This window comes from Massilia agri (assembly GCF_024753255.1).
Lineage (GTDB): Bacteria > Pseudomonadota > Gammaproteobacteria > Burkholderiales > Burkholderiaceae_D > Telluria > Telluria agri.
Genome location: NZ_JANUHA010000001.1, coordinates 1 through 112157, shown reverse-complemented (window position 1 = coordinate 112157; position 112157 = coordinate 1). Strand labels below are relative to the sequence as shown.

The window sequence follows — 112157 nt, the reverse complement described above, 5'->3', positions numbered from 1 at the left end:
TCGGTCAGCGACGGGGCGATCGTCGTGACCAACAGCGGCGGCTCGCTGGGCTTTTCCGCCGGACAGTTCGGCTACGTGCCGAACGTGAACCAGCCACCGGTGATCGTGCCGAACAATCCGGGCCTGCAGTTCGTGCCGCCGCCATCCTTCGGCAACGGCACGGGCGCCGGGCCGGAAAGCGGCGCGGGCGGCCCGCCGGGGCCGTCCAATGCGGTCGACTGCGTGGTCCGCTAGAAGGAATCTCTCAGGACAGCTGGGCGCGGGCGCGTTCGAGCAGCAAGGCGCGTTCCCGGCTGTTGGCGGTCATGCCTGCCGCGCGCTCGAATTCGCTGCGCGCCTCGTCGCGTCGTCCCAGCTTGGCGAGCAGGTCGGCGCGCACGCTGGGCAGCCAGTGGTAGCCCTGCAGTTTTCCCTCTTCGAGCAGCGCGTCGGCCAGCGCCAGGCCGGCGGCCGGCCCTTCGGCCATGCCCACCGCCACCGCGCGATTGAGTTCGACCACGGGCGAAGGCTGCACCTGCGCCAGCTCCGCATACAGGCCGGCGATGGCCTGCCAGTCGGTTTCCCCGGCAGTGCGGGCGCGCGCGTGGCAGGCGGCGATCGCGGCCTGCAGCAGATAGGGACCACGCGGCAGGCCGAGGCCTTCGGCCCGTTCTAGGGCCGCCAGACCGCGGCGCAGCAGCACGCCGTCCCAGCGCGTGCGGTCCTGGTCCATCAGCAGTACCGGGCGTCCCTCGGCATCGAGGCGCGCGCCCATGCGCGAGGCCTGCAGTTCCATCAGCGCCACCAAGCCCAGCGCTTCCGGTTCGCCGGGCGCGAGCTCGGCCAGCATGCGGCCCAGGCGCAGGGCTTCGTCCGCCAGGGCAGGCCGCATCCAGTCCTCGCCCGCGGTGGCGGTATAGCCTTCGTTGAAGATCAGGTAGACGGCCTCCAGCACCGCGCCCAGGCGCTCGCCCAGTTCGGCGGGCGGCGGCAGTTCGAAGGGCACGCCGGCCTCCCCGAGGGTGCGCTTGGCGCGCACGATGCGCTGGGCCATGGTGGCTTCCGGCACCAGGAAGGCGCGCGCGATCTCCTGGGTGGACAGGCCGCCCAGGAGCTTCAGGGTGAGCGCCAGGCGCGCGTCCAGCGACAGTACCGGATGGCAGGCCGTGAACATCAGGCGCAACAGGTCGTCCTGGAAGACGTCGTTGCGCCGGGCATCGAGGCCGTCGACGAAATCGGGCACCACGAGGGCCTCCTGTGCTTCGAGGTCGAGACCGATCTGCTCCAGCTTCTGCTGCAGCAGGCGGTCGCGCCGCATCCGGTCGAGCGCGGCGTGCTTCGCCGTCGTCATCAGCCAGGCGCCGGGATTGTCCGGGATGCCTGATGCCGGCCAGTGCTCGAGGGCCGAGACCAGGGCGTCCTGGGCCAGCTCCTCGGCCAGGCCGACGTCGCGCACCATGCGCGCAACGCTGGCGACGATCTTCGCCGACTCGATGCGCCAGACGGCCGCGATGCTGCGTTCGACCTGTGCGTTCATCAGATAGAGACACCCGCGTCTGCGGATTCCGGCTGCTGTTCCGGCATGCTCTCCATGTATGCCAGTTCCCACATATGGCCGTCGAGGTCCTCGAAGCCGTGCTGGTACATGAAGCCGTAGTCCTTCGGCTCGTTCGGCCAGGCGCCGCCGGCCGCCTTGGCCCTGGCCGCCATGTCGTCGACGGCCGCACGGCTGTCGCGAGACAGGCAGATCAGCACTTCGGTGGTTTTCTTCGCGTCCGCGATCGGCTTCTTGGTAAAACCCTGGAAGAAGGGCTCGGTCAGCAGCATGACGTAGATGCTGTCGCTGACGATCATGCAGGCCGCGTTCTGGTCGCTGAACTGCGGGTTGAAGGAAAAGCCGAGGGCGCCGAAGAAGGCCTTGCTGCGTTCCAGGTCCTTGACCGGGAGGTTGACGTAGATCTGCTGGTTCATGCTTGTCTCCTTTCAGGGTGATCAAAAAGTTGGCGACATCAAGCGGCGGCCGGTTGCTGCGCGGGCATCTCGGCGATATGGGTCAGCGCCCACATATGGCCGTCGAGGTCTTCGAAGCCGTGCTGGTACATGAAGCCATGGTCTTCCGGGTCTTCCGGCAGGGTGGCGCCGAGCGACTGGGCCCTGGCGGCCATGGCGTCGACTTCCTCGCGGCTGTCGCAGAACAGGCAGAGCAGGGCAATGGTGCTGCTGCGCGGATCGGCCATGGGCTTCTTCGTCAGGGTGCCGAAGAAGGCTTCCTTGACCAGCATGACATAGATGTCATCGGAGAGGTTCATCCCGGAGCCCTGCTCGCTGCTGAACTGCGGATTGAAGGTGAAGCCCAGGGCGGTGAAGAAGGCCTGGCTGCGTGCGAGGCCCCGCACCGGGAGGGTGATGGCAAGCTGCTTTTTCATGGTATGTCCTTTCAGGCGGCGGCATGGCTGGCGGGGCAGGGCGTGCGCAGGTCCTCGAGCTCGTAGAGCGGGCGAACTTCGATGTCCGCGTCAACCATCTCGCCATGCGGGGCGGGGAAGCGGCGCGACCATTCCATCGCCTCGTCGCGCGACCGCACCTGGATCAGCGTGTAGCCGGCAATCAGCTCCTTGGTCTCGGTGAAGGGACCGTCGGTAAAGGAGCGGCGCCCTTCGTGGTAGCGGATGCGCCAGCCGTCCCGGCTGGGGCGCAGGCCATTGGCTTCGAGCAGGACGCCGGCCCGGGCCAGCTCCTGGTTGTAGTCGTGCATGGCGGCGAACAGCTGGTCGCTCGGCAGGATGCCGGCTTCCGTGTCCGCTGTCGCCTTGACGATGATCATGAACCGCATCGTGGTCTCCTTGTCGTGGATTGGGCTTACATTCCCTACGACGAAGGGCGGACCGGCGATTCGACATCGCCTGCGGAATTTTTTTCAGCCGGGCTGGCGAACGAAGCAGGGCCCCAGTCCCCTGACCTCGACGGTCGCCCATTCGGCAGCCGGACAGGCTTGCGCCAGCGCCACCGCTTCCTCGTGGGTGTCGACGTCGACCAGGAAAAAGCCGCCCACCATCTCCTTGGCCTCGGCGAAGGGGCCGTCGACGATGCGCAGTTTCCCGCCCGGGATGCTCACGCGCGCCGACTTTTCCGTGCCCATCAGCGATTCGGCGGCGAGCAGCAGGCCGCGCTCGCGCAGTTCGTCGCCCCATCCGAGCATGCGCTCGTAGAGGGCGCGGCCTTCAAGTTCGCTGCGGGCGGCGCGCTGGCCGACCGGTTCGTGGATCAACAGCATGTGCGGCATGGATGTCTCCTCGTGTTTGGACCCGGCTATTTTAAGTCGCGTTGGGCCGGCTGGCACGCTGCGGCGCACCGATCCACCATTTCACAGCGAACTGCACGAGCATGGCGGCCCCGGTTGCAAGCAGGAAGGCGGTGCCGATCGCCTGTTCCCCCAGCAGCAGCGACAGGGCCACACAGAACACTGCGAAGGCGAAATAGCCCTTGATCATCCCGCGCAGCAGGGCGACCGCGAAGCCGGGCCCGTTGGCGCGGTGCGAGAAGCCGACCAGCACCGTGCTCATTACGGGGAACATCGCGAACAGGCCGGAGAGGCGCGGACCGAGCGAAGCGGCGGCATAGGTGACGCTCAGGGAAAGGATGGCGCCGGCCAGCATGCGCCAGGGCAGGTCGTTCGCCTCCCTGCCGGCGCCAGGCTGCTGTTCCGGCGTGGGGCCGAACAGATACGGCGCCACCAGCAGGCCGGCCAGCACGGCAGGGAAACCCGCCCACAGCGGCAGTGGCACCGCCTGCAGCACGGCGACCGCCAGCGCATAGGCCAGCAGCGCAGCCAGCATCGCCCGCGGCATGCCGCGCCGGGCATTGCGTGCGTAGGCGACGCTGAAGACGAGGATGGCCAGCACCGCCACCAGGGTGTTGGCGGCGGCGACCGCGGCGAAGGCCGCGCCCTGTTCGAGGGCGATCGCCAGCAGGATGGGACCGGCGACGATGGGAAAGGCCGACAGCCAGCCGGCGACGGCGGGACCCCAGCGGCGGCCGGCCAGGGTGACGAGGGCGATCAGGGTTGGGACGAGCAGGAGCTTGAGAAGAAAAAGCATGCGTGGTGAATGGAGGGCTGAAAAGAAAAACGCCCGCTTGTGGGAGCGGGCGTTTCGGACAATGGCTTGATGCGCTCAGAGCACGTCGCTGGCGTGGTCCGCCAGGCGCGAGCGTTCGCCGCGCGCCAGGGTGACGTGGCCGCTGTGGCCCCAGCCCTTGAAGCGGTCGACCACATAGGTCAGGCCGCTCGAGCCTTCGGTGAGGTAAGGCGTGTCGATCTGGGCGATGTTACCGAGGCACAGGATCTTGGTGCCGGGACCGGCGCGCGTGACCAGGGTCTTCATCTGCTTCGGCGTCAGGTTCTGCGCCTCGTCGATGATGAGGAACTTGTTCACGAAAGTACGGCCACGCATGAAGTTCAGGGACTTGATCTTGATGCGCGAGCGGATCAGGTCCTGGGTCGCGGCGCGGCCCCAGTCGCCGCCGTCGCTGTCGGACTTCATCAGCACCTCGAGGTTGTCGTCGAAAGCGCCCATCCACGGCGACATCTTCTCTTCCTCGGTACCCGGCAGGAAGCCGATGTCCTCGCCCACCGGCACGGTGACGCGGGTGACGATGATCTCGTTGTACTGCTTGGTTTCCAGCACCTGGGCCAGGCCAGCGGCCAGGGCCAGCAGGGTTTTACCCGTACCCGCCTGGCCGAGCAGGGTGACGAAATCGCACTCCGGATTCATGAGCAGGTTCAGGGCGAAGTTCTGCTCGCGGTTGCGCGCCGTGATGCCCCAGACATTGTTCTTGTTGTGGCTGTAGTCGCGCAGGGTCTGGAAGACGGCGGTCTTGCCGTTGATCTGTTTCACCTGACCATAGAAGGGCGCTTCGCCATTCTGCGGTTCCATGAACACGAACTGGTTCACGAGCAGGGTCGGAATCACGGGGCCGGTCACGCGGTAGAAAGTGGCCGAGTTGCCGTTCCTGTTTTCCTGCCAGGACTCCATGTCCTTGCCATGCTTGTTCCAGAAATCGTCCGGCAGCTGGACGATGCCCGAGTACAGCAGGTCGGTGTCTTCCAGCACGTGGTCGTTGAAGTAGTCCTCGGCCGGCAGGCCCAGGGCGCGCGCCTTGATGCGCATATTGATGTCTTTCGACACCAGCACGATGGCGCGGCCGGCCATCCGGTCTTCGAGCGCACGCACCACGCCCAGGATCTGGTTGTCGGCCTTGCCCTCCGGCAGGCCTTCCGGCAAGGGCGCGGAATCCAGGTTGGTCTGGAAGTAGAGGCGGCCCCGGGCATCCTTGTTGCCGAGCTTGGCCAGCGGGATGCCGGCTTCGATGGCATCGTCATCGACATTCGCGATCAGGGCATCCAGGGTGCGCGCCACCTGGCGCGCATTGCGCGCGACTTCCGACATGCCCTTCTTGTGGTTGTCGAGCTCTTCCAGCGTCATCATCGGCAGGTAGACGTCGTGTTCCTCGAAGCGGAACAGCGAGGTCGGATCGTGCATCAGCACGTTCGTGTCGAGCACGAAGACCTTGGTGGTGCCGGATTTGTCGGCCTTGCGGCTGGTGGACGATTTGACGGTGACTTCGACCGGCTTGTGCTTGGCCGGATGCGGCAGATCGGCGTCGGTTTCACGGGTACGGACATCCGGAAGGCGCGCGGTGGCGCTGTCCTTCGACTTGCGGGCGGGCGCCTTGGCCAGCGGCGCTTCGCCAGCGGGGGCTGGGGCGCTCGGCGTGGCGATGGTGTTCACAGGGGCGGTGCCGGTGGTACCCGCAGCGACGGATGGTTCGTTGGCGGCGGCCTTGCCCTTGCGCGCCTTGCCCGCTTTCGGCGTCGGCACGGCCTGGCCGCTGATCAGGTCTTCGAGGTCGGCGTCGGTCTTGGCGGACGCCGGGCGCACGGGCGACTTGCCCGGTTCAGCCTTCGGGTAATCTTTTGCCAGCAGCATGGTGGCCGGCTTCGTGGGCATTTTTGGCAGTGGCATCTTGTTCTCTATATCTAAAAATGGCTTGTATGGGACGCGCATGCACGCGGCTCAGCGGCGCCGCTGCGCGGGAACGATGCAACTAGGAAGGCTTGGTGGAATGCAGGCTGCAAGCCGGAGGATGCCGGTCCGGCTGGAGCCAGGTTGGATTGGTGCGGATGTGATTGAAACGTGTGACTCAAAATAGGCGGCAGGTATCCAGCAAGTTAATCACCGGAGCCATCCATTTTTCAGGGCTGGCTCTTCAGAAATTCCAGCACTTCGGCCACGTGGTCGTTGACTTTCACGCCACGCCATTCTTTCACCAATCGGCCTTGAGCGTCAATGATAAACGTACTGCGCTCAATGCCGCGCACTTGTTTGCCATACATGTTTTTCATCTTCATGACAGCGAACTGATTGCACACTTTTTCTTCCGGATCGGAGATCAGTTCAAAGGGCAGGCCGAGTTTGCCTTTGAAGTTCTCGTGCGAGCGCAGGGAGTCGCGGCTGATACCGTAGATGTCGGCGCCCAGGGCCTGGATCTCCGGATACGCTTCGCGGAAGGCGATGCTCTCGGTGGTGCAGCCCGGTGTATTGTCCTTGGGGTAGAAGTACAGCACGGTGTACTTCGCCGGACGGCCGGCAAGTTCGAAGGTCTGGTCGCCCGTCATGGGCGCGGAAAAATTCTCGACGGGTGCGGCGGTAAGGCTTTCGGCCACGGGGCTCTCCTGGCGTGTCATGGCGGCATTGGCTGCCGGGTTCCTGGTGGGGCAGGACGAATACCAGAATGATAATCGGCGCTGTGCTCCCTAGCTAGTCCTGTATGGACGGCTCCGGGAGGCAAGATGAGGCAATGTTTCAATTTTTCAAGATGTCGAATTGAAATTTATTCGCCTTGCCATGATGACTGTCGGGATTTTTTACATCTGGGAAAAAGCAGGTGCATAAGCATTTGTTTCGAATGGACATTTTATTTTGGCATGAATGTTGCTTTTATGGATTTATCGTTTCAATCTATTATCAAGGAATATTCATGCGCACTCTCCGCACCGTCGCCCTCGCTGCCAGCCTCGCCCTGTCCGCCATTCCGGCAATGGCCGAACCGATCGGCATCTACGAGCAGACCAGCGGCAAGGGCCCGCTGGGCCAGCAATGGGTCGGCGGCTGGGCCGACGGCTGGAATATCACCGAGTGGTTCAGCGATGTGACCATCGATCGCAACACCCTGTCCTACAATTATCTCGCGGGCGGCAGCTGGATCGGTACGCCGACCCAGACCTATGTGTTCGGCACCAAGGCCGCCAAGGCCGGCGAGCTGACGCTGAACATCGACCTGAGCTCCAATGCCCAGTGGGAAGGCTCGTCGACCGGCATGTACATCTGGCAGGGCGAGCCGGCCAACATGACGCTGCTGGCAGGCGCCACTGGCGACGCCGTCGTGTCGACCTCCTACACTCTGAACCTGGGCCTCGGCGAAGCCTGGGGTTTCATGGCGGTCAGCGGCAGCATCGGCGACAAGCTGGCCTATACCGGCCCGGTGTACGGGTCCTTCGTGGTGACGGATCCGTCGGCAAGCGGCGACGTGCCGGAGCCGGCTTCGCTGGCGCTGCTCGGCCTGGGCCTGCTCGGCTTCCTCGCCGTGCGCCGCAAGGCCTGATTCTTCCTCATTGCTTCGTTCCGCGGCCCGTCAGCTACGGGCCAGCAGCACCACGCCCAGCATGATCACCCCGATCGCCAGCATGCGCTGGGGCGAGATCACTTCACCGAGAAACAGCCAGGCGCCGATGGCGCCGATCACGTAGCCCAGCGACAGCATGGGGTAGGCGACCGTCACGTCGGTGCGCGACAGGCCCATGATCCAGACCACCAGCGAAATGACGTAGCAGAGCATGCCGGCCATGATCGGCCATTGCGTGGCGACCTTCAGTCCGGTGGCGAACCAGTTGTCGCGGGTGAGGTGGATGGCGCCGCCGAGGGCATTGGTGCCGGCCTTGAGGAGGAGCTGGGCGGCGGCGTTCAGGATGACGCCGGTGATGATGAAGATGAAGGCGGAGGAATTCATGTTCTTGTTATGGTGGCTGCATGAGCCCGACGCGCCGTGGCGAACGGCGCGTCGGGGCGGAGCTGGGCGAACTCAGGCGCCGGCGGGTTCTTCGATGATCAGGGCCAGGGTGACCTTGCGGCCTTCGCCCATCAGCACATTGTAGGTGCGGCAGGCGGCCTGGCTGTCCATGCTTTCCACGCCGACATGCATGCTGGAGAGGCTGACGACCAGCTTCGGGTGCACGAAACGCTGGCGCGCGCCGGTGCCGAGCACGACCACGTCGGGACGGTCCTGGGCGATCTGCTCGAAATGGGCAGCCGTCAGGTCTTCGAAGCGCGTCACGTGCCAGGGCCGCGGCGGCACTTCCGGCATGACGGTCAGGCTGAAATTGAAACGCTGGGCATTGATCTCGACCCCACCGGCGTCGTAGCCGGTGACGGTCTGGTACTTCTCGTTGTTGTCGGAATGGAGCTTCATCGTGGGTGCCGTGTGCTGGTTGCTGTATCGGTCCATTGTACCCGGAGAGGCGAGGTTGCTTAAATCGGGCGCTTTCGGCAGAATGGTAATTTTCGCACTGCAACAAAGCGCCACCGAGCTGGAGACACATGCGACCGATCCTGAAATCGAACAAGCTGGATGATGTTTGCTACGAAATTCGTGGCCCGGCGCTGGAAAAGGCCCGTCAGATGGAAGACGACGGCCAGAAGATCATCAAGCTCAATATCGGCAACCTGGCCGTGTTCGGCTTCGATCCGCCGGACGAGATCGTCCACGACATGATCCGCAATATGCATGGCGCGGCCGGCTATACGGATTCGAAGGGCATGTTCGCGCCGCGCAAGGCCGTCATGCACTACACCCAGGGCAAGAACATTGCCGGCGTCGGCATCGACGACATTTACCTCGGCAATGGCGCATCCGAACTGATCGTCATGGCCATGCAGGGCCTGCTCAATAACGGCGACGAAGTGCTGGTCCCGGCCCCCGACTATCCCCTGTGGACCGCGGCGGTCAGCCTGGCGGGCGGCAACCCGGTGCACTACGTCTGCGACGAGCAGGCCGGCTGGCTGCCGGACATCGAGGACATGCGCAAGAAGATCACGCCGAACACGCGCGCGATCGTCGTCATCAACCCGAACAACCCGACCGGCGCCCTGTACCACCGCGAGGTGCTGCTCGAGATCGTCGAGCTGGCGCGCCAGCACGGCCTGATCATCTACGCCGACGAGATCTACGACAAGACCCTGTACGACGGCGAGGAGCATGTGTCGATCGCCTCGCTGGCCGACGACGTCCTGTTCCTTACTTTGAACGGCCTGTCCAAGAACTACCGTTCCTGCGGCTACCGCGCCGGCTGGATGGTGGTCTCGGGCGAAAAGCGCCACGCCAGGGGCTATATCGAGGGCCTGAACATGCTGGCCTCGATGCGCCTGTGCGCCAATGCGCCGGGCCAGTACGCGATCCAGACCGCGTTAGGGGGCTACCAGAGCATCGCCGACCTGGTCGGTCCGGGCGGACGCCTCCTGAAACAGCGCGACCTCGCGCACAAGCTGCTCACCGATATTCCGGGCGTGTCCTGCGTCAAGCCAAAAGCGGCGCTCTACATGTTCCCCCGCCTCGATCCGAAGATGTACCCGATCACGGACGACCAGCAGTTCATCTGCGAACTGCTGTCCGAGGAAAAAGTGCTGCTGGTGCAAGGCACCGGCTTCAACTGGATCGCCCCGGACCATTTCCGGCTGGTGTTCCTCCCCAATTCCGACGACCTGGCAGACGCCTGCGGTCGTATCGCGCGCTTCCTCGACGGTTACCGACGACGCCACGCGCGCTGACATCACGCATACACGGACACATCACATGAAACCCATCAAAGTAGGCCTCCTGGGCGCCGGCACCGTCGGCGCCGGCACCTTCAACGTTCTGCAACGCAACCAGGAGGAGATCCGCCGCCGTGCCGGCCGCGGTATCGAGATTACGATGGTGGCGGCGCGCAACCTCGACAAGGCGCGCGCGGTCGTCGGCGCCGGCGTCGAGGTCGTGGGCGACCCGTTCGCGGTGGTGAACAATCCGGACATCGACATCGTCGTCGAGCTGATCGGCGGCTATGATCTGCCCCGTGAACTGGTCTTGCAGGCGATTGCAAACGGCAAGCACGTGGTGACCGCCAACAAGGCCCTGCTGGCCCTGCACGGCAACGAGATCTTCGCGGCGGCCCAAGAAAAGGGCGTGACGGTGGCGTTCGAGGCGGCCGTGGCCGGCGGCGTGCCGATCATCAAGGCGCTGCGCGAAGGCCTCACCGCCAACCGCATCGAGTCGGTGGCCGGCATCATCAACGGCACCACCAACTTCATCCTCTCGGAAATGCGCGAGAAGGGCCTGGACTTCGCCACCGTGCTCAAGCAGGCCCAGGAACTCGGCTACGCTGAAGCCGACCCGACCTTCGACATCGAAGGCGTGGACGCGGCGCACAAGCTCACCATCATGTCGGCGATCGCCTTCGGCATCCCGGTGCAGTTCGACAAGGCCTATATCGAGGGCATCAGCCAGCTGCAGGCGCGCGACATCCGCTACGCCGAGCAACTGGGCTACCGCATCAAGCTGCTGGGCATCACGCGCCGCACCCAGACTGAAGGTAAAGAGGGCGGCGAAGGCATCGAGCTGCGCGTGCACCCGACCCTGATTCCATCATCGCGCCTGATCGCCAACGTGGAAGGGGCGATGAATGCGGTGCTGGTGCAGGCCGACGCCGTCGGCGCTTCGCTCTACTACGGCAAGGGCGCCGGTTCGGAGCCGACCGCATCGGCGGTCATCGCCGACCTGGTGGACGTGACCCGCCTGGCCACCGTCGACCCGTACTGCCGTGTGCCGCACCTGGCTTTCCAGCCGAACCAGATGACCGACGTCGCCATCGTCCCGATGGCCGAGATCACCACCAGCTACTACCTGCGCGTCTATGTGAAGGACCAGCTCGGCGTGATGGCCGACCTGACCCGCATCCTGGCCGACGCCGGCATCTCGATCGACGCCGTGCTGCAGAAGGAGCCGGGCGACCAGGTCAACCTCGACATCATCCTGCTCACGCACCAGACGCGCGAGAAGAACATCGATGCCGCCATCGAGAAGATCGAGCAGCTGCCGGCGGTCATCAGCAAGGTAACGCGCATCCGCCTCGAAACGCTGAGCTGAGCCTGGCGGGCGTCCGGCGTCTGGAAACGATTCGATCCCGAGGCTGCCTTCGGAAGTCGAATCGTTTTTTTATGTCATCGGCAAGTCCATGGGCCGGCTACAAGGGCTTGCCGGAACGTCGCAGGGGAAGGTGAGGGGAGCCTCGTCATCGTCGATGAAGGCGCAGGTTTGGGCCAGCATGTCGTGTTCGATCTGGTCGAACAGCGCGGTTGTCACACTGGCGTAGCAGAGGAGGAAGTCGGAAGAAGTCATCCGCGGATTCTACCTGCGCTGCGCTGCACAATTCATGCGACTCCGAACTCCCTTGAGACGTTTCAACGGCGCTTCTTGATGCGCCCGATTTACGCGGGACGCCGCTTGAACGAGGCTGCGGTCTATGCTTTTTACCCATCGGGTATCGCCAGCCGCGACTTTACGGTTTAGTATCTGCAACGCAATAGTAGAGCCCGGTAGTTTGCCGCGCCCGCTATTGTAGATTTCGGATTCCTTCTTTTAGACGAGCCCAACCGCATGAGCAAACCGAGCCAGTTTTCCCTGCTGACGCAACGCCGCTTCGGCCCGTTCTTCTGGACCCAGTTCTTCGGCGCCTTCAACGACAACCTGTTCAAGACCGCGCTGCTGGTCGCCTTGACTTTCGACACGGCAAGCTGGACCACGCAAGACCCGGCCCTGCTGAACAACCTGGTCGCCGGCCTCTTCATCCTGCCTTTCGTCCTGTTCTCGGCCACGTCCGGCCAGATCGCCGACAAGTTCGACAAGGGCAACATGGCTCGGTTCGTGAAGCTGCTCGAGATCGGGATCATGCTGGTGGCGGCCATCGGCTGGATGACCCACACCTTGTGGATCCTGATCGCGGCCGTGGTCGGCATGGGCCTGCATTCGACCCTGTTCGGGCCGGTCAAGTACGCTTACCTGCCGCAGCAGCTGAAACCGGAAGAACTGGTCGGCGGCAATGGCGTGATCGAGATGGGGACCTTCGTGGGCATCCTGCTGGGCGAGGTGGTGGGCACCTTGCTGGTGGGTTACAAACCCTGGGGCATCGAACTGGTGGCCGGCGGGACCCTGCTGTGCGCCTTCCTGGGACTGGCGGCCAGCTGGCGCATCCCGGCTTCGCCGCCGCCGGTCCCTAGCTTGAAAATCAGCCTGAATCCCTTCGTGGAATCGGTGCGCAACCTGAAGTTCTCGAGCCAGAACCGCACGGTCTTCCTGTCCATGCTCGGCAACTCCTGGTTCTGGTTCTACGGCGCCCTGGTGCTGTCGCAATTCCCGCTCTATGCCAAGGACTACCTGCACGGCGACCACAGCGTGATCATGCTGCTGCTGACCGTGTTCTCGCTGGGCATCGGCGCCGGTTCCCTGCTGTGCGAGAAGCTCTCGGGCCACAAGGTCGAGATCGGCCTCGTGCCTTTCGGCGCCATCGGCCTGTCGGTGTTCGGCATCGACCTGTATTTCGCCAGCGTCGCCTACACGAATACCGCGACCGTGGATGCGATGACCCTGGTGACCTTGCCGGGCGTGTGGCGCATCATGCTCGACCTGGTCCTGATCGGCGTGTTCGGCGGCCTGTTCATCGTGCCCCTGTTCGCCCTGATCCAGACCCGCTGCGACCCCCAGCACGTCTCGCGTACGATCGCCGGCATGAACATCCTGAATGCGCTCTTCATGGTGGCGGCCGCCGGCGTGGCGATCGTGCTGCTGGGGCAGGGCTTCACGATTCCGGAACTGTTCCTGACCACGGCGCTGCTTAATGCCTGCGTGGCCGTGTACATCTTCTCGCTGGTGCCGGAATTCCTGATGCGCTTCCTGGCCTGGATGCTGATCCACACCGGCTACCGCGTGCGCACCATCGACGCCGACCGCATTCCGGAAGCAGGCCCGGCGGTGCTGGTGTGTAACCACGTTTCCTATGTCGATGCGCTGGTGATCGGCGCCGCCAGCCCGCGCCCGATCCGCTTCGTCATGGACCACCGCATCTTCAAGATGCCCTTCCTGGGCTGGATCTTCCGCGCGGCCAAGGCGATTCCGATCGCGCCGGCCAAGGAAGATCCTTTCCTGATGGAGCGTGCCTTCATCGACATCGCCCAAGCCCTGCACGAAGGCGAGCTGGTCTGCATCTTCCCGGAAGGGAAGCTGACCCATACGGGCGAGATCAACGAGTTCCGCGGCGGGATCGCCAAGATCGTCGAACGCAGCAAGGTGCCGGTGATCCCGATGGCGCTGCGCGGGCTGTGGGGCAGCGTGTTCACGCGCGACCCCTCGAACCTGTTCGAGCGCTCGTTCGCACGCGGGATCCGTTCGAAGCTGGCGCTGGCGGTGGGCGTGCCGGTGGCGCCGGAGGCTGCATCGCCCGAGTATCTGCAGGAGCAGGTGCTGGCGCTGCGGGGCGACTGGAAGTAGGGTGTGCTGAGCTTCCTGGGTGTCTATGCGGCGGTGATGCTGCTGCATGCGTGGGAGAGCCGGAGGGAGTTTCGCCGGCATCCGGAGAAGGCCGCGCGTTACGAGGCGCTTCCCCTGGGCTACAAGCTGGCGTGCTGCTTCGCCGTCATGCCCTTGCTTGCAGCAGGGGGCTTTCATGAAGCCTGGCCGGTAGTGGGGCTGGTGTTCTTCTTCGTCCTGGAAAGCGCCTGCCTTCGCTGGTATCGGAAGGCGGGCTTGTATTAGCTGGCGGCGTGAATGCGTCAGGCTCGGTAGCCGACGTTGACCACCGCGATCATTCCCACCATCGTCACGATGGCAAGCAGCATGGGTGTCAGCGCCAGAAGGCGCCTGCCCGGACTCGGCGTGGGAAGACGCGTGCTGGCCTGCCTGAACGACTTCCAGCCGAAGTAGATGCCCAGCGGGCCGAGGATGAAGATGGGCAGGATCAGCCAGACGGTGAAGACGAGGGCGACGGAGCAGAGCAGGGACAGGACGGCCATGGCGCAATCGGGACTACGGATGAGCGGGCGTCCAGCATAGCACCGCTGGCCGGCAGGTCAGGTGAACGCAAAGGTAGCGTGTCAGGAACTGGTCCGGGAAAACGCTGCTTGCTGGGGCGCGAGAGCATGTCACAGCGCAAGAATCATGCGCAATCACTAACAAAAGCTCAAGTTTTCCGCTGAGCTCTGTTATAATTTCGGAGTTCGTCGGGGCGTAGCGCAGCCTGGTAGCGTACCTGCATGGGGTGCAGGGGGTCGGAGGTTCGAATCCTCTCGCCCCGACCAACAATATCAAGGGTGTACAGGTCTGCCTGTACACATCCACAGCACTGGATATTAGGTGTTCATCTAATATCAATCAAGGGTTGCTCATCGTTCGATGTGCAGCCCTTTTGCTTTTTCAACGACCTGTTTATTGGTTATGGAGCTCGAAATGCTCAACAAGCCATCCCCACGCCTGCCACTCGATTCTGTCGAAGAGCTGTTCGATAAACTGAAATGGGAGGAAACAAGGTTGGTTGACTCTTGGGGCGTTTACGATTCCTGGAATTTCCTCTTAACTGCACACCATCTTTACCATGACTGGATTGGTGGCAAGAAACTGTCCCCCGCGACCGACGAGCAGAAGGGGCGTAGACTCTTGATAGAAAACACATTACCAAGTATCAAAAAGCTCTTCCACGCAATCAGCGATGTCGCCAATGGGAATAAACACTTCGATCTCGACTCTGCAAAGAAGAAGCAAATCGTTCACGAAGTTACAGAGCCAGAAATCTCGGACTATGATTCGTATTTTTACGGGGAGATGATCTACATTTCATTCGATGACTATCGAGTGAGTATGTTTGCCGGGTCGGAAATGGTAATTCGATGCTTGGACTGGATCATCTACGGTGGGGACCAAACCGTGCTCGATGAGGTGTCGTCTGCCCTTGTCGAGATGAAGGGCACTCTCACGCCTTAGTCGTCGAGTCGAGCGGACCACTCCTGAGTATAGGCTGGTCCTGCATCACTCTGCGGCCGCTCCTCGTCCTTGTGCAGCATGCCGTGTTCGTTCATGGTGATCAGCTTTGCGTTGCACAGCAATGGAATCAGCGGATTGCCCACCTAAGAATTCGCATTGCTGGCGACGATGACACCGGCCAGGCGATCGACGCGCGGCTCGCCGTAGGACAAAGTCGTACCGGGCACCATTGTGATTAAGAGGCGCTCGCCTCCAGCGCGCAGGCGTTCCACCCTGGCGCCGACGTGGTCACTTGATCCGGCTCCTGCTCTGCGTTGACCACCGCCAACTTGCCGTAAATCCGACTCTGCCACCATGCCTCGTCACTTCGAGGAGGCGCTATGGTCTACTTCATCTATTCGGGCGATGTCGAGAAGCTGGAAGGCCGCAAGCCCTTCCGCGACGGCGAATGTGTCGCGTTGGTGCAGGAGACGACATCGGTCGGGCACACCAGCCGCTGGCGCCCCGGCCCGCGCGTGGTCGACCTGCATTACCTGAACCCAGGAACGGTGATCGCAAACTTCGTGTTCGACAGAAATGGCAGAGGACGATTCCCGAACCGGCACGGCTATCATGCTGCGCTGTTCATGGGATTTGGTGGACGAGGGCAAACGAGCGGGAAGCCGATGAGCATAGAGATGATGGATCAGTGGGTGCGTCGGCGGCCGCAAGATGTGGTGAAAAGTCGGCACGTCTGGGCGCGAGGGAGGAGTCATACGGAAGGAAATTCCCACCACGATTCTGATAATGCGGACCAGTTCTTCGTGGTGGTGCACGAATGAGCGCCGTACTTTTCGCGCTGACCGTCGCAGCCAGCGGGGCGCTCCAAATCATCGAGTGCCCCGCGACACATCAGCAGAAGCGATTGATCGGCGCCAGCATGTACGAGGGGGCCCACAAGGAAGCAGAGCTGATGGGAGGTCGCAAGCGGGTGCCTGGCGGCGTCGACGTTGACTACGGCTTCAATCGCGGGGATGTGAAGTGGGTAGCTTGCTGGTATGAGCCCGCAACACCGCGCTGGTACCACGTGGATCCGGCAGCAACGCGGTGCGACCTGAAGGAACGAGGCGAAGCCCCCGGAAAGATGACGGCGACCGTGCGCTGCAAGTAGGTATGGCCGCTGAAGTAGTCGGTGGGGCCCGGAAGGTTACTTCGCGTTCATCGAGCGGCAAGGTTCGAATCCGCCAGCGACCCGCAAGTGGCGCTGCTTGAGTCCTTTAACTGGTGCTGCGCCGCCGAGAATTCCCGCAGTAGCTCGCGGCAAAATATTAGACACCGTCTAATATCTCAAATACGCTCTTGAAGCGGTTTTTTTGCGCCATATTTTCCTGCAATTTTGTTTGTTGGAACGGAGGAAGTGCGCGCTATGTGGACGCCTCGCAGCCGGTTTGTTCACGCTGAGGGCCATTGCCGACACGGCGCGCTTGATGCGGCTCCTGCTGTACGTTGACCGCTGCCAATTTCCTGTAAACCTAGCTCTGCGACGATAGCCCCTCATCAACACAGGAGGCCAAAATGGATCGCAAACGACGACGGGGCGACGACAGGTCCGGCAAGATCACCCACGCTCTGCCTGTGCGCCGCGCCCAACCGGCGAACAGGGCCATTGACTACCAACAGGCTCCGATCAGCATCGCACTGCGCAAGCTGGCAACGCCATGGCTGCGGAGGGCGCGATGACGCGGCTGCTCCTCATCGTGCTGATCGCGGGCGCCATGCCGGCAGCTGCCCAGCCCGCCAGCGTGCAACCCTGGATGACTGGTGAACGCCTGGTCAAGCTTCTCGGGAACGTGGACCCTTCCGAAATCACCATGACACCCAACAGCCCGTTCTCGACCCGGGCAGTTGCGGCCGAATACCTCGACATGTCGAACGGCCAGTTCGTCCGCGGCTACATCCAGGCGGTGCACGACGCGACCGAAGGCAAGCAGTGGTGCCCGAGCAAGGGAGGGAAACCGATGCCCCATGAACTGGAGGATGACGCCCGGCGGGCGCTCCAGCAGCTGCCCGGCGCCCAGCTGAAGCGGAATGCGGCGGACCTCATCGTGGAAGTCTGGCAGAAGACGTGGCCGTGCCCGGCGGGGCAAAGGAGAGAGCGATGAAAGTACCTTATGCGAGCCTTCGAGCTCACTTTCCCGATACCGACAACGTCAGTCGCGAGGAGCTCTATCAGTGGATCGGATATCCTGAAAATGCAAGCAGACCGGGTTACTACAACACCTGCGCGATCCGCTTGAGCCTGGCCCTTCTCGGCGCCGGCTATCCGAATCCAGGGCTCTGGCCGATCAAAGCCGGGAAGTACAAAGGTCGAATGATCGAGACCGGCCAACGAAGGTTGAGTGCCTGGCTCAAGCGCCATGTCGGCAAGCCGGAGGTGTTCAAGAGCGGTCTCGAGGCGGAACGTGCGATCGGCGCTCGCCGCGGCATCATTTCCTTCTTCAGCCTCCATGGTGACGACAATCCCCAGGGTCATATTGCCATCGTTTCGAAAGATCGCTGGGGCCTGTATGTCCGCTGCGGAAGCGAACTCGACGGCACCGCTACCGGGTGCTACTGGACGTCGAAGGAAGTATGGTTCTGGCCGCTGAAGTAGGCAACACCGCCCACGCCTTCCCTGCCACTCACCTGGGGCGCGGCAATGATTCCGCCTTCAATTTTCGTGGCGCTCCTTACTGGTACGCGAGCGCCACGTCATTCGTCCTTGCCGGGCGCTGGTGTGAGCCGGCAAGCAGGTCGACGACCGACTCGGCAACGATGCGCGGCGAGAGGCTGTCGAGGCAGGCGTGATGTCCCTGCGGACAGATGCTGCGCAGGCAGTTGCGGCAGCTGACGTCGTGGAACAGCAAGCGATGTGCGACGCGCCACGGGGTGTGCTGGGGGTTCGTCAGGGCGTACAGGTCGACCAGGGGCGTGCCGAGGGCGGAGGCGATGTGTGCCGGGCCGGTATTGCCGGTGACGAGGAGGGCGGCCGAGCGGATCAGGGCCCCGAGTTCGCCCAGATCCAGCTTCCCGATCAGCGAGTGTGTCGGGCCGACCCAGCTTTCCTCGAGCGGGCGCAGCCATTGCGCCTCGTCGCGGGCGCCGCTGAGGATCATTGGATAGCCGAGCCGCGTTCCCAGCAGGCCGATCAGCACCAGCCAATGGCGCAGCGGATAGCGCCGCGATGGCGCGCTGGCGCCCGCGTGCAGCACGAGGTAGGGCGCCGCCGGATCGATACCCGCGTCCGTCAGCAGCGAGTGCACCTGTCGATCGGACTCATCAGGCACGGCGAAGGAGAGTGCCGTGTCCGCCGTCCGGCAACCGATGTGCGCGACGAGGTCGAGCTGGCGCCGCACTTCATGGCGCGTCGCGCCTTCGCGCTCGGGCTCCGGCACCCAGTGACTGAGCAGATGGTAGGGATTCTCGCGGCAGGATGCCAGACGCAGGGGAATGCCGGCCAGGTGGCAGAGCATCGCAGCCGGCAGCGGGCTTTGCGACCAGGACGTGAAGACGACAGCCGCATCGAAGCGCCGGGCGGCGAGGTCGGCGACGCAGGACTGCAAGGCGGATTCGTTCAAGGGCTCTTCGTGCTTCATCCACGGCGCCTTGAGCGTGACGACGTCGTCCAGTTCCGGCACGTGCCTCGCCGCGGCCGCGCCCGATGGCGAAGTGAGCAGCGTCAGCCGGCATCCGGGCAGCGAGTCGCGCAGCGCACGGAAGGCCGGGGTGCACATCAGCACGTCGCCGAGCGAATCGAGGCGCACGCACAGGATGCGCCGCGCGTGCCGCCAGGTCCGGGTCCACTCGACGCTCATCGGTCCTCGTCGTGGCTGGCGATCAGGACGGCGGCGGCGTACAGGTCGGGCGCCATGCGGGTGGGCACGCGGCGCGGGCCGAGGCGCCATTCGGTCTCGTTGCCGTTGTCGATCAGGAGGGTGCGGCAGCCCGCGCGGTTGCCGGCCTCGACGTCGTGCAGGATGTCGCCCACCATCCAGGAGGCGCGCAGGTCGATGCCGTGCTCGAGCGCGGCCTTGAGCAGCATGCCGGGCGAGGGCTTGCGGCAGGCGCAGACCATGGCGTAGGCCCCCACCGTGCCGAGCGGGTGGTGGGGGCAATAATAAAAACCGTCCATCGTCAGGTTTTCGCGGAACAGCAGGTCGGCCAGGCGGTCGGCCACGGGGCCCATCGCTTCTTCGCCGAAGCAGCCGTGGGCGATGCCGGACTGGTTGGTGATGACGAAGAAGCGGTAGTCGAGCCGGGCCAGCAGGCGCAGCGCAGCGCCCGCGCCGCTCACGAGGCGGATGCGGCGCGGCTCGACGTTGTAGGGCAAGTCGTCGACCAGGGTGCCATCCTTGTCGAGGAAAATCGCTTTCATAGGGAGTGAGTCAGTCAGGGCCAGGAGGTTTCGCGCAGCGGCAGGACGGTCAGTTCGGCCACCACGGTGCTGGGCGGAAGCAGCAGCACCGAGTGGATCGCTTCGGCGACGTCCTGCGGATCCTGCAGGGCGGAGGGGTCGAGCTCCGGGAAGCGTTCCAGCAGGAAGGGCGTGCGCATGCCGCCGGCCACCACGGCCGTGACGCGGATATTGTCGGCGCGCAGCTCCGCGTGCAGGGCGTGCGAGAGGCCGAGCAGTCCCCATTTGCTGGCATGGTAGGCGCTGGCGTTGGGCCAGGCGCGCTTGGCGGCGGTGGAGGCGATGTTGACGATGTGACCGCTGCCCAGGCGGCGCATCGCGTCGGCGGCGTATTTCGAGAGCAGGAAGGGGGCGGTCAGGTTGGTGCCCACCACGCGCATCCAGTCGGCTTCCAGCATCTCGGAGATCGGCAGGGTGACGTCGGTGCCGGCATTGTTGACGAGGATGTCGAGCCGGCCGAAATGGTCGAGCGCCTGGCGCACCGCCTGGCCGGCGGAGGCCGGGTCGGCAATGTCGACGCTCAGCGCGTGCGCCTGCACGCCGTGGCGGCGCAGGCCGGCCATGTGGTCGACCAGGCGGGCTTCCTGCAGGTCGACGCCGAGGATGTCGGCGCCGGATGCGGCCAGGCGCTGCGCCAGGGCGGCGCCCAGGCCGCTTGCCGCGCCGGTGACCAGGGCGGCTTTGCCCTGCAGGGGGGAATGCTCTTCTCGCGTCATGATGTGGATGAATTCTCAGGTTGGAAGGATGGCGGGCACGGCGGCCGGCCGGGTCTCGGTCAGCACCTCGCGATAGACGGCCAGCAGCTGGCTGGCCACGTGGCGCCAGGTGTAGTGTTCGCGGGCGCGGCGCCGGCCGGCTTCGCCCATTACTTGCGCCAGGTCGGGGTGGCGGTGCAGGCGCGCCAGGCGCTCGGCCAGGGCCTCGGGGTCGCGCGAGGGAATCAGGAAGCCGGTGACGCCGTCGCTGACCGTGCTCTTGATGCCGCCCACCTCGGAGCCGATGACGGGGCGGGCGCAGGCCATGGCTTCGACCGGGGTGATGCCGAAGGGCTCGTACCAGGGCGTGCTGGCGAACACATTGGCGGCGCTGTAGTAGTCGCGCAGCGCTGCGCGCGGCTGCTGGCCGGCGAAGCGCACGTGGGCCGCAACGCCGAGGTCGGCCGCCACGCTGCGCAGGCGCGCCAGTTCGACCGCATCGCCCGGCGCGGCGCCCGTGGTGTCGCCGCCGACGATCAGGAGTTCCGCGTCGATGCCGTGGCGGCGCCGCAGCATGGCCACGCCCTGGATCACGGTGTCGACGCCCTTGCGCGGCACCATGCGGCCCAGTTGCAGGACGATGAAACGGGTGTTGTCCAGGCCCAGGCGGGCGCGGGCGTCGAGCATGGGCACCGGCCACAGCTCGTCGGGCGAGAAGCCGCAGGGGGCAACCGTGATGCGCGAGGGCGGAGCGCCGTACAGGCGCTCCATGTCGTGGCGGTCTTGCGGACATTCGGCGATGATGCGGTCGGCCGCGCGCATCAGGCCGGCTTCGATGCGCATGCGCGCGATGGGAAAGGTGTCGGCCGTCCCCTGGGCGCGCCGGCGCACCCGGCCCAGCGCGTGGAAGGTGATCACGAAGGGCAGGCCGAGGGTCTGCTTCAGGTGCTCGGCGACCATGCCGGACATGAAGAAATTGGCGTGCACGATGTCGTATTCGACCGGCTGGCGCCGCACGAAGCGGGTGACGAAGCGGGCAAAGGCGTCCATGTGGGGCAGCAGCTGCTCTTTCGGCACGTAGCGCGCCGGCCCCGCGGGGACGTGGATGACGCGCACGCCGTCGGCCCAGTGCACCACCTGGCGCTGGCCCGGGGCGTCGCGCCGCGTGAAGACGTCGACGCCATGCCCGGCATGCGCCAGCTCGCGCGCGAGCTGGGCCACATAGACGTTCTGGCCGCCGCAGTCGATGCTGCCGGGGGCGGACAGGGGCGAGGCGTGTTCGCTGATGATGGCGATGCGGTGGCGCAGCCTGGCGGGCCTGGCGCCGCCCGGCAGCGGCGAGGGCGCCACATCCTGCGCCGCATCCTGCCCCGCGCTCTGGTCCTGTGCCGCATCCTGCAGGGCGGTCTGCACTTCGCTGAGTTTCATACGTTCTCCTGCCTGGTTGGGGCGGCGGCGGAACGGCTGCCACTGCCGCCGGTTCCGGTGACGTGGCGCAGCGCGGCATCCCAGTCGCTGCTGAAGCGGTCGATCGAGAAGCGCGCGCGGGCGGCGCGGCGCGCGCCTTCGCCGAGCTGGCGGGCAAGCAGCGGGTCGTCGATCAGTTCCTGCATGTGGCCGAGCAGGGCCGGCATGCGCGTGCCGGTAAAGCCCGACACGCCGTTTTCGATGACAGTGGCCATCTCGGCGGTGCCGAAGGCCACCACGGGCAGGCCGGCCGTCATGGCTTCGATCACCGCCAGGCCCAGGCTCGAGTAGCGGATGGGGCTGAACAGGAAGCGGTAGCGCGCCATGAAGGCGGGCAGCCGGGCGTGCTCGATCTCGCCGATACCGCCGAGTTCGTCGGCCGCCATGCCGACCAGGTCGAGCGGCACGGTCTGGCGTGCCTGCAGGAAGAGGTCGGGACCCATGCGGCGCCCGCGCCGTGCGAGGTGGTTGCTGACCACCAGGCCGCGCGCCAGCTCGCCGGTATGCGGCAGGCCGGGCGTCTCGGGCACGCCGTGCTCGATGACCTGGACACGCGTGCGGCCGCTGTCCCACATCAGCGCATTGAACGGGGTCACGTGCACCAGCAGCACGCCGGGATCGTCGACCGGGTGGCGGCTGTTGGTGGGGTGGGCGAGGGGCGGATCGTGTTCGAGGTAGATGCGTGGCAGCGCCCGCTGGGCGGGCGTGAGGAGCTCGAACTGGTCTTTCTCCCACTGGTAGTCGTCCTGGAACAGGATGCAGTCGAATTCCCGCTCGCAGGCCTGCTCGGCCGGCAGGTCGATCACGTTGTCGCGCCAGGGCATGCTGCCGCAGCGTCCGCCATAGCCGGGCGGGCAGCCGGGCCGGGACAGCACATAAAAATCGTGCGGTGCATGCGACAGGTAGTGCAGGTAGCTGCCGTGGGTGTGCCAGGTAAGCACCTTCAGTCTGCGCATGGCGGCCTCAGGCGAAGCGGACGCGGTAGCGCAGCGCGCCCATCAGGCGCCAGAATACGGCCAGCGGCGGGAGCAGGGCGGAGGTGAGCACCAGGTCGGCGACGTGGGCCGGCGTGTGCGCGACGCCGCGCAGGCGGTGCGCGCACAGGCGGATGGTGAGCAGCAGCCAGGCGGCGAAGGCGAGCGTCGCGAAGATGGTGAGACCCACGAGCAGGCTGGCCAGCCCCAGCAGCAGCATGGCGACGATGAGGTAGTGGTCCCAGCGCGGGCGCGGCTCGATCTTCTGGCGGTAGAGGGCCGGATGTTTCTTGTACAGCAGGGCGTCGAACACCGCGTGGCGGATCTGCAGCAGGCTGGCGCCCCAGGGGGCCGGCCGTACCGGGTGCACCACGAGGGCGCGCGGGGCCCGGCCGATGGCGATGCCGTGTTCCAGCAGGCGGAAGTGCATGTCGGCGTCGCTGCCGCGCGGGACGTTGAAGCGTTCGTCGAAACCTTCCAGGCGTTCCAGCACGGGCTTGCGGAAGAAGCAGTTGGCGCTGGCGAAGTCGGCTTCCTCCAACACGCGCGCACTGCGCTGCTGCTCCGTGGGACGGGCCGGTACCGGCGTGCGGATGCGGCCGCAGACGACATCGAGGCCGTCGTGGAAGGCGGCCAGGCCCTCGGACAGCCAGGTGGGCTCGGGCACCGCGTCGTCGCTGGTGAAGGCGACGATGGGCGCGCGCGCCGCCCGCCAGCCGCGGTTGCGCGCCGAGGCCGGGCCGCTCGGCCCGGAGTTGGCCACGTAGCACAGCCGCGGCCCGCGCTCGAGGGTGCGGGTGCGCCAGCCGGCGACCAGGTGCAGGGTGTTGTGGTTGGGTTCGTCGTCGACGACGATGATTTCGAAGCGCTGCGGATCGAGCTGCTGGCGCATCAGGGCGTCCAGGTTGCGATCGAGCAGGTCCATGCGGCCACAGGCAGGCACCACCACCGAAACCGCGAGCGTTGCGTCATCCGTTGCAGGCATCTCCACCTCCGCGTTGGTCCGCCGCCCTGCCGCATGCGGGTCGCTTCGTGCGACACGAGGCGCGCCCGTGAAGGCACGGCGATGCTGGCAATGAGGCGTGTTGAGTGCGGTTGGAGTAGGCGCCTAACGGTTGGGTTCCGCTGAGCTTACGGGCCTTGGAGGTGGATCAAGCGTCGGCGCGGCCCGGCGGAGTGCCGGGCCCGCCTGTGGAAGTGGGCGCACCGCGAAAGCCGCGGCGCGCCCCTTGCAGTCAACCGCGCGAAAAGCCGGTGTCGTCGTCCATCTTGCGGTCGCCCGCCAGGCGGTTGGCGCCGGCCGGGCTCTTGGGCAGGCCGCCGGCCACGTCGTTCGACTCGTGCACCGGGTCCTTGTCAGCCTGCACACTTTGTCCCGGCTTCCAGCCCGTGTTGTCGGCGCGCGGACCGCTGTTGCCGGGGCTGCGCGGCAGCCCGCCTGTGACGTCGTTCGACTTGTGCACCACCGGCGTGTCCGGCACCGGCGCCTTGCCTTCGCGCGCCGCGGCGCTGGTCTGGGAGCCATCGCGGTCGGTGCTGCCCTGATGGCCGCCGGTCAGGCCGGCTTTCTGCTGATTCTGCTGACTCATGTTTCCCTCCTTTGCTGGTTCGCGGGACCGATCGCCATCCCGGTGCCCTCGCCTCGATCGGCGCCGCGCTCCTCGGCCTGCCGGTTGCCGTAGCCGACCTGGGCGGTCGTGCCCTGCGACTGGTAGGTGCCCGGCGGCACGTCATGGTGACGGCCCAGGGAGCCGCCCTGCAGTTCGGGCTGGGCGGCGTTCTGCGGATTCATCACGTGCGTGGCCTGGGTGTGGCCGGCCTGGTTGGCCGGGTGGGCGCGCAGGTCGGTGCCGGAATGGGGATCGCGGTGGCCGACCGGCTGTTCGAGCAGGCCCCATGCCTGCGAATGCTGTTCCATCTGGCGCTGGTGGCTGTCGGTGATGCCCTGCTGGGGACCGGAGCCGCCGGTCTGCTGGCTTTGCAGGGAGCCGCCCGGCAGGTCGTCGGGGACGGCGCCGGCCAGCGTGGTTTCATTGTCTGCGCGCGCGCCGTCTTCGGCCGCGACTTCCTGCTGGCCCATGCGCGAAGGATCCTGCGCGCCCCGCATTTCGTTCTCGCCGCGGATCACCGGTTGCTGGTCGGGCGACTGCGGATAGGTATGGTCCAGCGGGCCGCTCTTCGTGTTGCCCTTGGCGCCCGGCGTCCATTTCTCGTTGGCGCCGTTATTCGTCTGGTTATTGAATTCGCTGCGTTGATTCGCGTCCATGTCGACTCCTTTCATCGCGTGTCGAGGCGCGCATATGCCGCCTGATATTGCCATGATGCGCGCCGCATCCCTGTTCCAGTATAGGAAGACGTAGGGGTGCCGTGTAGGACTGTTACTGAAGACTTTGTTGACTACTGGAAGTACATTTTCGCTGGTGCATTTTCTGTCGCGCGAAGTCCTACAAAGTCATCTGAAAGCGTCCTATACCCTCATCCAATTGCGCTGCCTAAGATGATTTCGCGCTCACTCATCGGAGTGACGGAACAGCCTGCCGCAGGACGCGGCGGTTTATAAGTGAACAGGGAGAAGATCATCATGGCCTCAGGTAATCAAGGTAACAAGCAGGGTAGCAACCAGGGCGGCAACAGCCAGAGCAGCGGCACCCGCAACCGCGGTTTCGCTTCGATGGATCCGGCCCGCCAGCGTGAAATCGCCAGCCAGGGTGGCAAGGCAGCCCACGCCAAGGGCACTGCCCACGAATTCACCTCGGAAGAGGCACGCCGTGCCGGCAGCATGAGCCATGGCAACCGCCAGTCGGCCAGCGCCGGTTCGGGTGGCCCGTCGCGCGCCGCGTCCGCCAAGGGCGGCCGTGCTTCGCAGGGCGGCAACCGCGGCGGCTCGAAAGAGTAAGCCGGCCGGCAAGCGCGCTGCCGCGGGACGGCAGGGCGCGTGAGGCAGAACCACGGGGAGCGCGAGCTCCCCGTTTTGTTTCCGATACCACACTATTTGCCTGGGGGATGAGTTAGAATCGCAGCGCCTTTTCCAACCTTTCCCTAGGATTTACGTCGTGAAATCAGCGGTCATTCGTCAAGTCAAGAGCATGTCCATGTCGTGCGACAAGGTCGGCAACCTGTTGCTGGTCAAGTTCACCTCGCATGGCGCGAGCGATGTGAGCATCCAGGTGCCGGCCAACATCGTGTTCTGGCTCCTCAAGCACCTGCCCGTCAACCAGGATCCGCGCCTGCAGCCGCCGCCGGCTCCCAACCCGATCACGCAGCAGGACTGGGACAATCCCTACACTCCGCGCGCCGAGTACGTGCAGTGCAAGGAACTGCCGGGCAAGCTGCGCATGCAGTTCGTCTCGAACGCCAAGGAAGACCTGGTGGTCGTGCTGGACCGCAGCAACGTCGAACTGATGCGCCAGGTGATGCTCGCCTACACCAAGGACCTGATCGACCTCGACGCACAGTAAGAAATCCGGCGCGGCGCCGGAGCGGGCAGGGTGCCTGCCTTATGATTGCCGGTAGTCGCGCGCCCCAGGCGCCCGTGCCTTCGCAACCATCAAGGATCAGCCATGCCCATCAAAATCAGCCAGACCTTCGACTCCGGCGCCATCGAGGTCGTCAACGCGAGCAACCCGAAACAGATCGACCTGAACCTGCGCAAGGATTCGCACGCCGACATCCACCAGTGGTTCCACTTCCGCCTGCAGGGCGCGCGCGGCCAGGCCTGCACGATCCGTTTCCTGAATGCCGGCCAGGCCACTTATCCGAAGGGCTTCGAGGACTACCAGGTCGCCGCCAGCTACGACACCGAGAACTGGTTCCGCGTGCCGACCAGCTTCGACGGCCAGGTGATGACCGTCAACCACACGCCCGAACTCGACAGCATCTACTACGCCTACTTCGAACCCTACACCTGGGAGCGCCACCTGCGCCTGCTCGGTGAAGTGGCCGAGAACCCGATCGCGCGCGTGCACGACATCGGCACCACGATCGACGGCCGCGACATGAACCTGGTCGTGATCGGCAACCCGCAGGCGGAAAAGAAGATCTGGGTGATCGCCCGCCAGCACCCGGGCGAAACCATGGCCGAATGGTTCGTCGAGGGCATGATGGATGCGCTGCTCGACGACGCCAACCCGGTGTCGCGCAAGCTCCTGCAGCGCGCCGTGTTCTACATCGTGCCGAACATGAACCCGGACGGCTCGGTGCGCGGCAACCTGCGCACCAATGCGGCCGGCGCCAACCTGAACCGCGAGTGGATGACCCCCTCGCTCGAGCGCAGCCCGGAAGTGCTGTGCGTGAAGGAAAAGATCCACGAAACGGGCGTCGACATGTTCTTCGACATCCATGGCGACGAAGCCTTGCCCTACAACTTCGTGGCCGGCAGCGAGATGCTGGCCGACTTCACCCCGGAACGCCTGGAAGAGCAGAACGCCTTCATCCAGCGCTACATGGCGGCCAGCCCGGACTTCCAGAACGTCCATGGCTACGCGGCCAGCAAGTACAACGAGGAACTCCTGACCCTGGCCTCGAAGTACATCGGCCACACCTTCAAATGCCTGTCCCTGACGCTCGAAATGCCTTTCAAGGACAACGCCAACCTGCCTGACCAGCACGTCGGCTGGAACGGCGCACGCAGCGCGGCCCTGGGCGCGGCGATCCTGCAGCCGATCCTGCAGACGCTCGACTGAAAGGAAAAAGCATGGGCGTCGAAATCGAGCGCAAGTTCCTGGTGTCCGGCGATGCCTGGCGTACGCTGGGCGAGCCGGTCCTGCTGCGCCAGGGCTACCTGAGCGCCGATCCGGAGCGTACGGTGCGCGTGCGCATCGAGGGCGAGCAGGGCGTGCTCACCATCAAGAGCAAGAACGAAGGCGCCAGCCGCGGCGAATGGGAATATCCGATTCCCTTGGCGGACGCCGAGGAACTGCTCGACCGCCTGTGCGAACGTCCCCTCGTCGAAAAATACCGCCGCCGCATCGTCGTCAAGGGCTTCACCTGGGAGGTCGACGAATTCCTGGGCGAGAACGCGGGCCTGGTGGTGGCCGAGATCGAGCTGCCGGCCGAGGACACCGTCTTCGACCTGCCCGACTGGATCGCCAGGGAAGTCACCGGCGAGCGCCGCTACTACAATTCCAGCCTGATCAGGCTGCCTTACTCGAAGTGGACCACGCCATGATCCAAGCATCACGCCGCAGCCTGCTGGCGTTGACCTTTGCGGCAAGCTTCGCGGCGCTGCTGCCGGCTAGCGCCGCGGCCCAGCAAAGCTATTTCCCCCCAAGCGGAGAGTGGGCGCGCAAAGCGCCCGCCGAACTCGGGATCGACGCGCAAGCCCTGGCCGGCGCCGTGCAGTTCGCGCAATCGCACGAAACCAGGCGCGCCCTCGACTTCTCGGACCAGGAAGCCACTTTCGGGGCCCGCCTGGGCTCGATGCCGACCCGGCGCGCGCATACCAATGGCCTGGTGATCTACAAGGGCTATGTGGTCGCGGAATTCGGCGACACCAGCTTTGTCGACCCGACCTATTCGGTGGCCAAGAGCATCCTGGCGACGGTCGCCGGCGTGGCCGTGCGCGACGGCCGCCTGCTGGTGGATGAACCGGTCGCCAAGCGCGTGAACGATGGCGGCTATGCCTCGGCGCGCAACAGCCAGGTGACGTGGAAGCAGCACCTGCAGCAGGAGTCGGAGTGGGAGGGCAGCCTGTGGGGCAAGAACGCCGACTTCGTCGGCAAAGAAGCCTTCGGGGCAGGGGAGCGCAAGCCGCGCGCCTTGCAGGCGCCGGGCAGCTTCTACGAGTACAACGACGTGCGCATCAACCGCTTCGCACTGTCGCTGCTGCGCGTGTTCGGCAAGCCGGTGCCGGAAGTGTTCCAGCAGGAGGTGATGGACCCGATCGGCGCCTCCAACGCGTGGAAGTGGGTGCCCTACCATAACAGTTATGTGGAACTGAACGGCAAGCAGGCGCCTTCGGTGAGCGGCGGCACCCGCTGGGGTGGCGGCATGTGGATCAATTCCTGGGACATGGCGCGCTTCGGCTACCTGTGGTTGCGCAAGGGCGCCTGGAACGGCAAGCAGATCCTGCCCTCGAGTTATGTGCAGGCGGCATTGACGCCGAGTGCCCACGGACCGGACTACGGCTACCTGTGGTGGCTCAATACCAAGGGCAAGAACCTGCCCGGCCTTCCGGCGAATGCCTACGCGGCCCTCGGCGCCGGCAGCAACACCATCCTCGTCTCTCCCGACCACGACCTCGTGATCGTTTGGCGCTGGCATGCCGGCAATGTGGCCGAGTTCGCCACCAGGGTCATCGCCAGCCTTCCGCGCTGATCGTCCCGCAAGTCCAGCTCAACGGCCCGCATCTGCGGGCCGTTTCTTTTTCGGCTCAGGCTTTGATCCATTGAGAATGTTAACGCGAATAAGAATGATTCTTGTTTACATGTCGGAGTATTTTCTTTACAATAATTTTCATTCTTGAACCCCCACTCTCTGATCGCTAAGGAACCGCAAGACATGAAAACAATAAAAAGCCGCAAGCACCCGCAACCCCACGTGATGGGCGCAGCCCTGGCCGCAGTGCTGCTGCCGCTGGCCGCCCACGCGGCCGACGCGGACAACGCGGCGCCGGACATGAAGCCGTCGTCGAAGGTCGAAATCGTCGGCAAGACCGAAAACGCATTCAAGGCCGAGCACGCGTCGTCCGCCAAGTACACCGAGAAGCTGCTCGACACCGCGCAGACCGTGCAGGTCATCAAGAAGGAACTGTTCGAGCAGCAGGGCGCCGTGACCCTGACCGAAGCGCTGCGCAACACCCCGGGCGTGGGCGCCTTCTTCCTCGGCGAGAACGGCAACACCAACACCGGCGACGCCATCTTCATGCGCGGCTTCGACACCTCGGGCAGCATCTTCGTGAACGGTGCACGCGACATCGGCTCGATCTCGCGCGACACCTTCAACCTGGAGCAGATCGACGTCCTGAAGGGCCCGGCGGGCACCGACACCGGCCGCGGTTCGCCGACCGGTTCGGTCAACCTGGTTACCAAGAAAGCCCACCTGACCCAAGCCGTGGGCGGCTCGCTGACCGGCGGCAGCGCTTCGCAGAAGCGCGCGACGGCCGATGTCAACACCGTCCTGAACGCTGAACGCGGCATCGCATTGCGTCTGAACGTCATGGCGCAGGATTCCGGCAACCCGGCCCGTGACGTGGTCAACAACAAGCGCTGGGCGCTGGCCCCGAGCCTGGGCTTCGGCCTGAACGGCTCGACCCGCGTGCATGTCGACTATCTGCACGTGGACCAGGACAACGTCCCCGACGGCGGCGTGCCGACCATCGGCCTGCCGGGCTACACCAGCCCGGACGTCAAGCGCCCCTATCTGACCGAAGCGGCGCCTGTTGATCCTAAAAATTTCTATGGCTCGGTAAGCGACTACGACAAGATCAAGGCCGACATGACGACCGTGCGTGTCGAGCACGAATTCGCGCCGAACATGCGCCTGTCGAATGTCAGCCGCTACGGACGCACCAAGCAGGACTACATCCTGAGCGCCTGGCTGGCGAGCGCGACCAACTTCACTGCGCCGCCCGGAAGCGACCCCTCGACCTGGACCGTGGCGCGCAGCACCCGTACCGTCAAGGACGTCGAAAACAAGATTCTGACCAACCAGACCACCCTCACCACCGATTTTAATACCGGCACTGTCGCGCACGCCCTCGTGACTGGCCTGGAATTCGTGAACGAGACCCAGGTGAGCTACGGCCGTACAGGCCTGGGCAGCATGGACCCGGCCAACCTGTACCGTCCGAACCCGCACGATCCGGTCAAGAACATGAACCCGGTCCGCACCGGCGCCTACAACGAAGGCGACGTCGACACCCAGAGCCTGTACGTCTTCGACACCATGAAGTTCGGCGAGAAGTGGATCTTCAACGGCGGCGTGCGCGTGGACCGCTTCCGCGGCACCTACAACGCGGTGGCCCTGACCAATAACGTGCTTGTCCCGACCCGCTTCAATGTCGGCAAGACGCTCGTCAACGGCAAGGCTTCGCTCCTGTACAAGCCGACCGCCAACAGCAGCGTGTACGGCATGGTCGCCAGTTCGAAGCAGCCGCCGGGCGCGGCCTTCACGGTCTCCGGCAACGCCAACAGCGCGCAGAACCCGGCCTACGATCCACAGGCGACGCGCACCTATGAACTGGGCGGCAAGCTCGACCTGCTGCGCCAGAAGCTGGCCCTCTCGGCGGCCCTGTTCCGCACCGACGTGAAGAACGAAGTCGAGCAGGATCCGGTCGACCTGCAGTGGTACCAGACCGGCCACAAGCGCGTGCAGGGCGTCGAGCTGGGCATGACCGGCGCGCTGTCGACCAACTGGCTGGTGAGTGCGGGCTACCTGTACATGGACACCAGCATCGAAGCGGGACGCATGATCACTGCGGACGGCGGCAACAGCCTGACCTACACGCCGAAGTCCTCCTTCACCCTGTGGACCTCGTACGACGTGACCCCGAGCTTCAAGATCGGCGGCGGCGCCCGCTTCAGCGACGAGCTCAAGCGCGGCACCGACGGCGCGATCGGCACGCCGAAGTACACCGAGTCCTACTGGGTCTTCGACGCGATGGCGTCCTACCGCCTCAGCCCGAACCTGGACCTGCGCCTGAACGTGTACAACATCGCGGACGAAGAGTACGTGGCCAGCATCAACAAGAGCGGCTACCGCTACACCCCGGGCGCGGCGCGCTCGGCCAGCCTGACGGCGAACTTCCGCTTCTGATCACGACGCCGGCTTCGCGCCGGCGTTTTTCATTGCTTGCGCTGCTGCTGGAACCACTCGAACAGGCCGGCCTCGTTATAGGCATGTACCCAGGCCTGGATGTGTCCGGCCTCCGGCAGCACCGTGTACTTCACATTCCCTCCCTGCGCCTTGAGCGCGTCCACCATGCGCGCTGATTCCGATTCCGGCACCGCATCGTCCTTCAGGCCATGGAAGACCCACACCGGCACGTTCTTCAGGCGCGCCGTGAGGCGCGGGATGCCGCCGCCGCAGATGGGGGCGACCGCGGCGAAGTAATCCGGGTAGCGCGACGCGAAGTCCCAGGCGCCGTAACCGCCCATGCTGATGCCGGTGAGGTAGACGCGCTTCGGGTCGACGTTGTAGCGCTTGAGGATATCGTCCAGCATCACCTTCAGCTGGTAGCTGTCCCACCATTCGCCCTCGGGCACCTGGGGCGAGACCACCATGAAGGGGAAGTCCGGGTCCTTCTCGACGATCGCCGGCGGACCCCAGGTCTTGACCTTCTCCAGGTCGGCGCCGCGTTCGCCCGAGCCGTGCAGGAAGACGATCAGCGGGACCTTGTCGCCACGCGGCGAATAATTCTTCGGCAGGAAGGTCAGGTAATTGATCTTGCCCTTGATGCTGGTGCTGCGTGCGACCTGCGGCGAGCGGGCGGTGGACGCGGTGGTGGAGGCGGCGAGGGCGGCGCCGGCCGTGCACAGGGCGAGGGCGGCGATGGCGAGACGGGTCAGGACACGGGGCATTGCGTACTACTCCGGGCAAGGTGGATGGAGCCTGCGAGGCAGGAACACATCGACTCTAGCACGGAGCAGTAGCACCGAGGCAATAACGTAGGGTGGTCGGCTTCGCCGACCGCGCGTTCAAACCGAGCGTGAACGGCACGCGTCGCATCCATTCACATGGTAGTTGAACGCGCGCACGGCAGAGCCGTGCACCCTACGGTTCAGTGGAAGTGCTCGGTCCCGCTCGGCGCGTCTTCCGGCATTTCGGCATGCACCAGCTCGCCCGTCGGGTCGGCGAACAGCGGGGCGCCGCAGTCGTCGCAGTATTCGGCGACGTAGCGCTCGCTGATGCGCTTGACGTGGGCAATGCCGGCTTCGTTCAGGTGGGCGACGATCTCGTTGATCGGGGTCAGCGGGGCCGGGCCGATGGCGTAAGGGCCTTCCATCGGCGTGCCATTCTCGTCTTCCTGGCCGTAGAGCGGCCACACGATGCCGTACATGACGTCGCTGTCCTGGCGCATCGTGAAGGAGACGCGGTACTCGTCGATCTGGATGTCGGCCGACTCTTCGCCGAAGCCGGCGATCACGGCGCGCAGGTCCGATGGTTCCACGCCCAGGGTGTGGGTGAGGTAGTGGACGGCCGCGCGAATCGAGATCGGGCGGATCAGCTTGTCGGCTTCGCGGCAGGCCACGTAATACGCTTCCGGCAGCAGCAGCTCGACGCCACAGCCCGGCAGCAGGCGCGCGATGTTGGCCGTACCCTGGGCGCGCCACTGTTCCAGCGCGCGGTTGCGTTCTTCGGCGAACTGGATGTGGTGCTGCGGCTCCTGCCAGCGGAACATCGGGGCGCCCTGGGGCGCGACGATCGCCACCAGCAGGTAGCGGGTGTCGGCCAGGAAGGGCGCGGTTTCCTCGCCGCGCGCGGCGGGCTTGACCGTGCCGCCCTTGTGCGCGGCCGCCGCCAGCTTGTGGGTGAGCGCGTAGGTCTCGGCATGGGTGCGCGGCAGCTGGTCGATCGAATACAGGGTCGGCGCCATGGCAATGCGCGTGCCCTCGGCCAGCAGGTGGGCGGAGAAGTGGGCCTGCAGGGTGGACAGCATCTCCGCCGGGATATTGCCCGAGGCGATGTTGAAACGGGTCCAGGCGAGCACGGGCGCAGCCACCAGCAGGGCCTGCCAGGTGACGTCGCTGCCGTCCTGCTGTTCCACCATGGTGGCCGACTCGCTGACCGCCTCGACGGCGTCCATCAGCACGTCGTAGGAGGCGAGGTCGTCCTTGAACAGGGCGTTCAGGGCGGCGTCGATGCTGTCCTGGTGGTTGGTCTTGAGCAGCTTCTGCAGTTGCGTGTCCAGCTGGCGCTCCCAGGTCCGTTCTTCGACCCGGCTGGCGGCCTGCATGATGGCTTGTGCAAGGCTGACGAGACGCTGGCTGTCGACGGAGAGTTTAGGGGTTGAATCTTTGGAAGGACGACGCATGGCGCTGTGGTTTCTCTTATTCGAAGGTGGACATCGCAAGGGCATGATAAACCCTGGTCCCCGGTATTGTAGTTGATTCGGCCACATGCCATGAACACAAGCCTTCCGCCTGGGAGAGGGAAGCGGGCATGTGCGCTTGCAAAAAACCTAAATAGAAACCATAATGCGAATCGTTCTCATTAAACTTATCAATAACTTTCCTGTATGACTGGCAAGCCCGGCCGTACCTCATCCAAGAAGAAAAATGACCAAGAATAATCCGCAAGCTGGCAGCACCTTCATCAAGAGCAAGAAACACGCACGACCTTCCGCTTCGACCTTGAGCGCACCGGCGATCGCCGTGCTGGCCACGCTGGCGATGCCGCTGGCCTACGCCGGGGGCGTGGCCGATGAGGCGCCCGAATTGCAAGAGGGCAGCAAGCTGCCGCAGGTGCGCGTCAACGCCAACGCCAATGGCGACCGCGCCATCCAGGGTCCGACCAGGTCAAGCTCCGACAAGTTCACCGCGCCGCTGCTCGACACCCCGAAATCGGTCACCGTCGTCACCTCCGAAACCATCTCGCAGACCGGCGCCGTGTCGCTGACCGACGCGCTGCGCACGGTGCCGGGTATTACCATCGGCGCCTCCGAAGGCGGCAACCCGGTGGGCGACAACCTCTTCATCCGCGGCTACAACGCCCAGACCGACACCTATATCGACGGCATCCGCGATTCCGGCTCGCAGTCGCGCGAGATCTTCGCGATCGAGCAGGTCGAGGTGGTCAAGGGCCCGAACTCGGCGCTGGGCGGCCGCTCCTCCGCCGGCGGCGGCATCAACATCGTCACCAAGACGGCCAGGGACACCAACTTCAGCAACGCCACGGTGGGTCTGGGCACCGACAAGTATGCCCGCGTGACCACCGACATCAACCGTGTGATCGGCGCCAATACCGCCTTCCGCCTGAACACGATGGTCCACAACGCCGACGTCGCCGGCCGTGACGTCGTCGGCGGCGAACGCTGGGGCATCGCCCCGACCGTCACCTTCGGGCTGAACGGTCCGACCCGGGCGATCCTCAGCTACTACCACATGAAGAGCAGCGAGATCCCGGACACCGGCATCCCGTTCAACAACCCGGTCACCAGCGGCGCCGATGTGTCGAAGAACGGCGGCGGCACCCCCTTCACCGTGGACCGCGAAGCCTTCTATGGCCTGAAGAACCGCGACTTCCGCGACACCCAGACCGACGTCGCCACCGTCGACCTGCGCCATGAATTCAGCCCGAGCCTCGCCGTGCGCAACGTCACCCGCTGGGGCAAGACCGGCCAGGACTACATCTACACCCAGCCGGACGACTCGAAGGGCAACACCGTCCGCTACGGCACCGTCTGGCGCCGCGCCAACACCCGCGTGGTGGATACGAAGACCCTGGCCAACGCGACCAGCCTGAACGGCGAATTCCTCAGCGCCGGCATCAAGCACAGCTTCAACGTCGGCGTCGAGTTCTCGCGCGAAGACACCGATCGCGGCAGCTTCATCTTCACCCCGGGCACCAACAACCCGCTGACCGGCACCTCGACCTGCCCGACCGCGGGCGCGGCGACGCTGTACAACTGCACCACCCTGGTCAACCCGAACCCGTATGACCCGTGGCTCTACACCCGCACCCAGTCGCCGACCCTGACCACGGTCGAGACCCGCACCCGCGCCGTGTACGGCTTCGACACCATCGAGTTCAGCCCGCAATGGCTGGTGAACCTGGGCGCGCGCTGGGACGATTTCTCGAGCACGCTCTTCACGCCGGCCACCGCCACCGCCGGCACGGTCCGCGCCCGCGTCGAATCCAAGTTCGACACCTACCAGGCCGGCCTCGTGTACAAGCCGAAGGCCAACGGCAGCATCTACCTGTCGTGGGCGACCTCGGCCACCCCGCCGGGCAACGACGGCGGCGACGGCCTGGACGCGCTCACCGTGCAGATCCAGAACCTGCAGCCGCAGAAGAGCCGCAACGTCGAGCTGGGCACCAAGTGGGAAGTCCTGCCGGGCGGCCGCCTGTCGCTGAGCGCAGCCATCTTCAAGAGCGACATGGACAACGCCCGTGTCACCGCGCCTGACGGCACCACGGAGAACGTGGGCCGCAAGGAACTCAAGGGCGCCGAATTCGGCCTGTCGGGCAAGCTGACCAATGCCTGGACCGTGTTCGGTGGCTACACCTACCTGGACGGCATCATCGCCGACAACGGTTTCACCAACACCGGCACCGCCGCAGCGCCGCGCTGGACGCCGTCGCCGTTCAACGGCAACGCCTTCCCGACCACGCCGAAGCACAGTGCCTCGCTGTGGACGACCTATGCGGTGAACAAGTCCTTCACCATTGGCGGCGGCGCCAACTACGTCGATCGCCAGTTCGCCAACGTGAACAACAACAAGTACTCGCCTGCCTACACCCGCTTCGATGCGATGGCGAGCTACACCCTGAACCAGAGCGTATCGTTCCAGCTGAACATCCAGAACCTGACGGACAAGTTCTACTTCGACCGCGTGTCCTCGCCGCACTATGCCGGCGTGGGCGCGGGCCGTTCGGCCAGCCTGATGGCCAACCTCAAGTTCTGAGTAACCGGGTACCACCCCCGCCGGGAAACCGGACTTCGCCCTCCTGATACCTTCAGGGGGGCTTTTTTCATCAAGAGGATTTCATCATGATGCTGCATATCCCGGGTGTCCTGAGCCGCGAGCAGGTGGCCGACATCCGTGCCCGCATGAAGGACGCCCCCGAGTGGGTCGACGGACGCGAGAGCGTCGGCCCGCAAGGCGCCCAGGTCAAGCGCAACCGCCAGCTGCGCGAAGGTTCGCCGCTTGCCGTAGAGCTCGGGCAGATCGTCAGCGCGGCGCTGATGAACAATCCGCTGTTCTTTTCAAGCGTGCTGCCGCTGCGCGTGCTGGCGCCTTACTTCAACGCCTACAACGGCGGCGAGCACTACGGCCTGCATGTGGACGGCGCCGTGCGCGCCCAACGCGGCGGCCTGCCGCCGGTGCGCGCCGACGTGTCGACCACGGTGTTTCTGTCCGACCCGGAAGACTATGATGGCGGCGAACTGGTGGTGGTGGATGCCTATGGCACGCATGAGGTGAAGCTGCCGGCGGGGGACGCGATCGTGTACCCCTCGGGAAGCGTGCACCAGGTGCTGCCGGTGACGCGCGGCGAGCGCGTGGCTTCTTTTCTGTGGACCCAGAGCATGGTGCGCGACGATGCGAAGCGCGCGATGCTGTTCGAGCTCGATACGAACATCCAGAAGCTGCGCGGCGCCTATGGGGAGAGCGATGCGACGGTGGGAATCACCGGGCATTATCACAACCTGCTGAGGATGTGGGCGGAGATGTAGCGGAAGATGAAGCAGTAAAGCGCAGGACAAGGAAAAGCCGGAACTCTTGAAGCGCCGGCTTTTTGTCTTTCAGCGCGTATTCGTCAAAGGACTTTTCGGCCGGTGAAGAGGCGCACCAGGATCACGACGACGGCGGCTACGAGGAGAATGTGGATCAGTCCGCCTGCCACGGAAGTGACCATGCCGAGCAGCCACAGGACGAGAAGAATGATAGCAATGGTATAAAGCATAATAGGCCTCCGCTTAGGAATAAGAGAGTCGCAGGCTTGCGATGCCTGCTTTCCCGATGAGTTCATGGTCTTCTCTCTTGCCAGGCCCTTCCGTGCGCGGACGTACGCAGCCTTCTGTTTCTGTGATCATCCAAAGGAAAACCGTGAAACCACTTCTGCCACTATTGCTGGGCATGACGCTGATGGGAAGCTCGTATCAGGTCACAGCGCAGGCATCTGCCGATTCGACGCCGACAGTCACATGGTCGCGCGTTGCCGATACTACCGTGGCGCGGCAGGAGATCTACCCCGCCGTCCTCAATGGCAGGATCATCGTGGCGGGTGGTGTGCTCTCTCAGCCGCCGGGCTTTACCGACCACGTCGAAGCCTACGATCCGAAAACGGACCGCTGGACCACGCTCGCCCCCTTGCCCGAAGGCCGCCACCATATCGCCCTGGCCGAGGCGGGCGGCAAGATCTACGGCATCGGCGGCTTTTCCGGCGCCATTCCAGACTGGCGCGCGCATGCGACGGTGTTCGTCTACGATGGCCAGGCGAACCGGTGGTCGCCTGGTCCAATCCTGCCGCAGCCTCGGGCCGAAGGCGTTGTCGCTTCGATCAAGGGGAAGATCTACTTCATCGGTGGACGTATCCCGACCAGCCTGAATGCGGCGCACATCAACGAGCATACGGATACCGCCAGGAGCGAGGTGCTGGACATCGGTTCCGGTCGCTGGGAGCGCATCCCTGACGCGCCCACCGCACGCAATAGCGCGGCGGCGGCCGTTATCGACGACAAAATCTATGTGGTGGGTGGCCGGCAGATGCTCAAGCAGGCCGATGGCAGGACGCGCCCGGTGAATGTGGCGACGCTGGAAGTTTACGACCCGGCTACCGGGCGCTGGGAGACGAGGGCGCCGATGCCCCAGGCCCAGGGTGGCCTGGCTGCGGCGGCCTACGGTGGCAGGCTGTACGCCTTCGGCGGCGAGCAGTTTGTTCCGAACATCAGAGTCTTCCCCGATGCCTGGGTTTACGATCCCGGGACGGACCGCTGGTCGGCCCTGCCGGCCATGCCGACGCCGCGACACGGACATGGCGCCGCTGTCGTCGGTAACCGCATTTTCCTGATGGGTGGCGGTGACAAGGTCGGGGTTGGCGCCAGCCGGGTGCAGGAAGCGCTCAAGATCTCTGCCAACTAACGCCAGCCTAGACGCAGGTCTCGGCGCTTGTGTTGTCGCCCATCCTAATCTGCGGCCTTGGGTTGGCCGCGGAAGCCTGCTCGTACACCAGGTAGCAGTCGTTCGCCCTCGGGGTGCCTGCGATGGACTTGGGGACGAGTGACATCATGCCGGGGTCGACAGACGATACCACATAGCTCGCGCTCAATCCGGCAGCGTCCGCGGTTGCCTGGCTTGCCGCCGGATAGCCGTGGATCAGCGCTACCTTGCTGTCCTCGAAGCTTTGTGTCGCCGCGCCATTGATGAGGAATTTTGCATGCGACATCGCGGCCACGGTCGCGAGGGCTGCCCGGGCATTCTCGAGCGAGGCATAGCGCGCTTCGCCGGTCATTGCCGCCAGCCTGGGCATGGCGGTGGCGGCCAGGGTACCGACAATGGCGACGACAGCCGTCGTTTCAACGAGCGTAAAGCCGCTTTCCCGGAAGCGCTGTCCAAAGGGCAGTAGACGTGCTTTCATAATAAAATGATAACTTTGTTGGGTTCATCCTAATATGAAAGCTCAGCAGGTGGCGCTCGCTTGCAAGAGCGCTCCGCGCGTTCCCGAAGCTGGCAGCCTCGATTGAGGCGTATGATCGACCCATCGGCCGTCATCCTTGAGGCCAGTTCGATCTATTGCTTAAGGAGAAGAGCTATGCGCGTTTACATGTTGATGGCGGCAAGCGCACTTTGCTTGCTCGGATGTGCGACCCCACAAGACCGGGCCCTGGCCCAACAGGCCGAAGTGGAGCGCATGATGATTGAGTTCGGGCCGGCGTGTACGCAGCTGGGCCATGTACCGAACACGGACCCCTGGCGCAATTGCATTCTTCAGTCAGCGACCAACGCTGGACGCGGGGGCGTATCGACCTCCATCTTCGGTGGCGTGGGCAGTGGAGGGCGCAGCAGCATCGGTATCGGCTTCGGGATCGGGCGCTAGCGGCCGCCATGCCCAGACGTAAAAAAGGCCGGAACCTTCGCAGGTTCCGGCCTTTTCGTTTGGCAAGCAGCCCGCGCGAGCGGGCCCCTCCCGATTACGCAGCCAGCAGCTGGCGCAGCACGAACGGCAGGATGCCGCCATGCTTGTAGTAGTCGACTTCGATCGGGGTGTCGATACGCAGCAGCACTTTGACTTCCTGCGATTCGCCGCCTTCGCGGTGGATCACCAGGGTAGCCAGTTGTTGCGGCTTGATCTCGCCTTCCAGGCCCTTCAGGTCGTAGGTTTCCTTGCCGGTGATGCCCAGGGACTCGACGCTGTCGTTGCCGATGAACTGCAGCGGCAGCACGCCCATGCCCACCAGGTTCGAGCGGTGGATACGCTCGAAGGAACGGCAGATCACGGCCTTCACGCCCAGCAGCTGGGTGCCCTTGGCCGCCCAGTCGCGCGACGAGCCGGTACCGTACTCTTCGCCGCCGAAGATCATGGTTGGGGTGCCTTCGGCGATGTACTTCATCGCTGCGTCGTAGATCGACAGCTGTTCGCCCGACGGCTGGTGGATGGTGATGCCGCCTTCGACCGCCGAACCGTCCGCTTTCGGCGGGATCATCTTGTTCTTGATACGCACGTTGGCGAAGGTGCCGCGCATCATGATCTCGTGGTTGCCGCGGCGCGAGCCGTAGGAGTTGAAGTCGGCCTTCAGGACGCCGTGGTCCTTCAGCCATTTACCTGCAGGACCGTCTTCCTTGATCGAACCGGCCGGCGAGATGTGGTCGGTGGTGATCGAGTCGCCGAACACGCCCAGAGCGCGGGCACCGGTGATGCCTGCGGCGGCGGCTTTCGGGGTCATCTCGAAGTCGGCGAAGAACGGCGGCTCGGCGATGTAGGTCGATTCCGGCCAGTTGTAGACTTGACCTTCGGTCGACGACACGCGTTCCCACAGTGCGCCCGGGTTGCCCTTCACGTCGGCGTAGTTCTTCTGGAAGACTTCCGAGTTCATCGCGAAGCGCATCAGTTCGCCCACTTCCTGCGACGACGGCCAGATGTCGCCCAGGTAGACGTCGACGCCGTTGCTGTCCTTGCCGACCGGCTCCGACATCAGATCTTTGGTCATGTTGCCGGCGATCGCGTAAGCGACGACCAGCGGCGGCGAGGCCAGGAAGTTCGAACGGATGTTCGGGTGGATACGTGCTTCGAAGTTGCGGTTGCCCGACAGGACGGCCGAAGCGACGATGTCGTTCTCGACGATCGCGGCGTTCAGTTCCGGGGTCAGGTCGCCGGCGTTACCGATGCAGGTGGTGCAGCCGTAGGCGGTCACGCCGAAGCCCAGCTTCTCCAGGTAAGGCAGCAGGCCGGCGGCGGTCAGGTACTCGGTGACGACGCGCGAGCCGGGAGCCAGCGAGGACTTGATGTGCGGAGCCACGGTCAGGCCGCGCTCGACGGCTTTCTTGGCCAGCAGGCCGGCAGCCAGCAGCACGCTCGGGTTCGAGGTGTTGGTGCAGGAGGTGATCGCGGCGATCAGGACGTCGCCGTTCTTCACGCGCACGCCGTTGGTGGTCTCGTAGACCTTGTGCAGGTCGTCCGGCGACTTGTTGAAGCCGTTCTGGGTGGTCGGCTTGCTGAACAGTTCGGTGAAGGTGTTCTTCACGGAGCCCAGTTCGATACGGTCTTGCGGACGCTTCGGACCGGCCAGCGACGGGGTGACGGTCGACAGGTCCAGTTCCAGCACGCGGGTGTAGTCGATCTCGCCGGCTTGCGGGATGCCGAACATGCCCTGCGCCTTGTAGTAGCCTTCGAAGGCGGCCAGTTCGGCTTCGGTACGGCCGGTGCCGCGGAAGTAGTCGACGGTCGCTTCGTCCACCGGGAAGAAGCCCATGGTCGCGCCGTATTCGGGAGCCATGTTGGCGATGGTGGCGCGGTCGGTGGTCGACAGCGAGCGGGTGCCTTCGCCGAAGAACTCGACGAACTTGCCCACGACTTTTTCACGGCGCAGCATCTCGGTGATGGTCAGCACCAGGTCGGTCGCGGTGCAGCCTTCGCGCAGCTTGCCCTTCAGGTTCACGCCGATGACGTCCGGGGTCAGGAAGTAGACCGGCTGGCCCAGCATGCCCGCTTCCGCTTCGATGCCGCCCACGCCCCAGCCGACGACGCCGACGCCGTTGATCATGGTGGTGTGCGAGTCGGTGCCGACCAGGGTGTCCGGGTAGAAGACGTCGCCCTGCTTCATGACGCCGCGCGCCAGGTATTCCAGGTTGACCTGGTGGACGATGCCGAAGCCCGGCGGCACGACGCCGAAGGTGTCGAATGCCTGCATGCCCCACTTCATGAACTGGTAGCGCTCGTTATTGCGCTGGAATTCCAGCTTCATGTTCAGGTCCAGGGCGCCCGGCTCGCGGAAGTGGTCGATGGTGACCGAGTGGTCGACGACCAGGTCGACCGGCACCAGCGGCTCGATCTTCTTCGGATCGGCGCCGGTCTTGGCGGCGACGTTGCGCATCGCGGCCAGGTCGGCCAGCAGCGGCACGCCGGTGAAGTCCTGCAGCACGACGCGGGCAACGACGAAAGGAATCTCGTCGGTGCGCTCGGCGGTCGCGCCCCAGTTGGCGAGCTGCTTCACGTGCTCTTCGGTGACCTTCTTGCCGTCGCAGTTGCGCAGGACGGATTCGAGGACGATACGGATCGACACCGGCAGGCGCGACAGGTTCACACCGAGGGCTTCACCCAGGGCTGGCAGCGAGTAGTACTGGCCGGTCTGGCCGGCGCCAACCGGGAATTCCTTCAGAGTGTTCAGGGTGTTGTGAGACATCATCTCTCCTTCAGTGGGGATATTGTTCTTTCAATTGCAAAACATCAGGCGATCCGTGGCTTGCGGCCCCGGATCAGCTTTTCTTTTCCGCGGGCAGCGAGGCCGTTACCGGCGCCATTTGCTCCGCATTCTTGCATTCGTTGGCCAGCTGGCGGTTCAGCTTCGAGTCCAGCAGGATGCCCTTGGCCGGGATGCCGATCCAGATCAGGCCAAAGTAGGGGTTCTCGAAGCGCAGCGCGCCGGTGGTCGTGCCCACGCGGTTCAGGCGGTGCAGGCGCTTCTTCCAGCGCAGGGCGATGTGGCTGTCGTCCTGGGCGTTCGTGTAGATCGTGATCTTGTTGCCGAGTTCGCAAGCGTATTCGGTCACGAGGGTATCCGTGATGTCCGGTTCGTCGACGTCCTGCGGGTTGGCGGCCGGCGCGGCGACGGCTGCGGCAGCGGCGGCGCCGGCGGCGACTTTCGCGCCTTTCCTTGCCTTTGCCTTCGGCTTGGCGGTGGACTTGGCCTTCAGGACCGCTTCGGCCTTCGGGTGCTTTTCAGGGGCGGCGGATGCGTTCGCGCAAACGCCAATGCCTGCCAGCGCAAACGCGCCGGCAGCCAGGAATCGGGAGAGGAGGGAGGACATCAGTTGGAATCCGTTTGGTTGACGATTGCCGCCGCGGCTTCCGGCAGCGCCAGGCCTGCCAGCTTCGCGCGCTGCAAAACGGTCCAATAATATCGGTAGCTCGCGCGGTCGTGCAAGCGGCCGTGTTGCGCGATCGGCCCCCATCCCGCGTTCATGGCTTCGGTCAAAATATTCGTCGCTTCATTCACTTCCGACAGGCGCGGCGTGAAGGCTTTCAGGATCGGCTTGATCTGGTCCGGGTGGATGCTCCACATGCGGGTGAAGCCGAATTCCGCGCCCGCGCGCTGGGCATCGTTGGCGACCACCGCGCTGTCCCTGATGTCGGTGGTGACGTTGTGCGAGGCCACCTTGCCGTGTGCATGGCAGGCCGCGACCATCTCGAGCTTCGCGCGCACCACCAGCGGGTGGGTGAACTGGCCCGGGGTGCGCATCGCGCTGGCCGGCACCGCGCCGTAGTGGCTTGATACGAAATCCATGATGCCGAAGGAGAGGCACTCGACCTGGGGCAGGGCGGCGATGTCGTAGGCTTCGCGCAGGGCGCCGTGGGTCTCGATCAGGACGTGCACCGGCAGGTCGCTGCGACCAGCCTTGGCGGCGTGCTGGTTGATCAGGTCGATGGCGCGAATGACTTCGGCGGCGCTTTCCACTTTAGGAAGCACCACATAGGCCAGGCGCGCCGCGCAAGAGCCGACGATGACCGCGACGTCCGCCGCGAAGTGTTCGCTGCCGGTGTCGTGCAGGCGTACGCCGATGCGGTTGAAGCGGTTGTCCTCGGAGTTCACCAATTGGGTCACGAGCAGCGCGTGCTCGGCTTCACTGCCGGCGGCGGCGCCGTCCTCGCAGTCGAAGGTGATGTCGAAGACGGGGCCAAGCTCTTGTTGCAGGGTCATCGATTTGCGCATCAGCTTCTCCGAGCCGGCGTAGTGATCGCAGGCGGGGAGGAGGAGCGGCTGGCGTTTGCCCTGGAATAAAACCTCGGAAGGGTGCATGGTATGTCTTGAAACGGATCGGCCATGCCGTCTATTCAACGGCATGGCACGGTTGGCGCAGGCGGGTGCCTGCGCCTTTGCATTGCTTAACCCGGCAGCTTAGTTCAGCAGATGAGCGACGCCGGCTTTCTCTTCTTCCAGCTCTTTCAGGGTCAGGTTGATGCGCTCTTGCGAGAACGCGTCGATTTCCAGGCCCTGGACGATCTTGTATTCGCCGTTTTCGGTGGTCACCGGGAAGCCGAACATGGTGCCTTCCGGGATGCCGTACGAACCGTCCGACGGGATGCCCATGGTGGTCCACTTGCCGTTGGTGCCCAGCACCCAGTCACGCACGTGGTCGATCGCCGCGTTGGCTGCCGAAGCTGCCGACGATGCGCCGCGTGCGTCGATGATGGCGGCGCCGCGCTTGCCGACGGTCGGCAGGAAGGTGTCGCGGTTCCAGGCGTCGTCGTTGATCGCTTCCTTCACCGACTGGCCGTCGATGGTGGCGAAGCGGTAGTCGGCGTACATGGTCGGCGAGTGGTTGCCCCACACGGCCATCTTCTCGATCGAACCGACCGGCTTGCCCAGCTTGGCCGCGACTTGCGACAGGGCGCGGTTGTGGTCCAGGCGCAGCATGGCGGTGAAGTTCTTGGCCGGCAGGTTCGGGGCCGACTTCATGGCGATGTAGGCGTTGGTGTTGGCCGGGTTGCCGACCACCAGGACTTTCACGTCACGCGAAGCGACGGCGTCCAGCGCCTTGCCCTGCACGGTGAAGATCTGGGCGTTGGCTTCCAGCAGGTCCTTGCGCTCCATGCCCGGGCCGCGCGGACGTGCGCCGACCAGCAGGGCCACGTCGGCATCCTTGAAGGCGGTCATCGGGTCGGCGTGGGCGGTCATGCCGGCCAGCAGCGGGAATGCGCAGTCGTCGATTTCCATCATGACGCCCTTCAGCGCCTTCTGTGCCTTCTCGTTGTCGATCTCGAGCAGCTGCAGGATGACCGGCTGGTCCTTGCCCAGCATGTCGCCGTTGGCGATGCGGAACAGCAGGGAATAGCCGATCTGGCCGGCCGCGCCGGTCACGGCGACGCGCATTGGGGTTTTAGCCATGATGAATCTCCAAAGTGGGAATGAAAACGGTCGAGCCGAAGGAATGCCTGAATGACGAAAGCTGCAATGATACCAAAACAGGCACCCTGTCAAATGGATATCGCGCGCGGCCGTGCGAGGACACGCGGAGGTCCAAACCGATCGCGAGTGTATGCCTCCGGTGTTCTATCTGTCAATTCATATCATATGTCTTATATAAGACACATGTCTTGACGGTCATATACTGGACTCGCATGCACATTTGTGGTGAAATCGCGGTCTATGAATCCCGTCCCGCCCCACAGCAGCGATGCAGCGAGCACCGACGCATCGCCGTCGTTTCGTCCGCTGTACCAGCAGATCAAGGCCCTGATCACCCAGAGCCTGCAGTCGGGCGAGTGGAAGCCAGGCGAACTCATGCCGAGCGAGGTCGAACTGGCCGGCCGCTTCAAGGTCAGCCAGGGCACCGTGCGCAAGGCCATCGACGAGCTCGCGGCCGAGAACCTGGTGGTGCGCCGCCAGGGCAAGGGCACGTTTGTCGCCACCCACGCCGAGGAGCGCGCCCACTTCCGCTTCCTGCGCCTGATGCCCGACGAGGGCGTTCCCCACCATCCCGACAACCGCTTCATCGCCGTGCTGCGCATCCGCGCCACGGCCGAAGTGGCGCGCCTGCTCGAACTGAATTCGGGCGACACGGTGGTGTACATCAAGCGCGTGCAGTCCTTCGATGGCGTGCCGACCATCCTCGAGGAGCTGTGGCTGCCGGGCCAGCTGTTCAAGGGGCTGACGGCGGAGCGGCTGGTGGAATACAAGGGGCCGATGTACGGGCTGTTCGAATCGGAGTTCGGCACGCGCATGATACGCGCGACCGAGAAGATCCGGGCGGTGTCGGCGGATGCGCAGGCGGCGGAGCACCTGAAGGTGGCGGAAGGTACGCCGCTCCTGTGCGCGGATCGCGTGTCGTTCTCGTATGGAGATAAACCGGTGGAGCTGCGCAGGGGGATCTACTCGACCGCCCGCCATCACTACCAGAATGAATTGTCGTAGGGTGGTCGGCTATGCCGACCGCGCGTCCAGCCAGACCACGCGTCGCCACGGTGCATCCGTGAGTTGAACGCGCGGTCGGCGAAGCCGACCACCCTACCATTGCAGAGGCCGGTGCCGGCGTCAGCAGCAATCGCACGAAGCGATTAAAATTAGTTGGTTTTGAGTAAGCGACGAACAGTACCCGGTTTGTTGCGCGGCTGTAGATTCTGGCAACGGAATTTGGAGCCAGTCACAAAATCGGCGAAAATCAAGGGTTCACTAAAAAACTGTCGTCATAAGGGAGGTGTTACATGTCCGAAGCCGTGAAAGATGCAGCAAAAAAAGGGCGGCCGGAGTTCCGCAACGTTGGCATTGGGGATATTACGGGTAAATATCGCATGCCGCCATCGGCCATCGTGTCGATCCTGCACCGCGTGAGCGGCGCCGGCCTGTTCCTGTTCCTGCCGTTCCTGCTCTACCTGCTGCAGGAAAGCCTGCGTTCCGAGTACTCGTTTGCCCACTTCGCGGGCATCGTCGACAACTGGTTCGTCAAGATCATCCTGCTGGGCCTCTCCTGGGCCTACCTGCACCACTTCACCGCCGGCGTTCGCCACCTGTTCATGGACAACCACCTGGCCCTGGACAAGGACGCTGCGCAGAAGACCGCACGCTGGGTGCTGGTCGTGAGCCTGGTGCTGACCGCGCTGGTCGGCCTGAAATTGTTCGGAGTGTTCTAAATCATGGCAACTAAAAATAATATCGGCCCGCGCCGCCTCGTTGTCGGCGCCCACTACGGCGTGAAGGACTGGCTGGCGCAACGCGTCACTGCCATCGTCATGGCCGTCTACACCATCGTGCTGCTGGTGTCCTTCCTGACCGCGAACGAATTCTCGTACGAAGCCTGGGCAGGCCTGTTCGCGAAGCAGTGGTTCAAGCTGTTCTCGCTGGTGACCTTCCTCGGCCTGTTCTACCACGCCTGGGTCGGCATCCGTGACATCTGGATGGACTACATCAAATCGGCGGGCCTGCGCCTGTTCCTGATGCTGTTGACCATCTTCTGGCTGCTCGCCTGCGCCGCCTGGACCGTGCAAATTCTCTGGAGTGTGTAATCGTGGCAGCTATCAAAACTGCAATCCCTACCCGTCGTTTTGACGCGGTCATCGTTGGCGCCGGCGGTTCCGGCATGCGCGCATCGCTGCAGCTGGCTGAAGCCGGCCTGAACGTGGCGGTGCTGTCGAAGGTCTTCCCGACCCGTTCCCACACCGTCGCGGCACAGGGCGGCATCGGCGCCTCGCTGGGCAATATGAGCGAAGACGACTGGTACTGGCACATGTTCGACACCGTCAAGGGTGGCGACTACCTGGGCGACCAGGACGCGATCGAATTCATGTGCCGCGAAGCCCCGAAGGTCGTGTACGAGCTCGAACACTTCGGCATGCCATTCGACCGCAACCCGGACGGCACGATCTACCAGCGCCCCTTCGGCGGCCACACCGCGAACTTCGGCGAGAAGCCGGTCCAGCGCGCGTGCGCCGCGGCCGACCGTACCGGCCACGCACTGCTGCACACCCTGTACCAGCGTAACGTCCGTGCCCGCACCCACTTCTTCGTCGAGTGGATGGCACTCGACCTGATCCGCGACGCCGAAGGCGACGTGGTCGGCGTGATGGCCCTGGAAATGGAAACCGGCGACGTGATGATCCTGGAAGCGAAGACCACCATCTTCGCCACCGGCGGCGCAGGCCGCATCTTCGCCGCATCGACCAACGCCTTCATCAACACCGGCGACGGCATGGGCATGGCGGCGCGCGCCGGCCTGCCGCTGCAGGACATGGAGTTCTGGCAGTTCCACCCGACCGGCGTGGCCGGCGCGGGCGTCCTCATCACCGAGGGCGTGCGCGGCGAGGGCGGCATCCTGATCAACTCGAACGGCGAACGCTTCATGGAGCGCTACGCGCCGACCCTGAAGGACCTGGCGCCGCGCGACTTCGTCTCGCGCTCGATGGACCAGGAGATCAAGGAAGGCCGCGGCTGCGGTCCGAACAAGGACCACGTGCTGCTGGACCTGCGCCACATCGGCAAGGACACCATCGAGAAGCGCCTGCCGTCGATTCTCGAAATTGGCCACAAGTTCGCCAACGTCGATGCGACCAAGGAACCGATCCCGGTCGTCCCGACCATCCACTACCAGATGGGCGGCATCCCGACCAACATCCACGGCCAGGTCGTCGCTCCTGACGGCGCCGGCGGCCAGAAGATCGTCAATGGCCTGTACGCGATCGGCGAATGCGCCTGCGTCTCGGTCCACGGCGCCAACCGCCTGGGCACCAACTCGCTGCTCGACCTGGTGGTCTTCGGCCGCGCGGCCGGCAACCACGTCGTCGCCTCGAACCTGAAGCAGAAGCTGAACAAGCCGCTGCCAGCCGACGCAGCCGACTTCGCGCTCGAGCGCCTGAACCGCCTCGAGACCTCGACCGGCAGCGAAAAAGTGCAGGGCGTCGCCAACGACATCCGCGCCACCATGCAGAAGTACTGCGGCGTGTTCCGTACCCAGGAACTGCTGGATGCGGGCGTCAAGGAAATCATGAAGCTGGACGAGCGCCGCAAGCACGTGTCGTTCAAGGACAAGTCGAAGGTGTTCAACACCGCCCGCGTGGAAGCGCTGGAACTCGACAACCTGATCGAGACCGCCAAGGCGACCATCGTGTCGGCAGCGGCCCGTCCGGAATCGCGCGGCGCGCACGCCCACAGCGACTACCCGAACCGCGACGACGAGAACTGGATGAAGCATACCCTGTGGTTCTCGGAGAACAACCGCCTCGAGTACAAGGCTGTGGTCACCAAGCCGCTGACCGTCGACACCTTCAAGCCGAAGGCCCGTACTTTCTAATTTATGCAGGGCCGCGACGTGGTCGCGGCCCGTGAAAAACAGGTAAAAACATGGCACGCACCGTCCAACTGAAGATCTACCGCTACGATCCGGACAAGGATACGAAGCCTTACATGCAAGACGTCACCGTCGAGCTGCAAGACACCGACAAGATGCTGCTCGACGCGCTGCAGCGCATCAAGTCGGACGTCGACGATTCGCTGGCCCTGCGCCGCTCCTGCCGCGAAGGCGTGTGCGGTTCGGACGCGATGAACATCAACGGCAAGAACGGCCTGGCCTGCACCACCAACCTGAACGAGCTGACCCAGCCGATCGTGCTGCGTCCGCTGCCAGGCCTGCCGGTGGTCCGCGACCTGATCGTCGACATGACCAACTTCTTCAAGCAGTACCACTCGATCAAGCCGTACCTGATCAACGACTCGATCAAGCCGGAGAAAGAGCGCCTGCAGTCGCCGGAAGAGCGCGAAGAGCTCGACGGCCTGTACGAGTGCATCCTGTGCGCCTGCTGCTCGACCTCCTGCCCGTCGTTCTGGTGGAACCCGGACAAGTTCGTCGGCCCGGCCGGCCTGCTGCAGGCCTACCGCTTCATCGCCGACTCGCGCGACGAAGCCACCAACGAGCGCCTGGACAACCTGGAAGACCCGTACCGCCTGTTCCGCTGCCACTCGATCATGAACTGCACGGACGTGTGCCCGAAGGGCCTGAATCCGAACAAGGCGATCGGCAAGATCAAGGAATTGCTGGTTCGTCGCGCGATCTAAGATCGTCGCTCAGTTCAAACGTGATTTGAACGCGCGGTCGGGGAACCCGACCACCCTACGTAGGGTGCACGGCTTTGCCGTGCGCGCGTTCAGCCAGCCGTAGCACATAGCCGCAAAATGCAGCATCACGCAGTAAAAGATGCCGCAAATACAGTAAAAGTACCGTACTGCCTATTCCCGGCATGCGGAGTATGATGTTGACCCAACAACGGACTCTAGTGAAAACGCATCAATCCGACCCCACGAACCGCGCCCGCCTGCGCTGGCGCGCCCGCCGTGGCCTGCTCGAGAACGATTTGATCCTCACGCGCTTCCTCGATGCGCATGAAGAAGAATTGAGCGACGAGGAAGTCGATGCGCTGACCCGCTTGCTGGACCTGGCGGACAATCCGCTGATGGACCTGCTGCTGGGCCGCTCCGAGCCTGAAGGCGAGGTCGACCGGCCGCACGTGCGCGCCTTGCTGGCGCGCCTGCGGCAAGCGTGAGACAGCCGTTTTTTGTTTTTAAGATCCACTCCCACAAGAAGGAAGTGCCATGAATATCTCTGATACCAAAGCCACCCTGTCGTTCTCCGACGGCAGCCCGTCGGTCGACATGCCGATCTACAAAGGCACCATCGGCCCGGACGTCATCGACATCCGCAAGCTGTACGGCCAGACCGGCAAGTTCACCTACGACCCTGGCTTCATGTCGACTGCCTCGTGCAACTCGAGCATCACCTACATCGACGGTGACAAGGGCGAGCTGCTGTACCGCGGCTACCCGATCGAGCAGCTGGCCGTCAACTGCGACTTCCTGGAAACCTGCTACCTGCTGCTGAACGGCGAACTGCCGAACGCCGCGCAGAAGGCCGAATTCGAGAACACCGTGACCCGTCACACGATGGTCCACGAGCAGATGAACTTCTTCTTCCGCGGCTTCCGCCGCGACGCGCACCCGATGTCGGTCCTGGTCGGCACCGTCGGCGCGCTGGCCTCGTTCTACCACGACTCGCTGGACATCAACGATCCGCAGCAGCGCGAAATCTCGGCCATCCGTCTGATCGCCAAGCTGCCGACCCTGGTCGCCATGGCATACAAGTACTCGATCGGCCAGCCGTTCATGTACCCGCGCAACGACCTGTCGTACAGCGCGAACTTCATGCACATGATGTTCGCCAACCCGTGCGAAGAGTACAAGGTCAACGACGTGCTGGTGCGCGCCCTGGACCGCATCCTGATCCTGCACGCCGACCACGAGCAGAACGCGTCGACCTCGACCGTCCGCCTGGCCGGCTCGTCGGGCGCCAACCCGTTCGCCTGTATCGCTGCCGGTATCGCCTGCCTGTGGGGCCCGGCGCACGGCGGCGCCAACGAAGCCGCACTGACCATGCTGAAGGAAATCGGCAGCGTCGAGAACATCCCGGCCTTCATCGAGAAGGTCAAGGACAAGAACTCGGGCGTGAAGCTGATGGGCTTCGGTCACCGCGTGTACAAGAACTTCGACCCGCGCGCCAAGCTGATGCGCGAAACCTGCCACGAAGTGCTGAACGAACTGGGCCTGCAGGACGACCCGCTGTTCAAGCTGGCGATGGAACTGGAAAAGATCGCCCTGAACGACGAATACTTCGTGTCGCGCAAGCTGTACCCGAACGTCGACTTCTACTCGGGCATCGTGCAGTCGGCCCTGGGCATCCCGGTCTCGCTGTTCACCGGTATCTTCGCGATGGCCCGTACCATCGGCTGGATCGCCCAGTGGAACGAAATGATCGCCGATCCGGAACAGAAGATCGGCCGCCCGCGCCAGCTGTTCGTCGGCTCGCCGGTGCGCGACGTGCCGGGGATCGACAAGCGCTGATCTTTAGCGCAGCGTTATCAGGAAAGCGGACTTCGGTCCGCTTTTTTTTTATGTATGTAATCTCTCAAGTTCATCTTTAACATTTCCGTAATAAAAAATGATGTACTATTAAGAAATAGTTAATTACTTGGTTCATCGCTACAAATGGACGCGCTAGCACATATCACCAATTTGGCACAGGATTGCGTCGGTTATAGTCCGCTGATATTACTAGGAAGCGGTGCGTCTGCCGGGCACGGTATTCCCGGTATGTGGCACTTAGGTGAGCATCTGACTAATTCCGTTTTGCCAGACGGCTTAACGGATACAGATAAGAAGGGCTGGGAGTCGTTCCTGAACCTATTGCCTACAACCGACCTAGAAAGTGCGCTAACAAACGTGACTCTCACCGCGCGGATGACGACACATGTTGTCACGTCCACTTGGGATTATTTAAACAAATATGACATTAACGTTTTTGAAAGAGTCTGTTCTGACCGCCGCTACTTACCGCTAACTAAGCTCTATCAACATCTGTTTAGAAGCACCAATAAAGAAGTGCAGGTCGTGACTCCGAACTATGATCGACTCGCTGAGTATGCTGCAGAGGCGGGGGGCTTTACCGCATACACAGGCTTCTCGTTCGGCTATCTAGGCTCCCGCTCTCCCGTGCCAGGGCCTCGTGTCTTTCAAGGTAAAGCTCAGACGCGTACAGTTAGCGTCTGGAAAGTGCACGGTTCATTTGGATGGTTTTCCGACTTAGATGGAACCGTAATAAGCCTGCCGCCAAGTGCAATTCGACCGACGTCGCTCACTCCCGTAATTATTACGCCCGGAATTGAAAAGTATCGCCTGACACATGAGGAGCCGTTCCGCACCACAATGCAACAGGCGGATGAGGCAATCCGTTCAGCGAAAGCATATCTATGTATTGGCTATGGATTTAATGATCGACACATCCAAACCCTTATGGTTGGGCGATGTGAGTCAGAAGATGTTCCTTTGATTCTCTTAACCAAAGAAATAAGTCCAACTGCGCATCAATTCCTCCGCGCTGGAAAATGTCGTAGGTATGCAGCTTTGGAGGAATGCGGTAATAACACAAAAATATTCTGTAATGAATTTCCTGATGGCATAGAGGTCAAGAATGCGTCATTGTGGAAACTGGCAGATTTTATGAATCTTGTTTCATAGGGGGGCATGCATGAGTATTTTGGCATATGAGGATCATGAAGCACTTGGGCGAGTACGCTCAGTCGATACGGCAACGGTCATTGTTGTTGTTGACGACGTTGAGCGCTTACGGAAATTGCAAGTAAATCGACTGGCAGTACTCCAAAGCAGCAAGCCAGGGCAATACCTCATAGGTATAATTCAAAAGATAACGCGAAATGCAGTCGATGGCGGAAATGCTCTTCAAGAAGACGAAACGCAAGATGATGAGGAGATTTCTGAAGTAAATATGGTCCGGATAGCACTGATCGGAACTCTTATTGACAAGCTTGGAAGTAAGTCTAACGTTTTCTTGAGAACGTTGGAAACCGTCCCGGAAATCGATGCGTGTTGTTTTTCACTGGAAGAGAAACGTCTAACTGAATTTATGCGTGTAATCGCAGCGATCGGTTCAGATTCTCAGCGGTTATCGCTAGGTCAATATACACTTGATGAAAAAGCTGTTGCGTATTTGAACGGAAACAAATTTTTCCAACGCCATGCTGTGGTTGTTGGGAGCACAGGCTCAGGAAAATCATGGACGACTGCCCGAATCCTTGAGCAAGTATCCGGACTCGAAAACTCTAATGCAATCGTCTTTGACGTGCATGGAGAATATGCACCGTTAACGGGAGAAGGGATACGCCATTATAGGATCGCCGGACCAGGCGATTTGGAAACTTCCCAAGGTCTCCAAGACGGGATTATTTATCTCCCGTATTGGCTTCTCAGTTACGACGCAATGACATCCATGTTTGTTGATAGAAGCGACCAGAACTCGCCAAACCAGACAATGCTTATGTCACGAGCCGTAGTGAACGCAAAAAGAAAGTTCCTTGTCGATGTTGGGCAAGACCAACTTCTAGAAAATTTTACCATCGACAGCCCAGTTCCTTTTAGTATTGATGCCGTTATCAATGAGCTTAATGCAGTTAATACGGAAATGGTCCAAGGTGTCAGAGGAGATAAGCAAGGCGACTTTCATGGTAAGTTGAGTCGCTTAATACAAAGGTTTGAGAATAAACGTACCGATCGGCGTCTTGGATTTCTGTTTCGCGGAGGCGCGCAGACTCTCGAATTTGAATGGCTGGAAAAACTCGTCATCACTCTGTTGGCTGGAACCGCCGATCAGAAAGATAAGCGCGGTGGCGTAAAAATCATTGACTTCTCTGAAGTGCCAAGTGATATATTGCCGGCGATTGTGAGTTTGGTAGCCAAGTTGGCATTTTCTGTCCAACAATGGAGCGAGCCGTCACAACGTCATCCTATTGCGTTGTTCTGCGATGAGGCTCACTTGTATATCCCGGAACGGAGTGATGCAGGCGCAACAGGCAGCGTTTCGGTGGAGATATTTGAAAGAATTGCGAAAGAGGGACGTAAGTACGGAGTCGGGCTGGTTGTGATTAGCCAGCGTCCGTCTGAAGTCAACAGAACTGTTCTAAGTCAATGTAATAATTTAGTAGCCATGCGTCTTACGAACGGTGATGACCAAGCAGTGGTTCGAAGGCTTCTGCCTGATTCGTTAGGCGGTTTTGGCGATCTTCTTCCGGTTTTAGACACTGGTGAAGCGTTAGTTGTAGGCGATTCCAGCTTGCTGCCAACACGAGTTCGTGTAACGGAACCTAAGCAAAGGCCGAACAGCGGAACTGTTGAGTTTTGGGAACGCTGGTCGACGTCAGCTCCAATCGGCGGGCACGCCGAAGCAGTCGCGAACTGGCGGAGACAATCGATGTAACTGTTAAATGTTTGATCTTAAACGCGATTTCAATGAAAGTCGCGTTGAAATAACATTCAACAGCAAAACGAATTCGGACGACTGTAAGACGTGGCGCGGTATCTATCTCAATTCCACTTCCACGACTCTGTCGGCTAATTGACTGAAGTAGGATAGCCTGCGGTCGAGGGTGTTGTCGACTGTTCACCCCAGTCCGTATCGCTTGTCTGCGGGCCCGGCGCACGGCGGCGCCAACGAAGCCGCACTGACCATGCTGAAGGAAATCGGCAGCGTCGAGAACATCCCGGCCTTCATCGAGAAGGTCAAGGACAAGAACTCGGGCGTGAACTGATGGGCTTCGGTCACCGCGTCTACAAGAACTTCGGCCCGCACGCCAAGCTGATGCGCGAAACCTGCCACGAAGTGCTGAACGAACTGGGCCTGCAGGACGACCCGCTGTTCAAGCTGGCCATGGAACTGGAAAAGATTGCGGTGAACGACGAATACTTCGTGTCGCGCAAGCTGTACCCGAACGTCGAATTCTACTCGGGCATCGTGCAGTCGGCCCTGGGCATACCGGTCTCGCTGTTCACCGGTATCTTCGCGATGGCGCGTACCATAGGCTGGATCGCCCAGTGGAACGAAATGATCGCCGATCCGGAACAGAAGATCGGCCGTCCGCGCCAGCTGTTCGTCGGCTCGCCAGTGCGCGACGCGCCGGGCACCGACAAGCGTTAACTCATAGCACAGCGTCATCAAGAAAGCGGGCTCAGGCCCGCTTTTTTTCGCCATCGTATTGGAAGTTGTGTCGTAAGTATGCGCATTGCATTGTAAGTCTATTTATCTTGAGATAATTTATGGTCTCGATAATCAAAATTTAAATCTGGAAAACGGATTTCTTCATGACAAGAAAATCGGCTGGTCCAAGCTGCAAGACGTAGAAAATAAAAAATTTGCTTGCGGGTTCTGTGGCACTGTTGTTTCTTCGGTTAAAGGATATAAGCTGGGACAGTTGTGTGACGGTAGTGGGCGTCAAGTAGGTGGAGTTTACATATGCCCGAACTGCGGTGGTCCAAACTTCTTTTCGCTTGACGGGCTTCGGCCCCCGCAACCCGCACTGGGAAACTCCGTTTCGTATGTTCCTGACGAATTAAACGCTTTATATGAAGAAGCTTGTAAATGTACAAGCCAACGGTGCTTGCTGCATATGTATTGCTATTTCACAAATGTTGATGGACATTGCACTTCACCAAGGGGCGAATGAAGGTCTGGAGTTTATCGAATATGTAAGCATTCTTTCAGCACAGGGATATGTCCCCCCAGAACGGCTCAAATTGGGTGGATCATTCGGAAGACAGGAATGAGGCTACTCACGAGGTAGCCGTCATAGAAGAGTTCGATGTTGTGATCTTCTCATGTTTACTAAGATGCTTTTGCGGTTTATGTAAGAATTTCCAAGTATGGTGCAGATTTAGGCTGAGTTTCGCGAATTAGAGTGACATGGACCTACTAAAATTAACTAGAGAAAAATGCGCAAGCTTGAAGGATACGGACTCACGTCCTGGCCTTGAAGCCGTTATCTTACATATCGAAATTTCCGAAAAACATTACGAGTTGGGGCGGCAATTAGGGGAATACCTTTATACCGATGTGATATATCGGACTAACCAGGCATATGAAGGAGCACTTAAAGAAGCATATCGAGTGCTTGCCGGAAAGGAACCTTCTTCGAAATCGCCTTATCAAATTGAGAGGCATTTGGAACAAGGAAAGCTGTTAAAAGAGCGCGTGCTCTTGCAGCTAAGGAATTACCGGACCGAATGGCGAAACAAGTCTACGCATGACTATCAACTATTCTTCTCTGCGCAAGAAGCGTTGTTAGCAATTGTGAGTGTCTCGGCATTCTTCAATATCTTGCTAGATCAAATGCTTGAAAAGCACGCGTATGAGATGGAAAAATCACGATCAGAACAGCAACTGCAATCTTCTCCGCCCAATGCTGCCGATTATAGAGCTCTGACATTCGCGCAGCAGTGTGTCCAGTTGTTGACGAAATTCTCGGAAAATATTGCGCCTGGAGACAGCACTACAAAGTTTGAATATGAGCTTCTGGGACAGTTGGCTGGATTTATTGAACAAGTTGATCCGCAAATTAAGGCTACTACTACGCCGGTAATTCGTCACGGAACGCAGAGGATGGAAGCCGATCTCCTCTTGCAGAAAGAAGATTCGACGGTTCTTATCGAAGTTAAAAGACCGTCGTTAGACAAGAAGCGAAGAATTAGAGACGGCTTGCAGCAGGTGAAAGCATATATGGCTGCTTCTGGAATAAAAGATGCAATCATATTTATGCCTCCTCGCCTTAGCGAAGAGGGTTTGGAAGTGACGGAGGTAACCGAAGATAGCGGCGATCGGGACAATAAGATTGTAATCGTTGCCCCGATCAAGTTTTAGGGGAGTGGGTGAATCGACGCAATATTACGAGTCTCCTCAAGGACAGCTAGAGTCGTTTGTTTTCCATTTTAACGAATTCGCTAATTATTTGTGAAATATTTTCTGATATAAACAGATCGTTTGCACGTGATAATAACGGTTCCACATTTAATGTTTCCAGCTCAAAACCGAGAGCCGAGCCTTGGCTGTTTATCAGCGAATTGCATAAATATGCGTAGGCGACAAGCCTAGCCCACAGAATTGGCTTAGATGAGGCTTCAAATTCGCAAAATATATGATCAATTGGAGCTAAGTCATGCCAACCTTGGCTGTTAATAAGGCTATTGAATTCTTCAAATCGCATGACGCGTGCATTACTGGAATCTCTGCGGATCATGGGCTGAACCGACGCTGAAAGTCTATCGGCAAATATATGTTCTTCTTGCGTCAGCCAATTAACATTCGGATGTCGTGCAACGAATTCATCTCCACTAAAGATGCGGGTGACACTTCGACGGAAACGGATGAGGTCAATAGCCTTTTCATCCACAGAGAAATCAGATAATGCTATCTGTTCTTCTATCAGAGACGCGAGAGCGAACGGCTTTAGAATCCGATAAATAGTGCTGCGAGCATAATACGAGCTAAGATCGAGCTTATAACGTTCTCGGGATCCTATGGCTTCTATACGCCCAATGAGGTCGCGACAAGATAATAAAAGCTGGAAACGCAGGGGGCCAATTGCCGCATAGAGACGTCGTCGTGCTTCATACTCATATTCCCTTTGAGCATTAACTTGCCCAAGATCGAGTTCTAAATTTCGCCTGACATCCGCATCGATAGTGCCTAGCGCTTGTGCATGGTCCAACTCGAGTTTCTTTTTGAGCTGTTCGAGGTCCTGCGCCGCCATGCTCTTTTGGTTCTCTAACTGTTGAGCGAGTTCAGCTTTACGTTTTTCGAGGTCCTGAGCCAGACGGTGCTGGATTAAACTTTTTCCAAGCCAATATGCTCCAGCTAGACTGAGACTCAAGGAGGAAGTTATTGCTGTTATGATCGTTGGCCAATCCATATGTTCACTTATTCAGTTCGTGAGTAGATCCAAATATTACTGGCAGAGAAATTATCACACGTATCATTCTATTTGTGTCGAAAGTAGCGATGATTTGCTTGTATGTTGAAATTTTTGGGTATATGAAGCTTCCTGCCACGATTATCATTCGGTAACGCCGGCGCTCTCGCATTGTTAAATTAGTACATGTTGTTGGTGCGCGACATTCAGTCGATGAAGCAGCGCTGCACAGCGCAGCCGACCGTGTAGTAGGCGGAGTTCGACCGGCATTTCTTTGTCATTTGCGCTTGTGGCAATTTTGACGCATTGTTCACCATTTCCTTGCTGAGCTGAACGACCGTTCGGTAGACTGCTTGTCTTTACAAGTGTGTCATTCGCAAAGGAAAAGAATGAAAGCTCTTCGCTCCCGCCTGTCCGTCCCGACCCGCCACACCCTGATGTGCATGGCCGTCGCCAGCGCCTTTCCCTTCAACGCGGCCCTGGCGCAAGACGCCGCCCCGGCCCAGCAAGATGCCCCGGCGGCCGAGAAGACGCCGGGGCAGGGCGGCCAGCGCCTCGACGTGGTCATCGTGACGGCGCAGCGCCGCGCGGAGAACATCAAGGACGTCCCGATGTCGATCACCACGGTCAGCGGCGACAAGCTCGATACGCTGACCGCCGGCGGCCAGGACATCCGCTTCCTGTCCGGCCGCTCGCCCAGCCTGAACATTGAATCCGACTACGGCCGCTCCTTCCCGCGCTTCTACATCCGCGGGCAGGGCAATACCGACTTCGACCTGAACGCCTCCCAGCCGGTCGGCCTGGTGGTCGACGACATCGTCCAGGAAAGCCCGATGCTCAAGGGCTTCCCGGTGTTCGACGTCGAGCAGGTCGAGGTGCTGCGCGGCCCGCAGGGTACCTTGTTCGGCCGTAACTCGCCGGCCGGCGTCATCAAGTTCGATTCGGTGCGGCCGGTGTTCCGCACCGAGGGTTATGTCAGCGCCGGTTTCGGCAAGGATGGCGTGAAGAATGCGGAAGGCGCATTCAACCTGCCGCTGGGCCAGACGGTCGCGGCGCGCCTGTCGCTGCAGTCGCAGAACCGCGACGACCGCGTGCACAACCCGCGCCCGACCGGCACCCGCGACTTCGAGGGCTACCACGACAACGCCGGCCGCTTGCAGGTGCTGTTCAAGCCGAGCAAGGAATTCAGCGCGCTGTTCAACGTCCACGCCCGTGACCTCGACAACAACGCCACCCTGTTCCGCGCCAACATCATCAAGCAGGGGACGAACGATCTGGTCGATGGCTTCGACTACGGCAGCTATCCGACCGACGGCGTCAACAAGCAGACCCTGCGCACCAAGGGCGGCAACGCGCGCCTGCGCTGGGACCTGCCGGGCCTGACCCTGCACTCGATCACCGGCTACGAGACGGCCGACTTCTACAGCCGCGCCGACGTCGACGGCGGCTACGGCGCCGTATATGCGCAGCCGATGGGGCCGGGCTACATCCCCTTCGTGGTGGAGACGGCCGACCTGCTGCCGGCGCACCGCCAGTTCACCCAGGAGTTCCGCGCCGAGTCCAACGCGTCCGGCCCGCTGCAGTGGATCGGCGGCCTGTTCTACTTCAACGAAGACATCCGCATCGACAGCATCAGCTTCGATTCCCTGGCCCCGGGCAATCCGCAGAACCCGTTCTACGCCACCCAGGACCAGTCGACCAAGTCGTGGGCGGCCTTCGGCTCGGTGAACTACACCGTGTCGGACAAGCTGAAAGTGCGCGCCGGCCTGCGCTACACCAACGACAAGAAGGACTTCTCGGCGCGCCGCGTCGAGGCCACCACGGCCGGGCCCTTCATCATCAACAACGAGTCGAACAACGTCAGCTGGGACCTGAGCGGCACCTATGCGCTGGACCAGGACACCAACCTGTTCGCGCGCATCGCCACCGGCTACCGCGCGCCCAGCATGCAGGGCCGCCTGAACGGCCTGGCCGACCGTCCGTCCTTCGCCGACGCCGAGGAAGTGCTGTCCTGGGAAGCCGGCTTCAAGAAAGAGCTGTTCGACCGTCGCGCGCGCGTGTCGGCCAGCGTGTTCCAGTACCGCGTCAAGGACAAGCAGCTCACCGCCGGCAGCGGCGTGATCAACATGAACCAGCTGATTAACGCGGACAAGGTCACCGGCCAGGGCGTCGAGCTGGACTTCCAGGCGGTGCTGTCCGATTCGCTGCGCATGACCTTCGGCGGCAGCTACAACGACACCGAGATCAAGGACGGTTCGCTGTTCGTCCAGCAGTGCGGCAACTTCGCCAACACGGGCGGGCGCGCCGGCTGCACCGTGACCGATCCGGTCGGCCCCTTCCCGGGCACCGTGCGCATCGACGGCAATCCGCTGCCGCGCGCGCCGCGCTGGCAGGCCAACCTGACGCTGCGCTACAGCGTCCCGCTCGGCAATGGCGACTTCTACGCGGACACCGACTGGGCCTACCGCAGCACCTATAACATGTTCCTGTACGAAGCCAGGGAGTACAAGGCCAAGTCGCTGCTGGAAGGCGGTGCGCGCACCGGCTACAAGTGGGGCGACGGCAAGTACGAACTGGCTGCCTACGTGCGCAATATCACCGACGAAGTCCAGGTCCAGGCCGCGATCGACTTCGACAACCTGACCGGCATCCTGACCGAACCGCGCACCTACGGCGTGCAGTTCCGCATGAACTTCTAAGCACTTCAGAAGCTCGGTGTCAGGTCTGACATCTAGACACGGTCTCAGCCATAGTCGGCTGCTACTGTTGAGGTCGTGTCCGAATGTCAGACCTGACACCGATGTTGCTCAGGCCCAGTCCTTGTCGGGCTGCACATTCAGCCGGTGCGCCGCATCCACCACATCCTGCAAATCCACCGGATCGCTGGACGGATCCTCGTCCAGGCTGGTGACCCGGTTCAGCTCCTTCTGCCAACGGCGCAGCTCGTCGACATAGGCCTGGTTCGGCACCCGCCGCAAGTCGCCGTTCTCTTCGTGCAGGTCGCAAATGCCGTTGCCGACCCACTCGCCGGTATGCCAGTCCGGCATGTCGACCGCCGGAAACAGGCACACCCCCTGCAGGTCCATGCCACGACGCACCGCCGCCAGCGATTCCCCCATGACGTCCCGCAGCCAGTCGGGACGGCCCTGTCCCAGGCCGCTGGTCTCGCCGATGATCATCGGCCTGCGATAGCGCTGCCATACCGTGTCGAGCATGTCGCACAAGGGCGCGATGCGCTCGTCGCCTGGCGGCAGCGGGGCGTGCGGCCCGTTTTCGCGGTATTCCATCTGGCCGAAGGAATACACATTGGCGCCCACGATGTCGAGGATCTCGGGCGAGCCGCCGTATTCCGGCAGCTCGCGTCCGCAGAGGATGTCCCAGGCCAGGAAAGTGTCGACGTGGGTTTCGTAGCGCGCGGCTTCGACCTGGTCGGGACGGTCGCGCGGCGCCACCACGCGCACCAGGGGATCGATGTGCACCATGCGCGCCTCCGGATCGACTTCCCGGATCGCGCGCACGCCGGCGATGGCGGCGCGGCAGAGTGCCTTCAGGAGGCGGGCCCGGTCTTCCCGGCTGCAGCGATAGGGTGCGGCCCAGCCCCATTCGCCGGCGCAGAAAGAGAAGAAGGTGATTTCGTTGATCGGCGTGAAGAAATGCGGGCCGGGGACTCTTGGCATCACGTAGTGCGCAGCGGCGCGGCAATACTGCCCGAAGCGATCGACGAAGGCGTCGGAAAACGGGTCGAGGTCGTCCGGATAGCCGTAATGGCAGAGATCCCAGATCGGCAGGATCTTCGACGTGTTCATCGCCTCGATATAGGGATCGATCACGGAAAAGTCGCAGGCGCCGCCCCTGTCCACCAGCGGCCAGGGAATGCCTTCGCGCGCCACCGCGATGCCGAGGCTGCTGAGGATGCGGTAATCCTCCGGGGCATGGCAGTCGTGCCCGGTTTCACTGACGAGGTTGCGCCGCGCACCGTCTTTCCACAGGAAATTGGAGCATTCGAAGCCGGACAGGAAGAAGGTGGGGAAGATGCCGGGATGCCGTACCATGCGAGCTCTCCTTTGGAAGCGGTTCGTCGCCGCACAAGCTAGCACGCAATGGCTGACCCAGTCGCCGCGCATCGCCCTGCCGCGCTATCCGGTACACTGGTGGCCAGCCGTTCTTCAAAGGGAGACCAGCTTGCTACGCCTGCCCATCAAGACCGTCGACGTCTTCACCACCGTCCCCTTCAAGGGCAATCCGGTCGCCGTCGTGCTCGACGCCGCCCGGCTCTCGGCCGGCCAGATGCAGCAGATCGCCAGCTGGACGAAGCTGTCCGAGACGACCTTCGTGCTGCCGCCGACCGAGCCCGGCGCCGACTACCAGGTCCGCATCTTCACGCCCGGCGCCGAGCTGCCCTTCGCAGGCCATCCCACGATCGGCACCGCGCATGCGTTGCTGGAAGCGGGCATCGTGCAGGCGAAAGACGGCATCCTGGTGCAGCAATGCGCCGCCGGCCTGGTCAGGCTGACCGTCGAGGGGGCAGGGCAGGGACCGGCCTGGATCGCCTTCGAGCTGCCCCCGCCGAGCCTCAGGGCCCTGGACGCGCGCCAGTCCGCGCAACTGGAAGCCATCCTCGGCGCCGACCTCGAGGTGAATGTCGTGCCTTACCTGGTCGACGTCGGCGCACGCTGGGTCGTCGCCCAGCTGACGAGCGCCCGCGCCGTCCTGGCATGCGAACCCGACCTGCAGCGCATGAAGGCGCAGGACATCCAGGGCAGGCACACGGGCGTGGTCATCTTCGGCAGCCACGAACCGGGGAGCAGGGCGGCCATCGAAGTGCGCGCCTTCGCGCCGGCGCATGGCGTGAACGAAGATCCCGTCTGCGGCAGCGGGACCGGCGCGGTCGCGGCCTACCTGCGCCATACGGGGCAGCTCGGGACCTTCGGACGCGAGCTGCTGGCGACACAAGGCGAGATGGTCGGGCGCGCAGGCGTGCTCAGGCTCTCGATCCTGGAGCAGGCAATCCGTATCGGCGGCAACGCGCTGACCTGTGTCGACGGCACGCTGGCAGTCTGACCGCCGGACCCGGCGCCATTCGCATTCAGGTACAGTACGCACCATTCGGACAATATTGAAGAGCAGTCGATGTCATACCCCTACCTGAGCGACGTGGTGAGAGCACTCACCGGCCTCGACCTACCGCTTCCCTTCGCCACCTTCGGCATCCTGGTCGCCTGCGCCATGTTCGCCGCTGCCGCCTGCCTCACCGCCGAGCTGCGCCGCCTCTACGAGCTCGGCGCGCTGCTGCCGGGGCGACGCCTCGTGAACGGCAAGCCGATCGTCAAACCGCCGCACGAACTGGTGTCCAACCTGACCATGCTGGTCATGTTTACGGGGATCGTCGGCGCGCGGCTCTTCCATATCCTGGAGAACACCCACCAGTTCGCGCTGGATCCATGGTCGATGATTTTCAGCCGCTCGGGCCTGAGCGTCTTCGGCGGCCTGATCGTCGGGACCCTGGCGGGGCTGGTCTACGTGCGCCGCTGGCAGCTGCCGGTGCGCCCGATGCTGGACGCGGTGGCGCCGGCGATGATGCTGGGCTATGCGATCGGCCGTCTCGGCTGCCAGGTGTCCGGCGATGGCGACTGGGGCACCATGGCGAACATGGCCCTCAAGCCCGACTGGTTGCCGACCTGGTTCTGGGCCCAGACCTACGAGAACAATATCTACGGCGAAGTCATCGCCGCACCCGGCGTCTATCCGACGCCGATCTACGAATCGGTGATAGCCCTGGCCTGCTTCGGGCTGCTGTGGGCGCTGCGCAGGCACCCTTTCCGCACGGGCTGGCTGTTCTCGCTCTACCTGCTGCTGGCGGGCGTGGAGCGCCTGCTGATCGAGCAGATCCGGGTGAATCCGCCCTACAGCTTCGCGGGCATCCACGCGACCCAGGCCGAGCTCATCGCCGCCGGCCTGATCGTCGCCGGTCTCGTCGGGCTCGCGCTGCTCGGACGGCGCAACACGGTGGCTGCCGGCGCGCAGGCGCCTCAAACCCTGGAGGAGGGGATATGATCAAGCAAGTCGGCACTACCGTCATCCAGCCCTTGCACAAGGCCAGCTGCCATTGCGGCGCGGTGGAACTGGAATTGAGCCTGCCGGAGGGCATCGTCGATCCGCGCCGCTGCGACTGCTCGATCTGCCGCCGCAAGGGGGCGATCGTGGCCTCGGTGCCCCTGTCCGGCATCCGGATCGTGAAGGGCGAGGACGTCCTGACGCTGTACCAGTTCAATACGATGACGGCGAAGCACTATTTCTGTTCCGTATGCGGCATCTACACGCACCACCAGCGCCGTTCGAATCCGCAGGAGTACGGCTATAACGTCGGCTGTCTCGAGGGCGTGAATCCTTTCGAACTCGGCGAGGTCCCGACCAACGATGGCGTGAATCACCCGGCAGACCGGAAACAGGGCTGATCCGGTAGCGTCCTCAGCGGGTCCAGTTGCACTTCCCGCGCACGATCGCCGCGGCCCAGAAGGGCAGGGCGAAGATGCCGCCGACGCCGACTACCCAGTTCTTCGTTTCGATGGTGTGCGGCTGGTGCTTCAAGGCATTCGGACCCATGCAGTGCGGGCGTTTGGCCTCGGAGAACTGCTGCCCGAATTCCTTGTACGGCCCGCCACTGAGCACCTTCGGATCGCCGCCCGAGAACGCTGGGCCGGGGTTCTCGGCCAGCACCTCCCGGACAGCCTTCCTGATTTCCTCGTCGCTCGGACGCGCGCCCCGCTTCGGCAGTGGCGCCGGCGCTTCCTGGAGCGCGAAGGGGTCCATCCCCACATTGGCAGGCCGGTCCTGCATGTCCGCGTAAGCGATGAACAGGGGCGCCGAGGCGAGGGCGAAAGTCGAGAACGGCCAGGTTTTCATTTTCCGTATGGCGGAGTGGCGACCGCCAGACTGTAGCCCACGGGTTCTTAAGGCGATATTAACGAGCGCGGTTTCATGTGTGGTGGATAGGCGGCCCGCACTGCCACGCGGGCCGCCCATGAGGCAGGGGATGCGCACGCACCGCGCCCCATGCGGTGCGTGCTGGATGGCGAATCAATAGCCGCGGGTGGTGCCAGTGGTGCCAGTGGTGCCGGTAGTGCCGGTAGTGCCGGTAGTGCCGGTAGTGCCGGTAGTGCCGGTGGTTCCCGTGCCGGTGGTTCCGGTGCCGGTCGTGCCGGTACCGGTATTGCCGCCTTGCGAGCTGCCGCTCGAGCCGGAGGTGCCCGACGTCCCGCTGCCGCTGGTGGCGCCCGTGCCCATCGCGCCGGTATTGCCGCTCGAACCGGTGCCCGTCGCGCCCGTATGGCCGCTTGTCGAGCCGGCGCTGCCGCCGCTGGTGGAGCCGCTGCCGGTGCCGCTCATCGAGCCGGTGCCCGAGCTGCCGCTGGAGCCGCTGGCCGAGCTGCCGCTCGATCCGCTGCTGCCCGACTTGCTCTTCTTCTGCTTCTTGTCCTTCTTCTCCTTACTGTCTTGCTGGCTGGAACCGGTGCTGCCACTGCCCGAGCTACCCGAGGTCTGGCCGCTTGCCTGCGAGCCCGACTGGCCCTCGGCGGTGCTGGTCTGTGCGCCGGCAGGGAAGGACACGGCCATGGCGGCGGCGACCGAGGCGCCGAGCATTGCTTTCAACAATTTCTGCATCTTCATGAGGATCTCCTGATTCTTGCGGTGGGGGAAAAGCTCAACAATATCAATGACATGTGAGCGAACCCAGTGTAGGCAGGCGTGTGGCGGACAAGCGCGGTAGCCGTTCAGAAAGTAATGAGGCCTGCACGGACGAGCGTGGCGAAGGAGATCTTTATGTACCCTGAGTACTGATTGCGCGATGGAATTGATGAGCCACGCTCATAAGCCCTTGCACTTTTCACAATGAATCACAGCCCTTTCCGCCCCTACAATCGACGGGCTGTGCCCCTGGGCCGCATGGCCGAAGCGCACACTTTCGGTGCGGATGCCGCCAGATGCCCGCAGCAAACGAACTGCACGCCTCGGAAACGAGAAAAGCGTTATGTTCTTGGCTCCGGTTTCGCCTGCGCGTTTTCGTCAAATCGGGGTAGCGCCTGCCCGTCGCAGCGAATGCAGGTTCCCGCGGTCCACCCATCCACCCGCTCAGAAAGGAAACACGATGCCCGACTTCGATCCAAACCGGCGGCAGCTGCTGAAGGCGTCGACCGTCGCCGTCGGCGGCGTCGCGGTCGCCTCCCAGCTCGCGCAGCCTGCGCAGGCCGCGCCCGCCGCCCAGCCGGCAACGAACACCACGCCCACCACCATGAGCATCCGCCTCAAAGTCAACGGCATCGAACACCAGCTGATGGTCGACCCGCGCACCAGCCTGCTGGACGCGCTGCGCGAGCGCCTGCACCTGACCGGCAGCAAGAAGGGCTGCGACCAGGGCCAGTGCGGCGCCTGCACCGTCCTGATCGACGGAAGAAGGACAACCTCTTGTCTTACCCTGGCCGTGATGCAGGAAGGCCACGAGATCACCACCATCGAGGGCCTCGGCACGCCGACCAACCTGCACCCGCTGCAGCGCGCCTTCATCAAGCACGACGGCTTCCAGTGCGGCTTCTGCACGCCGGGCCAGATCTGTTCGGCCGTGGGCATGCTGGAAGAGATCCGCGCCGGCGCGCCCAGCCACGTGACGGCCGACCTGAACGCGAAGGTCGTGGCCAGCCCGATGGAATTCCGCGAGCGCATGAGCGGCAATATCTGTCGATGCGGCGCCTACTCGAACATCCAGGAAGCGATCGCGGAAGTGGCGGGGGTGAAGCCATGAAGGCCTTCACCTACGAGCGCGCCAAGACACCCCAGGAAGCGGCCGCCACGGCCGCGCGCATCCCGAATTCCCGTTTCGTCGCGGGCGGCACCAACCTGCTCGACCTGATGAAGCTGCAGATCGAGACGCCGTCCCACCTCATCGACGTCAACGACCTGGTCCTGGACCGCATCGAGCCATTGCCAAACGGCGGCCTGCGCATCGGCGCCCTGGTGCGCAACAGCGACCTGGCCGCCGACCTGCGCGTGCGGCGCGACTACGGCGTGCTCTCGCGCGCCCTGGTGGCCGGCGCCTCGGGCCAGCTGCGCAACCAGGCGACCACCGCCGGCAACCTGCTGCAGCGCACCCGCTGCCCCTACTTCTACGACACGAACCAGCCCTGCAACAAGCGCAAACCCGGCAGCGGCTGCAGCGCCATCGGCGGCTTCACCCGCCTGCACGCCATCGTCGGCCAGAGCGAGGCCTGCATCGCCACCCACCCGAGCGACATGGCGGTGGCCATGCGCGTGCTCGACGCGCAGGTGGAGACGGTCTCGCCCACGGGCGCGACGCGCGTGATCCCGATCGCCGACTTCCACCGCCTGCCGGGCAACACGCCGCACATCGACCACAACCTGCAGCCCGGTGAACTGATCACGGCCGTGACCCTGCCGCCGCCCATCGGCGGCCTGCAGGTGTATCGCAAGGTGCGCGATCGCGCCTCCTATGCCTTCGCCCTGGTGTCGGTGGCCGCCATCGTGCAGCGCGACGGGACCGGCCGCGTGGCGCTGGGCGGCGTGGCCCATAAACCCTGGCGGGTCGAGGCGGCCGAAAGCGCGCTGCCGCGCGGCGCGCAGGTGGCAAGCGCGGGCATCCTGCAGGGCGCCCGCACGACGGAAGACAACGCATTCAAGGTGCCGCTCGTGGAACGCACGCTGGCCTCCATCATCGCTGAAGCCAAGGGATAAACCATGAAATTCAACGAACCAGCCACTACCAACCCGATCGACCAGCTGAAGGTCGTCGGACAGCCGATCGATCGGGTCGACGGACCGCTGAAAACCACCGGCACGGCTCCTTACGCGATGGACCGCCACGACGTGGTGCCGAACCAGGCGCACGGCTACATCGTGGGCTCGGCGATCCCGAAGGGACGCATCGTGTCGGTCGACCTGAGCGCAGCCAAGGCGGCGCCGGGCGTCATCACCATCGTCACCGCCCAGAACGCGGGCAAGCTCACCAAGGGCAACTTCAACACGGCCGACCTGCTGGCCGGCCCGCGCGTGCAGCACTACCACCAGGCGGTCGCCCTGGTCGTGGCCGAGACCTTCGAGCAGGCGCGCGATGCAGCCCACCTGGTGCGTGTGAAATACGAGCGCGACAACGGCGACTACGACCTGCAGGCGGTCAAGACCAAGGCCATCGCGCCAAAGGGCGAGAACGCGGAGACCGCGGTCGGCAACTTCACGGGCGCCTTCGCATCAAGCCCGGTGCGCCTGGACGCCGAATATCACACGGCCCATGAATCGCATTCGATGATGGAGCCGCACGCCAGCATCGCGGCCTGGGACGGCGACCAGTTGACAGTCTGGACCTCGAACCAGATGATCGCCTGGGGCAAGGGCGACGTCGCCAGGACCCTGGGCCTGAAGAAGGACAAGGTGCACCTGATGTCGCCGTACATCGGCGGCGGATTCGGCTCCAAGCTGTTTGTCCGCGCCGACGCGGTGATGGCGGCACTGGGCGCGAAAGCGGCGCGCCGTCCGGTGAAGGTGGCCTTGCAGCGCGCCCTCATCCCGAACAACACCACGCACCGCTCGGCCACCATCCAGCGCATCCGCATCGGCGCCACGCGCGAAGGCAAGATCACGGCCATCGCCCACGAGAGCTGGTCAGGCAACCTGCCGGACGGCTCGCCGGAAAACGCGGCGACCCAGACCCGCGCCCTGTATGCGGGCGAGCACCGCATGACGGCGAACCGGGTAGCCTTCATGGACCTGCCGGAAGCGAACGCGATGCGCGCGCCGGGCGAGGCGCCGGGCATGGCGGCACTCGAGATCGCGATGGACGAGATGGCGGAAAAGCTGGGCATGGACCCGGTGCAGTTCCGCATCCTGAACGACACCCAGGTGGTGCCGGACAATCCGAAGAAGGAAGCCTCGAGCGACCCGCAGTCGAAGAAGCCCGAGGAGCAGACGAAGCACAATCCCAATCCGCCGTACTCGAAGCGCCAGTTCATCCAGTGCCTCCAGCAGGGCGCCGAGCGCTTCGGCTGGAACAGGCGTTCCGCCAAGCCGGGCCAGGTGCGCGACGGCCGCTGGCTGGTGGGCATGGGCGTGGCCGCGGCCTTCCGCGACAACCTGCTCACCAAGTCGGCCGCGCGCGTGCGCCTGGACCGGCGCGGCATCCTGACGGTGGAAACCGACATGACCGACATCGGCACCGGCAGCTACACCATCCTGGCGCAGACCGCGAGCGAGATGATGGGCGTGCCGCTCGAGCGCGTGAAGGTGCGCCTGGGCGACTCGAGTTTCCCGGCCTCCTGCGGCTCGGGCGGCCAGTGGGGCGGCAACAATTCGGCGGCCGGCGTCTACGCCGCCTGCATCAAGCTGCGCGAGGCGATCGCCCGCCAGGCCGGCTTCGAGCCGGAGCGCGCGATCTTCGCCGATGGCCTGATCCGCGTGGGCGAGCGCAGCCTGCCCCTGGCCCAGGCCGTGGGCGAGCGCGAGCTGGTCGGCGAGGACATGATCGAGTACGGCGACATCGACAAGCGCTTCCACCAGTCTACTTTCGGGGCGCACTTCGTCGAGGTGGGCGTGGACGCGGCGACCTGCGAGGTGCGTGTGCGCCGCATGCTGGCCGTGTGCGCGGCCGGGCGCATCCTCAACCCGAAGACCGCGCGCAGCCAGGTGATCGGGGCGATGACGATGGGCGTCGGCGCCGCCCTGATGGAAGAGCTGGCGGTGGACAAGCGCCTCGGCTACTTCGTCAACCACGACCTCGCCACCTACGAGGTGCCGGTGCACGCCGACATCCCGCACCAGGAGGTGATCTTCCTGGACGAGACCGACCCGATGTCCTCGCCGATGAAGGCGAAGGGGATTGCGGAGCTGGGGATCTGCGGCGTGGCGGCGGCGGTGGCGAATGCCGTGTACAACGCGACGGGAATGAGGGTGCGGGAGTATCCGATCACGCTCGACAAGCTGATCACGAAAATGCCGCTGGCCGTGTAGGGTGGACGGGTTCCCCGTCCGCGCGTTCAACTCCCGTGAATGGATACGGCGCGTGATGTTCACGCTCGGTTTGAACGCGCGGACGGCGGAGCCGGCTGCGCGCCCCGGTCCACCCTACAAAATCGTGACATGTGCGGGCCGGGCGTGATGTTATGATCACGCCGTTTCCACCCTGCCGCCTGCAATGCCCGCATTCCCTCTACGTTCAGTCCCACAAGCCAGCCAGCCCATCCGCTGGCCGCTGCTCATCGCCGCCTTCGCCCTGCTGGCCCTGGCACTGATGGCCTGGCGCTGGGGCGGCACGGTGGCGGATTCGCAGGCCTATTACGACACCGCCCGCTACCTGCGCGGCGAAATCGACGCAAGCCAGCTGGTGGCGCCTTTCCCTTACCGCGTGCTGGTGCCGGCCATCGCCGCCATCATCCCCGGCGACCTGCGCAACGGCTTCGCCGCGCTCAACTGGATACTCGTCACCGCGGGCGCCTGCCTGATGTCGGCCGCCGTGCTGCGCGCAGGGCTCGATCAGCGGCGTGCCATCGCGGCGGGCCTCCTGATGATCGTCTCGCTGCCGACTTTCTGGTACGCGCCCTACCTGCTGGTCGACCCGGGCTCGGTCTGCGCACGGGCCGCCTTCGTGTTCGCCGTGCTGTCCGGCCAGCCCTGGCTGGCGGCCGCGGCCGGCCTGGTCGGCACCGCCGTGCGCGAGGAGAACATCCTGCTGCTGGTCTGGCTGGTGGCCATGCGCCGCATCGCCATCCTGCCGGGCCTGGCCTGCCTGGCCGCGGCCGGCGCCTGGATCGTGGCGCTGCGCTGGGTCCTGATCACCGGCCTGCCGGGCTATACCTGGGAGCCGAACTGGTGGACCGTCCAGCATGCGCTGCGCGACGTGCGCTCGCTGCTGTCGATCGCCGGCAGCGCCGTCCTCGTCGTGCCGCTCGCGATCTGGGGCTGGCGCAGCGCGCCGCGCGCGATGCGGCCGCTGGCGAGCCTGCTGTTCCTGATGGCCCTGCCACCCCTGTATGCGGCGCTGTGCGTGCGCGTGGACGGGCGCGCGGTCTGGGGCCTGTACCCCTTCCTGGTGCCCTTCGCGGTTTGCCTGCGGTCGAGGTTGACGTCTGCGTAGAGCAGGCTATACTGGTCCTGATCCGGCATCGGCGCCGGCCACAACATCACCATGTTTCCACCATCACGTCTCGCATCGCTGCATCGCCTGACTTGCCACCAAGGCAGGGGCTTCGCCGCGTCCGTCGAGCGTGACTGCGCCGCCTGTGCGCGCGCAGTGCAGCTGTCGTCCCGAAACCTCGCCTGGCTCGTCCGGGCTCGGTAGGACAGCCGCACGCCGCTTGTCGTCCTCCCGAGCCTTCTCCATCGCCCCAAGCCGCCGTCCCGCGTGACGGCCACCATGTCTTCGCCCGATTGAATCGGGCAAACCAAAGGAGTGAGAATGAAACCATCGATCCTCGTGTCGTGGCTGGATATGGACCGCCTCGACCGCATGCTGGATTCCCTGCCGGCGACCCAGGCCGCCGCGCGCGACGCGCTGCTGGATGAGCTCGGGCGCGCCGCGTTGGCCGAGCCCTGGGAAATGCCGCCTGACGTCGTCACCATGAACTCGCGCGTGCGCTTTTCCTTCGACGGGGCGGACGAGGAAGTCGCCATGACCCTGACCTATCCGAAGGACATGCACGGCGACCCCGACCAGCTGTCGATCCTGACCCCGGTCGGCACCGCGCTGCTCGGCCTGAAGACCGGCGACACCATCAGCTGGCAGCGCCCCGACGGCGCCATGTTCGAGCTCACGGTGCGCGGGATCGAGTACCAGCCGGAGCGGGAAGGGGTGTTTCACCGCTAGGCGCCAGGCGCGCCGCGCGCGCCTGCAGCAGCACGACGATCGACAGCACGAGGGCGCAGGCGATCCAGGCCGACCACAGGGTATGGCTGAGGAAGTGGGCGCCGCGCATCTGCTGCATCCAGCCCAGCAAGAGTCCACACCCCAGGCCGGCGCCGCCCGCGCGCCAGGCCGTGCGTGGCCGTCCCGGCAGCCACAGGACCGCCAGCGCCACCAGCCACAGGGCGCTCGACGCATGTCCGCCCGGGAAGCAGTGCCCCGGCAGGACGCCCTCAGGCAAGGCCTCGAACAGGCGCACATAGGGCGCGCTGCCGCCGTAGCGCGCCAGGTCCCAGGGACAGTGGGCGTCGCTGCCCTGCTTGATCAGGCTGATCGACGCAGGGACCAGCAGCGCCGACCAGGCCAGCACCCGCAGGCGCAGCCGCGCCAGCGGCGCATCGAGGAGCGGCTGCGGCCAGGCCGCGTCGAACAGCGCCGCCCCGATCAGCGCCAGCGCGAACAGGGTCAGCGCACCCTTCGCGATCTGGTGGCTGAAAGTCACCGTCAGCCAGGACTCACGCCAGGGAAAGCCTCCCAGCGCACGGTCGTAGAACATGTCGGCCAGCCACAGGTCGGCATCAAGCCAGCGTCCCAGCGCGAAGATCGCCATGGCGGCCAGTCCGAGCCAGGCGGCCATCCACGCGGCCGTGCGGGTGTCCAGTAGAGTAGCGGAGGACTGCCGCGCGCTCTCCTCAACCATTGCGCACGCAGGCGTGGAAGATGTCGAGCTTGGGATTGCGCACGGCGGTGTCGACGTCCAGCATGCCGAGCACGGAGTGGAAGACGTTGTCGTGCGAGAGCGCCTGGTCGCGGCGGGCACGCAGGCAGGCTTGGTCGAAGCCGAAGCGCTCTTGGAAACCCTCCGACATCCACAGCATCATCGGCACGTGGGTCTGCTGCTGCGGCGCGATCATCCACGGCGCGCCGTGCAGGTACATATTGCCCTCGCCGAGCGATTCGCCATGGTCGGAGAAGTAGAGCATCGAGGCGTCGACCCCGTCCTCGCGCGCGGCGGTGCGCAGCAGGTCGATGGCCTGGGCCAGCACGTGGTCGGTATAGAGGATGGTGTTGTCGTAGGCGGCCACGATGGATTCGCGGCTGCACTGTTCGAACTCGCTGCTCGCGCACACGGGACCGAAGCGGCCGAAGCCGGCCGGATAGCGCTTCGCATAGGCTGGTCCATGGCTGCCTTTCTGGTGCAGGACGATGACCAGGTCGCGGTCGGCGCTCCTGATCAGTTCCGGCAAGCCCTCCAGCAGGCCCTCGTCGTAGCATTCATCGTCCATGCAGTGGCGGTTGCCGCTCGCGGGGCTGGCCAGGTCGACGGTCTCGACACGGTCGCAGGCGCCCTTGCAGCCGGAGTTGTTGTCGCGCCAGATCACGCGGAAGCCCGCATGCGAGAGCACGTCCAGCAAGCCTTCCTGGCGGCGCGCCCTGGCGTCGTCGTAGTGTTCGCGCCCGAGGCCCGAGAACAGGCAGGGCACCGACACCGCGGTGGCGGTGCCGCAGGACTGCACGTGGGTGAAGTTGATCAGGCCCTGTTCGCGCGCCAGGCGCGGATTGGTCTCGCGCGCGTAGCCGTTGAGCGAGAAGTTGTCGGCGCGCGCGGTCTCGCCGACCACGATCACGCTGACGGTGCGGCGCTGCGTGCCGGTCCAGTGCTTGCCCTTGACCGCGTCGCGTCCGATCGGCGCGATCGCCACCGGCGCGCTCCAGCGATTGCGCAGGTAGCCGTTCAGGGCCTGGAAGGCGTTGGTCGGGGTGAGGAGGAAGCGCAGTTCGCGGTGCTCGCGCACCACCGGCGCCAGGCTCTTGAACAGCATCACCAGGATCAGGGCGGCCAGCGCCAGGGAGCCGGCGCTGATGCCGACGCGCCGCAGCAGGCCGCGCACGCCGCCTGGAAAGTCGACCCGCGCGCGCGCCACCAGCATCGAGGGCAGTCCGCCGGTGAGCAGCACGAACAGCAGCAGGCGCCAGTTCAGCAGCTCGGCCGCCTCGCGGCTGTCGGTCTCGAACATGCTCTGGATGACGGCCTTGTCGATCACGATGCCGTATTCGTTGACGAACCAGGCAACGCTTGACGCGACCAGGATCATGAGGATCAGCACCGGCTTGGCCACGAAGCGGAAGCTCGCCAGCGTCAGCAGGCCATGAAAGAGCAGGGCGACGATCGCGAAGCAGCCCAGCAGCAGCGGCAGGTGGCCGGGCGTGATGCCGCCGACCGCGTGCACGAGGGTGGACCAGAAGTTCAGGTTGGCGGCGCTGGCCAGCAGCAGGGCGACGGCCAGGACGAGGGTGTTGGCGCTGATGGCGCCGGTAGAGCGGGGGAGTGCGGTGTGCATGTGTTCCACGTCGAATGCGCGCGGCCATGAGTGGCAGCGTGAGTGGAACGATAGCGAAGCGCTTGTGAGTAGCTTGTCAGCGGGATGTTAAGGCCGTGTAAAGCTGATGGTGAAGCGGCTGCCGCCACCTTCGCGCGGCGCATAGTCGAATCCGGCCCCGAGGAAATCGCAGATCCGCCGCGCCAGCGCCAGGCCCAGCCCGGTGCCGCCGGAGCCGCTGGACGGGCTGCCGCCGCTTCCCAGGGTCGCCACCACGGCGGGCGGCAGGCCGGGGCCGGTGTCCTCGACCACGACTTTCCCCTGCAGCACCGAAACCCTGACCTCGCCCTCGTCGGTGTACTGGCAGGCGTTGCGCACCAGGTTGCCGATGGCCGCCGCGCACAGTTCGCGCGGCGCGCGGATGCCCAGCGCCGGCCCGTCGACGAAACGCAGGCTGACTGGCTTGCCGGCCACCAGCGGGCGGTATTTCTCGACCTCGTCCCCGGCCACCTGGCCGATCGCCACCAGCGGCTGGGAGCCGAGTTCGGGCGCGCGCGCCAGCAGCAGCAAGACGGTGACGCATTCCGCCGCCTCGTGCGCGGCGCGGTAGATGCGTTCGGCCGGGGCGCGCACGCCGGGCGCGGCTTCCTGCATCAGGATCTCGGCCGCGCCCATGATCACGGTCAGGGGGCTGCGCAGCTCGTGGCTGACGTCACCCGTGAAATAGCGCTCGCGGTCGAGCACCGCGCGCATGGCGCTGGTATGGGCCTCCAGGGCGCGCGCCAGCACGCCCAGCTCGTCGGCGCGGCCGGTGAGGGTGGGCGGCGCGGTGTCCATGCCGACCGAGGCCGCCAGCTCGCGGATCGGCGCCACCACGCGGGCGCCGAGGAAGCCGCCGAGCAGGACGGCCAGCAGGACGAAGCCGAGGAAGACCGCGGCGAACATCGAGTACACCACGACCTCGATCTTGTCGTAGTCGCTCTCGTGGTCGACCAGCACCCAGTTGCCCCTGGCGTCGTGGCCGGCCAGCACGTGCAGGCGCACCGTGCCGACGTCGACCTTGTGCACGCCGTCTTCCAGGCCGCGCAGCGGGGCGGGGATGGTGTCGCCGCGGTGGAAGCGCAGGCCGGCCGGCATGTCGACGTCCAGGCCGGCGGCCTGGCGCGGCGCGGCCCAGGCCACGGCGGCTTCCAGCCGCTTGTCGACCAGCTGCACCTCGATGCCTTCGACCGCCAGCGCGGCGACGATCGCGAAGAAGACCGAGGCGCCGATCCCGAACAGGAGAAAGGCGACGACGATGCGCCGGCGCAGCGAGTCAGCCGGCCGCATCGGGCTTGCTGTCGGGGTTGACGAGCTTGTAGCCGACCCCGGCGACGGTCTGCAGCATCGGCGTGGCGAAGGGCTTGTCGATGGCCTGGCGCAGCGCGTGGATGTGCGTGCGCAGGGCATCGCTGTCGGGGCGGTCGTCGCCCCAGACGGCCTGCTCGAGCGTCTCGCGCGTGACGATGCGCGGGGCCGTGCCCAGGAGGGCGCGCAGCAGGGTGTAGCCGGTGCGGGTGAGCGTCACGGGCACGCCGGCGCGCGACGCTTCCTGGGTGTCGGGGTCGTAGCTCAACTCGCCGAAGCGCATGGTCGCGTGCACCGCGTGGGCGGCACTGGAGCGGCGCACCAGGGCTTTCAGGCGCACCTCGAGCTCCACCAGCGAGAAGGGCTTGACGAGGTAGTCGTCGGCGCCGCTGTCGAAGCCCGCGACCTTGTCGGTCAGGCTGTCGCGCGCGGTCAGCATCAGCACCGGGGTCGACTTGCCGAGTTCCTCGCGCAGCTTCTGGCACAGTTCCAGGCCGTTCAGGCCCGGCAGTCCGATGTCGAGGACGACGACGTCGTACTCGTGCTCGGACGCGAGCGCCAGGCCGCCGTAGCCGTTGCGGGCGGAATCGAGCTGGTGGCCCTTCGGTTCCAGGAAGCCGTAGAGGTTGGCCAGGATATCGGGATGGTCTTCGACGATGAGGATGCGCATGAATCTATTGTAGTGTAGCTGTGCGCCGGCTAGGCGCGGCGGTATTCGGCCAGGCAGCGGGCGCGGCGCCAGATGGCGAAGAAGCGCTCGCCGCTGAGCGGCGTACTGCCCTCGACCCCCAGCAGGGAACGCACCAGCGCGGCATCGTGGCTGTCCAGGACCGCCAGCCGGTGGGCCCAGCGCGGATGGCCGGGCGTGCGGCCGAACAGCAGGCGCGGCAGGGCCACCAGCACCAGGGTCGGCCCGAACAGGGGCACCAGCACGCTCCACCACGGCGCCCACGCCAGGGCCAGCAGGGCCGCGAGCAGGAAGGTGGCCGCCAGCGTGCCGGCGTAGAGTAGGCCCCAGTGGCGCTCCAGCCAGTCGGGCGGATACTTGCGCGCGAGCCGGCGTGCGACACCTTCCAGCATCAGGTAGTGCTGGACCGATAGTCCGCCGGTATGAAGGTGCTCGAGGGTAGGCAAGGCCGGGCTCTGGATGGCGCGGCCGGATTGCCGCACTGCGGAGCCTAGCGCACAACGCGTTAAGTTCGTGTTAAGGATGTGCCCGGCACGTGTCGAGCGTCCGTGCCCGCGCCGCTGCCGTCCGCTTGCCGTGGGACGCGGACGTTTGTCGCCATCTGCACGCATGGTGTGCTCCAATCGCTTCCTCGTCAGCCAAGGCTACCCCGCATTCATAACAGGCGCGTGACGTGTCCCGCATCTCCGCCACAGTGACAATTGACGTGTTTTCTGGCGGGTCACAAGGGCTACACTCCTCGCTTTCCTGAAGAGAACGATGCCATGGCAGTGATATGCCCGAAATGCAGCCACGTGCGGCCGCTTGATGCGAGCAACCCCGACTGGCAATGCCCGAACTGCGGCATCTGTTACGCGAAGTTCGTCAACGGCCCCCCGCAAGGGCCTCGACCCGTCGCGCCTGCCGTGGAAGGGCGGGGCCTGCGCCTGGGCTGGCTGTTCAAGGTGCTGCTGCTGGTCGTGCTGGTCCTGATCCTCAAGGTGCTGATCGAGCGCGGGCAGGCGGCCAGGCCGGAGGAGCAGGTGACCGTGCTGGTGATGCGGGAAGAAGAGGAGAACAAACCCGACATGGACCCGGGCCTGGCCCTCGCCAACGCGGCGATTTCCGCATCCGGCGTGGATGCGACCCTGCTGCATTCGCTCTCCGGCCGGCTGGAAAAATCCTGCGCACGCAACAAGTACGGCCTGTCCGAGAGCGCCTGCATCGCGCGCGTTCGCGAGCGCGAAGACGGCTGCGCGGCGCAAACCTCCGGGCGCTTCCCCGGACAGATCGGCAATACCGATCGCATGGGAATGCTGGTGCAGGCCTATGTCGCCTGCATCTTCGAGAACGCCTAGTTGCAAGACCGCCGAGGCTTGCTTTATTGTAGGCGCCCGACCTTCATTGAAAGCGACCATGAAACGACTCCTCGCCGCCGCCGTTCTCTTCCTTGGCCTGCTGGGCCTGGCCCAGGCCGAAACCGACGCGACCCTCACCAGGCAGGTCAACGCCTTCGTCGACGAGTGGCATGACGACGCGGCGAACGCGCGCATGGCCTACTTCGACAAGATCGCCAGGGACGGCATCTACATCGGCACCGACCGTACCGAGCTGTGGGGCCGCGACGCCTTCAAGACCTGGGCCAAGAAATACTTCGACCGCAAGGCGGCGTGGAGCTTCAAGGCCACCCGCCGCAACGTCTATGCCTCCGCCGACAAGTCCCTGATCTGGTTCGACGAGCTGCTCGACACGCCGAACATGGGCCACTGCATGGCCAGCGGCGTGATCCGCAAGACCGCCAAGGGCTTCGAGATCGTGCATTACCAGCTGTCGGTCGCGGTGCCGAACGAGGTGGTCGACCAGGTCACCAAGACCATCCGGGACCACGAGAAGGCCGCGAAGAAGTAAGCGCCAGGTACCCGCGGGCGGCCCGCCTGTGCTAAGGTGGCCGCCTCCATCGCAACATCGACGCAAGCACCGTGAACGCACCCTATATCGGCCGGTTCGCGCCGTCGCCCACCGGTCCGCTGCATGCGGGCTCGCTGGTGGCGGCGCTGGCCAGCTACCTCGACGCGCGCGCCCACCACGGGACCTGGCTGGTGCGCATCGAGGACATCGACGAAGGCCGGGCCGTCGCGGGCGCGGCCGAAGGCATCTTGCATCTGCTCGCCCAGCTCGGCATGCATGCGGACGGCGAGATCGTCTGGCAGAGCCGGCGCAAGCCCCTGTATGAGGCGGCAGCCGAGCGCATCGTCCTGCATACCTACCCCTGCGGCTGCAACCGCCGCGAGATCGCCGATTCGCGCCTCGGCTTCGCGCCGGACGGCGCGGCCATCTACCCGGGCACCTGCCGCCATGGCCTGGCCGAGGGACGTGGCATGCGCAGCCTGCGCCTGCGCGTGCCCGAGCCGGGTTTCGACGTGATCAGCTTCCGGGACCGCTTCGCGGGCGAGGTGACCCAGCGCCTGTCCAGCGAGTCGGGCGACTTCGTCCTCAAGCGCGCCGACGGTTTCTGGGCCTACCAGCTGGCCGTCGTGGTCGACGACGCCGACCAGGGCGTCACCGACGTGGTGCGCGGCGCCGACCTGCTCGACTCGACCCCGCGCCAGATCTTCCTGCAGCGCGTGCTCGGCGTGCCGACGCCGCGCTACCTGCACGTGCCGGTGGTGCGCAACGAGCAGGGCGAAAAGCTTTCGAAGCAGACCGGGGCGCTGGCGGTGGCGCCGGGTGACGAGAAGGCGGCCGTCGCGGCCCTGCAGGATGCGGCGCGCTTCCTGGGCCTGCAACCGGGGCCGGCGGATTCGCTGGATGCGTTCTGGCGCGCGGCCATCCCGGCCTGGGCCAGCCTGCTGCGCGAACGGGGCGAGTAGGGTGGTCGGCTCTGCCGACCGCGCGTTCAACTACACGGTGAAAAGAGGCGCATCGTCCATTCGAGCGATGGTTGAACGCGCGTTCGGCGAAGCCGAACGCCCTACCTGATTACGGCTTCGTCATCGCGCCGCGCGGACGGCGCCGCGCGGACGGCGCCGCGCCATCAGCGCCAGCCCCGCCAGGCCCGCTCCCAGCATCCCCCAGGTCGCCGGCTCCGGGATCGGCGCGGCCACGAGGAAGCCGCGGATCTCGCCGCCGGGGTACTGGCTGCTGTGGATGTTGAGATAGGCCTCGTTGTCCGCGATCGCGTCGAACAGCGCCGCGCTGGCCGCGGCCGGCGTGCCGCCGAAGGCAGCCAGGAAGGCCGGGTCGTACACGGCGGCGTCGCCGAGGTCGAAGGTCCGGCTGTACGCGCCGGCCGTGACCCCCAGGGGGAAGTCGACCAGCGGGATCGCGACCGGCGCCACGCCCGTGAAGGCCTCCGTCGTGCAGCAGTGGATGTGGGCGGAGACGGTGCCGCTGAGCAGGTCGCGGAAGGGCACCTCGGCGCGCATGAGCGAGCCGTCGATCTCGAAGGTGGCGACGCTCGAGCCCGGTGAGCCGTTGGGCGGCGACTCGCCCGGCCCGCTCGATACGGCGCGGTAGATGTCCTGGGCCATGCCTGGCGGGGCGAGCGCCAGGCTGGCCGCGGCGAGCGCTAGTGCGGACAGTACTTTTTTCATGGCAGTCCTCCTGATTAGGAAAGAATCCAGACAGCACACCCGGCGGGTGTACTGATGAAAAAGTTAGCGCAACAGATTCCGGACAAGCCGCACGGTACGGAGGGTAAAAGTCCCTTGCGCAGGGTGGCTACAGAAAGGTCCGGGCCGCCCGCTACATGTGCCGGGCCAGGGCATCCGCGACCAGGCGCACGGACGGCAACTGGCCCCGCCGGTGCGGCATGAGCAGGGTGGTCGTCACGCGTCCCGCGTTCCAGTCGGGCAGCACGCGCTCGACCGAGCCCGCGTCCAGGGCCGCCAGGCACAGCTTGCGCGGCAGGCAGGCGATGCCCAGGCCCGCCGCGGCCGCCGCCAGCAGCAGGCTGGACTCGTTGGCACGGAAGACAGGGACGGGGCGGGCATCCTGCGCCGCGCCGTCAGCATGCTCCAGGCGCCAGAGCTCGGCGTGCAAGCCGCTCATTAGGCCGCGATGCGCGGCCAACTCGGCCGGCGCCTGCGGATGGCCGTGGGCAGCCAGGTAGGCAGGGGCGGCCACCAGGAAGATCGGATCGCTGCCGATCGTGCGCTGAAGCAGCCCGGAATCGGGCAGGGGGCCGAAGTGGTCGCGCACCGCGATGTCGATTCCCTCTTGCAGCAGATCGACGAAGCGGTCGCTCGCCTCGATGGCGACCTGCAGCTTCGGATAGGCGAGCGCCAGCTCGACCAGCGGCTGGGCCAGCGTGCTCTGGGCGGTGGGAATGGAGGCCGTGATGCGCACCACGCCGCTGGGCTCCGCCATCCGCCCGCGCACCAGGTTCTCGGCCGTCTCGGCCTCGATCAGCATGGCGGCCGCGTGGCGGTGGAAGTCCTTGCCCGCATCGGTCACGGAGAAGCGCCGCGAGGAGCGCTGGATCAGGCGAACGCCCAGTTCGGCCTCCAGCATGCCGACCCTTTTCGCCAGGGTCGACTTCGCGATGCCGGTCAGGCGCGCCGCCGCCGTGAAGCCCCCATGGTCGACCACCCGGACGAAGTAGAAGGCGTCGTTAAGATTGAACATCGATCGTCTATGAATGTGGAAGATGGTTCCACATTAACCTATCTTCACTGGCATCGTCCACACCGATATAGTGATCACACGCGCACCAAGAGCGCTGTTCATTTTCGATAGGGAATCAAACAATGGAACCACTACTGTTTTACGGCGTGCCGAGCGGCTGCTCGCTCGCATCGATCATCGCACTCGAATGGCTCGGCCAGCCTTACCGCCTGTGCCGGATCGAGATGCTGGAACACCCCTGGCCTGAACGGTATGCCCGCGTGAATCCGCGCCAGAAGACGCCGGCCCTGCTGCTCGACGCGGACACCGGCCTGACCGAAAGCGCGGCCATCCTGCAGCACATCGCGGGCCGCGGCATCGATATCGGACTCGGCGCCAGGCAGGGCACGCTCGAGTTCGACCGGCTAGCGGAGATGCTCGCCTATCTCACGACCGATTTCTTCGCCTCGTTTGCGCCGCTGTGGAAAGCCTACGAAACCGAAGGCCTGGGCGAAACGGAGAAGCGCCGCATGTTCGATGAAGGCAAGGCTGCGGTCGTCAAGGAGTTCGGACATGTGGAAAACATGCTGGCAGGGCGCAGCTGGCTGCTCGGCGGCGAGGCGCCCGGCGTGGCGGACGCCTACCTGTTTGCCGTCGCGCGCTGGGCGGACTACCACCGCCTGTTCGATGTCGAAGCGCGCTTCCCCGCGATCGCGCAGCACGCGGCCCGCCTGCGCCAGATGCCGCCGGTGCGCTTTGCGCTGGCCATCGAAGCCGGCGAAGCGGCGAGGAGCGAGTCCTTCAGGGGGCATGTCCCGATCGAGGAAGCGCTGGCGTCCTGATCGGCGGCTGGCGGCGGCTATTGCGGATTGCGCAGGATCGTGATTTCGCCGTCCGCCTCCAGGAAGGCGCACTTCATCTCCGGGCGCGGGCAGTCATGCTCGCGCAGCGCTTCCTCCAGGTCGGACTCGGACAGGCGGCAATGGCGGACGACCTTGTCGAAGAACACGCCATCGCGGCCGATCAGCACGGCGCTGCCGTCGACCAGCTTCTCGAAACCCTGGCTGCGTGAGCTCAGCAGGGCGACGAAGGAATTGATGGCGACCAGGGTAGCCGCCGCGATCAGGCCGCCGGCAAGGGAATCGTCGCCGCCGCTCAGCGAATTCGACACGGCTTCGGACAGCAGCATCACGACCAGCAGGTCGAAGGGCGTGAACTGGCCGACCGTGCGGCGGCCGGACAGGCGCACCATGACCAGCAGCAGCAGGTACACGGCGAGGCCACGTACGATGAATTCCCACCAGGGAAGATCCATGTCAAACATATCCCCTCCATCAGCGTTACCGATGAGGCCATTGTAATCAAATCGGCAATACGTCGATTTTCAGGCGTGCGCTGCGGTGGGACTCAGGAGGATGAATGTTCCGGGGGACGGTTGGCGGCTTCCCAGGCGGCCAGTTCGCGCTCGTAACGCTCCAGCGCTTCCTCGTAGAGGTCGAACACGCAGGGCGTGCAGCCGCTGCGGCAGCAATCCTCCAGATCGGGCTGGACCGGCGGGACGGGGCGGGGGGAAGGCATGCGCGTTCAGTCTTCGCCGTTCAGGATGCGCTGGATTTCCTCGCGGTCCTTCTTGCTGACATGGCCACGCAAGGCGGCCAGGACGAGTTCCTTGCCGGAACCGGAAAAGGCCTTGTGGATCAGGTCCTTGATGAGGCCGGACTGGTGGCTGTCCTGCGGCTGGGCAGGCGCGTAGACGTGGGCACGCGCACTTTCGTCGCGGGTGAGCAGGCCCTTGGCGTGCATCATCTGCAGCAGGCGCAGCACGTTCGCATAGGCCATGTCGGGACGCGACTGGAGCGCCGCCTCGTGCACCTGGCGGGCCGTGGCGGGACCGAGCTGCCACAGCAGGCGCAGCATTTCCAGCTCGGACGGGGTGGGCTTGACGGGGACGGCGGGGGTGTTCATGGTTCTAGAATAAATGATCTAGACCGTCGCGTCGAGGGTGGCCGCGTGTATAAGTTGTCAGGAAAATAGCTGCACGGTATGCTGCAACGGATTTTTCAACCAGACAACCATTCCGAAAGAAGACCTTGAAAAAACTGCTCTCCTGCTGCGTCCTCGGCCTCGCGCTGGCCTCCACCCTGTCGGCCTGCAAGCGCAGCGAAGCGCCGCAAGCGGCGGCCACCACCCCGGCCGTGCCTTTCCAGAAGATCGATTCGGTGACCGGCACCGGCAAGGAAGCAGTGGCCGGCTCGACCGCCGTCGTCAACTACACCGGCTGGCTCTACGACCCGGCCGCCAACATGCAGCGTGGTGCCCAGTTCGATTCTTCAAGCGGCCGCGAACCCTTCAGCTTCGAGGCCGGCGGCGGCCAGGTCATTCCCGGCTGGGACCAGGGCGTGCTGGGCATGAAGGTGGGCGGCAAGCGCACCCTGGTCGTGCCGGCCGAGCTGGGTTATGGCGAGAGCGGCGTCGGTCCGATTCCGCCGAACGCCACCCTGGTCTTCGAGGTCGAGCTGCTCGACGTGCGTTAACAAGCGCTCAATCGGCGATGCGGTACTCGCGCAGCTGGAAGACCGGCTTGCCGTCCTCGCGCTCGCAGATGCCGGTCATGGTCTCGCCCTTGCGCAGCACGTAGGTGAGGCGGGCGCCGTCGGCCTTGCCCGCGCAGGCGGCGTGGGCGGCGGCCGGCACCTCCGGCAGCGGCGGCGGTTCCGGCGGCGCCGGCGGGGCGGGGATCATCGGCATGGCCGGCAGGGCCGGGGGCGCTGGCGGCGCGGCATGGGCCAGCCCGTCGTGCGGCAGGGCGGGCGGGGCCGGCGGTGCGGGTGGCGCGGGTGGTGCCGGCGGCGCCGGCGGGGGCGGGCACTTGCCCTTCTCGGTGGACGTGCATTTGTAGCGCACGCCCGCCTCTGCGTCTTGCGCGGCGGCGCCCAGCAAGGCGCCCAGGACAATGGTGGCCAGCATGGCGCTCGTCGTTCTTTTCATGTTCATCTCCTTTTGGCAGCGGCCCGCGCCATGCGGCGGGCCATGAATGCATCCTGCGCGCCAATTGTGGAGAAATGATGGACGTTGGGGAAGCTAGAGGTCGCAGCGGTAGCCCAGGCCGTAGATCGAGCGGATCGCCTCGAGGCCGGGAGCCACGGCCTCGATCTTGCGGCGCAGGTTCTTGATGTGGCTGTCGACCGCGCGGTCGGTGGCTTCCAGGCTGTCGGCGCGGGCGACGTCGAGCAGCTGGGCGCGCGAAAAGACCTGGCCAGGACGGCGCGCCAGCGCGGCGAGGATGGCGAACTCGCTCGGCGTCAGGTCCAGCTGGCGGCCGTGCACGTGGATGCGGCGCGCCGCTTCGTCGATGGCGAGCACGCGCGCAGGCGCTGCCGCTCCGGCGCGGCGCAGGATGGCCTTGATGCGCGCCATCAGCTCGCGCGGGCTGAAGGGCTTGCACAGGTAGTCGTCGGCGCCGACTTCCAGTCCCAGCAGGCGGTCGATCTCTTCGACGCGCGCCGTCACCATCACGACCGGCACCCCGCTGAACTCGCGTACCGCGCGGCACAGCGACAGGCCGTCCAGTCCGGGCAGCATCAGGTCGAGCACGACCAGCGCCGGCGCATCCTGGCGGATCGCCGCCAAGGCTGCAGCCCCGTCGCCGAAGACTTCCGGCGCGTAGCCGGCGGCGCGCGCGTAGTCGGCCACCAGTTGGGCCAGTTCCGGCTCGTCCTCGACGATCATCACGCGCGGGTTCACTGCGCCTCCTTCGCCAGCGGCAGGGTGAGGATCACGCGCAGGCCGCCCAGCGGCGAATGGTCGAAGGCGAGCGTTCCGCCCTGCGCTTCCAGGATGCGGCGGCACAGCGCCAGGCCCAGGCCGGCGCCACCGTGCGCGCGGCTGCGCGAGGCGTCGACGCGGTAGAAGCGCTCGGCCAGGCGCGCCAGCGCTTCGCCCGGTACGCCGGGTGCGCTGTCGTCGACCACCAGGCGCATGCGGCCCGCTTCCGGCTGCGCATGCAGCGCGACCTTTCCGCCGGCGGCGGTGTAGCGCAGGCTGTTCTCGAACAGGTTGTCGAGCACCTGGCGCAGGCGGTCGGGGTCGCACAGGGCTTCCGTCTCCGGTGGCGCCGCGCCGAGTTCCAGCGTGATGCCGGCGCCGCGCAGGCGTTCCTCGAAGGTACGGGCTTCCTCGGAGGCGAGCCGCCACAGGTCCTGCGGCGTCGGCTTGCAGTCGAGCGCCCCGACGTCGGCGCGCGCCAGCGCATACAGTTCGTCGATCAGCTTGTTCAGCGCCAGCACCTGGCGCAGCATTGCGTCCACCGTCTCCGGCGTGGCGCTGCGCACGCCGTCCTGCAGGGCTTCCAGCTGGGCGCGCAGCACGGCCAGCGGGGTGCGCAGCTCGTGCGAGGTGTCGGCCACCCACTGGCGGCGCGCGGCTTCCATGCTGTCCAGCTGCTGCGCCAGGGCGTTGAAGTGGCGCGCCAGGCTGCCCAGTTCATCGCTGCGCGACTCCGGCAGGCGCACCGCGTAGTGGCCGCCCGCGAGCGCTTCCGCGCCTTTGGCCAGCTGCCCGATCGGCCGGCGGAAGTGGCGCGCCAGCAGGGCGCCGGCCACGGCGCTGAGGAGCACCGCGACGGCCACGATCAGCCACAGGCTGCTGCGCAGCTGTTCCAGGAAGGCCAGCGACATGGCGTCGCTCGGCTGGTGGCTGCGGGCGACGCCGAGGTAGCCGACGATGCGGCCATCGACCTCGATGGGGCGGCGCGCCAGCGGTACGGCGCCGGGCTGCCGGCCAGCCAGGTAGCGGCCGTCGGCGCCCTGCAGCGTGACGCGCTGGTGCAGGTCGAAGGTGACGCCCTCGGGGGAGGGGGCGGCAACGGGTGGGGCCGGAAGCGGCATCGCCGGTGGCGCGGGCGGGGCAGGCGGAGCGGGCGGCGCCGGCGGCGGCACCGTGAAGGGCTTGCGGATGTCGCCCAGCTCGGTCATGGGAGCGGCAGGCGCCGCAGGCGCCGCTTCGGCTGCGTCGCTTGCTTCGGCGGCCGGGGCCGCCGGCGCGACCGGCGCGGGCGGGACCGCGAAAGCGCGCCGCTCGCGTTCTTCTTCCAGGCGCGCCAGCTCGGTGGCGATCCAGCCGCGTTTGGCATCCCCCGCGGGCAGGAAGCGCCAGCCGCCCTGCGCGCGGTAGCGCGCGGCCAGGGCGGTCGAGAGTTCGTCGAGGCGGTCGAGTTCGATGCCGACGGCATAGTCGCCGAAGCTGGCCAGCACGTTCTGGCGCAGCAGGTAGACGGCGCTGGCCGCCACGGTCAGGATGGCGAGCAGGACCGAAAGGAAAAGCCGGTGTTCGATAGAGAATTTCACAATGTCGAGTCAGTGCAGGACTACAGAAAGTAGGTTTATTTGTTCTACCATGGACGAGTGAACGCTCATACTATTCCACGCCTTGCCAAAAATGCCAAACAATTTTCTCCAGCCCCATTTGTGTCTGACAGCGCAGGCCTCCGAATCCCCAAGGCGCAGTCCTACAAGACTGTTGCCGAATTTGGGTGGTCCGGAGCGGTCGCGGTCGTTAGGATGGTCCTGTCTCAGCCACTTCCGGCTGGTCTTTAACGAATGAACAGGAGGCAACTATGGCATCGAACAACCAGGGCGGCAACCGCGGCGGTAACCAGGGCGGCAACAACCAGAGCGACACCAGCAACCGCGGTTTCGCATCGATGGATCCACAGAAGCAGCGTGAAATCGCATCCGAAGGCGGCCGCGCCGCGCATGCTTCGGGCAATGCGCACGAGTTCACCTCGGAAGAAGCACGCCGTGCCGGCTCGATGAGCCACGGCGGCGGTGGCGGCGGCAACCAGCAGAGCGGTGGCCGCGGCGGTAACCAGGGCGGCGGCAACCAGGGCGGCAACCAGGCGAGCGGCGGCGGCACCCGCGGCGGTTCGCCGGAGCAGCATGCCCGCGCCGGCTCGCAGAGCCACAAGAACGACAAGTAAACGCGTTCACGGGACGGCCTCCCTGGCCGTCCCATCGCATCAATAGACGTCGCGGCGGTAGCGGCCTTGGGCCGCCATCGCCTCGACGCGTTCCGCGCCGAGCGCGCCGACCAGGGCCTCGTGCACGCCGCCTGCCATTCCCTGCAGGCTGCCGCACACATAGATGGCCGCACCTTCCTCGACCCAGCTGCGCAGCTGTTGCGCATGTTCGCGCACCAGGTGCTGCACATAGCGCGGCGTCGACTGGTCGCGCGAGAAGGCCAGGTCGAGCCGGGCCAGGCGGCTGGCGGCCAGCCATCCCTGCAGCTCTTCGCGGCACAGGTAGTCGTGGGCCGCATTGCGCTCGCCGAACAGCAGCCAGTTGTCGCCATCGCCCGCGTCGATGCGCGACTTGATCAGCGCGCGCAGGCCGGCCAGGCCGCTGCCATTGCCGATCGCGATGAGTGGACGCGCGGCGTTGCCGTTCAGGCGGAAGCGCTGGTGCGCGCGCACGCGCAGCTTGACCACGTCCGTTTCCAGGGCATGCACACAGAGCCAGCCCGAGGCGGCGCCCAGGGTGCCGTCTTCGCGCCGCTGCAGGCGCACCATCAGGGCCAGCTCGCCTTCGCCCCGCAGCGAGGCGATCGAATACTCGCGCGGATGGTCCGGGTCGAGCGGCGCGCTGACCTGGGCCAGGTCGCCGGCTTCCCAGTCGGGCAGGGCGCCCTCGAACGGCACCAGGCCGATGCGGTAGAGCGGGGCGCCGGCGCTGCCGGGGTTCATCAGCATGCGGCTGGCAATGCGCCAGTCGCCATAACCCGGCGCTTCCCAGTCCGGCGCGTCGCTGGTGCCGGCCAGGCGGCCGACGTGGTGCTGCCATTCGGCCAGCGCCTCGGCATTGCCGCGGTCGACCTCGATCCGTCCGAACAGGGGCGTGGCGCCGTGCGCGGCCAGCCAGCCGTCGAGCGCACGGCCGAAGCCGCAATAGTTCGCATAGGTGGTGTCGCCCAGCGCCAGCACCGCGTAGTGCAGCCGGGACAGGTCCGGCGCCGTGCCCATGGTCTGGGCCGCGAAGCGCGCGGCGCTGTCCGGCGCGTCGCCTTCGCCATAGGTGCTCACGATGAAGAGCACGCGCGTGGCGCCGTGCAGGGCGCCGGCGTCGAGTTCGGACATGCAGACCGCGCGCGCCGACAGGCCGCCCGTGGCCATGGTCGCGGCGGTGCGCCCGGCCAGGTATTCGGCGCTGCCGGTCTGGGTTGCGTGGACGACCAGCCAGTCGGCGCTGCCGGAGGGCGCCGCGCGGCGCGCCTTCGGGCGGGCGCGCCAGATGGCGGCGCACATGGCCAGGTAGCTGCCAAGCAGGGCAATCGCGCCGCCCAGGCGTACGGGATCGATGGTGAGGATCATTGCAGCAGTTCGCGCCAGGCGGCGGAGGTGGATTCCCGCAGGGCGCCGTCGCGGCGGACCAGGTAGCGGGCGGCGATGCCGCGCGCATCGGCAAAGGCCAGGCCTTCATCGACGCCCATCACGGTGAGCGCGGTGGACAGGGCGTCGGCCGCCATGCAGGTGGAGGCCACCACGGTGGTCGAGGCCACGTGGTTGGCGATGGGGTGGCCGCTGCGCGGGTCCAGCGTGTGCGAGATGCGGCGCGGGCCGTGGTGAAAATAGCTGCGGTAGTCGCCCGAGGTGGCGACCGCCAGCCCGTGCAGGGCGACGATGGCCTGGGTGGGGTTGTAGCCCGCGTCCGGCACGCCTTCGATCTCGACCCACCAGGGCTCGCCGCCCGGCTTGACGCCCGCGCCGCGCAGCTCGCCGCCGACCTCGACCAGGTAGTGGCGCACCCCGAGGCGCTCCAGGCAGAGGCCGAGGCGGTCCACGCCATAGCCCTTGGCGATCGAGGACAGGTCGAGCACGGCGCCGCCCGGCTGCAGCAGGCGGCGGCCCTCGCGGTCGAGCTGCGGCGTCGCATGGTTCCGCTGCGCCAGCGCGGCGGCGACGGCATCCGGGCCGGGCGCCGCGAATCCGGCCTGGCTGTAGCGGCCCGTGGGACCGAAGCCCCACAGGTTCACCAGCAGCCCCGCGGCCGGGTCGTAGGCGCCCGCGCTATCTTCATGCACCCGCAGCGCGAAGTCGATCACCTCGAAGAATTCCGGCGGCAGCGCATGCCAGCTGCCGGCGGGCGCGCGGTTGTAGCGCGCCAGCAGCGAGTCCTGGTCCCAGTGGCTCATCTGCTCCACCACGCCGTCCAGCTCGCGCTGGAGCAGGGCGGCCAGGTCCACGTCCACGTCAGGCGGCACCACCATCTGGGCCGACCAGCTCGTGCCCATGCTGCGGCCCTCCGCCTTCGTCAGGCGGCTGCCCAGCGGCGGCATCGCCAGGTCGATCGCGAGGGGTACCAGGATGTCGCGCATGCGTTGGCAACTGCGCTTATTGCGGCAGGACTTCGAAGGTCGCCGCGTAGGTGTAGCGCTTGGCCGGCGCCTGCTGTTGCTGGCCGCCGCGCTCGCCACCCGGGAAGGAGGCGTTCATCCAGTACATATTCGCCGCCGGCACGGTGAAGGTCGCTTCGCCCTTGGCGTCGGTGGTGAGACGCTGCTCGCCCGAGGAACCGCGGTACTTGGCGGTGCCCGGCGTCACGCTGAAGGCCAGGTTGGCGGCCGGCTTGCCGTCGAGCTGGAAGCGGACCTTGATCGGCTCGCCGACGCGCAGGTCGGTCGGGTGGGTGACCGGGACCATCTCCAGGCCGGCGCCGCTCGGCTTGAGCGCGGTCTCGTTCATCTTGTTGGCCGAAACGAAGGTTTCCAGGCGGGTCTGCACCTGCGTGGTCTGCACCTCGGTGGCGCCGGCCGGGATCTGCACTTGCGGGCTGCCCTGGGCGCCGCGGAAGCGCTTGGTCTCGCCGTTCAGCTTGTAGCTGCCCATCACATTGTTGTTGACGATCGCCAGGCGATAGGTGCCGTCCTTCGGCAGGCGCAGGTCGAGGGTGCTGCGGAACTTGCCCAGCACCGCGCCCTCGGCCTTCGTGGTGTTGCCGTCGGGGTCGGTGATCATCAGGTTGTCCAGGCGCAGCGGGGCGTGGTTGAACTCGAACAACTGGTTCGAGATGCCGGCGTCGAGCGAGACCCATGCCTCTTTCTTCGAATCGATCATGGTGGCGTTCGGCAGCAGCCAGGCGTTGTGGGCCTGGGCGCTCATGGACAGGCCGGCGATCAGGCCGAGGGCGATGGTCTTGGTGAGGCGGTGCAGTTGCATGAGGTTCTCCTGTTGTTCCTGTTGTCGTTTATATGTATTCGCTTACTGGATCTGGAGCGCGATGGCGCCCAGTTCGTCCTTGCCCGCCGCATTGACGTCGACCTTGCCCTTGCCGGTCCAGCTGAAGGGCAGCTTGACCACTTCGCGTCCACCCGATTCCCGCGAGGCCTCGACCACCAGGGTGTAGTCGCCGGCCGGCAGCTTGTCGATGCCATGGCGGGCGCCGTCGAACTTCATGGTGTGGGTGCCCGGCGCGCGGGTGGCGCCGCTGACGCCGTCGATCGGCATGGTGGCGTCGCGGCCCGCCTTGCGCCACCAGGAGCGCAGGTCCTTCAGCCACTTCTCGCCTTCCTTGTTCTTCATCTTGACGTCGTAGAGCACGGCCAGGTTCGCGGCCACGGCCTGGTCGGCTTTCTCGATCCAGATCGCGACATAGGGCTTGTGGTATTCGGCGACATTTAGCCGCGGCAGTTCGAACTTGACGGACAGGTCGGCGGCCGTGGCCCAGCTGGACGCCAGCGGCAGCGTGAGAGCGAGCGAGTGGGACAGTTTCATCGGATTGCCTTATATATAAAGGTGGACTATTTGCTTAACTTCTAAATCAGTGCACAAAGAGCAGGGCGATCACGGCCGGCAGCACGATGCCGAAGCCGATCACCGGCCAGGTCGAGGGGCGGTTCGCAGCGTGGTATTTCAGGATCAGGAAGCCGGTGACGCAGAAGATCACGCAGGCGATCGCGAAGATGTCGATGAACCAGCTCCATACTTCGCCCGTGTTGCGGCCCTTGTGCATGTCGTTGAGCCAGGAGATCCAGCCGCGGTCGGTCCGCTCGTATTCGGCGCCGCCGTCCACGGCGATGCGCAGCCAGGCATCGCCGCCGGGGCGGGGCAGGGCGATATAGGCGTCTTCCTCGCTCCACTCGGCGCGTTTGCCGCGCACGTCGACCGGGAAGCTGGCGTTGGCCCAGTCCGCGATCTCGCTCGGGAGCGGCACCTCGGCGTCCACGTGCTCGAGGGCGTATTCCTCCAGCTGGGCGCGCAGCGGCGCGGGCAGGGTGGCCTTCAGGCGGGTGACTTCCGGCTTGGCCTCGATCTGGGCCGCGTGGTTCAGCGTGAAGCCGGTGAAACTGAACAGCAACATGGCCATCAGGCAGATCGCCGAGCTGATCCAATGCCATTGATGCAACTGCTTCAAATACAGGGCGCGACGCACGCCGGGCAGGGCGGCGGCGGTGTTTGCCGAGGTGGAAGTGGTAGGACCGGTTGAGTTCATCTTCAAATGATAACGATTATCATTTACGTGGTCAACCGTACAATGTCGCTTTACATACTGAAATAAATAATTTGTGGATGCAGGGTCCGCCTTGACATCACGCTTGCGTTACAATACCCAGCGCTAATTAGGCAGGATGGCGCGCAGCCGTCCCCGGAATTCGTCCTTCCCCCACAACTTGATGTAGTAAGTGCGATCCGCTAACCGGTCAGGCCGTGTCGCGGAAGGTTAGACTAACCCGCCCCACACTCGCGAAGCGCGAAGAAAGGTGAGCAAGAATGATGCAGCAACAAACAGCCAACTCCTACCTGTTCGGCGGTAATGCGCCGTACGTGGAAGAGTTGTACGAGGCCTATCTGAACAATCCGGGATCGGTCCCGGACAACTGGCGCGCCTATTTCGACCAGATGCAGCACGTGCCTGCGGTCGATGGCAGCGCCCGCCCGGACGTGGTCCACTCGTCCGTCATCGCCTCGTTTGCGGAACGCGCCAAGCAGGGCCCGATCCGTACCGTCACCGCGAACCCTGACGCCGAACTCGGCCGCAAGCGCGTCGCCGTCACCCAGCTGATCGCCGCCTACCGCTACCTCGGTTCGCGCTGGGCCAACCTGGACCCGCTGCAGCGCCAGGAACGTCCGCCCCTGCCGGAACTCGACCCGGCCTTCTACGGCTTCACCGAAGCGGACCTGGACACCGTCTTCAACATCAGCAATACCTACTTCGGCAAGGAAACCGCGCCCCTGCGCGACATCCTGAACTGGCTGCGCGACACGTACTGCCGTTCGATCGGCGCCGAGTTCATGTACATCAGCGACCCGACCGAAAAGCGCTGGCTGCAGGAACGCCTGGAGTCGATCCGTTCGACCCCGACCTTCTCGGGCGAAAAGAAAAAGCACATCCTCGAGCGACTCACCGCGGCCGAAGGCCTGGAGCGCTACCTCCACACCAAGTACGTCGGCGCCAAGCGTTTCTCGCTGGAAGGCGGCGAGTCCTTCATCGCCTCGATCGACGAAGTCATCCAGCGCGCCGGTGAAAAAGGCGTACAGGAAATCGTCATCGGCATGGCCCACCGCGGCCGCCTGAACGTGCTGGTCAATACCCTGGGCAAGAGCCCGGCCGACCTGTTCGAAGAATTCGAAGGCAAGCACGCCGACGACCTGCCGGCGGGCGACGTCAAATACCACCAGGGCTTCTCGAGCGACATCTCGACCCCGGGCGGCCCGGTCCACCTGTCGCTGGCCTTCAACCCGTCCCACCTCGAGATCGTCAACCCGGTCGTCGAAGGTTCGGTCAAGGCGCGCATGGAACGCCGCGGCGACCGCAAGGGCAAGGAAGTGCTGCCGATCCTGGTGCACGGCGACGCAGCGTTCGCCGGCCAGGGCGTGGTCATGGAAACCCTGAACCTGGCCCAGACCCGCGGCTACGGCACCGGCGGCACCGTCCACATCGTCATCAACAACCAGATCGGCTTCACCACCTCGGACCCGCGCGACGCCCGTTCGACCATCTACTGCTCGGACGTCGTCAAGATGATCGAAGCACCGGTGCTGCACGTGAACGCCGACGATCCGGAAGCGGTCGTGCTGGCCTCGCAGATCGCGATGGACTACCGCACCGAGTTCGGCAAGGACGTGGTCGTGGACATCGTCTGCTACCGTAAACTCGGCCACAACGAGCAGGACACCCCGGCGCTGACCCAGCCGCTGATGTACAAGAAGATCGCCAAGCACCCGGGCACCCGCAAGCTGTACGCGGAAAAGCTGGCTGCGCAGGGCACCGTGCCGCCGGAAACCGGTGACCAGCTGGTCGCCGAATTCCGCGCCGCGATGGACGCCGGCAAGCACACCGTGGATCCGGTCCTGACCAACTTCAAGAACAAGTACGCCGTCGACTGGGCGCCGTTCCTGAACAAGAAGTGGACCGACGCGGCCGACACCGCCGTGCCGATCACCGAACTGAAGCGCCTGGCCGAACGCATCACCAAGGTCCCGGAAAACTTCAAGCCGCACTCGCTGGTCGAGAAGGTCCTGAACGACCGCGCCGCCATGGGCCGCGGCGAGATGAATCTCGACTGGGGCATGGGCGAGCACCTGGCGTTCGCCTCGCTGCTGTCCTCGGGCTACGCGGTCCGCCTGTCGGGCCAGGACGCCGGCCGCGGCACCTTCGTGCACCGCCACGCCGTGCTGCACGACCAGAACCGCGAGCGCTGGGACCAGGGCATCTACCTGCCGCTGGCCAACGTCTCAGACAACCAGGCCAACTTCACCGTGATCGACTCGGTGCTGTCGGAAGAAGCGGTGCTCGGCTTCGAGTACGGCTACTCGACCGCCGAACCGAATACCCTCACCATCTGGGAAGCCCAGTTCGGCGACTTCGTCAACGGCGCCCAGGTCGTCATCGACCAGTTCATCGCCTCGGGCGAAGTGAAGTGGGGTCGCGCCTCGGGCCTGACCATGATGCTGCCGCACGGCTACGAAGGCCAGGGTCCGGAGCACTCGTCGGCACGTATCGAGCGCTTCCTGCAGCTGTGCGCCGACAACAATATGCAAGTGGTGCAGCCGACCACGGCCGCCCAGATCTTCCACCTGCTGCGCCGCCAGATGGTGCGCCAGTTCCGCAAGCCTTTGGTCATCTTCACGCCGAAGTCGCTGCTGCGTAACAAGGACGCCGGCTCGCCGCTGACCGACCTGGCCAAGGGCGGCTTCCAGACCGTCATCGGCGAAGTCGACGAGAAGATCGAGGCATCGAAGGTCAAGCGCGTGCAGGTCTGCTCGGGCAAGGTCTACTACGACCTGGTCAACACCCGCAAGGCGCGCAATGCCAACGACGTGGCCATCGTTCGTATCGAACAGATGTATCCGTTCCCGCACAAGTCGTTCGCCGCGGAACTGAAGAAGTTCCCGAACGCGACCGAAGTGGTGTGGGTGCAGGACGAGCCGCAGAACCAGGGTCCGTGGTTCCAGATCCAGCACAACATCTTCGAAAGCATGGAAGATGGCCAGCGCCTGGCGTACGCCGGCCGCGCCGCTTCCTCGTCGCCTGCGGTCGGTTACGCCGACAAGCACGTGGCGCAGCAGAAGGAACTGCTGGAAACCGCGTTCTCGAAACTCAAGGGTTTCATCCTGACGAAGTAAGAAGAAAAACACTGCCCCGGGCCCAGGTCCGGGGCCTTTGCACAGAATACATAACGGAGCTACACACAAATGGCACAAATCGAAGTCAAGGTCCCCCAACTGTCGGAATCGGTTGCTGAAGCGACCCTCCTGTCCTGGCACAAGAAAGTCGGCGAGAAGGTCTCGCGCGACGAGAACATGATCGACATCGAGACCGACAAGGTGGTCCTGGAACTGCCGGCCCCGAACGAAGGCGTGATCGTCCAGCTGCTCAAGGCCGATGGCGCCACCGTCGTGTCGGGCGAAGTCATCGCCATCATCGATACCGAAGCGTCGGAGCAGACCAGCCCGGTCGCCGTGCGTTCGGCCCCGGTGCAGGCCGCGCCTGAAGCAGCTGCCGCAGCGCCGGCAGCCGCCGCGACCGGTTCGAAGGGTGACGTCGCCATGCCGGCCGCCGCCAAGATCCTGGCCGACAACAACATGAGCGCTTCGGATGCCACCGGCACCGGCCGCGACGGCCGCGTGACCAAGGGCGACGCCCTGGCCGCTGTCGCGGGCAAGCCGGCACAAGCCGCCGCACCGGCACCGGCTGCAGCGAAACCGGCCCTGCAGCAAGTCGCCGCACCGAGCGCCAACCTGGGCGACCGTCCGGAAGAGCGCGTGCCGATGAGCCGCCTGCGCGCCCGTATCGCCGAGCGCCTGCTGCAATCGCAACAGACCAACGCCATCCTGACCACCTTCAACGAAGTGAACATGGCTCCGGTCATGGAACTGCGTAACAAGTACAAGGACAAGTTCGAGAAAGAGCACGGCGTCAAGCTGGGCTTCATGTCCTTCTTCGTCAAGGCCGCCGTCGCCGCACTGAAGAAGTACCCGATCCTGAACGCCTCGGTCGACGGCAACGACATCGTCTATCACGGCTACTTCGACATCGGTATCGCCGTCGGTTCGCCGCGCGGCCTGGTGGTGCCGATCCTGCGCAACGCCGACCAGCTGTCGATCGCCGAGATCGAGAAGAAGATCGGCGAATTCGGCCAGAAAGCCAAGGACGGCAAGCTGACCCTGGAAGACCTGAACGGCGGTACCTTCTCGATCTCGAACGGTGGTGTGTTCGGCTCGATGCTGTCGACCCCGATCATCAACCCGCCGCAGTCGGCCATCCTGGGCGTGCACGCGACCAAGGACCGCGCCGTCGTCGAAAACGGCCAGATCGTGATCCGTCCGATGAACTACCTGGCGATGTCCTACGACCACCGCATCATCGACGGCCGCGAAGCCGTGCTGGGCCTGGTGGCCATGAAGGACGCGCTGGAAGATCCGGCACGCCTGCTGCTCGACCTGTAATTCAGTAATCCACTTCGCCGGCGCGCTGCCTGGCGCGCCGTGCGGTCAGTTTGAAGGAGTAGGGCATGAACCTGTCTGACGAAATCAAGCGGCTGCACGAGCTGCACCAGGCCGGCGCGCTGAGCGACGCCGAATTCGAACAGGCCAAGACGCGGGTGCTGTCTTCAAGCCCCGCGTCCCCTGGCGTGAACCTGGACAAGAACGGCGAGAGCGTCATCGGCAGCAACCTCAACACGCTGCGCCGCTCGCGCCTGGACCGCTGGCTCGGCGGTGTCTGCGGCGGCCTCGCGCTCGCCACCGGCGTCGAGACCTGGCTCTGGCGCCTGATGTTCGTGCTGTTCACCTTGACCTTCGGCTTCGGCGTCGCGATTTACGTGCTGTTGTGGATTTTCGTTCCCGAAGAATAAACAAGCCGGTCCCCGCAGGCAGTGCGCCTCGAAGCGCGCGCCCGCCGTCCGGCCCCAAAAGGAATCAATATGAGTGACAAACAATTTGACGTCGTCGTGATCGGCGGCGGTCCTGGCGGCTACATCGCTGCCATCCGTGCAGCGCAGCTGGGCTTCAAGACCGCCTGCATCGACGAGTGGAGCAATGCGGCGGGCAAGCCTGCCCCTGGCGGCACCTGCACCAACGTCGGCTGCATCCCGTCGAAGGCGCTGCTGCAATCGTCGGAACACTTCGAGCACGCCGGCCACGCTTTTGCCGACCACGGCATCAAGGTCGGCGGCCTGGAACTCGACCTGCCGACCATGCTCAAGCGCAAGGACACCATCGTCAAGCAGAACAACGACGGCATCCTGTTCCTGTTCAAGAAGAACAAGGTCACCTTCTTCCACGGCCGCGGCGCCTTCGCCGGCAAGCTTGAGGGTGGCTACACCATCAACGTGAGCGGCCCGACCACCGACACCATCACCGCGAAAAACGTGGTCGTCGCGACCGGTTCGAACGCACGCCAGCTGCCGGGCGCGGAATTCGACGAGAAGATCATCCTGTCGAACGCCGGCGCACTGGCGATCGATGCCGTGCCGGGCAAGCTCGGCGTGATCGGCGCCGGCGTCATCGGCCTGGAAATGGGCTCGGTGTGGCGCCGCGTCGGCGCCGACGTCACCGTGCTGGAAGGCCTGCCGACCTTCCTGGGCGCAGTCGACGAGCAGATCGCCAAGGAAGCGCACAAGCTGTTCACCAAGCAGGGCTTGAAGATCAACCTGGGCTGCAAGATCGGCGCGATCACCAAGGGCGCGAACGACGTCACCGTCGAGTACGTCGATTCGACCGGCGCCGAGCAGAAGGCCACCTTCGACCGCCTGATCATCTCGATCGGCCGCGTGCCGAACACCACCGGCCTGGGTGGCGAGACCGTCGGCCTGCAGCTGGACGAGCGCGGCTTCGTGGTCGTCGACGACGAGTGCCGCACCAGCCTGCCGGGCGTGTGGGCGGTGGGCGACGTCGTGCGCGGCCCGATGCTGGCGCACAAGGCGGAAGAAGAGGGCGTCGCGGTTGCCGAGCGCATCGCCGGCCAGCACGGCCACGTCAACTTCAACACCATCCCCTGGGTCATCTACACCTCGCCGGAAATCGCCTGGGTCGGCAAGACCGAGCAGCAGCTGAAGGCCGAAGGCGTGTCCTACAAGGCCGGCACCTTCCCGTTCATGGCCAACGGCCGTGCGCGTGCGCTGGGCGATACCTCGGGCATGGTGAAGTTCCTGGCCGACGCCACCACCGATGAAATCCTGGGCGTGCACATCGTGGGCCCGGTCGCTTCGGAACTGATCTCGGAAGCCGTCGTCGCGATGGAGTTCAAGGCCTCGTCGGAAGACATCGCCCGCATCTGCCACGCACACCCCTCGCTGTCGGAAGCCGTCAAGGAAGCCGCGCTGGCGGTGGACAAGCGTTCGCTGAACTTCTAAAAGCAGTACCTGTAGGGTGGGCGGCTCTGCCGCCCGCGCGTTCAACTCCCGGTTGAATGGCCACGGAGCGGGCCGGGATTCGTGATTTGAACGCGCGGGCGGGGACCCGCCCACCCTACGTTAACAGCATCTATCAATGAACGTTCAAGAGTATTACCAGCACGCGCTCACCGAGCGCGGCTTCAAGTCCGACCCGGCCCAGCAAGCCGCGGTCGATCGCCTGCAGCAGGCGTACGACGACTGGGTCCAGTACAAGGCCCAGCGGTCGTCCGCTTTCAAGCGCCTCATCAACCGCCCCGACGTGCCGAAGGGCGTGTACATGTGGGGCGGGGTGGGGCGCGGCAAGTCCTTCCTGATGGACTCCTTCTATTCGGTGGTGCCGGTGGTGCGCAAGACGCGCCTGCACTTCCACGAATTCATGCGCGCCGTCCACCGCCAGCTGGATGAACTGAAAGGCGTGGCCGACCCGCTCGACGAAGTCGCCAGGCGCATCGCGAAAAAATACCGCCTGATCTGCTTCGACGAATTCCACGTCTCGGACATTGCCGACGCGATGATCCTGTACAACCTGCTCAAGGCCCTGTTCGACAATGGTGTCTCGTTTGTCATGACCTCGAACTACGAGCCTTCGACCCTGTACCCGGACGGCCTGCACCGCGACCGCATGCTGCCGACCATCGCGCTGCTGAAAGACAAGCTCGATGTCCTCAACGTCGACGCCGGCAACGACTACCGCAAGCGCGCGCTGGAGCAGGTCCAGGCCTACTACATGCCGCTCGATGCGAAATCCGACCACGCCTTGCGCGACGCGTATGCGAAGGTGGCCGACACCGCCGACGAGAGCCCGATCGTGCACATCGAGAACCGCGAGATCCGCGCGCTGCGCAAGGCCGGCGGCGTGATCTGGTTCGATTTCGCGACCCTGTGCGGCGGCCCGCGCTCGCAGAACGACTACCTGGAACTGGCCTCGCGCTTCCATACGGTGATCCTGTCCGGCATCCCGGCCATGTCGGCCGGCCAGTCCTCGGAGGCGCGCCGCTTCACCTGGCTGATCGACGTGTTCTATGACCACAAGGTCAAGCTGATCATGTCGGCCGCCGTCGAGCCGGAAGAACTCTACACCCAGGGTATGCTGGCGAACGAATTCCACCGCACCGTCTCGCGTATCATTGAAATGCAGTCGCGCGAATACATGCTGGCCGAGCGCCGCGGCGCCGCCGACGCCATCGCCTGAATCGAAAGGAAACCATGAGCTCTCTTCCTGCATTGCGTGTCCTCGCAGCGCTCGCCCTCGCCGCGGGCCTGGCCGCCTGCGCCACGCCGGAACCGGGCGCCTCCGTGGCGGCGATCGAGCCGACCACCTCGGTGGAACAGGCCGACGCTCGCCTGGCCGCGGTGGCGCAAGAGCGCGCCGCGATCGAGGCGCGCTATGCCGAGCGCGAAGCCGTCTGCTACGACAAGTTCTTCGTCAACCACTGCCTCGATGAGGCCAAGGAGCGTCGCCGCGTGGCCCTGGTCGCCCAGCGCAATATCGAAATCGAAGCCGAGCGTTTTAAACGCCGCGTGAAGGTGGAAGAGCGCGACCGCGAGATCGCGGCGGCCGAGGCCGAGTACAAGGCCGAGGAAGCGCGCCTGGCGGCCGAACCGCCGGCCGCGCCGCGCGAGGCCGCGGAGTTGCCGCCGCCGAAGCCGTCCCCGGCCGCATCGCGCATGGCGCGCCGCAATGCCAAGGCGAAGGAAGAAGCCGCACGCGCGCCGGAAGAGGCGGCGCGGGCGGCGGCCAGCGCGGCCGCCTTCGAGGAGCGCAAGCGCAAATCGGAGCAGCGCCAGAAGGAAGTCGCCCGGCGCGTGGCCGAGCGTGAAGCGAAGGCAGCGGCCCGCAAGGCAGAGGAAGAAAAGAAGGCCGCTCCGCCGGCGCCCGCCGCGAAATGAAAGAAAGGCCGGTTCTCTAGACCGGTCGCCCGACCCTTGCCGCCAGGCCGTCCTGTGCAGGCTTGACCAGCTTCACGATCGCCATCGTGCAGTTCCCGCCCTTGCCCTGGGAACGTTCGGCAGCCTTGTTGATCAGCATTTCCGAAGCCTGGCGCGGCGTCGCCTTGTGGGTCGCCGCCCCCAGCTCCGCATCGGTGAAGAAGTGCCACAGGCCGTCCGAGCACAGCAGGAAAGCATCGCCCGGCCCCAGGCCCGTGTGGCTGCCGATGGTGACGAAGGGATCCTTGCGGCTGTTGCCCATCACATTGAGCAGGAGCTTGGATTTGCGGTGGTTCCGGGCCGCTTCTTCCGGCAGGCGGTCGCTCGCGACCAGGTGCTCGACATAGGCCGCGTCGTTGGTCCGCGTCAGGCATTTGCCTTCCGCAAAACGGTACAGGCGCGAGTCGCCCACGTGGGCCCAGACCGCTTCGCGGTGCGGCGTCAACACCAGGCCGACGAAGCTCGCGTGCGCCTCGACCTCGGTGGTGACGGCATTCATCTTCATGACCAGGTGGGTTTCACTGACGATTTCGCGCAGCAGATCGCCCAGGCGTTCCAGGCTCGGATGGTCGCCCGGCTTGAATTCGTCGAAGACCTGGCGCGCCGTGTGCAGGACCTGCTCGGAACCGGCGCTGCCACCGATCCCGTCCGACAGCACCGCCAGGACATAACCGGGGGCGCGGGCGCCGGTCATCAAGGCAACGCGGTCGCTCTGCTGCGGGCGGTTTCCGATGTGTTGCGCGGTTCCCGCTTCGATCTTGTAAGTTGTCATAAATAGCTTGTTTTCCTGGCGCCCGCGCCAATCTTTGTTGGCGGCAACCTCAGCGTAGATTAAACTATGCACTGAGAAGCCCCGGTGTTGCAAGCCGAACACCCGCGCGGCTGCCAGCCTCCGGCGCGCCGCGCCATTCGATCCCGCAAACGCTTTTGACCAGAACAGCAATCATGACCGACGTCCAGGACCTCCAGCGCCGTATCATTGAACTCGACGTGGAACACCGCGACCTCGATGCTGTCATTTCCATGCTGACTGCCGATGGCCATGCCGACCAGCTCCAGCTGCGCCGTTTGAAGAAACGTAAGCTGCAGCTGAAGGATCATATTACGCTGCTGAAGATGCAGCTGGTCCCCGATATTCCCGCCTGAACAAGGCTTCTGAGAAGCACGCATTTTGACCGACGACCTCCCCACCGGCACCGCCGTGGCGACGCAGCCTCAACAGCAGGGCGATGTCCTGCCTGCCGCCGCCCGCCCGCCGGGTAAATACGACGAAGAGCTCGACCGCCTGTTCGGGGCGGGAGGCCCGCTCGCGCCCAACGTCGGCACCTACAAACCGCGCCAGTCGCAGACCGAGATGGCCAAGGCCGTCGCCCAGGCCATCGCCGAGCAGAAGGTGCTCATGGCCGAGGCCGGCACCGGCACGGGCAAGACCTTCGCCTACCTGGTCCCGGCCCTGCTGTGGGGCGGCAAGACCATCATCTCGACCGGCACCAAGAACCTGCAGGACCAGTTGTTTTTGCGCGACATCCCGACCATCCGCGCCGCCCTGCGCGCGCCGGTCTCCGTGGCCCTGCTCAAGGGGCGTTCGAACTACGTCTGCCACTTCCACCTCGAGCGCACGCTGAACAACGGCCGCCTGACCTCGCGCGACGACGTCGGTCACCTGCGCGAGATCTCGCGCTTCATCAAGATGACGCAGTCGGGCGACAAGGCCGAACTGGCGAAGGTGCCCGAGAACGCCACGGTCTGGAACCTCGTCACCTCCACCCGCGACAGCTGCATGGGCGCGGAGTGCCAGTACTACCAGGACTGCTTCGTGATGAAGGCGCGCCGGGAAGCGCAACAGGCAGACGTGGTCGTGGTCAACCACCACCTGTTCTTCGCCGACGTGGCGCTGAAGGATACCGGCGTCGCCGAACTGCTGCCCTCGGCGAACACCATCATCTTCGACGAAGCGCACCAGCTGCCCGATACCGCGACCCTGTTCTTCGGCCAGTCGGTGTCGACCTCGCAGGTGCTGGAACTGTGCCGCGACGTGCTGGCCGAAGGCCTGGCGCACGCCCGCGGCCCGGACTGGGCCAAGGTCGTCACCGTGGTCGAAAAGGCCGCGCGCGACCTGCGATTGAGCTTCCCGGACGGCGGCATCCGCCTCTCGCTGCCGCAGATCCTGCCGACCTCGAACTTCTTCCCGGCGCTGGACAAGCTCAAGGAAGAACTCTCCGGCATGATTACGGTCCTGGAAGAACACGCCGCGCGCGCCGAGACCATCGAGGCCTGCCGCGTGCGTGCGCAGGAACTCGCCGCTTCCTTCGAAGCATGGAAACCGGATCCCAGGAAGGGGAAGGTGGCCGGCGACGATGCGGCCGTGCTGTGGGTCGAGGCCTTCTCGTCCTCGCTGCAGCTGCACAAGACGCCGCTGTCGATCGCGCCGATCTTTTCAAGCCAGAGAGAAGGCACGCCGCGCAGCTGGATCTTCACCTCCGCGACGCTGGCCGTGAAGAGCGACTTCAAGCACTTCTCCGACCAGATGGGCCTGACGGGCGAGCCGGCCATGACCTGGCCAAGTCCCTTCAACTACGGCGAGCAGGGCATCCTCTACGTGCCGACCGGCCTGCCGGAGCCGAACTCGATGCACTACACCGACGCCTGCGTCGACACGGCGCTGCCGGTGATCGAGGCGGCGGGCGGGCGCACCTTCTTCCTGTGCACGACGATCCGGGCCGTGAACAAGGTGGCCGAACGCCTGCGCGCCGAGTTCGCGGAGCGCGGACTGGATTTTCCTTTGTTCGTGCAGGGGGAACGCGGCCGCACCGAACTGCTCGATTCCTTCCGCAATGCCGGCAATGCCGTGCTGGTCGGCAGCCAGAGTTTCTGGGAAGGCGTGGACGTGCGCGGCGACGCGCTCTCGCTCGTCATCATCGACAAGCTGCCCTTCGCCCCGCCGGACGACCCGGTGCTGGCGGCGCGCATCGAGGTGATGGAAAAGCAGGGCATGAACGGCTTCATGCACCACCAGCTGCCGGAAGCGATCATCACGCTCAAGCAGGGCGCGGGGCGCCTGATCCGCGACGTGGAAGACCGCGGCGTCCTGATGATCTGCGACCCGCGCATCATCACCAAGCCCTATGGACGGCGCATCTGGCAAAGCCTGCCGCCGTTCAAGCGCACGCGGGTGCAGGCGGATGTGATCGAGTTTTTCCAGCCGGGGACAATTGCGGACGCAGCGGACCTCAACGCGTAGGGTGGACGGCTTCGCCGTCCGCGCGTTCAACCCGACGATGCGTTGCCTGACCTTCGTTCTCTGTCGGCTCTGCACAACCACTGTTTGAACGCGCGGACGTTCGTAATTCCGGCCATTGGCCGAAATTACCCCGTCCACCCTACGGGCAAATCACAACCTTGCCGGTGACTTTTCGTGCCGCCATGTCGTTCAATGCCTGCGCCGTGTCTTCCAGCTTGTACCTTGCCGACACCAGCGGCTTGAGCTTCCCTTCCGCCATCCACCCCAGCATCTGCCGCATCGCCTTCAGGTTGGCCTGCGGTTCGCGCCGCACGAAGTCGCCCCAGAACACGCCGACCACCGAGGCGCCCTTCAGCAGCATCAGGTTCCACGGCAGCTTCGGAATCTCGCCCGCCGCGAAGCCCACCACCAGGTGCCGCCCGCGCCAGGCGATCGAGCGCAGCGCCGGTTCGCTGTAGGGCCCGCCGACCGGGTCGTAGATCACGTCCGGCCCGCGTCCGTTGGTCGCCGCCTTGAGTGCCTCGCGCAAATCTTCCTTCTCATAATTGATGGTCGCATCGGCGCCATGCGCGCGGCAGATCGCCAGCTTTTCTTCGCTGGACGCCGCCGCGATCACGCGCGCGCCAAGCGCCTTGCCGATCTCGATCGCCGCCAGCCCCACGCCGCCGGCCGCGCCCAGCACCAGCATGGTCTCGCCCGGCTGCAGCGCCGCGCGGTCGACCACCGCGTGGTGCGAGGTGCCGTAGGTGAGGGTGATGGCGGCCGCGATGTCGAAGTCCATCCCGGGCGGCATCGGCATCAAGGCCTCGACGGGCGCCACCGCCTGCTCCGCAAACGCCCCGGTGCGTGTGAAGCCGATCACCTGCTGGCCCGGCGCGAAGGCGGTCACGCCTTCACCCACCGCGCGCACCGTGCCCGCGAACTCGTTGCCCGGCGTGAAGGGCAGTTCCGGGCGCACCTGGTACTTGCCCTGCACGGTCAGCACGTCCGGGAAGTTCACGCCGGCCGCCTTCACGTCGACGACGACCTCGCCCGCGCCGGGCACGAGCTCCGGCAGTTCCTCGATGACGAGGCTGTCGATCGGCCCCCAATCCTTGCATCGCACGGCTTTCATGTTCTCTCCTCAATGTTGCTGTGTCACGTTCATTAATCCGCGGAATTATGCCTGAAGACCATTCGATAGCAGCATGGCCGAGTCCGTTAGCCCGATTGTGCGTCCGCAAAGTGGCCGGGGTCGGCAGCGCTAGAGTCGGGGGATACGCCTTTGGCAAATTGGAATGGGGGGCAGGCAATGGCGATCCGCTACGGGTGCTTTTTCAGCTACGCACACGGCAGGCACGAACTCATGCGTCGGTTCAAGAACGCCCTGGCCGACGCGCTGCGCTGCTATCTCGAACCTCACTTTGACAACGAAGACGAACTGTTTATCGACACCGAACAGCTGGGCGGCGGGGATGACCTCGACCATAAAATCGCGCGCGCCATGTGCGAGAGCGTCTGCATGATCCTGATCTACACCCCGAAGTACGAGGCGCATGCCTACACCCGCCGCGAGTACGCCGCCATGCGCCTGCTGGAGGCCGAGCGCGCCGCCTGGTATCCGCTGCCGAGCCATCTGATCATTCCGGTCATCATGACGCGCCACCCGGATTCGCTGCCGCCGCAGATTTCGGAGAACAGTTTCTACGTGGATTTTTCCCATTTCACGATGGCGACAAGCGACCTCAAGTCCAACCCGGATTTCCTGCCCGACATCGACAAGATGGTCCAGCGCATCGCCACGCACTATCACCATCAAAAAAAACATACGCCGCCAGGCCATGACTGCAACCAATTCGCGCTACCCGATGTCCCACCCGAATGGCGTGCGGTACCGAGCCTGACGTTTCCAAAAAAATGAGGAGTCTCATGGACAAGAACAGCGACACGTTTCCATCCCTGGACAAGCCCGGTGCGGTCACCACCCTGTATGCCTACGAAGGCGGCCCGGCGCGCAACGGCCTGCTTGCCGCCATGGCGCTGCAGCTGGCGGGCGATCCCGCGCAGGGTCCGGTGCTGGTGATCGACTGGGACCTCGAATCGCCTTCGCTGCACCAGTACCTGGGCGCGCCGGGCCACGATGCCGGAGCGGTGGAGGGCATCGAGCCCGAGCCCCCCGGCCTGGTCGACTATTTCAGCGCCCTGCGCGACGCGCTCGCCCGTCGCCCCGCGCGCGGGGCCAGCACCGGCCCGGTCGCGGAATCGTTGGCCGATTCCGTGCTCGACACGGTCGACTGGCGCGCCCACGTCGCGCGCGCCGACGGCCGCCACCCGCTCTACCTGATGCGCGCCGGCCGCTTCGACGAGGACTACGCCGAGCGCGCCGCGCGCCTCGACTGGGTGGCCCTGTTCGACGCCTGCCCGGCGCTGCTGCGCCGTTTCGCCGCGCGCATGGCCCGCCATTTCCGCCACGTGCTGGTGTCCAGCCGCGCCGGCCGCTCGGCGGCGGTCAGCGCCTGCACCACCTTGCTGGCCGACCGCCTGGTCGGCCTGTTCACGCCGGCGCCCGGCAGCCTGGAGGGGCTGGAGGGCGTGGTCCGGCGCGCCATCGAATACCGCTGCAGCCACGAGGACGAGCAGCGTCCCTTGCTGGTCTATCCGGTCGCCTGTCCGGCCTTCGGCGCCGGCAGCGATCCGGGCCAGCGCTGGCGGCGCGGCGATCCGGCGCTGGGCATGGCCGGCTACCAGCCGCGCCTGGAGACCCTGCTGCGCGAAGCCTACGGCAACTCGCGGCTGCGCCTGGGCAGCTGGTTCGACGAGGTCCAGCTGCCCGCCTGCGACGCCGTCGCCGTCAGGCGGGCCGGCGCAGGCTACCACGCGCTGGCGCGTCCGGCCGCCAGCCTCCTGTGCTGGTTCGCGCAGGGCTACTATCCCTGGCAGCCGCTATCCGAGGTGCGCCTGCGCATGGCGATCGCGCATGCGGGCAGGGAAGGCGGCGCCAGCCCCGCCCTGGCAGCCTGCTTTGCGCGGCTCGGCGCCCTGTGCCAGGAAGAAGGGCGCGACAGCGAGGCCGAGGCGCTGCTGCGCGACAGCCTGGCCATGCGCCACGATGCGCTGGGCGAAGACCACCTCGAGGTGCGCGCCGGCCTCGCCGCATTGGCCAATCTTCACGCCGCCAGCGGCCGCCTGCACGAGGCGCGCCGCGAATTCGAAGCGCTGGCGCAACGCTGCGCGCGCAGCCTGGGGGCGGAGGATCCCGAGACCCTGGTGGCGCGTTCGCGCCTGGCCTGCGTGCTCGGCCGGCTCGGGGAGGGCGAGAGGGCGCTGGCCCTGCACGAACAGGTGGTGGCCGGCTGCGAGCGCCTGTTCGGCGACCTGCATGCGGCCACCCTCGGCAGCCTCGAAGACCTGGCCCTGACCTTGCGCGAGCAGCACGAGAACGAAAGGGCGCGCCTGCTGTTCGAGCGGGTGCTGGACGGGCGGCGCCGGCTGCAGGGCAGCGAGCACGAAGACACCCTCCTGTGCGGCCAGCGCCTGGCCCGCCTGCTCGGCGAGATGGGCGACCTCGGCAACGCGCGCCGGCTGCTCGAATCGGTGCTGCGCGCCCGCGAGCGCCAGGACGGCCTGGATGCCGCGGCGACGCTGCAGGTGCGCGAGGCCCTGGCCGACGTGTATGCGGCCCAGGGCGATGTGGCGGCCGTGCGGCGCATCCAGGACCAGCTGCCCTGGGCGCGCGAGGAAGTGGCCGTGCTGCGCCAGGGATCGGCGCCGGCGGGCGGCGAACCTGTGCCCCGGGACGGCCCCGCCGGCGCCATGGCCCCGCCGGAGTCGGACTCCCACCCGGCATCGAGCAGCCTGCAGCACCAGCTCGCCCAGCTGCAGAGCCTGATCGACAGCGACAGTCCGCGCGAGGCGCGCGCCCTGGCCGACAGCCTGCGTCCCTCGGTGCTGAGTTCCAGTGTGGCACATCCGCTACGCAAGCGCGGGGCCGAGATGATCAAGCGCGTCTACCAGCAGGATGGTGACAAGGATGCATTGCTGTCCTGGGCCGAGGACGTGGTCGCCTCACTGGAGGGCGCCCTGTTCCAGGCGGAGCGCGCAAGCTCGTCGATGTTGCGATAGTGGTAATGGTAATCAGCCAGACAGGCTGACCGGCGGTGACAAAAAATCGCCGTCGGGAAACAAAAAACGCGCCACAGGCGAACGAAGCGGGCGTTGCTTCAGGTAAAATCGCAGGATGCGAATTCTTATCAGTAACGACGACGGCTACCTGGCGCCTGGTCTCAGTGCGCTGGCTGATGCGCTGTCCGCGATTGCGGACATCGTGGTGGTCGCACCCGACAGCAACCGCTCGGGTGCGTCGAATTCGTTGACGCTCGACCGGCCGCTCACGGTCCAGAAGGCGGCGAATGGTTTTCATTTTGTCAACGGCACGCCGACCGACTGCGTCCACATCGCCCTGACCGCGATGGGCGATGCGCTGCCGGACCTCGTGGTCTCCGGCATCAACAACGGACAGAACATGGGTGACGACACCCTGTATTCGGGCACCGTTGCGGCCGCCACCGAGGCCTATCTGTTCGGCATTCCGGCGATCGCCTTTTCGCAGGTGAGCGCGGGCTGGGCCCACGTCGATGCCGCGGCGAAGGTGGCGCGCGAGATCGTCGAACGCCGCTTCGACAAGCTCGAGCTGCCTTTCCTCTTCAATGTGAACATCCCGAACCTGCCGTATGAAGAAATCGGCCCGCTGACACCCTCGCGCCTGGGGCGCCGCCACCAGGCCGAGCCGGTGGTACGCTCGCTGGATCCGCGCGGCCGCGAGATCTTCTGGATCGGCGCGCCCGGCGCCTGCCGCGATGCGGGCGAGGGCACCGACTTCCACACGACTGCCCAGGGCAAGGTATCGATCACGCCGCTGCAGATCGACCTGACCCACAAGGCCCAGCTGGAACTGCTGCGGGGACTGGTATGAACGACAAGCGCAGCACCTTCCCGCTGCCGCTGTCCTCGGTGACCGGCGGCGATGCCCGCAAGCCGCGCGTGCCCGCGCCGGTGGCCACGCCCCAGACCGCGACCCGCAACGCCGCGCACACGGCCGTGAACAAGGGTGTGGCCCTGCCGCCGGCCGCGCCCGGCCCCGCACCGCGTCCGCCCGGCTACGCCCAGGCGCACGCGCCTTCCGCGCCGGTGGCCCAGCGCTCCGAGCTGATGGCCTCGGAAGCGGTGCGCCGCGCCATGGTGGGCCGAGTCGCGCGCCAGGGCGTCAAGGACGGCATCGTGCTGGCCGCCATGGAGGCGGTGCCGCGCCACCTGTTCATCGAACCGGCGCTGTCGGCCCAGGCTTATATCGACGCCTCGCTGCCGATCGGGCACAACCAGACGATTTCGCAGCCCTATATCGTCGCGCGCATGATCGAGGCGATGCGGGCCGGCGGCCAGCTGGGCCGGGTGCTCGAGATCGGCACCGGCTGCGGCTACCAGGCCGCGGTGCTGTCCTTTGTCGCGCGCGAGGTGTATTCGATCGAGCGCATCAAGCCGCTGCACGAGCTGGCCAAGACCAATCTGCGGCCGATGCGGATCTCGAACCTGCGTTTGCAATACGGCGATGGTATGCTAGGCTTGCCGCAGGTTGCGCCCTTCGACGGCATCATCCTCGCGGCTGCGGGCCTCGAAGTGCCACGCGCCCTGCTCGAACAACTGGCCATCGGCGCCCACCTGGTCGCACCGGTTGGCGCCCAGGTCCAGCACCTTGAACGCATCACCCGCATCGGCAAAAGCGAATGGACCAGCGAGACGCTGGAAGCGTGCCATTTCGTGCCGCTGCGCCCGGGCACCGTCTAGGCGCTGTCCGACCGGCCCTATCCCTTGTGGGGCAGGGTCTTTACAGCCGTGTCATCGCCGCACCCATGAGCGGCGTTGTAGAGTCTGGCACTCTGTCGCGGTCCCGGCCCCTGTGGCCCGGACTCCTCCGGCCGGCATGACCCGCAGCGTGTGGTCCGCCGGCGGCCTGTGCGCTCCCATGGAGATGTCGCGGCCAACGAATCGAAACAGAAAACAGAAAACAGAAAGACAATGAACCAAGCACCCCGATTAGCACTGCTCACCCTTGCCCTCGGCCTGCTGGCCGGCTGTAACTCCCTCACGCGCCAGGCCCCGGTCGTCGAGCGCACCACGGCCCCCGCGTCCACCCATCCACGTCCCCTGCCTTCCAAGACCGAGGAGCCGAAGCAGGACGAGAAGGGCATGTATACCGTGCGCCGCGGCGACACGCTGTTGCGGATCGCGCTGGACTTCGGCCAGAACTACCGCGACCTCGTCGCCTGGAACAACCTGGCTGATCCGGACGACATCAAGGTCGGCCAGGCCCTGCGCGTGGCGCCGCCGGAGAAGGGCGAGCGCAGCGCGAACATGCAGACCCAGCCGGTCCCGATGCCGCCGCCGGCCGCTCCGCCGCGCAAGACCACCCCGCGCGCCGACAAGCAGCCCTACAGCGAAGGCACGGTCGCCGGCGCGCCGCGCGAATCCGGCGCCCGCGCCGATGCCGTCGCGCCTGCGGCCGCAGCTGCGCCGGCCGGCGGCATCGCCGCCGGCAGCATCGTCAGCGCCAACGACGACGACAAGCTGAGCTGGATGTGGCCGGCCGACGGCCGCATCGTCGCCACCTTCGACGAAGGCCGCAACAAGGGCATCGACATCGCCGGCAAGCCCGGCCAGGCGGTGATGGCCGCCGGCGCCGGCAAGGTGATGTACGCTGGCAGCGGTATCCGTGGCTATGGTAACCTTGTTATCGTCAAGCACAGCAACAGCCTGTTGTCGGCTTACGCGCACAACCGCAAGATCGTCGTCAAGGAAGGCGACAACGTGGCCAAGGGCCAGGTGATCGCGGAAATGGGCGATTCGGACGCCGACTCGGTGAAGCTGCATTTCGAGATCCGCCAACAGGGCAAGCCCGTCGATCCGTCGAGGTTCCTGCCCGGCCGATAGGGAGTTATGACGCAAGAGCCGCACTCGCTGGACCCGCAGGATACGGACGAGTTTCCGGACGAACCGGAGAGCGAGGGCGCGCTTGCGGCCACGGACGGGGCGGAGGTCCTCCCGTCCGCCCACGAAGTCGAATCGGTCGACGAGCTGCGCAAGGTCCTGCAGGCCGAGCTCGCGACCGACACCACCCAGCACTACCTGAACCAGATCGGCACCCGGCCGCTGCTGTCCGCCGCCGAGGAAGTCCAGGTCGCGACCCTGGCCAAGGCCGGCGATTTCGCCGCGCGCCAGAAGATGATCGAGCATAACCTGCGCCTGGTCGTCTCGATCGCCAAGCACTACATCAACCGCGGCGTCGTGCTGCTCGACCTCATCGAAGAAGGCAACATCGGCCTGATGCGCGCCATCGACAAGTTCGAGCCCGAGCGCGGTTTTCGCTTCTCCACCTACGCCACCTGGTGGATCCGCCAGAGCATCGAGCGCGCCATCATGAACCAGGCCCGCACCGTGCGCCTGCCGGTGCACATGGTGCGCGAGCTGAACGCCGTCCTGCGCGCCAAATACCACCTCGAAGCGCAGAAGCACGACGGCAAGGAAGCCGCCGCCGAGGACATCGCCAGCCTGGTCGGGCGGCCGGTGGAGGAGGTGCAGGACATCCTGGCGCTATCGGAACACGCGGCCTCGCTCGATGCCCCGCTCGACAACGATCCCCAGTCGAGCCTGATGGACATGCTGCCCGACGAGGGCGAGGTCATGCCGGACGTGCTGGCCGAGCATCACGAGATGACCGTGCTGGTGCGCGACTGGCTGGCCCGGCTGCCGGACAAGCAGCGCGTGGTCGTCACCCGGCGCTTCGGGCTCGACAACGACGATCCGGCCACGCTCGAGACCCTGGCCGAGGAGATGGGCGTGACGCGCGAGCGGGTGCGCCAGATCCAGCAGGAGGCGCTGGTCAAGCTCAAGCGGGCGATGGCGGCCCGCGGCGTGGTGCGCGACTCCCTGCTGTAGCGCCACCTGCGTTTCCTTGCTATCATGCCCGCCGGGCGTTTTCCGCCCATTTTTTATTTGCGAACTCCCCGCGCAGCCTGTCCTGCGCCCCTTTCCCTTTTCCTTCATCACCATGCAAGAAATTTTCATCGACATCAAGGCCCTGGATGCGGACGCGCGCGGCGTCGGCCACCTCGAGAACGAGGACGGCACGCCAGGTAAAGTGATCTTCGTCGAAGGCGCACTGCCGGGCGAGCGCGTCAGCTTCGAGACGCTGCGCAAGAAGAAGAACTGGGAATCGGGCCGCATGCTTACCCTGCAGCGCGCCTCGTCCATGCGCGTGGAGCCGAAGTGCCAGCATTTCGGCTACTGCGGCGGCTGCTCGATGCAGCACCTGGAACCCTCGGCCCAGGTGGCGATGAAGCAGCGCGTGCTGGAAGACAACCTCTGGCACCTCGGCAAGGTGAAAGCCGAGATGATCATGCGCCCGATGTACGGCCCGACCTGGGACTACCGCTACCGCGCCCGCCTGTCGGTGCGTCACGTGGCCAAGAAGGGCGGGGTGCTGGTGGGCTTCCACGAGCGCAGCTCGTCCTACGTCGCCGACATCACCACCTGCGAGATCCTGCCGGACCACGTGGCCCGGCTGATCGTGCCGCTGCGCGAGTTCGTCGGCAAGCTGTCGATCTACAACCAGATGCCGCAGATCGAAGTCGCCATCGGCGAAGAAGTCACCGTGCTGGTGCTGCGCATCATGGCGCCGCTCACCCCGGCGGACGAGGAACTGGCCAAGGCCTTCGCCGACCAATGGGACATCCAGTGGTGGCTGCAGCCCAAGGGCCCGGACACCGCCTATCCCTACTACCCGCTGGGCAAGGAGCTCTACTACCTGCTCCCGGAATTCGGCATCCGCATGCCCTTCAAGCCGACCGACTTCACCCAGGTGAACCACCAGATCAACCGCGTGCTGGTCTCGAAAGCCCTGCGCCTGCTGGAGGTGCAGCCGAACGACCGCGTGGCCGACCTGTTCTGCGGCCTCGGCAACTTCACCCTGCCGCTGGCGACCCAGGCGCGCGAAGTGGTGGGCATCGAGGGCAGCACCGCGCTCACCACCCGCGCGCTCGACAATGCGCAGGCCAACGGCCTGGCAAGCAAGACCTCATTCTCGACCCGCAACCTGTTCGAAGTGACGAAGGATGGCCTGGTCGCCCTCGGCAAATTCGACCGTATGCTGGTCGACCCGCCGCGCGACGGCGCCATGGCCCTGTCGCTGGCGCTGGCCGACCTGCGCGAGACGCACGAGGAGCTGATGCCGCAGCGGATCGTGTATGTCTCCTGCAGCCCCTCGACCCTGGCGCGCGACGCCGGCATCCTGGTGCACAAGGCAGGCTATGTGCTGAAAAAGGCGGGTGTGTGCAATATGTTCCCGCATACCTCGCACGTGGAGTCGATCGCCGTGTTCGAGCTGGGCGAAAAGCCGGTCGCCGCTGCCGCCTACGAAGTCCCCGCCGAAGCCGCCTAACCGCAACCCTGGGTGTCAGGTTGAGAG

At 64.9% G+C, this 112157-nt stretch carries 112 protein-coding genes, 1 tRNA gene and 1 pseudogene (1 of these 114 running past the window's edge); 62 read left to right on the top strand and 52 right to left on the bottom strand.

All coding sequences use genetic code 11. The features are described 5' to 3' along the window. On the top strand, window positions 1-234 hold the final stretch of the coding sequence (locus NX780_RS00570; protein ID WP_258825924.1) for a FecR family protein. It extends 540 nt beyond the left edge of the window; the window shows 234 of its 774 coding nt (coding positions 541-774); its start codon lies off the left edge, out of view; its stop codon occupies window positions 232-234. A gap of 10 nt (window positions 235-244) precedes the next feature. Here NX780_RS00570 and NX780_RS00565 read toward each other — a convergent pair whose 3' ends face one another. The 8 genes from NX780_RS00565 to NX780_RS00530 form a co-directional block, all read right to left on the bottom strand. Then, complete coding sequence (locus NX780_RS00565; protein WP_258825923.1) at window positions 245-1516, bottom strand: RNA polymerase sigma factor; 1272 nt, start codon at window positions 1514-1516, stop codon at window positions 245-247. Next, complete coding sequence (locus tag NX780_RS00560; protein ID WP_258825922.1) at window positions 1516-1950, bottom strand: VOC family protein; 435 nt, start codon at window positions 1948-1950, stop codon at window positions 1516-1518. Before NX780_RS00560 ends, NX780_RS00565 begins: the two co-directional genes overlap by 1 nt. Window positions 1951-1988: 38 nt before the next feature. Further along, the gene (locus NX780_RS00555) at window positions 1989-2405 is read right to left on the bottom strand and encodes a VOC family protein (protein ID WP_258825921.1); all 417 of its coding nucleotides are present in this window, start codon (window positions 2403-2405) and stop codon (window positions 1989-1991) included. Between the two features lie 11 nt (window positions 2406-2416). Next, entirely contained in the window at window positions 2417-2812 is a 396-nt protein-coding gene (locus tag NX780_RS00550) for a YciI family protein (protein WP_258825920.1), read from the bottom strand. Window positions 2813-2896: 84 nt separating this feature from the next. Beyond that, complete coding sequence (locus NX780_RS00545; protein ID WP_258825919.1) at window positions 2897-3262, bottom strand: YciI family protein; 366 nt, start codon at window positions 3260-3262, stop codon at window positions 2897-2899. Between the two features lie 31 nt (window positions 3263-3293). Then, the gene (locus NX780_RS00540; RefSeq protein ID WP_258825918.1) at window positions 3294-4076 is read right to left on the bottom strand and encodes a hypothetical protein; all 783 of its coding nucleotides are present in this window, start codon (window positions 4074-4076) and stop codon (window positions 3294-3296) included. 75 nt (window positions 4077-4151) lie between these two features. Beyond that, window positions 4152-6002: a PhoH family protein gene (locus tag NX780_RS00535; RefSeq protein ID WP_258825917.1), complete on the bottom strand. Its 1851-nt coding sequence runs from the start codon at window positions 6000-6002 to the stop codon at window positions 4152-4154. A 230-nt stretch (window positions 6003-6232) separates the two neighbouring features. Further along, window positions 6233-6724: a peroxiredoxin gene (locus NX780_RS00530; protein WP_307732514.1), complete on the bottom strand. Its 492-nt coding sequence runs from the start codon at window positions 6722-6724 to the stop codon at window positions 6233-6235. A 293-nt stretch (window positions 6725-7017) separates the two neighbouring features. On the opposite strand from NX780_RS00530, the gene NX780_RS00525 reads away from it, so the two are divergent. Continuing rightward, window positions 7018-7641, top strand: a complete 624-nt coding sequence (locus tag NX780_RS00525) for a PEP-CTERM sorting domain-containing protein (RefSeq protein WP_258825915.1) — start codon at window positions 7018-7020, stop codon at window positions 7639-7641. A gap of 30 nt (window positions 7642-7671) precedes the next feature. Here NX780_RS00525 and NX780_RS00520 read toward each other — a convergent pair whose 3' ends face one another. Both NX780_RS00520 and NX780_RS00515 read right to left on the bottom strand, forming a co-directional pair. Then, complete coding sequence (locus NX780_RS00520; protein ID WP_258825914.1) at window positions 7672-8046, bottom strand: EamA family transporter; 375 nt, start codon at window positions 8044-8046, stop codon at window positions 7672-7674. A gap of 72 nt (window positions 8047-8118) precedes the next feature. Beyond that, window positions 8119-8505 carry an Mth938-like domain-containing protein gene (locus NX780_RS00515; RefSeq protein ID WP_258825913.1) on the bottom strand — a complete coding sequence of 129 codons (387 nt, stop codon included), beginning with the start codon at window positions 8503-8505 and terminating at the stop codon, window positions 8119-8121. 128 nt (window positions 8506-8633) lie between these two features. Between NX780_RS00515 and NX780_RS00510 the strand changes: the two genes are divergently transcribed. Then, window positions 8634-9860, top strand: a complete 1227-nt coding sequence (locus NX780_RS00510; protein ID WP_258825912.1) for a pyridoxal phosphate-dependent aminotransferase — start codon at window positions 8634-8636, stop codon at window positions 9858-9860. Window positions 9861-9885: 25 nt separating this feature from the next. Beyond that, on the top strand, window positions 9886-11214 hold the full coding sequence (locus tag NX780_RS00505; RefSeq protein WP_258825911.1) for a homoserine dehydrogenase: 1329 nt from the start codon (window positions 9886-9888) through the stop codon (window positions 11212-11214). 69 nt (window positions 11215-11283) lie between these two features. Here NX780_RS00505 and NX780_RS00500 read toward each other — a convergent pair whose 3' ends face one another. Next, window positions 11284-11466 (bottom strand): hypothetical protein, encoded by a 183-nt coding sequence (locus NX780_RS00500; protein WP_258825910.1) that lies wholly within the window; start codon window positions 11464-11466, stop codon window positions 11284-11286. Window positions 11467-11724: 258 nt separating this feature from the next. Between NX780_RS00500 and NX780_RS00495 the strand changes: the two genes are divergently transcribed. Next, a complete protein-coding gene (locus tag NX780_RS00495; RefSeq protein ID WP_258825909.1) occupies window positions 11725-13611 on the top strand; it encodes an MFS transporter in 1887 nt (628 codons plus the stop codon). Window positions 13612-13614: 3 nt separating this feature from the next. Next, complete coding sequence (locus NX780_RS00490; protein ID WP_258825908.1) at window positions 13615-13875, top strand: hypothetical protein; 261 nt, start codon at window positions 13615-13617, stop codon at window positions 13873-13875. Between the two features lie 17 nt (window positions 13876-13892). Here NX780_RS00490 and NX780_RS00485 read toward each other — a convergent pair whose 3' ends face one another. Next, entirely contained in the window at window positions 13893-14132 is a 240-nt protein-coding gene (locus NX780_RS00485; RefSeq protein WP_258825907.1) for a hypothetical protein, read from the bottom strand. Between the two features lie 208 nt (window positions 14133-14340). Between NX780_RS00485 and NX780_RS00480 the strand changes: the two genes are divergently transcribed. From NX780_RS00480 to NX780_RS00455, 6 genes are all read left to right on the top strand, one after another. After that, window positions 14341-14417, top strand: a tRNA-Pro gene (locus NX780_RS00480). A 148-nt stretch (window positions 14418-14565) separates the two neighbouring features. Then, window positions 14566-15096, top strand: coding sequence for a hypothetical protein (locus NX780_RS00475; protein ID WP_258825906.1), 531 nt, complete (start codon window positions 14566-14568; stop codon window positions 15094-15096). 380 nt (window positions 15097-15476) lie between these two features. Continuing rightward, complete coding sequence (locus tag NX780_RS00470) at window positions 15477-15917, top strand: BPSL0067 family protein (RefSeq protein ID WP_258825905.1); 441 nt, start codon at window positions 15477-15479, stop codon at window positions 15915-15917. Further along, window positions 15914-16246 (top strand): STY0301 family protein, encoded by a 333-nt coding sequence (locus NX780_RS00465; RefSeq protein WP_258825904.1) that lies wholly within the window; start codon window positions 15914-15916, stop codon window positions 16244-16246. The genes NX780_RS00470 and NX780_RS00465 overlap by 4 nt, the downstream gene beginning before the upstream one ends. A 565-nt stretch (window positions 16247-16811) precedes the next feature. Beyond that, window positions 16812-17237 carry a Rap1a/Tai family immunity protein gene (locus NX780_RS00460; RefSeq protein WP_258825903.1) on the top strand — a complete coding sequence of 142 codons (426 nt, stop codon included), beginning with the start codon at window positions 16812-16814 and terminating at the stop codon, window positions 17235-17237. Then, window positions 17234-17728, top strand: a complete 495-nt coding sequence (locus NX780_RS00455) for a T6SS effector amidase Tae4 family protein (RefSeq protein WP_258825902.1) — start codon at window positions 17234-17236, stop codon at window positions 17726-17728. Before NX780_RS00460 ends, NX780_RS00455 begins: the two co-directional genes overlap by 4 nt. A gap of 76 nt (window positions 17729-17804) precedes the next feature. Here NX780_RS00455 and NX780_RS00450 read toward each other — a convergent pair whose 3' ends face one another. From NX780_RS00450 to NX780_RS00415, 8 genes are all read right to left on the bottom strand, one after another. Further along, the gene (locus NX780_RS00450) at window positions 17805-18929 is read right to left on the bottom strand and encodes a glycosyltransferase family 9 protein (RefSeq protein WP_258825901.1); all 1125 of its coding nucleotides are present in this window, start codon (window positions 18927-18929) and stop codon (window positions 17805-17807) included. After that, entirely contained in the window at window positions 18926-19489 is a 564-nt protein-coding gene (locus NX780_RS00445; protein ID WP_258825900.1) for a D-glycero-alpha-D-manno-heptose-1,7-bisphosphate 7-phosphatase, read from the bottom strand. The genes NX780_RS00450 and NX780_RS00445 overlap by 4 nt, the downstream gene beginning before the upstream one ends. A gap of 14 nt (window positions 19490-19503) precedes the next feature. Beyond that, complete coding sequence (locus NX780_RS00440) at window positions 19504-20244, bottom strand: SDR family oxidoreductase (RefSeq protein ID WP_258825899.1); 741 nt, start codon at window positions 20242-20244, stop codon at window positions 19504-19506. Between the two features lie 15 nt (window positions 20245-20259). After that, complete coding sequence (locus NX780_RS00435) at window positions 20260-21651, bottom strand: glycosyltransferase (protein WP_258825898.1); 1392 nt, start codon at window positions 21649-21651, stop codon at window positions 20260-20262. Continuing rightward, a complete protein-coding gene (locus NX780_RS00430) occupies window positions 21648-22646 on the bottom strand; it encodes a glycosyltransferase (protein ID WP_258825897.1) in 999 nt (332 codons plus the stop codon). Before NX780_RS00430 ends, NX780_RS00435 begins: the two co-directional genes overlap by 4 nt. 7 nt (window positions 22647-22653) lie before the next feature. After that, window positions 22654-23649: a glycosyltransferase family 2 protein gene (locus tag NX780_RS00425; protein WP_258825896.1), complete on the bottom strand. Its 996-nt coding sequence runs from the start codon at window positions 23647-23649 to the stop codon at window positions 22654-22656. Window positions 23650-23899: 250 nt separating this feature from the next. Next, window positions 23900-24253: a hypothetical protein gene (locus NX780_RS00420; RefSeq protein ID WP_258825895.1), complete on the bottom strand. Its 354-nt coding sequence runs from the start codon at window positions 24251-24253 to the stop codon at window positions 23900-23902. Continuing rightward, on the bottom strand, window positions 24250-24930 hold the full coding sequence (locus NX780_RS00415; RefSeq protein WP_258825894.1) for a hypothetical protein: 681 nt from the start codon (window positions 24928-24930) through the stop codon (window positions 24250-24252). The genes NX780_RS00420 and NX780_RS00415 overlap by 4 nt, the downstream gene beginning before the upstream one ends. A 315-nt stretch (window positions 24931-25245) precedes the next feature. On the opposite strand from NX780_RS00415, the gene NX780_RS00410 reads away from it, so the two are divergent. The 6 genes from NX780_RS00410 to NX780_RS00385 all read left to right on the top strand — a co-directional run bounded on the left by NX780_RS00410 (window position 25246) and on the right by NX780_RS00385 (window position 31418). Then, window positions 25246-25560: a KGG domain-containing protein gene (locus NX780_RS00410; protein WP_258825893.1), complete on the top strand. Its 315-nt coding sequence runs from the start codon at window positions 25246-25248 to the stop codon at window positions 25558-25560. A gap of 190 nt (window positions 25561-25750) precedes the next feature. Further along, a complete protein-coding gene (locus NX780_RS00405; RefSeq protein WP_258825892.1) occupies window positions 25751-26122 on the top strand; it encodes a hypothetical protein in 372 nt (123 codons plus the stop codon). 102 nt (window positions 26123-26224) lie between these two features. After that, complete coding sequence (locus NX780_RS00400) at window positions 26225-27346, top strand: M14 family metallopeptidase (RefSeq protein WP_258825891.1); 1122 nt, start codon at window positions 26225-26227, stop codon at window positions 27344-27346. A gap of 11 nt (window positions 27347-27357) precedes the next feature. Continuing rightward, window positions 27358-27831: a CYTH domain-containing protein gene (locus NX780_RS00395; protein ID WP_258825890.1), complete on the top strand. Its 474-nt coding sequence runs from the start codon at window positions 27358-27360 to the stop codon at window positions 27829-27831. After that, a complete protein-coding gene (locus NX780_RS00390; protein WP_258825889.1) occupies window positions 27828-28979 on the top strand; it encodes a serine hydrolase domain-containing protein in 1152 nt (383 codons plus the stop codon). Before NX780_RS00395 ends, NX780_RS00390 begins: the two co-directional genes overlap by 4 nt. A 183-nt stretch (window positions 28980-29162) precedes the next feature. Next, a complete protein-coding gene (locus NX780_RS00385) occupies window positions 29163-31418 on the top strand; it encodes a catecholate siderophore receptor Fiu (RefSeq protein WP_258825888.1) in 2256 nt (751 codons plus the stop codon). Between the two features lie 29 nt (window positions 31419-31447). Here NX780_RS00385 and NX780_RS00380 read toward each other — a convergent pair whose 3' ends face one another. Both NX780_RS00380 and NX780_RS00375 read right to left on the bottom strand, forming a co-directional pair. Next, window positions 31448-32182: a carboxylesterase family protein gene (locus NX780_RS00380; RefSeq protein WP_258825887.1), complete on the bottom strand. Its 735-nt coding sequence runs from the start codon at window positions 32180-32182 to the stop codon at window positions 31448-31450. A gap of 200 nt (window positions 32183-32382) precedes the next feature. Next, on the bottom strand, window positions 32383-33636 hold the full coding sequence (locus tag NX780_RS00375; RefSeq protein WP_258825886.1) for a DUF2863 family protein: 1254 nt from the start codon (window positions 33634-33636) through the stop codon (window positions 32383-32385). A 244-nt stretch (window positions 33637-33880) separates the two neighbouring features. Between NX780_RS00375 and NX780_RS00370 the strand changes: the two genes are divergently transcribed. Next, window positions 33881-36229 carry a TonB-dependent receptor gene (locus NX780_RS00370; RefSeq protein ID WP_258825885.1) on the top strand — a complete coding sequence of 783 codons (2349 nt, stop codon included), beginning with the start codon at window positions 33881-33883 and terminating at the stop codon, window positions 36227-36229. An 86-nt stretch (window positions 36230-36315) separates the two neighbouring features. Beyond that, window positions 36316-36999, top strand: coding sequence for a Fe2+-dependent dioxygenase (locus NX780_RS00365; RefSeq protein WP_258825884.1), 684 nt, complete (start codon window positions 36316-36318; stop codon window positions 36997-36999). An 83-nt stretch (window positions 37000-37082) separates the two neighbouring features. On the opposite strand, the gene NX780_RS00360 is transcribed toward NX780_RS00365, so the two are convergent. Then, on the bottom strand, window positions 37083-37229 hold the full coding sequence (locus NX780_RS00360) for a lmo0937 family membrane protein (RefSeq protein WP_258825883.1): 147 nt from the start codon (window positions 37227-37229) through the stop codon (window positions 37083-37085). 143 nt (window positions 37230-37372) lie between these two features. On the opposite strand from NX780_RS00360, the gene NX780_RS00355 reads away from it, so the two are divergent. Next, window positions 37373-38407 (top strand): Kelch repeat-containing protein, encoded by a 1035-nt coding sequence (locus tag NX780_RS00355; RefSeq protein ID WP_258825882.1) that lies wholly within the window; start codon window positions 37373-37375, stop codon window positions 38405-38407. A gap of 7 nt (window positions 38408-38414) precedes the next feature. Here the strand turns inward: NX780_RS00355 and NX780_RS00350 are convergent, their stop codons facing one another. From NX780_RS00350 to NX780_RS00330, 5 genes are all read right to left on the bottom strand, one after another. Then, the gene (locus NX780_RS00350) at window positions 38415-38903 is read right to left on the bottom strand and encodes a type II secretion system protein (protein ID WP_258825881.1); all 489 of its coding nucleotides are present in this window, start codon (window positions 38901-38903) and stop codon (window positions 38415-38417) included. Between the two features lie 553 nt (window positions 38904-39456). Beyond that, a complete protein-coding gene (gene acnA / locus NX780_RS00345; RefSeq protein ID WP_258825880.1) occupies window positions 39457-42165 on the bottom strand; it encodes an aconitate hydratase AcnA in 2709 nt (902 codons plus the stop codon). A gap of 73 nt (window positions 42166-42238) precedes the next feature. Beyond that, window positions 42239-42790, bottom strand: coding sequence for a hypothetical protein (locus NX780_RS00340; protein WP_258825879.1), 552 nt, complete (start codon window positions 42788-42790; stop codon window positions 42239-42241). Then, window positions 42790-43779: an HpcH/HpaI aldolase/citrate lyase family protein gene (locus NX780_RS00335; protein WP_258825878.1), complete on the bottom strand. Its 990-nt coding sequence runs from the start codon at window positions 43777-43779 to the stop codon at window positions 42790-42792. Before NX780_RS00335 ends, NX780_RS00340 begins: the two co-directional genes overlap by 1 nt. A gap of 99 nt (window positions 43780-43878) precedes the next feature. Then, window positions 43879-44868 carry a malate dehydrogenase gene (locus NX780_RS00330; RefSeq protein ID WP_258825877.1) on the bottom strand — a complete coding sequence of 330 codons (990 nt, stop codon included), beginning with the start codon at window positions 44866-44868 and terminating at the stop codon, window positions 43879-43881. A 261-nt stretch (window positions 44869-45129) separates the two neighbouring features. On the opposite strand from NX780_RS00330, the gene NX780_RS00325 reads away from it, so the two are divergent. The 11 genes and pseudogenes from NX780_RS00325 (at window position 45130) to NX780_RS00275 (ending at window position 56719) form a co-directional block, all read left to right on the top strand. Then, a complete protein-coding gene (locus NX780_RS00325) occupies window positions 45130-45894 on the top strand; it encodes a GntR family transcriptional regulator (protein WP_258825876.1) in 765 nt (254 codons plus the stop codon). 290 nt (window positions 45895-46184) lie between these two features. After that, entirely contained in the window at window positions 46185-46610 is a 426-nt protein-coding gene (gene sdhC, locus NX780_RS00320; protein ID WP_258825875.1) for a succinate dehydrogenase, cytochrome b556 subunit, read from the top strand. Window positions 46611-46613: 3 nt separating this feature from the next. Further along, window positions 46614-46982: a succinate dehydrogenase, hydrophobic membrane anchor protein gene (gene sdhD, locus NX780_RS00315; protein ID WP_258825874.1), complete on the top strand. Its 369-nt coding sequence runs from the start codon at window positions 46614-46616 to the stop codon at window positions 46980-46982. A gap of 2 nt (window positions 46983-46984) precedes the next feature. Further along, complete coding sequence (gene sdhA, locus NX780_RS00310; RefSeq protein WP_258825873.1) at window positions 46985-48763, top strand: succinate dehydrogenase flavoprotein subunit; 1779 nt, start codon at window positions 46985-46987, stop codon at window positions 48761-48763. 50 nt (window positions 48764-48813) lie between these two features. Beyond that, on the top strand, window positions 48814-49524 hold the full coding sequence (locus tag NX780_RS00305) for a succinate dehydrogenase iron-sulfur subunit (RefSeq protein ID WP_258825872.1): 711 nt from the start codon (window positions 48814-48816) through the stop codon (window positions 49522-49524). A 182-nt stretch (window positions 49525-49706) separates the two neighbouring features. Then, window positions 49707-50009 (top strand): FAD assembly factor SdhE, encoded by a 303-nt coding sequence (locus NX780_RS00300; protein WP_370663568.1) that lies wholly within the window; start codon window positions 49707-49709, stop codon window positions 50007-50009. A 49-nt stretch (window positions 50010-50058) separates the two neighbouring features. After that, window positions 50059-51360: a citrate synthase gene (gene gltA, locus NX780_RS00295; protein WP_258825870.1), complete on the top strand. Its 1302-nt coding sequence runs from the start codon at window positions 50059-50061 to the stop codon at window positions 51358-51360. A gap of 144 nt (window positions 51361-51504) precedes the next feature. Next, entirely contained in the window at window positions 51505-52533 is a 1029-nt protein-coding gene (locus tag NX780_RS00290; RefSeq protein WP_258825869.1) for an SIR2 family protein, read from the top strand. 10 nt (window positions 52534-52543) lie between these two features. Then, complete coding sequence (locus NX780_RS00285) at window positions 52544-54286, top strand: ATP-binding protein (RefSeq protein ID WP_258825868.1); 1743 nt, start codon at window positions 52544-52546, stop codon at window positions 54284-54286. 211 nt (window positions 54287-54497) lie between these two features. Continuing rightward, window positions 54498-55003, top strand: a pseudogene (locus NX780_RS00280) (citrate/2-methylcitrate synthase); the annotation flags it as partial. Window positions 55004-55765: 762 nt separating this feature from the next. Then, window positions 55766-56719, top strand: coding sequence for a hypothetical protein (locus NX780_RS00275; protein WP_258825867.1), 954 nt, complete (start codon window positions 55766-55768; stop codon window positions 56717-56719). Window positions 56720-56765: 46 nt separating this feature from the next. Here NX780_RS00275 and NX780_RS00270 read toward each other — a convergent pair whose 3' ends face one another. Beyond that, complete coding sequence (locus tag NX780_RS00270) at window positions 56766-57767, bottom strand: hypothetical protein (RefSeq protein WP_258825866.1); 1002 nt, start codon at window positions 57765-57767, stop codon at window positions 56766-56768. A gap of 389 nt (window positions 57768-58156) precedes the next feature. Here NX780_RS00270 and NX780_RS00265 point away from each other — a divergent pair, with 389 nt between their 5' ends. Next, window positions 58157-60466: a TonB-dependent receptor gene (locus tag NX780_RS00265; protein WP_258825865.1), complete on the top strand. Its 2310-nt coding sequence runs from the start codon at window positions 58157-58159 to the stop codon at window positions 60464-60466. Between the two features lie 108 nt (window positions 60467-60574). Here NX780_RS00265 and NX780_RS00260 read toward each other — a convergent pair whose 3' ends face one another. After that, the gene (locus tag NX780_RS00260) at window positions 60575-61819 is read right to left on the bottom strand and encodes a glycoside hydrolase family 1 protein (RefSeq protein ID WP_258825864.1); all 1245 of its coding nucleotides are present in this window, start codon (window positions 61817-61819) and stop codon (window positions 60575-60577) included. Between NX780_RS00260 and NX780_RS00255 the strand changes: the two genes are divergently transcribed. From NX780_RS00255 to NX780_RS00245, 3 genes are all read left to right on the top strand, one after another. Further along, complete coding sequence (locus NX780_RS00255) at window positions 61818-62828, top strand: PhzF family phenazine biosynthesis protein (protein WP_258825863.1); 1011 nt, start codon at window positions 61818-61820, stop codon at window positions 62826-62828. The two genes, NX780_RS00260 and NX780_RS00255, sit on opposite strands and share 2 nt — an antisense overlap. A gap of 69 nt (window positions 62829-62897) precedes the next feature. Beyond that, window positions 62898-63821: a prolipoprotein diacylglyceryl transferase gene (locus NX780_RS00250; protein ID WP_258825862.1), complete on the top strand. Its 924-nt coding sequence runs from the start codon at window positions 62898-62900 to the stop codon at window positions 63819-63821. After that, window positions 63818-64222: a GFA family protein gene (locus NX780_RS00245; protein WP_258825861.1), complete on the top strand. Its 405-nt coding sequence runs from the start codon at window positions 63818-63820 to the stop codon at window positions 64220-64222. The genes NX780_RS00250 and NX780_RS00245 overlap by 4 nt, the downstream gene beginning before the upstream one ends. 13 nt (window positions 64223-64235) lie before the next feature. Here the strand turns inward: NX780_RS00245 and NX780_RS00240 are convergent, their stop codons facing one another. Continuing rightward, window positions 64236-64670 (bottom strand): hypothetical protein, encoded by a 435-nt coding sequence (locus tag NX780_RS00240; protein WP_258825860.1) that lies wholly within the window; start codon window positions 64668-64670, stop codon window positions 64236-64238. Between the two features lie 174 nt (window positions 64671-64844). Then, window positions 64845-65435 carry a hypothetical protein gene (locus tag NX780_RS00235; protein WP_258825859.1) on the bottom strand — a complete coding sequence of 197 codons (591 nt, stop codon included), beginning with the start codon at window positions 65433-65435 and terminating at the stop codon, window positions 64845-64847. A gap of 478 nt (window positions 65436-65913) precedes the next feature. On the opposite strand from NX780_RS00235, the gene paoA reads away from it, so the two are divergent. The 5 genes from paoA (at window position 65914) to rnk (ending at window position 71628) form a co-directional block, all read left to right on the top strand. After that, on the top strand, window positions 65914-66564 hold the full coding sequence (gene paoA / locus NX780_RS00230) for an aldehyde dehydrogenase iron-sulfur subunit PaoA (RefSeq protein ID WP_258825858.1): 651 nt from the start codon (window positions 65914-65916) through the stop codon (window positions 66562-66564). Then, a complete protein-coding gene (locus NX780_RS00225) occupies window positions 66561-67511 on the top strand; it encodes an FAD binding domain-containing protein (RefSeq protein WP_258825857.1) in 951 nt (316 codons plus the stop codon). Before paoA ends, NX780_RS00225 begins: the two co-directional genes overlap by 4 nt. A 3-nt stretch (window positions 67512-67514) precedes the next feature. Further along, a complete protein-coding gene (gene paoC / locus NX780_RS00220; RefSeq protein WP_258825856.1) occupies window positions 67515-69776 on the top strand; it encodes an aldehyde oxidoreductase molybdenum-binding subunit PaoC in 2262 nt (753 codons plus the stop codon). 184 nt (window positions 69777-69960) lie between these two features. Further along, entirely contained in the window at window positions 69961-70899 is a 939-nt protein-coding gene (locus tag NX780_RS00215) for a hypothetical protein (RefSeq protein WP_258825855.1), read from the top strand. Between the two features lie 321 nt (window positions 70900-71220). Then, window positions 71221-71628 carry a nucleoside diphosphate kinase regulator gene (rnk, locus tag NX780_RS00210; RefSeq protein WP_258825854.1) on the top strand — a complete coding sequence of 136 codons (408 nt, stop codon included), beginning with the start codon at window positions 71221-71223 and terminating at the stop codon, window positions 71626-71628. Here the strand turns inward: rnk and NX780_RS00205 are convergent. The 5 genes from NX780_RS00205 to NX780_RS00185 form a co-directional block, all read right to left on the bottom strand. Further along, entirely contained in the window at window positions 71573-72364 is a 792-nt protein-coding gene (locus tag NX780_RS00205) for a phosphatase PAP2 family protein (RefSeq protein WP_258825853.1), read from the bottom strand. The genes rnk and NX780_RS00205 overlap by 56 nt on opposite strands. Beyond that, window positions 72357-74006, bottom strand: coding sequence for a phosphoethanolamine transferase (locus tag NX780_RS00200; RefSeq protein ID WP_258825852.1), 1650 nt, complete (start codon window positions 74004-74006; stop codon window positions 72357-72359). The genes NX780_RS00205 and NX780_RS00200 overlap by 8 nt, the downstream gene beginning before the upstream one ends. A gap of 87 nt (window positions 74007-74093) precedes the next feature. Next, window positions 74094-75314, bottom strand: coding sequence for a sensor histidine kinase (locus NX780_RS00195; RefSeq protein ID WP_258825851.1), 1221 nt, complete (start codon window positions 75312-75314; stop codon window positions 74094-74096). Further along, window positions 75301-76002, bottom strand: coding sequence for a response regulator transcription factor (locus tag NX780_RS00190; protein ID WP_258825850.1), 702 nt, complete (start codon window positions 76000-76002; stop codon window positions 75301-75303). The genes NX780_RS00195 and NX780_RS00190 overlap by 14 nt, the downstream gene beginning before the upstream one ends. Window positions 76003-76031: 29 nt before the next feature. Then, the gene (locus NX780_RS00185; protein ID WP_258825849.1) at window positions 76032-76502 is read right to left on the bottom strand and encodes a hypothetical protein; all 471 of its coding nucleotides are present in this window, start codon (window positions 76500-76502) and stop codon (window positions 76032-76034) included. 282 nt (window positions 76503-76784) lie between these two features. Between NX780_RS00185 and NX780_RS00180 the strand changes: the two genes are divergently transcribed. The 3 genes from NX780_RS00180 to gluQRS all read left to right on the top strand — a co-directional run bounded on the left by NX780_RS00180 (window position 76785) and on the right by gluQRS (window position 78869). Beyond that, on the top strand, window positions 76785-77357 hold the full coding sequence (locus NX780_RS00180) for a hypothetical protein (RefSeq protein ID WP_258825848.1): 573 nt from the start codon (window positions 76785-76787) through the stop codon (window positions 77355-77357). A gap of 58 nt (window positions 77358-77415) precedes the next feature. Further along, window positions 77416-77907, top strand: a complete 492-nt coding sequence (locus NX780_RS00175; protein WP_258825847.1) for a nuclear transport factor 2 family protein — start codon at window positions 77416-77418, stop codon at window positions 77905-77907. 71 nt (window positions 77908-77978) lie between these two features. Further along, on the top strand, window positions 77979-78869 hold the full coding sequence (gene gluQRS / locus NX780_RS00170; protein WP_258825846.1) for a tRNA glutamyl-Q(34) synthetase GluQRS: 891 nt from the start codon (window positions 77979-77981) through the stop codon (window positions 78867-78869). A gap of 120 nt (window positions 78870-78989) precedes the next feature. Here the strand turns inward: gluQRS and NX780_RS00165 are convergent, their stop codons facing one another. Both NX780_RS00165 and NX780_RS00160 read right to left on the bottom strand, forming a co-directional pair. Next, window positions 78990-79592, bottom strand: coding sequence for a CHRD domain-containing protein (locus tag NX780_RS00165; protein ID WP_258825845.1), 603 nt, complete (start codon window positions 79590-79592; stop codon window positions 78990-78992). Between the two features lie 151 nt (window positions 79593-79743). Next, complete coding sequence (locus tag NX780_RS00160) at window positions 79744-80625, bottom strand: LysR substrate-binding domain-containing protein (protein WP_258825844.1); 882 nt, start codon at window positions 80623-80625, stop codon at window positions 79744-79746. Window positions 80626-80747: 122 nt separating this feature from the next. Here NX780_RS00160 and NX780_RS00155 point away from each other — a divergent pair, with 122 nt between their 5' ends. Then, window positions 80748-81446: a glutathione S-transferase N-terminal domain-containing protein gene (locus tag NX780_RS00155; RefSeq protein ID WP_258825843.1), complete on the top strand. Its 699-nt coding sequence runs from the start codon at window positions 80748-80750 to the stop codon at window positions 81444-81446. A 17-nt stretch (window positions 81447-81463) separates the two neighbouring features. On the opposite strand, the gene NX780_RS00150 is transcribed toward NX780_RS00155, so the two are convergent. From NX780_RS00150 to NX780_RS00140, 3 genes are all read right to left on the bottom strand, one after another. Beyond that, entirely contained in the window at window positions 81464-81928 is a 465-nt protein-coding gene (locus tag NX780_RS00150) for a DUF421 domain-containing protein (RefSeq protein WP_258825842.1), read from the bottom strand. An 83-nt stretch (window positions 81929-82011) separates the two neighbouring features. Continuing rightward, on the bottom strand, window positions 82012-82182 hold the full coding sequence (locus NX780_RS00145) for an oxidoreductase-like domain-containing protein (RefSeq protein ID WP_258825841.1): 171 nt from the start codon (window positions 82180-82182) through the stop codon (window positions 82012-82014). A 6-nt stretch (window positions 82183-82188) separates the two neighbouring features. Beyond that, window positions 82189-82569, bottom strand: a complete 381-nt coding sequence (locus tag NX780_RS00140) for a BlaI/MecI/CopY family transcriptional regulator (RefSeq protein WP_258825840.1) — start codon at window positions 82567-82569, stop codon at window positions 82189-82191. Between the two features lie 125 nt (window positions 82570-82694). Here NX780_RS00140 and NX780_RS00135 point away from each other — a divergent pair, with 125 nt between their 5' ends. Then, window positions 82695-83138, top strand: a complete 444-nt coding sequence (locus NX780_RS00135; RefSeq protein ID WP_258825839.1) for an FKBP-type peptidyl-prolyl cis-trans isomerase — start codon at window positions 82695-82697, stop codon at window positions 83136-83138. A 7-nt stretch (window positions 83139-83145) separates the two neighbouring features. Here the strand turns inward: NX780_RS00135 and NX780_RS00130 are convergent, their stop codons facing one another. The 3 genes from NX780_RS00130 to NX780_RS25290 form a co-directional block, all read right to left on the bottom strand. Continuing rightward, window positions 83146-83592 carry a hypothetical protein gene (locus tag NX780_RS00130; RefSeq protein WP_258825838.1) on the bottom strand — a complete coding sequence of 149 codons (447 nt, stop codon included), beginning with the start codon at window positions 83590-83592 and terminating at the stop codon, window positions 83146-83148. Between the two features lie 93 nt (window positions 83593-83685). Next, window positions 83686-84333: a response regulator gene (locus tag NX780_RS00125; protein WP_258826380.1), complete on the bottom strand. Its 648-nt coding sequence runs from the start codon at window positions 84331-84333 to the stop codon at window positions 83686-83688. An 11-nt stretch (window positions 84334-84344) separates the two neighbouring features. Next, complete coding sequence (locus NX780_RS25290; RefSeq protein WP_258825837.1) at window positions 84345-85949, bottom strand: ATP-binding protein; 1605 nt, start codon at window positions 85947-85949, stop codon at window positions 84345-84347. Window positions 85950-86218: 269 nt separating this feature from the next. Here NX780_RS25290 and NX780_RS00115 point away from each other — a divergent pair, with 269 nt between their 5' ends. Further along, window positions 86219-86581, top strand: coding sequence for a KGG domain-containing protein (locus tag NX780_RS00115; protein WP_258825836.1), 363 nt, complete (start codon window positions 86219-86221; stop codon window positions 86579-86581). Window positions 86582-86620: 39 nt separating this feature from the next. On the opposite strand, the gene NX780_RS00110 is transcribed toward NX780_RS00115, so the two are convergent. From NX780_RS00110 to NX780_RS00090, 5 genes are read right to left on the bottom strand one after another with little or no spacing between them, the layout of a single operon-like run. After that, window positions 86621-87967: a sulfite reductase subunit alpha gene (locus NX780_RS00110; RefSeq protein ID WP_258825835.1), complete on the bottom strand. Its 1347-nt coding sequence runs from the start codon at window positions 87965-87967 to the stop codon at window positions 86621-86623. After that, a complete protein-coding gene (locus NX780_RS00105; protein ID WP_258825834.1) occupies window positions 87964-88971 on the bottom strand; it encodes an FAD:protein FMN transferase in 1008 nt (335 codons plus the stop codon). The genes NX780_RS00110 and NX780_RS00105 overlap by 4 nt, the downstream gene beginning before the upstream one ends. A 16-nt stretch (window positions 88972-88987) precedes the next feature. Continuing rightward, window positions 88988-89812: a DUF4198 domain-containing protein gene (locus NX780_RS00100; RefSeq protein ID WP_258825833.1), complete on the bottom strand. Its 825-nt coding sequence runs from the start codon at window positions 89810-89812 to the stop codon at window positions 88988-88990. A 42-nt stretch (window positions 89813-89854) separates the two neighbouring features. Continuing rightward, entirely contained in the window at window positions 89855-90367 is a 513-nt protein-coding gene (locus NX780_RS00095) for a DUF2271 domain-containing protein (protein ID WP_258825832.1), read from the bottom strand. A 46-nt stretch (window positions 90368-90413) separates the two neighbouring features. Continuing rightward, window positions 90414-91085, bottom strand: a complete 672-nt coding sequence (locus tag NX780_RS00090) for a PepSY-associated TM helix domain-containing protein (protein WP_258825831.1) — start codon at window positions 91083-91085, stop codon at window positions 90414-90416. 278 nt (window positions 91086-91363) lie between these two features. Here NX780_RS00090 and NX780_RS00085 point away from each other — a divergent pair, with 278 nt between their 5' ends. The 6 genes from NX780_RS00085 to NX780_RS00060 all read left to right on the top strand — a co-directional run bounded on the left by NX780_RS00085 (window position 91364) and on the right by NX780_RS00060 (window position 99381). Next, window positions 91364-94219 (top strand): 2-oxoglutarate dehydrogenase E1 component, encoded by a 2856-nt coding sequence (locus NX780_RS00085; RefSeq protein ID WP_258825830.1) that lies wholly within the window; start codon window positions 91364-91366, stop codon window positions 94217-94219. A 69-nt stretch (window positions 94220-94288) separates the two neighbouring features. Continuing rightward, a complete protein-coding gene (gene odhB / locus NX780_RS00080) occupies window positions 94289-95542 on the top strand; it encodes a 2-oxoglutarate dehydrogenase complex dihydrolipoyllysine-residue succinyltransferase (protein ID WP_258825829.1) in 1254 nt (417 codons plus the stop codon). A 65-nt stretch (window positions 95543-95607) separates the two neighbouring features. Continuing rightward, the gene (locus tag NX780_RS00075) at window positions 95608-95949 is read left to right on the top strand and encodes a PspC domain-containing protein (RefSeq protein ID WP_258825828.1); all 342 of its coding nucleotides are present in this window, start codon (window positions 95608-95610) and stop codon (window positions 95947-95949) included. A 69-nt stretch (window positions 95950-96018) separates the two neighbouring features. Further along, window positions 96019-97449 (top strand): dihydrolipoyl dehydrogenase, encoded by a 1431-nt coding sequence (lpdA, locus tag NX780_RS00070; protein WP_258825827.1) that lies wholly within the window; start codon window positions 96019-96021, stop codon window positions 97447-97449. 136 nt (window positions 97450-97585) lie between these two features. Then, complete coding sequence (gene zapE / locus NX780_RS00065; protein WP_258825826.1) at window positions 97586-98683, top strand: cell division protein ZapE; 1098 nt, start codon at window positions 97586-97588, stop codon at window positions 98681-98683. Window positions 98684-98697: 14 nt separating this feature from the next. Continuing rightward, complete coding sequence (locus tag NX780_RS00060) at window positions 98698-99381, top strand: hypothetical protein (RefSeq protein WP_258825825.1); 684 nt, start codon at window positions 98698-98700, stop codon at window positions 99379-99381. Between the two features lie 16 nt (window positions 99382-99397). Here NX780_RS00060 and NX780_RS00055 read toward each other — a convergent pair whose 3' ends face one another. Then, a complete protein-coding gene (locus NX780_RS00055; RefSeq protein WP_258825824.1) occupies window positions 99398-100192 on the bottom strand; it encodes a PP2C family protein-serine/threonine phosphatase in 795 nt (264 codons plus the stop codon). 173 nt (window positions 100193-100365) lie between these two features. Between NX780_RS00055 and NX780_RS00050 the strand changes: the two genes are divergently transcribed. Then, a complete protein-coding gene (locus tag NX780_RS00050) occupies window positions 100366-100566 on the top strand; it encodes a YdcH family protein (protein ID WP_231057281.1) in 201 nt (66 codons plus the stop codon). Window positions 100567-100621: 55 nt separating this feature from the next. After that, a complete protein-coding gene (yoaA, locus tag NX780_RS00045; protein WP_502572587.1) occupies window positions 100622-102661 on the top strand; it encodes a DNA repair helicase YoaA in 2040 nt (679 codons plus the stop codon). A 139-nt stretch (window positions 102662-102800) separates the two neighbouring features. On the opposite strand, the gene NX780_RS00040 is transcribed toward yoaA, so the two are convergent. Continuing rightward, a complete protein-coding gene (locus tag NX780_RS00040; RefSeq protein WP_258825823.1) occupies window positions 102801-103775 on the bottom strand; it encodes an NADPH:quinone oxidoreductase family protein in 975 nt (324 codons plus the stop codon). 177 nt (window positions 103776-103952) lie between these two features. Between NX780_RS00040 and NX780_RS00035 the strand changes: the two genes are divergently transcribed. From NX780_RS00035 to rlmD, 7 genes are all read left to right on the top strand, one after another. Then, window positions 103953-104561: a toll/interleukin-1 receptor domain-containing protein gene (locus NX780_RS00035; RefSeq protein ID WP_258825822.1), complete on the top strand. Its 609-nt coding sequence runs from the start codon at window positions 103953-103955 to the stop codon at window positions 104559-104561. Between the two features lie 8 nt (window positions 104562-104569). Further along, on the top strand, window positions 104570-106762 hold the full coding sequence (locus NX780_RS00030) for a tetratricopeptide repeat-containing protein (protein WP_258825821.1): 2193 nt from the start codon (window positions 104570-104572) through the stop codon (window positions 106760-106762). Between the two features lie 115 nt (window positions 106763-106877). Then, window positions 106878-107612 (top strand): 5'/3'-nucleotidase SurE, encoded by a 735-nt coding sequence (gene surE / locus NX780_RS00025; protein ID WP_258825820.1) that lies wholly within the window; start codon window positions 106878-106880, stop codon window positions 107610-107612. Beyond that, window positions 107609-108481, top strand: a complete 873-nt coding sequence (locus tag NX780_RS00020; protein ID WP_258825819.1) for a protein-L-isoaspartate(D-aspartate) O-methyltransferase — start codon at window positions 107609-107611, stop codon at window positions 108479-108481. The genes surE and NX780_RS00020 overlap by 4 nt, the downstream gene beginning before the upstream one ends. Window positions 108482-108712: 231 nt before the next feature. After that, window positions 108713-109624: a peptidoglycan DD-metalloendopeptidase family protein gene (locus NX780_RS00015; RefSeq protein ID WP_258825818.1), complete on the top strand. Its 912-nt coding sequence runs from the start codon at window positions 108713-108715 to the stop codon at window positions 109622-109624. Between the two features lie 6 nt (window positions 109625-109630). After that, the gene (rpoS, locus tag NX780_RS00010; protein ID WP_258825817.1) at window positions 109631-110629 is read left to right on the top strand and encodes an RNA polymerase sigma factor RpoS; all 999 of its coding nucleotides are present in this window, start codon (window positions 109631-109633) and stop codon (window positions 110627-110629) included. Between the two features lie 112 nt (window positions 110630-110741). Then, window positions 110742-112130, top strand: coding sequence for a 23S rRNA (uracil(1939)-C(5))-methyltransferase RlmD (gene rlmD, locus NX780_RS00005; RefSeq protein ID WP_258825816.1), 1389 nt, complete (start codon window positions 110742-110744; stop codon window positions 112128-112130). The last annotated feature ends 27 nt before the right edge of the window (window positions 112131-112157 follow it).

Bases quoted from the DNA above. Each gene is read 5' to 3' on its own strand.
- NX780_RS00565 (WP_258825923.1), bottom strand. From the start codon at position 1,516: ATGAACGCACAGGTCGAACGCAGCATCGCGGCCGTCTGGCGCATCGAG.
- NX780_RS00560 (WP_258825922.1), bottom strand. From the start codon at position 1,950: ATGAACCAGCAGATCTACGTCAACCTCCCGGTCAAGGACCTGGAACGC.
- NX780_RS00555 (WP_258825921.1), bottom strand. From the start codon at position 2,405: ATGAAAAAGCAGCTTGCCATCACCCTCCCGGTGCGGGGCCTCGCACGC.
- NX780_RS00550 (WP_258825920.1), bottom strand. From the start codon at position 2,812: ATGCGGTTCATGATCATCGTCAAGGCGACAGCGGACACGGAAGCCGGC.
- NX780_RS00545 (WP_258825919.1), bottom strand. From the start codon at position 3,262: ATGCCGCACATGCTGTTGATCCACGAACCGGTCGGCCAGCGCGCCGCC.
- NX780_RS00540 (WP_258825918.1), bottom strand. From the start codon at position 4,076: ATGCTTTTTCTTCTCAAGCTCCTGCTCGTCCCAACCCTGATCGCCCTC.
- NX780_RS00535 (WP_258825917.1), bottom strand. From the start codon at position 6,002: ATGCCACTGCCAAAAATGCCCACGAAGCCGGCCACCATGCTGCTGGCA.
- NX780_RS00530 (WP_307732514.1), bottom strand. From the start codon at position 6,724: ATGACACGCCAGGAGAGCCCCGTGGCCGAAAGCCTTACCGCCGCACCC.
- NX780_RS00525 (WP_258825915.1), top strand. From the start codon at position 7,018: ATGCGCACTCTCCGCACCGTCGCCCTCGCTGCCAGCCTCGCCCTGTCC.
- NX780_RS00520 (WP_258825914.1), bottom strand. From the start codon at position 8,046: ATGAATTCCTCCGCCTTCATCTTCATCATCACCGGCGTCATCCTGAAC.
- NX780_RS00515 (WP_258825913.1), bottom strand. From the start codon at position 8,505: ATGAAGCTCCATTCCGACAACAACGAGAAGTACCAGACCGTCACCGGC.
- NX780_RS00510 (WP_258825912.1), top strand. From the start codon at position 8,634: ATGCGACCGATCCTGAAATCGAACAAGCTGGATGATGTTTGCTACGAA.
- NX780_RS00505 (WP_258825911.1), top strand. From the start codon at position 9,886: ATGAAACCCATCAAAGTAGGCCTCCTGGGCGCCGGCACCGTCGGCGCC.
- NX780_RS00500 (WP_258825910.1), bottom strand. From the start codon at position 11,466: ATGACTTCTTCCGACTTCCTCCTCTGCTACGCCAGTGTGACAACCGCG.
- NX780_RS00495 (WP_258825909.1), top strand. From the start codon at position 11,725: ATGAGCAAACCGAGCCAGTTTTCCCTGCTGACGCAACGCCGCTTCGGC.
- NX780_RS00485 (WP_258825907.1), bottom strand. From the start codon at position 14,132: ATGGCCGTCCTGTCCCTGCTCTGCTCCGTCGCCCTCGTCTTCACCGTC.
- NX780_RS00475 (WP_258825906.1), top strand. From the start codon at position 14,566: ATGCTCAACAAGCCATCCCCACGCCTGCCACTCGATTCTGTCGAAGAG.
- NX780_RS00470 (WP_258825905.1), top strand. From the start codon at position 15,477: ATGGTCTACTTCATCTATTCGGGCGATGTCGAGAAGCTGGAAGGCCGC.
- NX780_RS00465 (WP_258825904.1), top strand. From the start codon at position 15,914: ATGAGCGCCGTACTTTTCGCGCTGACCGTCGCAGCCAGCGGGGCGCTC.
- NX780_RS00460 (WP_258825903.1), top strand. From the start codon at position 16,812: ATGACGCGGCTGCTCCTCATCGTGCTGATCGCGGGCGCCATGCCGGCA.
- NX780_RS00455 (WP_258825902.1), top strand. From the start codon at position 17,234: ATGAAAGTACCTTATGCGAGCCTTCGAGCTCACTTTCCCGATACCGAC.
- NX780_RS00450 (WP_258825901.1), bottom strand. From the start codon at position 18,929: ATGAGCGTCGAGTGGACCCGGACCTGGCGGCACGCGCGGCGCATCCTG.
- NX780_RS00445 (WP_258825900.1), bottom strand. From the start codon at position 19,489: ATGAAAGCGATTTTCCTCGACAAGGATGGCACCCTGGTCGACGACTTG.
- NX780_RS00440 (WP_258825899.1), bottom strand. From the start codon at position 20,244: ATGACGCGAGAAGAGCATTCCCCCCTGCAGGGCAAAGCCGCCCTGGTC.
- NX780_RS00435 (WP_258825898.1), bottom strand. From the start codon at position 21,651: ATGAAACTCAGCGAAGTGCAGACCGCCCTGCAGGATGCGGCACAGGAC.
- NX780_RS00430 (WP_258825897.1), bottom strand. From the start codon at position 22,646: ATGCGCAGACTGAAGGTGCTTACCTGGCACACCCACGGCAGCTACCTG.
- NX780_RS00425 (WP_258825896.1), bottom strand. From the start codon at position 23,649: ATGCCTGCAACGGATGACGCAACGCTCGCGGTTTCGGTGGTGGTGCCT.
- NX780_RS00420 (WP_258825895.1), bottom strand. From the start codon at position 24,253: ATGAGTCAGCAGAATCAGCAGAAAGCCGGCCTGACCGGCGGCCATCAG.
- NX780_RS00415 (WP_258825894.1), bottom strand. From the start codon at position 24,930: ATGGACGCGAATCAACGCAGCGAATTCAATAACCAGACGAATAACGGC.
- NX780_RS00410 (WP_258825893.1), top strand. From the start codon at position 25,246: ATGGCCTCAGGTAATCAAGGTAACAAGCAGGGTAGCAACCAGGGCGGC.
- NX780_RS00405 (WP_258825892.1), top strand. From the start codon at position 25,751: ATGTCCATGTCGTGCGACAAGGTCGGCAACCTGTTGCTGGTCAAGTTC.
- NX780_RS00400 (WP_258825891.1), top strand. From the start codon at position 26,225: ATGCCCATCAAAATCAGCCAGACCTTCGACTCCGGCGCCATCGAGGTC.
- NX780_RS00395 (WP_258825890.1), top strand. From the start codon at position 27,358: ATGGGCGTCGAAATCGAGCGCAAGTTCCTGGTGTCCGGCGATGCCTGG.
- NX780_RS00390 (WP_258825889.1), top strand. From the start codon at position 27,828: ATGATCCAAGCATCACGCCGCAGCCTGCTGGCGTTGACCTTTGCGGCA.
- NX780_RS00385 (WP_258825888.1), top strand. From the start codon at position 29,163: ATGAAAACAATAAAAAGCCGCAAGCACCCGCAACCCCACGTGATGGGC.
- NX780_RS00380 (WP_258825887.1), bottom strand. From the start codon at position 32,182: ATGCCCCGTGTCCTGACCCGTCTCGCCATCGCCGCCCTCGCCCTGTGC.
- NX780_RS00375 (WP_258825886.1), bottom strand. From the start codon at position 33,636: ATGCGTCGTCCTTCCAAAGATTCAACCCCTAAACTCTCCGTCGACAGC.
- NX780_RS00370 (WP_258825885.1), top strand. From the start codon at position 33,881: ATGACCAAGAATAATCCGCAAGCTGGCAGCACCTTCATCAAGAGCAAG.
- NX780_RS00365 (WP_258825884.1), top strand. From the start codon at position 36,316: ATGATGCTGCATATCCCGGGTGTCCTGAGCCGCGAGCAGGTGGCCGAC.
- NX780_RS00360 (WP_258825883.1), bottom strand. From the start codon at position 37,229: ATGCTTTATACCATTGCTATCATTCTTCTCGTCCTGTGGCTGCTCGGC.
- NX780_RS00350 (WP_258825881.1), bottom strand. From the start codon at position 38,903: ATGAAAGCACGTCTACTGCCCTTTGGACAGCGCTTCCGGGAAAGCGGC.
- acnA (WP_258825880.1), bottom strand. From the start codon at position 42,165: ATGTCTCACAACACCCTGAACACTCTGAAGGAATTCCCGGTTGGCGCC.
- NX780_RS00340 (WP_258825879.1), bottom strand. From the start codon at position 42,790: ATGTCCTCCCTCCTCTCCCGATTCCTGGCTGCCGGCGCGTTTGCGCTG.
- NX780_RS00335 (WP_258825878.1), bottom strand. From the start codon at position 43,779: ATGCACCCTTCCGAGGTTTTATTCCAGGGCAAACGCCAGCCGCTCCTC.
- NX780_RS00330 (WP_258825877.1), bottom strand. From the start codon at position 44,868: ATGGCTAAAACCCCAATGCGCGTCGCCGTGACCGGCGCGGCCGGCCAG.
- NX780_RS00325 (WP_258825876.1), top strand. From the start codon at position 45,130: ATGAATCCCGTCCCGCCCCACAGCAGCGATGCAGCGAGCACCGACGCA.
- sdhC (WP_258825875.1), top strand. From the start codon at position 46,185: ATGTCCGAAGCCGTGAAAGATGCAGCAAAAAAAGGGCGGCCGGAGTTC.
- sdhD (WP_258825874.1), top strand. From the start codon at position 46,614: ATGGCAACTAAAAATAATATCGGCCCGCGCCGCCTCGTTGTCGGCGCC.
- NX780_RS00305 (WP_258825872.1), top strand. From the start codon at position 48,814: ATGGCACGCACCGTCCAACTGAAGATCTACCGCTACGATCCGGACAAG.
- NX780_RS00300 (WP_370663568.1), top strand. From the start codon at position 49,707: ATGCGGAGTATGATGTTGACCCAACAACGGACTCTAGTGAAAACGCAT.
- gltA (WP_258825870.1), top strand. From the start codon at position 50,059: ATGAATATCTCTGATACCAAAGCCACCCTGTCGTTCTCCGACGGCAGC.
- NX780_RS00290 (WP_258825869.1), top strand. From the start codon at position 51,505: ATGGACGCGCTAGCACATATCACCAATTTGGCACAGGATTGCGTCGGT.
- NX780_RS00285 (WP_258825868.1), top strand. From the start codon at position 52,544: ATGAGTATTTTGGCATATGAGGATCATGAAGCACTTGGGCGAGTACGC.
- NX780_RS00275 (WP_258825867.1), top strand. From the start codon at position 55,766: ATGGACCTACTAAAATTAACTAGAGAAAAATGCGCAAGCTTGAAGGAT.
- NX780_RS00270 (WP_258825866.1), bottom strand. From the start codon at position 57,767: ATGGATTGGCCAACGATCATAACAGCAATAACTTCCTCCTTGAGTCTC.
- NX780_RS00265 (WP_258825865.1), top strand. From the start codon at position 58,157: ATGAAAGCTCTTCGCTCCCGCCTGTCCGTCCCGACCCGCCACACCCTG.
- NX780_RS00255 (WP_258825863.1), top strand. From the start codon at position 61,818: ATGCGAGCTCTCCTTTGGAAGCGGTTCGTCGCCGCACAAGCTAGCACG.
- NX780_RS00260 (WP_258825864.1), bottom strand. From the start codon at position 61,819: ATGGTACGGCATCCCGGCATCTTCCCCACCTTCTTCCTGTCCGGCTTC.
- NX780_RS00250 (WP_258825862.1), top strand. From the start codon at position 62,898: ATGTCATACCCCTACCTGAGCGACGTGGTGAGAGCACTCACCGGCCTC.
- NX780_RS00245 (WP_258825861.1), top strand. From the start codon at position 63,818: ATGATCAAGCAAGTCGGCACTACCGTCATCCAGCCCTTGCACAAGGCC.
- NX780_RS00240 (WP_258825860.1), bottom strand. From the start codon at position 64,670: ATGAAAACCTGGCCGTTCTCGACTTTCGCCCTCGCCTCGGCGCCCCTG.
- NX780_RS00235 (WP_258825859.1), bottom strand. From the start codon at position 65,435: ATGAAGATGCAGAAATTGTTGAAAGCAATGCTCGGCGCCTCGGTCGCC.
- paoA (WP_258825858.1), top strand. From the start codon at position 65,914: ATGCCCGACTTCGATCCAAACCGGCGGCAGCTGCTGAAGGCGTCGACC.
- NX780_RS00225 (WP_258825857.1), top strand. From the start codon at position 66,561: ATGAAGGCCTTCACCTACGAGCGCGCCAAGACACCCCAGGAAGCGGCC.
- paoC (WP_258825856.1), top strand. From the start codon at position 67,515: ATGAAATTCAACGAACCAGCCACTACCAACCCGATCGACCAGCTGAAG.
- NX780_RS00215 (WP_258825855.1), top strand. From the start codon at position 69,961: ATGCCCGCATTCCCTCTACGTTCAGTCCCACAAGCCAGCCAGCCCATC.
- rnk (WP_258825854.1), top strand. From the start codon at position 71,221: ATGAAACCATCGATCCTCGTGTCGTGGCTGGATATGGACCGCCTCGAC.
- NX780_RS00205 (WP_258825853.1), bottom strand. From the start codon at position 72,364: ATGGTTGAGGAGAGCGCGCGGCAGTCCTCCGCTACTCTACTGGACACC.
- NX780_RS00200 (WP_258825852.1), bottom strand. From the start codon at position 74,006: ATGCACACCGCACTCCCCCGCTCTACCGGCGCCATCAGCGCCAACACC.
- NX780_RS00195 (WP_258825851.1), bottom strand. From the start codon at position 75,314: ATGCGGCCGGCTGACTCGCTGCGCCGGCGCATCGTCGTCGCCTTTCTC.
- NX780_RS00190 (WP_258825850.1), bottom strand. From the start codon at position 76,002: ATGCGCATCCTCATCGTCGAAGACCATCCCGATATCCTGGCCAACCTC.
- NX780_RS00180 (WP_258825848.1), top strand. From the start codon at position 76,785: ATGGCAGTGATATGCCCGAAATGCAGCCACGTGCGGCCGCTTGATGCG.
- NX780_RS00175 (WP_258825847.1), top strand. From the start codon at position 77,416: ATGAAACGACTCCTCGCCGCCGCCGTTCTCTTCCTTGGCCTGCTGGGC.
- NX780_RS00165 (WP_258825845.1), bottom strand. From the start codon at position 79,592: ATGAAAAAAGTACTGTCCGCACTAGCGCTCGCCGCGGCCAGCCTGGCG.
- NX780_RS00160 (WP_258825844.1), bottom strand. From the start codon at position 80,625: ATGTTCAATCTTAACGACGCCTTCTACTTCGTCCGGGTGGTCGACCAT.
- NX780_RS00155 (WP_258825843.1), top strand. From the start codon at position 80,748: ATGGAACCACTACTGTTTTACGGCGTGCCGAGCGGCTGCTCGCTCGCA.
- NX780_RS00150 (WP_258825842.1), bottom strand. From the start codon at position 81,928: ATGTTTGACATGGATCTTCCCTGGTGGGAATTCATCGTACGTGGCCTC.
- NX780_RS00145 (WP_258825841.1), bottom strand. From the start codon at position 82,182: ATGCCTTCCCCCCGCCCCGTCCCGCCGGTCCAGCCCGATCTGGAGGAT.
- NX780_RS00140 (WP_258825840.1), bottom strand. From the start codon at position 82,569: ATGAACACCCCCGCCGTCCCCGTCAAGCCCACCCCGTCCGAGCTGGAA.
- NX780_RS00130 (WP_258825838.1), bottom strand. From the start codon at position 83,592: ATGAAAAGAACGACGAGCGCCATGCTGGCCACCATTGTCCTGGGCGCC.
- NX780_RS00125 (WP_258826380.1), bottom strand. From the start codon at position 84,333: ATGATCGTCGAGGACGAGCCGGAACTGGCCCAACTGGTGGCCGACTAC.
- NX780_RS00115 (WP_258825836.1), top strand. From the start codon at position 86,219: ATGGCATCGAACAACCAGGGCGGCAACCGCGGCGGTAACCAGGGCGGC.
- NX780_RS00110 (WP_258825835.1), bottom strand. From the start codon at position 87,967: ATGATCCTCACCATCGATCCCGTACGCCTGGGCGGCGCGATTGCCCTG.
- NX780_RS00105 (WP_258825834.1), bottom strand. From the start codon at position 88,971: ATGCGCGACATCCTGGTACCCCTCGCGATCGACCTGGCGATGCCGCCG.
- NX780_RS00100 (WP_258825833.1), bottom strand. From the start codon at position 89,812: ATGCAACTGCACCGCCTCACCAAGACCATCGCCCTCGGCCTGATCGCC.
- NX780_RS00095 (WP_258825832.1), bottom strand. From the start codon at position 90,367: ATGAAACTGTCCCACTCGCTCGCTCTCACGCTGCCGCTGGCGTCCAGC.
- NX780_RS00090 (WP_258825831.1), bottom strand. From the start codon at position 91,085: ATGAACTCAACCGGTCCTACCACTTCCACCTCGGCAAACACCGCCGCC.
- NX780_RS00085 (WP_258825830.1), top strand. From the start codon at position 91,364: ATGATGCAGCAACAAACAGCCAACTCCTACCTGTTCGGCGGTAATGCG.
- odhB (WP_258825829.1), top strand. From the start codon at position 94,289: ATGGCACAAATCGAAGTCAAGGTCCCCCAACTGTCGGAATCGGTTGCT.
- NX780_RS00075 (WP_258825828.1), top strand. From the start codon at position 95,608: ATGAACCTGTCTGACGAAATCAAGCGGCTGCACGAGCTGCACCAGGCC.
- lpdA (WP_258825827.1), top strand. From the start codon at position 96,019: ATGAGTGACAAACAATTTGACGTCGTCGTGATCGGCGGCGGTCCTGGC.
- zapE (WP_258825826.1), top strand. From the start codon at position 97,586: ATGAACGTTCAAGAGTATTACCAGCACGCGCTCACCGAGCGCGGCTTC.
- NX780_RS00060 (WP_258825825.1), top strand. From the start codon at position 98,698: ATGAGCTCTCTTCCTGCATTGCGTGTCCTCGCAGCGCTCGCCCTCGCC.
- NX780_RS00055 (WP_258825824.1), bottom strand. From the start codon at position 100,192: ATGACAACTTACAAGATCGAAGCGGGAACCGCGCAACACATCGGAAAC.
- NX780_RS00050 (WP_231057281.1), top strand. From the start codon at position 100,366: ATGACCGACGTCCAGGACCTCCAGCGCCGTATCATTGAACTCGACGTG.
- NX780_RS00040 (WP_258825823.1), bottom strand. From the start codon at position 103,775: ATGAAAGCCGTGCGATGCAAGGATTGGGGGCCGATCGACAGCCTCGTC.
- NX780_RS00035 (WP_258825822.1), top strand. From the start codon at position 103,953: ATGGCGATCCGCTACGGGTGCTTTTTCAGCTACGCACACGGCAGGCAC.
- NX780_RS00030 (WP_258825821.1), top strand. From the start codon at position 104,570: ATGGACAAGAACAGCGACACGTTTCCATCCCTGGACAAGCCCGGTGCG.
- surE (WP_258825820.1), top strand. From the start codon at position 106,878: ATGCGAATTCTTATCAGTAACGACGACGGCTACCTGGCGCCTGGTCTC.
- NX780_RS00020 (WP_258825819.1), top strand. From the start codon at position 107,609: ATGAACGACAAGCGCAGCACCTTCCCGCTGCCGCTGTCCTCGGTGACC.
- NX780_RS00015 (WP_258825818.1), top strand. From the start codon at position 108,713: ATGAACCAAGCACCCCGATTAGCACTGCTCACCCTTGCCCTCGGCCTG.
- rpoS (WP_258825817.1), top strand. From the start codon at position 109,631: ATGACGCAAGAGCCGCACTCGCTGGACCCGCAGGATACGGACGAGTTT.
- rlmD (WP_258825816.1), top strand. From the start codon at position 110,742: ATGCAAGAAATTTTCATCGACATCAAGGCCCTGGATGCGGACGCGCGC.